This window comes from Candidatus Dormiibacterota bacterium (assembly GCA_035532835.1).
Taxonomy (GTDB): Bacteria; Vulcanimicrobiota; Vulcanimicrobiia; order Vulcanimicrobiales; family Vulcanimicrobiaceae; genus DAHUXY01.
In genome coordinates this window covers 1-115,343 of the sequence record DATKQG010000096.1, presented here as the reverse complement: position 1 = coordinate 115,343, position 115,343 = coordinate 1, and the positions used below count along the sequence as shown (strand labels likewise).

The window sequence follows — 115,343 nt, the reverse complement described above, 5'->3', positions numbered from 1 at the left end:
AGACTCGTATCGAGGAACGATCAACGGAACAACAAGAGACTCCGCGATCGCTTCGGCAAGAGTCGTCTTTCCATTACCAGGCGGCCCATTTAGTAGTATTCTATTGCGCGGTTCCAGGCCATGCGAACGAAGAAGCTCCGTCCGATGCTGTTCCTCAACCAGTTGTGATACGGTCGAGTAAACATCGGATGCGAGGATCAGATCCTGTATCCGTATCCGTGGCGAACGCTCATACCAGAGGTCTGTCATTAACGCTGCTGCTAATCGCTGCACATTTGGAGCCGACTTTTCGCGCTCAATCCGCGCAGAGAGTTGATCAGCTAGCACGTGATGGTTCTTGGCGCGCTCTTCGGCTGCCATGGCCTCAACGGCGTGCTTGATCATAAGCGTATCATTGCGATTCGCCGCGTCAACGAGATTCAGAAGCAAGTCCGCACGTGCCATCGTCACCCACTGTTCGCCAAGCCATCGAAGGTTCCGGCACAATCACAGGAAGACCCTCCTCCACTCAATGAGTCCGGGGAGACACCCAACTCACGGTCGAAACTGGCCAGCAAGTACGGCAACGTCGGCATCTTGCTAGGAATCCCCAGAAGGCGATGGCGGAAGCTACCTTACGGCGCGAGCGCGTCGCCACAGAAAGAAGAACACGACGCCCGCTCCCATCACCAAAGCGCCGTAGAGCGTATCCCGCGGATAGGTCAGCAATTCGGCCGCGAAAATTGCGAGGAGCGTGAGAATGAACAGGCCAGTCGTCCATGGATGCCCGGGGACGCGCGCGGTCGGGGGCGATTTATCTGCGTCGCGACGCCGGAGGGCGAACACCGCGCCTGCGGCCATTACCACGAAGGCCCATTCGGGAGCGACGACCCAGTTCACGATTTGTTCGAACGTCCCGCTTGCGGCGATGATCGCCGCAACCAATCCTTCCAATACGATCGCAACGGTTGGGACGTGCGTCCGCGGATTAATCCATCCGACGGCTTTGAAAAACAACCCGTCTCGCGCCATTTGATGATAGATGCGCGGAGCAACGAGCAAACGCGTGCTCATGAACCCGAGGGTCGAAAGCGTGATCGCGACCGCGATAACGCGCGCGCCTACCGGTCCGATTGCGGCCTGCATCACATCGCTGGCCGGCGTGTGCGTGGCGGCCAGGCCGGCGGCACCGAGCGCGTGCAGATATCCGATATTCGCGAGCAGATAGATGACGACGATCGTTCCGACTCCGATAACCAGCCCGCGAGGAATGGTGCGCTCGGGGTCGCGCGTCTCGCCGGTAATAAAACTCGCGCCTTGAAAGCCGTTGTAGGAAAAGAGCACGGGAAGCATCCCAACCCCGAGCGCGCCCAGCAGCGTGCCGCCGCTATGAAACGCGACCGGTGCGGCCGACGCGGCGTTAGGATGCGCGAAGATACCGGCCGCGATCAACCCGCCGATGGCACCGATCTTCAGCACCACCAATACATTCTGCCACGTCCCCCCTTGCCGCACGCCCAGAACGTTGATCGCCGTGACGAACGCGGCGGTAGCTTTTATCCGGCTGTTCTTGAGCCGACGGTCCAGCGACAAATCAATGGAGACCGAACGTCGTCAAGGCGAGGTATCAAGGCACTGACGCCGCTTATCGCGCCGTCAGTGCCTTGAGCCGGTCTTCACCCATCGTGGCGATCTTACGTAAGTCATCGAAGGTTGCGTACTCCGCCGCCGTCGGCTTCTGATACGCATTTTCGAGTGAATTGAGCAAGAAGCCGAGCTGGGCGCGGATTTTGTCGGCATACAGCACGTCGGCTTCGCTCGAATTCATGCGAAGCATGACCAGTTCCGCGATCTCCGCGTTGACTTGGGCCCGACGCGCTGCCGGCAGTCCCGCACGAGCGTTCATCGCCGCGTCGATCGCTCGATCGAGTTGGTCGATCGAATCGTGGATCTTGGTTTCCAGCGCAAAGCGCGCTTCCAGATCGCCGTCGGCCGGATGCAGACGCGGATCGAGCGTCACGGTGAACGGCTGCGTGTACGACTTGCCGCCGTAGTGCAGCGTCACCTGATATTTGCCGGGCAGAATCGTCGGTCCGTCGCCGACGTCGGGGAAGTCGTCGGTTTCGGCGTTACGGAATCCCGGAACGTCGTAGGCCGGCGGGTACTTCATATCCCACTGGAACGTATTCATTCCCGGCTTGACTGCGGTCGCTTCGGCGATGTCGTGCGCACGCAACGCCGTGCTGTCCATCAGCGCCCGCTGCGCTCTGGTCAGCTTCTTCTCGTGCTTGTTCGCTAGATGCAGCGTGAAATTGCGAATCGTCGCGCCCGACGCATCCTCGAACGTGAGCGTCGCCGGCGTGCGGCCGTTATAACCCTTGGGTATGTCGAAGAATACCGTCGTTCCGTACTTGGGATTCGCGCCCGCGGTCGGATCGTTGCTTCCGTATCCGCCGCCACCGTACGCGTGGGTTAGCCACGCGTTCTCCGGTGCGTAGAGATAGGCGGCATCCGCGCCGGGCTGATCGCCGCGCGCAATCTGTTCGAGCAGCGCCAGATTGTCGAGAATCCAGAACGAACGGCCATGCGTGGCCGCCACCAGTTCGCCCTCACGCGCATCGATCGCGAGATCGCGAACCTGCACGCCGGGAAGATTGAGCGTAAGCGGCGTCCAGCGGCCGCCGTCGTCGAAGCTCGCGTAGACCGTGCTGCGCGTACCCACGAAGAGCAGGCGCGGCTCGCGCGGATCCTGGCGCACGGCGAACACATATTGATCGTTCGGCAGATTCGCCGAGATCGTCGTCCAGTGCGCACCGTAGTCGGTCGTCTTATACACGTACGGGTGGAAATCGTCCCACATGTAACGCGATGCCGACAGATATGCCGTGCCCTCCGCGGTGTGCGACGGTTCGATCGAGCTGATCTGCGCCCATTGCGGAAGCGCAGGCGGCGTGACGAGTTTCCAACTGCCGCCGTGATCGGTCGTCACGTGCACCAGGCCGTCGGCCGATCCGGCCCAGATCACGTCCTTGTTGAGCGGCGAGACCGCGAGCGACGCGACGTCGGGGAAGGTTTCCGCGCCGGTTTGATCCAGGAAAATCGGACCGCCGGTCGGCCCCTCGGTGCTCTTGTCGTTGCGAGTGAGATCGGGGCTGATGACCTTCCACGTCTGTCCCTGATCCATACTCGAGAAGACGACTTGCGAGCCGACGAGCAACTCTTTGGGATCGGCGGGAGAGAAAAAGATCGGGTGCGTCCACCCGAAACGGTACTTGGTTTCTGCCGCGGGCGAGCCGGCCATGTAGCGCGGCCACGGGCTCACGTTCTTTTCTTCACCGGTGTGATTGTTCAGGCGCACGAGTGAGCTGTTGTAGCCCGCCCCGTACGTCACGTCGGGATGACCCGGTTCGGGCGCGACCCACGTGCTCTCGCCGAGCGCGACCGACTGCCATGCCGAAAGCGGAATCGCGCCGCCCGGCATCGCGCTCGGGGCCTCGAAGGCCCCTTCGTCCTGCTGCGCGCCGTAGACATGAAACGGGAACTGGTCGTCGAGCGCAACTTTATAGAATTGCCCGGTCTTCTGATTCCACACGGTGCTCCATGTCTTGCCGCCGTTCGTCGACACCGTCGCGCCGCCGTCGTTGCCCTCGAGCATGATCTTGGGATGGAGCGGATTGACCCAGATGATGTGGTGATCGCCATGCGGGATCGAGGGGATCACTTTCCACGTCTTACCGCCGTCGGTCGTCTTGTAGACGCTGTCGACTTGCGGCGCGTACGCGACGTTCGCATTGGTCGGGTCGGCGAAAATCGCCGTATAGTAGAAGGCGCGCTGGCGCAGCTTCATCTCGTTGTTGACCAGCTTCCAAGTCGCCCCGCCGTTCTGCGAGCGGAACACGCCGCCGTCCTTGGCCTGCACGATCGCGTACACGATGCGCGGGTTGCTCGCCGCGACCGACACGCCGATCTTTCCGAGCAGGTCTTTGGCGAATCCGGGATTGGTCGAGATCTTGGTCCAATGCGCACCGGCGTCGGTCGTTTTATACAAGCCGCTGCCGGGGCCGCCGCTGGTCAGCTTCCACGGCACGCGCTGTGCCTGCCACATCGCGGCGTACAACACGTTCGCGTTGTGCGGGTCCATCACCAGGTCCACGCCGCCGGTTTTCGCGTCGACGTACAGAATCTTGTGCCAACTCTTGCCGCCGTCGGTCGTCTTGAAAACGCCGCGGTCGGTGTTGGGCACGAACACGTGGCCCATCGACGCAGCGTACACGACGTTGGGATTGTGCGGGTCGACGACCAGTTTGGTCGTCATATGCGTGTTGCGTAACCCGGCGTAGTGCCAAGTCTTACCGGCGTCGGTCGTCTTGTAGATACCGTCGCCCGTGTCGAAATCGCTGCGGATGTCCGCCTCGCCGGTGCCCGCGTAGATGACCTTCGCATTTGAAGGCGCCACCGCGAGCGCGCCGATTGGATCAGCGATTCCCGGAATCTTGCCGTCGGTAATATTATCCCACGTCAGGCCGTAATCGGTGCTCTTCCAAACGCCGCCTTCGACGCCGCCCATGTAGAACAGGTTGGGCTCATTTGGAACGCCCGCGACCGCGACGACGCGTCCTCCGATCGCCGGACCGATGCTGCGCCACGACAGCTTGGAGATCAATTGCTCTTTGGTCGGAGCTGTTGCGGCGGCGCGAATGGCCAGCGGAGCAGCGACCACGATAACGGCAAGAACGCCGGTAAGAAAGCGCTTCATCCCGACCATTATGACCGCGCGATTCGGAGAATCCTGTCTCTAACCAGCGCGGCGTGCAATCGAAATCGTAACGGTCAATCGCGGTCCGCCCCCGGGCATCCGATTCGAACGCGATGTGCTGTGCCAATGTTTTGACCATGTACAGACCGGTCGCCCTCGCCGGCGGCGCCTTCCGGCATGGCCAGTTGTTCTGAGCCCGGCAAGCTACCTTACGGCGCGAGTGCGCCGCCACACAAAGAAGAACACAACGCCCGCGCCCATCACCAAAGCGCCGTAGAGCGTATCTCGCGGATAGGTCAGCAATTCGGCCGCGAAAATTGCGAGCAGCGTAATAATGAACAAACCGGTCGTCCATGGATGCCCGGGGACGCGCGTGGCCGGCGGCAGTTTATCTGCATCGCGACGCCGGAAGACGAACACCGCGCCTGCGGCCATTACAACGAAGGCCCATTCGGGAGCGACGACCCAGTTCACGATTTGTTCGAACGTCCCGCTGGCGGCGATGATCGCCGCAACCAATCCTTCGAGCACGATCGCGACGGTTGGAACGTGCGTCCGCGGATTAATCCATCCGACCGCTTTGAAAAACAACCCGTCTTGCGCCATTTGATGATAGATGCGCGGGGCAACAAGCAAACGCGTGCTCATGAACCCGAGCGTCGAAAGCGTGATCGCGACCGCGATAACGCGCGCGCCTACCGGTCCGATTGCGGCCTGCATCACATCGCTGGCGGGCGTGTGCGTGCGGGCCAGGCCGGCGGCACCGAGCGCGTGCAGATATCCGATATTCGCGAGCAGATAGATAACGACGATCGTTCCGACTCCGATAACCAGTCCGCGAGGAATGGTGCGCTCGGGGTCGCGCGTCGCGCCCGTAATGAAACTCGCACCTTGAAAGCCGTTGTAGGAAAAGAGCACGGGCAGCATCGCTACCCCGAGCGCACCCAGCAGCGTGCCGCCGCTATGGAACGCGACCGGTGCTGCCGACGCGGCGCTAGGATGCGCGAAGATACCGGCCGCGATCAATCCTCCGATCGCGCCAATCTTCAGCACGACCAAGACGTTCTGCCACGTCCCTCCTTGCCGCACGCCCAGAACGTTGATCGCCGTGACGAGCGCGAGCGTTACGACCGCGACGATCGTCGGCGCGACGTGCAAGCCGGTTAACGGCTCGAAGTATCCGGCAAATAAGACGGCGGCTGCGGCCGTGCCGCCGGTGTCGCCGATGAAGAGGAGCGTCCAGCCAAAAACAAACGCGACGCCGGGGTTATAGGCGTCGCGCAGGTACGCGTAGAGCCCGCCGCTGAGCGGGCGCCGGGCGGCGAGTTCCGCAAAGACGAAGGCGCCGATTACCGCTACAACTCCGCCCAACGCCCAGCAGGCGAGGATTAGGGCGGGAATGTGTGCCCGCTGCGCGACAACCGACGGCGTTCGGAAGATTCCCGAGCCGATCACGGCTCCGATCGTAATCAACGCCAGATCGAGTGTGCCGAGCCTGCGTAGTAGCGATGCCACAACCGCAGACTCGCGCGTTGTATTGCTCGACTCCTCCACGCGCGCTCGCGGCTAGGCGGTTTGCTTCGTCGCCTGCACGAGCATGGGGCCCTTGGGGCGGAGCGTAACCAGCGGGTCGATCCGGATATCCGGGCCCGGCGTCCGCGCGAAGGTGAAGCTGCGCGCGATATACGCGAGCAAGAGCGTCGCTTCCATCCAGGCGAAGGCTTCTCCGATGCAACGACGCGCGCCGCCGCCGAACGGAACGTACGCAAACGGGATGCCCTCGCCATCGTTCCATCGATCGGGGTCGAACTCCAACGCGCGCGGATAGAGCGAGGGCGTGCGCTGCAACACGAGCGGTGAAATGAGCACCGTCGCTCCGCCGGGGATGGGATAGCGCCCGAGCAACTCGACGTCGGCGAGAGCTTGGCGCCCAATAATCCAGGCCGGCGGATAGAGACGCATCGCCTCCTTTACCACGCGGGTGGTGTATTCCAAGGCTGCGAGTAACGCGAACGGATCCGCGCTAAAATCCATGCCCGCGCTCTCGGCGCGCAAGCGCTCGACAACCTCGGGATGCAATGCCAACAGATACCACGTCCACGTCAACGCATTCGCCGTGGTCTCGTGGCCGGCAAGGAATAGCGTCATCACCTCATCGCGAATCTGCTCGTCGCTCGGGCGATCCGCGCCTTCGGCCTCTCCGGCTGCAAGCAGCAGCGAGAGCGCGTCGCCGCGTTCGCTCGCCGACCGGCGCCGTTCCGCAATCAGGCCGTAGACGATCGCATCCAATGTCGCCCGGGCGCGCTCGAAGCGCCGCGTCGATGCTAGCGGCAATCGCCGGCGGAGCTTGCCGATCGGGCCGATCGCTCCGGGAAAGACGTCCATCGTTTCGTGCAACGCATCGCGCACGGCTTGCGCTTGATCCGCAGTATCCGCGCCGAACAGCGTACTCCCCGCAATCTTGAGGGTGAGTTCGCTCATCGCCGTGTGCATGTCGAACGTTTCGCCATCGTGAAGGCCGGCCACGAACTCGCGCGCGTGCTCGAGCATCGTTACGCCGTACGCACCGATACGCGCGTGATGAAACGCCGGCTGCACGATGCGACGCATCTTGCGATGCAACGGGTCCTCGCTGGTGAGCAAGCCTTCGCCGAGCAGAATGCGCAGCGTTCGCACGCCCTCCGATTTCACGAACGCGTGCTGTTGCGTTACGAAGACCGCTTTGATCGCCTCCGGATCGTTGACGAACACGAATCGTCTCCACGGCAGCGCGAACGTCGAAACCGGGCCGTATTGCGCAGCGGTGGCTGCGAGAAAGGTGGGCAGCGCACGATACGGCGTGGGCAACAATGCGCGCGTGGTCGCCCACATGCTTGGGCCGGGGAGCGCCTTAGCCACCCGCGAGCTTCGCCTTGCGGCCCTGGGCCGCAAACCACGCGGCAATCTTCTCGCGGTGATCGCCTTGTATCTCGATCGTACCGTTCTTCGTGGTTCCGCCCGTGCCGCAGTGGCGCTTGAGCGCCTTTGCCACGTCCGCGATCTCGCGTTCGTTCAAGCCGTGCACGAGACTCACCGTGCTCGCGCGCCGTCGCTCGCGTGCGATCCGGATCACGCCGTCTTGGGGCAGGCTCGGTTTGGCAGCTTGGCCGGGGGCCTTTTGCCGGCCGGGCTTCGGCTCGGCGAGAAAGCCGGATTCGCTGGAGTACACGAGCCGCCGATCGTCGCTAGGCATCCCCGCTGTTTGCTCCGGCAGGCGCGTATATTCCGCTTGCCTAAAGCGCTGCGCGGTATGCCCCGACTTTGCCTCTTCTGCGGCGCGCGCTCCGGCCACGACCGCGCCTTCGACCCGGTTGTCCGCGAGGTCGCGCAAGCGATCGTGCGCGCCGGATACGGCATCGTCTACGGAGGCGGACGCGTCGGGCTCATGGGCACGCTCGCGGACGCCGCGCTTGCCGAGGGCGGCGAAGTGATCGGCGTCATCCCCGAAGCGCTCGAACGCGCGGAGATCGCGCACACCGGCGTCACGCAACTGCACGTGGTCGGCAGCATGCACGAACGCAAGGCGCTCATGGCCGATCTGAGCGACGGCTTCATCGCCTTGCCGGGCGGCGTCGGCACGATGGACGAGTTCTGCGAGATCCTTACGTGGCGACAACTCGGCATCCACGACAAGCCGATCGGTTTACTCAACGTCGACGGCTTCTACGACGATCTCCTGGCCCTGTTCGATAGCATGTTGGAACGGGGCTTCCTTGCCGATCCCACGCGCAAACTGTTCGTCGCCAAGCCGACGATCGGCGAGCTTCTCGAGCAGTTCGCCTAGAATCCAACCGGAATCTCGACGTGGAGATTTTTGGCTAAGAACGCGTAGATATCGGCGTATTCGTCGATGCTCTTGGCGATCGGCGTTCCGCCGCCGTGCCCGGCCTTCGATTCGATTCGCAAGAGGATTGGAGCATCTCCAGCCTGATCGGCCTGCATCGTTGCCGCAAACTTGAAGCTATGCGCCGGGAAGACGCGGTCGTCGTGGTCGGCCGTCATGATCATCGTCGGCGGGTAGTGCGTGCCGGGGCGAACGTTTTGCAACGGCGAGTAACGCAAGAGCGTCTCGAATTGCGCCTTGCTGCACGTCGCGCAACCGTATTCCGGAATCCACGCGTTGCCGACCGTGAATTTGTCGTAGCGCAGCATATCGAGCACGCCGACGCCGGGGAGCGCGGCACCGGCGAGATCGGGCCGCTGCGTCTCGACGGCTCCGATCAGCAGGCCGCCGTTCGATTCGCCTTTGATCGCAAGCTTTGCGGTGGACGTATAGCCTTTGGCTTTGAGGTACTCTGCGGCGGCGATGAAATCGTCGAAGACGTTCTGTTTGTTCGCCAGCATCCCGGCGCGATGCCAGGCTTCGCCGTACTCCGATCCGCCGCGGATGTTGGCGACCGCGTAGATGCCGCCCATCTGCAGCCATGTGGCGATGAACGACGAGAAATAGGGAGTCATCGCAATATCGAAGCCGCCGTATCCGTAGAGAATCGTCGGGTGTGAGCCGTCCAGCGCAATGCCTTTGCGGTGCGCGATCATCATGGGAATGCGCGTTCCATCCTTGCTGCGATAGAACACCTCGTCGGTTTGGTACTCGTTCGCATCGAAGGCGATCTGGGGGCGGCGATAGAGCGTGCTCTTACCGCTCGCGATATCGTAACTGTAGATGGCGCCCGGTGTCGTCCAACTCGCATAGGAGTAGTACACGCGCCGGTCGTCCGGCCAGCCGTCGAAGCCGGAGGCCGAGCCGATGCCCGGCAGCGGAACGTCGCGAACGAAATGCCCGGCATAATTGTAGACGCGCACCGCGGAGTGCGCGTCTACCAGGTAGCTTGCAAAAAACCGATGGCCGGCGGTCGCCACCGAAGCGAGCGCCGCCGCGCGCTCCGGAATGACGGTGTGCAAGACGTTCGGCGAACGAAGATCGATCGATACGACGCGGCCCCGCGGTGCGTTCGCATCGGTTTGAAAGTAAAACCGCGTACCGGCGTTGTCGAGATAATTGTAGCTTGCATCGGCTTTTGCAAAGATCGGCCGAACGACGCGCTTCGCGCTTCGCAAATCGATGTAATACACGCGGTTGTTCGGCGAGGTGCCGGTATTGGTGCTCAGCAGCGCGTATCGGCCGTCCAGCGTAACGGTCGTGCCGATGAACCAATCCTTGTGATCCGGGCGCGCGTAAAAGAGCCGATCGCTGGATTGCGGGGTTCCCAGGCGATGCAGATAGATGCGCTGGTTGTACAGCGCGCTCGTGCGTTCTTTGCCCGGCTTCGGTGTGGCGTAGCGCGCGTACAGAAACGAACGGTTGCCGGGCATCCACGATGCGCCCGAAAATTTGCTCCAGTGCAGAACGTCGGGGAGATCCTTGCCGGTCGCAATATTGCGAACATGCCACGTCTCCCAATCCGATCCGGCGCTCTGCGTCGCGTACGCGATGTATCGTGCATCGGTACTCACGGAGGTATCGCCCAACGCGACCGTCCCGTCTTTCGAAAGCGCGTTCGGATCGATCAGCACGCGTGGCTTCCCGTTCGGTCCGTTCATCGTATACAGAACGTTTTGATTCTGCAGGCCGGAATTGTACGAATAGAAGTACTGGTTCTTCACATGCGAGGGCGCACCGATTTTTTCATAATCGACCACGTGCGTCAGATGCTTCGCGATCGCCGCCCGGGCCGGAATCGCATCCAGGTACCCGCGGGTCAGTTGCTCCTCGGCGCGCTCCCAGGCCAGCGTCGCGGGGGCATCGATGTTCTCGAGCGGCCGGTACGGGTCGGGCACCTTGACGCCGAAATAGGTGTCGACGGTAGCGTCCTTCGGCGCGGGCGGGTACTGCAGCACCATCTGCGGGTGCGCGACGCTCTCCAGCGCAGCCGAGCGAAGGGGCGCGAAAAGCAGGCAGAGGGCAAGGGCGGCGGCGACCGATCGATACATGCCTTCCAGTACCTTCGGGCTGCTTGCTTCTCCTTCGGCAGAACGGGTAGCTCGGGTTTTTAGAGGTTCGTGCGGGAGCGCTTCTCGACCACGCGTTTGACGATCGCCATCGCGACGAGCGCTTTCGGAAAGCCGATGTAGGGGATCAACGTCATCACCGCTTCGACGATCTCGTCTTGGCTCAACCCCACGTTGAAAGCCCCGTGCACGTGCGTCTCCAGCTGCGCGTCGCACCCGCCCATGGTCGCGAGCGACGCGATCGCCACCAGTTCGCGCTGCTTCAGGTCGCCCTCGCGCGCGTAGATCTCACCGAAAGCGAACTCCGTGAGGTAGCGCACGAAATCCGGCGCGATATCGGCGTAGGCGCCGGCGAGATTGTCGGCAACGCGATCGCCATCGACGCGCCGCAGTAACGCCTCGCCGATCTCGCGTTTGCGCGCCACGTTACTCGGTCAACGCCGCAGCGATGATACGTTCTTGTTCGACCGCGTGCGCGCCCGGGTAGCCTTCCGACGGGCTTGCGCGGTAGCCGCGCCCGACGTAATCGATATCGAGCGGCTTATCGAAACGTTCGAGAAGGCGACGCCGCACGTAGCCGCGGGCGCCCATGTTCTTCGGCTCCTCTTGCACCCATACGACGCGCTTGAGATTCGGATACGTCTCGAAGAGCGCGTTGATTTCCGTAGCCGGAATCGGCGAGAGCATCTCGATGCGCACGATCGCGGTTTTCTTCATGTTCGCGTACGCCGGTGCGCCGGCCAAATCGTAATAGATTTTGCCGGTGCATAGGATGATGCGCTCGATCTTCGAGCGATCCGTGACGTTGGGGTCGTCGATGACCGGCTTGAACGTACCGGTTGCCATGTCGTCGATATTGCCCGATGCGATCTCTTGGCGCAGCAACGATTTGGGCGTCATCACCACCAGCGGCACGGGATTCGGCGAACCCGCCTGCATGCGCAAGAGATGGAAATAGTTCCCCGCGTTCGACGGATACGCGACCCGCAGGTTGCCTTCCGCGGCGAGTTGGAGGAAGCGTTCGAGGCGAGCGCTGGAGTGCTCCGGCCCTTGCCCTTCGTAACCGTGCGGCAGCAGCAGCGTTAAACGCGACGTCTGCCCCCACTTCGCTTGCCCGGCTGCGAGGAATTGGTCGAGGATGATCTGCGCGCCGTTGACGAAGTCGCCGAACTGCGCCTCCCACAACACGAGCGCTTTCGGGATCGCAGCGGCGTAGCCGTATTCAAAGCCGACGCACGCATACTCCGAGAGCGGGCTGTTGTGAATCTCGAACGACGCGGCGGCATCGGCCAGGTGCTGGAGCGGCACGAATTGACGATTGGTCGCCGGATCGTGCAACACCGCGTGGCGATGGCTGAACGTTCCGCGCTCGGTATCCTGGCCCGTGATGCGAATCGGCACGCCCGACGCAAGCAGCGACGCGAAGGCCAAACCTTCGGCCATGCCCCAGTCGACGAGCCCCTTTTCCGCGATCAACGCCCGGCGCCGGTCGAACTGCGTTACGAGTTTTTTGTTGATGGTAAAACCGTTCGGTACGCCGACCAGCGCTTCGCTCCACGCTAGGAGCTTCTGCTTTTCGATCGGCACGAGCGTGGCGGTGGGGAGCGGCGCCGATTGCGCGATTTTCTCGATCAGCCCCGGGCCGCGCTCGCTCTTCACGGCCTTGTAGGCTTCCTGAAGTTGCGCGGTTGCATCGTCGACCATCTTCTTGGCCGCTTCCGCATCGATAATGCCTTGCGCGATCAACTTGCTCGCAAAGAGTTCGCGGGCCGTCGGATGTGCCTTGATCTTCTCGTACATCAAAGGCTGCGTGTAGGCCGGTTCGTCCTGCTCGTTGTGACCGGGGCGACGGTAGCCGATCAGATCGATCAGCACGTCGCGCCCGAACCGCTTGCGGAACTCGAGCACCAAATGAACCGCCGAGATGCACGCATCGATATCGTCCGCGTTGACGTGCACGATCGGCACGTCGAAGCCTTTCGCGAGATCCGACGCGTAACGGGTCGAGCGCGAATCGCGCGAATCGGTCGTAAAGCCGATCTGATTGTTGCCGATGATGTGCAGCGTACCGCCCGTCGCATACCCGTGGAGCGACTGCAAGTTGAAAACTTCCGAGATGATCCCTTGGCCGGTAAAGGCCGAATCGCCGTGAATGAGGATCGGTGCGGCTCGTTTGACGTCGTACGCCGGCCGATTGTGCGCGTGGTCCGTCTGCAATGCGCGAGCGCGGCCTTCGACCACCGGGTCGACCGCTTCGAGATGGCTCGGGTTGTGCGCGAGCGTTACCATGATTTGCTTGCCGCCCGAACTCGTGTACACGCCGGTCGCGCCGTGATGATACTTCACGTCGCCGGTGACGTCGTCGCCGCCGACTTCGCCGCGCTGGTGCGCGGCTTCAAACTCGCCGACGATTTCCTCGTACGGAGCGTTGACGACGTGCGCGATGACGTTGAGGCGCCCGCGGTGCGCCATGCCGATCACCGCGTTGGGTACGCCGTCGTCGGAGAGCATATCCAACGCCTCTTCGAGCATCGGCACCATCATGTCGAGGCCTTCGCCCGAGAAGGTTTTTTGCCCGAGGAACGTCTTGCGCAGGTAGCGTTCGAGCGTTTCCACCCGCGTGAGCCGCGCAAGGAATTCAACTTGACGTTCGCGGCTGAGCGCGAGGCGATATGCGCCCGATTCGATATTTTCGCGCAGCCAACGGCGCTGTTCGGTATTCGAGATGTGCTCGAACTCGTACGCAATCGTCGAGCTGTACGTCTCGCGCAGGCGCGGCAGAATATCCGCCAGTGTCGCGCCCGGGAGCTTCACGTTGAGCACCGATGCCGGGATCGCGCTCTGCAGCGCGGGGCTAAGGCTATAGGTGGCCGGATCGAGCTTGGGGTCGCCGACCGGTTGCGAGCCCAGCGGATCCAGGTGCGCAGCGAGATGCCCGTGCGTGCGATACGCCGAGACGAGCGCCATGCCCGCCGCAACCGCGCGCAACATTTCATCGGAGACATTCTGCGCGATCGGTTCTTCCCGTACGACGGGGGCCTGGGCTGCTCGCGCAGCCGGAACGGCTGCCGGCGCACCGAGCGCGAGCGATGCGAAGATCGCGTCGTAGAAGCCGTCGTTGCCTTGTAAGAACTGGTCGACGCGGCGCAAGTATTCGCCGGACTGCGCGCCCTGAATGACGCGATGATCGTACGTGCTGGTCATTTGCATGACCTTCGCTACGCCCAACTGCTGCAGCGCCGCTTCGTTCGCACCGGCGAATCCCGCCGGATAGCCGATCGCGCCGGTCGCAAGGATCGCGCCTTGCCCCGCCATCAGGCGCGGTACCGATGCGACGGTGCCGATGCCGCCCGGATTGGTCAACGTAAACGAGGCACCTTGCAGATCGTCGGCGCCGAGTTTGTTATCGCGAGCCTTCGCGACCAACGCTTGATAGGCGGCGTAGAAGCCCGCGAAATCGAGCGCATCGGCATGCTTGATGACCGGGACAACCAAGAATCGCGTCCCATCCTTACGCTCGCTATCGACGGCAAGGCCGAGGTGAATGCCGGGCTCGACGCGTTGCGGAACGCCCTTTTCGTCGCGACGGAAACTATAGGTGATGAACGGCATCTCGTGCGCCGCGCGCACCAGCGCGTAGGCAACCAGGTGCGTGAACGAAATCTTTTCGCTGCGACCGGCCGTCTTGAGCGCCGCGTTGAGCTGCTTGCGTCGCGCGTCCATCGCGTCGACCGCGAGCGTGCGGAAGCTCGTGGCCGTTGGAATTGCGAGCGACTGCTCCATGTAGCCGATCAGCGCGGCGGCGGGGCCCTTGAGCGTCGTGACGTTGGCACCCGTGGCCAGCGGCACCATTTGCTGCGCGGGAGAGGCGCTAGATGCTTTGCGTTTCGCGCTCTCGCGTTGCGCTTGCACGTCCGCGCGCAGAACCATACCGCTCGGGCCCGTTCCGCGTACGAGCGCGAGGTCCACGTCGAGCTTGCGCGCGACACGCTGCGCCTGCGGTGATGCTACAACGTTGGCGCTGCGCGCCGCCGGCGGTGCGGGCGCGGCGGCCGCAGGCTGCGCCGGAGCGGGGGCCGGGGCGACGCTCGGTTTTGCAGGGACGCCGCTTGGCGCCGCATTCGCGTCGATCTGCGCTAGCTTGGCGCCGACGGCGACGGTGTCGCCGGGCTGCGCGTAGAGTTGCGTGACGACGCCCGAACTCGGGGCGGGCACTTCCACGTCGACTTTATCGGTGGTGACTTCGACGATCGTATCGCCTTCGCTCACGAATTCACCGATTTTTTTGCGGAACTCGATGATCGAACCCTCGGCCACCGATTCGCCCATCTCCGGCAGCGTGATATCGATCAGCTTCGGCTCGCTCGCAGCCTGCTTGGGCGCGCTCTCAACTCGTTCGGGCATGCTCACCGTTGCGCCGTTCGCGTGCGTGGCGCCGTTCGAGCTTGCGACTTTGCTGGTGTCGATTTCAACCAGGGGTGCGCCGACGTCGACGCTATCGCCCTCGGCCGCCATCAATTTGGTAATCACGCCGGTCGCCGTAGCCGGTACTTCAACGTCCACTTTGTCGGTCGTAATATCGACCAGCGTATCGCCCTCGGTCACGAAGTCGCCGACTTTTTTGCGCCATTCCACGATCGCGCCTTGCGTGACCGACTCCCCCATCTCGGGGAGGGTAACGTGAACCATCGTGTCCGGCACTCTTGTACTCCGTCTGACCTGCTCGCACGAGCAAACGCGAAAAATCCGAACCAGGCATTTCGCTCTAGCTCAGTACCACCATCTTACTCCCACAAATCGTACCCTCCAATGACGGCAAGAAGAAAGATTTATGTCGTTGATGGAATGAATACTCGGATATGGAACTCCAGCAGCTGGCCTACTTCCGGGTGGTTGCCAGAACCGAGCATTTCACCCAAGCCGCCGAGGAGCTGGCGATCACCCAACCGGCGCTGAGCCGAGCGATCGGCCGCCTGGAGCGCGACCTCGGGGTGGCCCTGTTCGATCACCGCGGCCGCTCCGTCCGGCTCAATCGGTACGGACGGGCGTTCTTGGGGTATGCGGAGCGCGCGCTCGCGGCCCTGGAGGCCGGGCGCCGCGAGGTGACCGACCTAGCCGACCGCGACGCCGGGGTGATCGCGTTCGGCTTCGCTCACGCCCTCGGAACGCGCATCGTCCCGGATCTCATCGCGAGCTTTCGGGCGCAACACCCCCGCGCGCGCTTTCAACTCTTGCAGAATGCTTCGCACATCATCCTCGCGGAACTGGAAGCGGGCGATGTCGATCTCGCGCTGGTCTCGCCCGTTCCGCCCGCAAGCGAACGCATCGAGGCGGTACAACTCGCGTCGGAAGAATTGTTCCTGGTGGTGCCGCGCGGGCATCGCTTCGCCAAACGCCGCGTCGTGAATCTGGCCGAATTGCGCGACGATACATTCGTGTGTTTGCGCGAAGGCTACGGTTTGCGCACGCTCACCGACGCGTTCTGCGCGCAGGCGGGATTCGTACCGAAGATCGCGTTCGAAGGCGAGGAGATTGCGACGCTGCGCGGCTTGGTGGCCGTGGGTTTGGGCGTCGCGATCATCCCCGCCGCGCTTGCCCCGCTGGAAGGTGCGCCGCCGAACATTCGCATCGGCGAGCCGATCTGCCGGCGTAGCATCGGGCTCATGTGGGAGCCCTCACGCTACCAACCCGAACTCACCCAACAGTTTCGGCATCACGTCATGACGTCGTTTCGCTCGTGAAATGCGACTAACCGATGTGTCCGAAGTGCGCGATGAGCAGGCTCGAGCACGCGATGGCCACCCATAGAATCGCGCCGAGTGCGAGCGGGCGCAAACCGGCGGCGCGCATCTTCTGCACGTCGGACAACAGTCCGACGCCGGCGAGCGCGGCGACGATCGTGAAGAGCGCGAGCTGTTGGATAGGCTGCGCGAACGCGGCCGGAATCGCGCCGAACGAGTTCAGCGCCGCGGCGACGATGAACCACACGACGAACCACGGAAAAATCGCGCTCCAAGCGATGGGCGTATCGCCTTTCCGCGCGCTCGTCATGCGCTTCCATCCGTAAAACGCGACGATCGGCACGATCAGCAACGTACGCGTCAACTTGACGATCACCGACGTGTTGCCGGCGACGTGACCGTATGAGAATGCCGCGGCGACGACCGACGAAGTATCGTTGATCGCGGTCCCGGCCCATAAGCCGAACGCCGATTGCGAGAGATGCATCAGGTGTCCGAGCGCCGGAAACGTCAGCACCGCTACCACGTTGAAGAAGAAAATCGTTCCCATCGCGTACGCGACGTCCGATTGCTCGACTTCGATCACGCTCGCCATCGCCGCGATCGCGGAACCGCCGCAGATCGCCGTGCCTACGCCGAGCAGACGGCGCAGGTCTCTATCGAGTCCCAGCACGCGACCGATCACATACGCGAGCGTCAGGGTCACCACCAGCGTTCCAAGCATAACCGGAAGCGACGCCGCGCCGCCGCGCTCGATCTGCGCGAGCGAGAGATGCGCGCCGAGCAGCACGATCGACCATTGCAAGAGTTTCTTGCTCGAAAAGGCGATGCCCGGCACGAGCGGCGCGGCAGGTGCGCGCACCGCCGTGATCGCGACGCCGATCAGAATTCCGAAAACGGGCCCCCCGATGAGCGGAAACCACCAGCCGAGCAGGGTCGCGACGAGCGCGATCGCCACGCACAGGATGAGGCCGGGGAGTATTTTCACGAATCTGGCTCCTTGACGTCGTGCGAGGCGTGCAGAGCGCACGCATGGTTCACGACACGCTTATCGTAAATCTGCGCCGTTTATAAGTCAAAGTATTATTTCAATTGATTTGCTATAGTATTACTTATGGATATAACGTTGAGCCAGCTCGAGTCGCTCCGCCAAGTTGCCAAGCAGCGCAGCTTTACGAAGGCGGCGCGCGCGCTCCGCATCACCCAGCCGGCCGTTAGCCAGCAGCTTGCCGCACTCCAGCGATCCCTCGGGATCCGGCTGATGGAACCGCAACGCGGCCGGCCCCAGCTCACCCAGGCGGGCCTCTTTGTGGCGGCCCGCGCGGAGCTCATCGGGGAACAGATCGACGCTTTCGTTCGCGAAGTGCATGAGTACGCGCGGGGCGAACGCGGTGAGTTGCACGTCGCCGCAACGCTGACGATCGGATCGTACGTGCTGCCCGGCGCCTTGCGCGCTTTTTGCGCGAAACATCCGGGCGTCGCACCGAACGTCGAAATCGTCAACACCAGCGCGGTCGTCGCACGCGTGCTCGCGGGCGAAACCGGGATCGGATTAGTCGAAGGCACCGTCGACGAGACCGGCGTCGACGTGCGTCGCTTCGGCGGCGACCGTTTGGTATTAATCGTTCCCGCGAGCGGCCATCCGCTCAGCGATGCAACGCGCATCACCGCGCAAGCGCTCGCCGCGTACGCGTTCGTAAGCCGAGAAGCGGGCTCGGGAACGCGCGATCACGGTTACGAAGCGCTGCTGCGCCGTGGCGTTACGCCGCCGATCGCGATCGAATTTCCGAACGGTGAAGCGATCGTCTGCGCCGTTGAAGCGGGCTGGGGCGTTGCGATCCTCTCCGAGCTCGCGGTCGAACGCGCGCTCGCCCTGGGCAGCGTGCGCGCCCTAACCATCGACGACCTCGCTCTCGATCGCGACTTCCGCGTCGTCACCGCCCACGGCCGCGCGCTACCGCCGGTCGCGAACGCATTTCTTGCGACGCTGGAGCGCTAGAAGAACTTCGCCGGCAATGCCGGTGACGACATGGGCGCCGAGCCGTTGAACTTCGGGCGGGGATGCGAGAGTACGAACGCCGCGATGTCGTAGGCTTCTTTGACCGAAAGCGTTCCGGGTGCGTTCTGCGGCATGTTGTATTTGACGAAGCCCGTCATGTTGGCAAGGTTCGCCATGCCTGCGCCGCTGTTGAACGACGTTGCTCCCCACAGCGGGGGGAACGCGCCGCTAATGCCCGCGCCGTTGGCTTGATGGCACGTCACGCATTTCTGCGCGTACAGCTTACCGCCATCGGCAACGTCCGGTGCGGTGCTCGGCACCGTGACGGCGAAACTATCGGCCTTCGCTTTGGGCGTGCCGACGGGAACGTCGCGCGAGATGTACGCAAGGTAGGCCACCATCGCGATCATCTCTTTGCTCGTGTAGGCGGGGGCCCGGCCGTTCATACTGTAGAGGAAGCACTCCGCCAACCGGTCCTGTAGCGCGATCACGCGCTTCGAGCGCTTGTTGTATTGCGGAAACCGAGCGTAGACGCCGGCGAGCGACGCGCCGCGCGGCACGGTCCCGGCGGCGATATGGCACGACGAGCACGTCATGTTCGCGGTCACGTCGGCTTTGAGATACTTTGCCGGGTTATCGATGACGTCGTGGCCCAACCGAATTTCCTGGCCTAACGGCCCCGACGGCAATGCCGACGCATCGTACAGCGCGCCGGTCGCGGATGCGGACGTGGTCGCCGCGCCGGTCGTCGCCGGCGGAGGGCTCGAGCACGCGCTGGCCCCAAAGGCGAGCATGGTGAGCGCGACCGCAATGCGCAGAGGAGACTTCGCGTGCATGGGGACCTCTCATCAAGGAATCGGTTGAGGACTTGGTTCCCCGTTTCGGCTCGATCCAACCTCTAGCGCGGGTGAGCACGGCGACACAAAAGAAGATAGGCAGTATGAAAGATCCGGTCGACCCCACGCAGTCCACTTCGCCGGAATTTTCGCGCGGCGCATTCGTGGGCATCTCGGCCGCGGCCGGGGCGGCAGCCGCGACCGGAGCCGCCATGGCCGAGACGCTGGGCCGCCCGCATCCGCCGCTGGTGGCACCGGACGATCCGAGCATCGTCGCGCGATCCATCTCCCTTAAGCGCCCGGATACGACGATCGACGCCTATGCCGCATGGCCGGCCAACGCGCATGCCGCAACGCCGGCGCTCGTCGTCGTCATGCACATTTGGGGCGTCGACACCTCGATTCGCGACGTCGTCCGGCGCTATGCGAAAGCCGGCTTCGTTGCGATTGCGCCCGACCTTTACTCGCGCTTCAAAGCGCCCAGCGGCGACGGCGTCTCCGATATCGCCGTCTTTCGCCCCTACTACCAACAACTCGATCGCCAACAATACGACGGCGATATTCGCGCAGCGGCCGAATGGGCCAAAGAACGCTCGCCCAAAGCCAAGACCGGCGTGACGGGATTCTGCATGGGCGGCCACATCGTTTTGCAACAAGCGATCGACAACGGCAAATTCTTTACGACCGCTGCACCGTTCTACGGCGCCGTCGACGGCATCGAACCCGATTTTGTCGACGTACCGATCTGCGGCAGCTACGGCGAACGCGACACCAGCATCCCGGCCGCCGATGTCCGCGCTTTTCAAGCCGCGTTGCACGTACCGAACGACATCCGCATCTATCCCACCGCCGGACATGCCTTCTTCGACGATCAGCGCGCTTCATACGTGGCCGTGGCGGCGCACGACGCGTGGAAGCGAACGCTCGCGTTCCTCACCAAATACGTCGGAACGCCGACGCCGTGATCGAGAACCCCATCGCAATCGCCATCGTTGCCCTGTGTATCGGCTTCGCAATAGGCGCGCTCGTGCTTCGCACGATCTCGCAGAGCGCGCTCGTACGCGCGCAAGAACGTCTCACCGCCGCATTGGCGCGAGCCGACGAAACACAACAACGCGTGCAGCGCGAAGAACAGCTCCGCAGCGATGCCGAACGCGCCGCAAGCGCGGCCCAAGCGCTCGCCGCGGGCCTGCAAGCCACGCTCGCCGAGACCTCCGAAAAGCAACAACACGCCATCGAAGCCCTGCTCGAACGCACCAAGTCGGAACTGCGCGAAACAACCGCCTCGCGCGCCAGCGAACGCGTCGGCGAACTCGTCGCGCCGATCGCACAAAAGCTCACCGAATTCGACGCATTCGTACGCGAGATCGAAAGCAAACGTAACGCCGATACCGGCGGCCTCAAAGAACAAATCGCCTCGCTCCTCTCGCGCGCCGAAAAACTCGAGCTCACCACGGCCCAACTCTCGAGCCACACCTCAACGCTCGTGACCGCACTGCGCAACCCCGCAACGCGCGGTAAATGGGGCGAAATTCAATTACGCAACGTCGTCGAAAAAGCCGGAATGCTCTCGTACTGCGATTTCGAAGAGCAGCAGAACGTCGTATTAGAAACCGGCACGTCGCGCCCCGACATGACGATCAATCTGCCGGGCAACCGGCGCGTCTTCGTCGATGCCAAGACCCCGATCGACGCGCTTCAAGCCGCATTCGAAGCCTCCGACGAAGCCGCGCGCCGCGAACTCACGCGCCAGCAAGCCCGCGCGCTCTCCGACCACGTCGATGCCCTCTCCAAACGCAATTACCACACCGCCGAAGGCTCGGCCGATTTCGTCATCCTCTTCGTCCCCGGCGAAGCCTTCCTCAGCGCCGCACTCAACGAAAACCCCACGCTGATCGAATACGCGCTCGATAAAGGCGTGCTCATCGCCGGCCCGCTCTCGCTGATCAGCCTCCTACGCTCGTTCGCCATGGGCTGGCAAGCCGTCAAACAAGAAGAGAACGCCAAACGCATCGCCGCAATCGGACGCGAACTCTACGACCGCACCACGCGCTTCGCGGAGCGACTGGTCAACATCGGCAAACATCTCGAACGGTCGGTCGGCGCATTCAACGAAGGCGTCGCAACCTACGAAGGCCGCCTCCTACCGCAAGGCCGCAAGCTCAAAGAAGACGCGGCCTTCGCAGCCGAAGATCTGCCCGAGATCGCCACCATCGACGTCGCCCCGCGCAACATCACCGCCATCGACGCCCGCACCAAAGCCTCCGGCGAATAGCTATCAGCGGCCGGTGTGCGGTGCTGAGGGCGCCTACGCCGTTGGGACGGGGCCTGTGAGGGAGGAGCGGAGCCAGGATGGCGGGAGCGACGACGAACGGAGCAATTTTTTCGCACGATGCGAAAAAATGGGCGTCCCCGTCCCAATGGTGTAGGCGATCTCAGCACCGCGCACCGGCCGCGTTACTACTGCTGCTTGGCCTTCCAGGCTCGCAGCGCTGCGAGCGTGTTCGTGACGTGCTGGTCGGGATTGAGGTTGGTGTACGTGTAGAGAATCGTGCCGTTGGGTGCGATGACGTACGACGTGCGATCGGCGTAGGCCGGTGCGAGCTTCAGCACGGCGTCGTAGGCTTTTTCGACCGACTGCGTGCTGTCGGCGGCGACGGCGAACTTGCTGCGGCACACGCTCACCGAGAACTTCTGTAATTTCGCGATCGGGTCGTGCGAGACGCCGATCACCGTTGCGCCGAGCGCTTTGTATTTGCCGATTGCGTCGGCGAAATCGTGCGCTTCAATCGTGCACCCGGTCGTAAACGCCGCGGGGTAGAAATACAGCACGACCGGACCTTTCTTCAACGCTGCGGCGAGCGAAAACGGGAAGACGTTCCCGCCCTTGGATGCTTGCAGCGTGAAATCGGGGGCTTTGCTGCCGACGGGTAGCGCGGCGAGCGCGAGCACCGGCATCGCGAAGAGCGCGATGCCGAGCAGGGCCGAAAGACGACGTGCGAGTTTCATGAAAGGCAACCTCCACAGGAAGAACGTTTGCGTTATAGGCCCATCAAGCGGGCGATGACCACGCGCTGCACTTCGTTCGTGCCTTCGCCGATTTCGTTGATCTTCTGGTCGCGATACATGCGCGAGACCGGGTATTCGTCCATGAAGCCGTAGCCGCCGTGAATCTGGACGGCCTCGTTGACGACGCGGCGCGAAACTTCGGCGGAGTAGAGTTTGGCGAGGCTGGCGGTCTGGACGAAATCGCGACCGTTGTCCTTCTCCCACGCGGCTTTGAGGATCATCATCTTGGCGTGCTCGATCTCGCAGAGCATGTCCACCAGCTTGAACTGGATCGCTTGGAATTTGCTAATCGGTTTGCCGAACGCATGGCGGTCTTTAGCGTACTGCAATGCTTCGTCGTAGGCACCCATCGCGAGGCCGATCGAGAGCGCAGCAACCGAGATGCGGCCGCCGTCGAGAATCTTGAGGAACTGCTTGTAGCCTTCGCCGCGCGGGCCCAGCAGGTTCTCTTCGGGGATGGTGGCGTCGACGAACGAAAGCTCGCGCGTATCCGAGGCGCGCCAGCCCATCTTGCGATACTTTTTGCTGCGCGCGAATCCGGGCGCATCTTGCGGCACGACGAGGTTGGAGATTTCGGGCTTGCCGTCGGCGCGTTTTCCGGTGACCGCGGTGATCGTTGTGCCGCCGCTGATATCCGTCCCGGAATTGGTGATGAAGGCTTTGGTGCCGTTGATCGTCCATCGACCGTCCGCTAGGGTTGCTTTGGTTTGGCAGTTACCGGCGTCGCTGCCGGCGCTCGGCTCGGTGAGGCCGAATCCCCACAGCATCTTGCCCTGTGCGAGCGGCACCAGATAGCGTTCCTTTTGTTCCTTGGTGCCGAACAAATAGAAGGGCGTCGCGCCCAGCGAGACGTGAGCGGCCATGGTGATGCCGGTCGAAGCGTCGGCGCGGGCGATCTCCATGACGGCCAGGGCATAGCTCACCGTGTCGGCCCCGGCTCCGCCGTACTCTTCAGGGAACGGCAATCCCATAAAACCGAGCTCGGCCATCTTCTTTACCAAGTCGTACGGGAAGCGCTCTTCGCGGTCCATCTCCTCGGCCTTGGGCTTTACCTCGTCTTGCGCAAACTCGCGGGCGAGGGACTGGATGGCTTTCTGCTCGTCGGTTAAATCGAAATTCATAGCCCGAAGGTATAGCTCGCGGCCAAAGGTAAAACCCTCCCGCAGCGATGATCTCTTTGCGCGGCGTCTCTCTGACCTATCCCAACGGAGTGCGCGCCCTAGACCATGTGAGCCTGGAGATTGCCAAAGGCGACTTTGTCTTTCTCGTCGGCCACTCCGGAACGGGAAAATCCAGCCTGCTGCGCTTGCTCTACCACGAATCGACGCCGACCTCCGGTGATATCACCGTTGACGGCATCCGCGTGGAGAAGCTCAAGCGCTCGCGCGTTCCGGCGCTACGCCGGCATCTGGGCGTCGTCTTCCAAGACTTCAAATTGCTCTCCGACAAAACGGTGTGGGAGAACGTCGCGTTCGCGATGCAAGTGACCGGCGCGCATAGTCGCGACATCATGCGACAGGTTCCGCGCGCGCTCGATCTCGTCGGCCTCTCGCACAAGAGCCGCATGTATCCCGGCGAACTCTCGGGCGGCGAACAACAACGCGCGGCCATCGCCCGCGCACTCGTCAACAATCCGAAAATTTTACTCTGCGACGAACCGACCGGCAATCTCGATCCATCGAATACGACCGAGATCATGGAACTGCTTCTACGCATCAACCTCAAAGGGACGACCGTCGTCGTCGCCACCCACAACCAAGCCGTCGTCGATCGCATGCGCCGCCGCGTCGTGCGCCTCGAAGACGGCAAGATCGTCACCGACGAAGAACGAGGCTATTACTATCTTGGACTGGGGCAAGGTCAAGTTCTTTCTGGGTGAGGTGTTGCGCAATTTTACGCGCAACGCCGGCATGCAGGCTACCGCCATCGGCACCGTCGCGATGACGATCGTGCTCCTAGGGGCGTTTCTCTTCATTCGCGGCACCCTCACGGGCTTGGGCGACCAAGTACTCAACCAAATCGAAGTCTCGGCGTACCTCTCGTACGACATCACGCCGCAGCGAACGCACGCGCTGCGCAATGCGATCGCTAGCGACCCGCGGGTTCGTTCGGTGCAATTCATATCGAAAAAGCAGGGCTTGGCCGAACTGCGCGCCCGCACCAACGGCGTCATCGATACCTCGCTGCTGACGCAGAACCCGCTCCCGGATAAGCTGCGCGTGCGCGTGCGCGACCCGCAAGAGACCGTCGCCGTCGCCGCGGCGATTCGTAAGATGCACGGCGTCCAAGACGTCGTCTATCCGCAAACGGTGGTCGAGCGGCTGCTCCAACTCGGAGGCGTCCTGCGCCGCATCGGCATCGTCGTGATCGGGGTCTTTCTCCTGGTCGCGGGAATCATTATTTCAAACACGATCCGGCTGACGGTTTTTGCCCGGCGCCGCGAAATATCGATCATGCAACTCGTCGGCGCAACAAATATGTACATTCGCCTCCCGTTTATCTGCGAAGGTTTGCTTGCGGGAGTCTTTGGCGCGCTGATCGCGGTGGTGGTGCTGGCCATCTCGAAATACGAACTCTGGCCCAAGCTGCTGCTGGCGCTCCCGTGGGTGCAACTCAATGCCGGAAGCGTCGACCTTCCGGTGCTTGTTGCCCAACTCGTTCTGGTGGGCGGCGCCATCGGCGTCGTAGCTTCGTGGATTTCGGTCGGACGACACCTACGCACGTAGCATCGTCGCAACGCATCGACATACCGTTCGATGCATTGGTACGCCTATCCACCGATGGGCTGGCTCTGGTGTCGCACGACGGGCTCGTTCTCGCATGGAGCGACGTGGCATCGGCGATCACGACGATCGTATCCGAAGCGGCGATAGGTGCGTCGTTCTCCGCGCTCTTCAATAACACGCAGGCGCTGATCGGCCTGGACGGCACGTCGGCGCACGTGACGCTGGTGCCGGTTTCGCAGCCCGCACTGGAAATCCGCGCGCTTGCGGTCGCAACGGGCGAAGGCCATCTGGTCTCGTTCGGCCCGCAACGACGCTTCGAACAGATCGAGCAACTCAAGAGCGAGTTGCTCGCTACGCTTTCTCACGAACTCAAAACGCCGCTGGCGACGATTAAAGCGTTCGCAACGACGCTGCGCGAGAACCCATCGGATGAGAAGCTGGACCGCGACGATTACTTGCGAACGATCGATCAGCAGGCCGATCGCTTAGCGCGAGCGCTCGATGGACTGCTCCGCGCGGCCCGGGTGAGCGCCGATCAATTGCCGCGACGACGCGAGCGCATCGCGCTCGATCGCCTGCTCGAAGACGCGCTCGCGGAGCTGCCTTTGGAGGCCGCCGATCACCCGGTCGAACGCCGGACGCTCGGCGTCGACGTCTGCGGCGATCCCGCGCTGCTGCGCGAGATCCTCGTGCACGTGCTGCGCAACGCGATGATGTTTTCGCGCGAGGGCGCGCCGGTCGAGGTGAGCGGCTCGATGATCGGCACCTCGACGGCCATCTCGGTGCGAGATCGCGGCATCGGCATCGACGCCGAGCACCTGCCCTATATCTTCGAACGGTTTTATCGAGCCGAACCGAAGATGACCGCTTCCACCAGCGGTGCCGGCCTAGGACTCTTCATCGTGCGCGCTTTGGTCCGCGCTCACGGAGGATCGATCTCGGTCGAAAGCACGCTCGGTAGCGGCACCCTGGTTACCATCACGCTGCCGGTGCGCGAATGAACGCCGCGAACGATCTCGGCGCGCATAAAGTGCTGGTCGTCGACGACGACCGCAACCTGCGCAAAATTATCGCGACGAACTTAGAGCTAGCGGGGTTTCTCGTTACCAGCGCCATCGACGGGCGCGACGCGTTGGAGAAAATCGAAGACGACGTGCCGGATGTCGTGTTGCTCGATCTCATGATGCCGCTCATGGACGGCTACGAGGTTGCGCGGCGCATTCGAAAACATCACAATCTCGCCATCGCGAACGTCCCGATCATCATCCTCACCGCGAAGGGCGAAACCGAAGATAAGCTGCGCGGATTCGAAGCCGGCGCGGACGATTACATGACCAAACCGTTCGGACCGCAAGAACTCCTAGCGCGCGTTCGCGCGAAAATCCGACGCGTCGAAGTCGATTCGTCGCTCTCTCCGCTGACGCGGTTACCGGGTAATCTCGCGATCGAAGGCGAGCTTCGTCGGCGCATCGGGGATGCCGAGCCGTTCACCGTGTTGTATCTGGACTTGGATAATTTCAAGGCCTTCAACGACGTCTATGGATTCACGCATGGGGACGAGGCCATTCAAGTGGTCGCGCGGGTGACGCTGGACGTGGTGCATCGCCGCGGAACTCCCGACGATTTCGTCGGCCACATCGGCGGCGACGATTTTATCCTCGCGACCGCCCCCGATCGCGCGGAAGAGGTGGCCCGGGAGATCATCGCCGAGTTCGATCTCGCCATTCGCGCCCTCTACTCCGCCAAGGACCTGCGAGCGGGGTATATCGAAACGCGAGATCGTCGTGGTACCCTCAATCGATCTCCCATTATGTCGCTCTCGATCGCGATCGTGGCTAACGATCTCGGGCAAATCACCAACTACGCGCAAATCGGCGAGATGGCCGCGGAGCTCAAGCGCTACGCCAAGTCTCTCACCGGATCGGTTTTCGTAAAGGATAAGCGCCGCTAGTGCCGTTCAAATCACTGGTTTCGTTGCTGTTCGTATTCGCGCTGCTGCTCCCCGGCACGGTGAGCGCCGGAACGACGCTGCAACAGCGGATCGATGCTCAGAGCCGTCGCGCCCACAAGCTTGAAGCGAAGCTCCACCTCAAACGGGTGGAGTTGCACGCCGCGGCATTGACCGAAAGCCAACTTCAGGCACAGCTCAGCGAGACCAACGGTGCGATTTCGAACGTCAATCAGCATCTGGGCTCGCTCGCCGAGCAGCAGCGATCGACCGAACGCCGCCTAGCTTGGAATACGACCCAGCTCGACGCGGCGCAACGCTCGTTGCGCTTGCAAGACGGCCTTCTCAAGAAGCGCTTGGTCGACATCTACGAAAACGGTGACATGAGCTATGCCGCCGTTTTGTTGTCGGCGCGCAGCTTTACCGAATTCGTCGAGCGATGGGAAGATTTGCGGCTGCTGATCGCCGCCAACGAACGTACGGTGTCCGAGCGAGCGAAAACCGAAGCGAAAGTGGCGTCCGCTCAGGCGGATCTCGAGCGGAGCCAGGTTGCGCTGGCATCCGAGGAACAGGCGCAACGGCAGGCTCGCACGCAACTCGGAGCGCTGGCCGACGAGCGTCGCAACTTGGTCGCGCTTGCGGACCAGCAGCGCAACCGCAAGGCGACCGAGGTCGCGCAGCTTGAAGACCTCTCCGCCGCGCAAGAGGCGCAGCTCGAAGCTCTCATCCAGGAGCGGCAGCGAGAACTCGAGGCACAACGCGAAGCCCAAAGACGCGCCGCCGGGATCGCCGGTGCGATACCGCCGCCCAACGAAGGGGCACCGCGATCGTTCTCGTGGCCCGTTAACGGCACCATCACCTCGCCCTTCGGGTGGCGCTCCAACCCCTTCGGAGGCGCGCCCGACTTCCACACCGGCCTCGATATCGCGGCACCGACGGGTACCACGATCGTCGCGGCGGCGGCCGGCACCGTGATTCTCGCGCAGTGGTACGGCGGTTACGGCAATTTCGTGCTCATCGACCACGGCGGCCACGTTTCGACCGGCTACGGGCACATGTCGGCGATCTACGTTTCGGTGGGCCAGCACGTGCAGCGCGGGCAGGCGATCGGCGCGGTCGGCATGACCGGGCTAGCAACCGGCCCCCACGTTCATTTTGAGATTCGCATCAACGGCAAGCCGGTCGACCCCGCCCCCCGCCTCCACTAGCCGGCGTCCCATCCAAAAGCTTCCCACCGCTCGTTAAGAGTTTTGGAGTATGGTGGCGAAGAGCAACTCCCGGTAGCCCTATGCGGGTACATACGAGAGGATTATGACCGGAACGTTTCGCGCGCTCGTGGGAGCGCTTATCGTGGTTCTTATTGCCGCCGTCGGGGCGGTCTATTTACGCGACCGCGCGAGCGCCGTGGCGCTCTCCGAGAGTCACGTCAGCATGACGAACTTTCAAGAGCATCGCGATGCGCCCACCTTGGCCGCCTCCGACGGAACGTCGCTGGTCGAACTCGCCGCGCAGAAGCTCCAGAATCGTTTCTACAAACCGATCGCCGCGCAGACGCCGGTCAACGGCGAGTCGAAATGGATCGAAGCCTATTTGAAGAGCAAGCACGTCGCGAATCCGACGCTCCCGCACGAGGACGCATCGGGCAACCTTTCGCAAGATTCCGCGCAACTCGCCGCCGTGTTGCGTTACGCCGACGCGCATTACGCCGGCGCGCTCGGGCCGCAAGGCCGCGCCGATCTGCAGGAAGCCGCGCTGCGCGGCATCATGGGCTCGGTGAAAGATCCGTACACCGTCTATCTCTCGCCCAAGGAGATTCAGAGCTTAACCGAATCGCTCTCGGGCGGCAACTTCGGCGGCATCGGCGTGTATATCGAACAACTCAAGGATCTCCAGGTCGTCGTGATGCCGATCGAAGGCCTGCCGGCCGCGCGAGCGGGCATGAAACCCGGCGAGATCGTCGACAGCATCGATGGCCACAGCATTCGCGGGCTTTCGCTCGATAAGGTCGAGCAGATGATTCGCGGCCAACAGGGCACCGTCGTTCATCTCACCACGCACGCGTTCGTCGTTCCCAAGAGCAAAGCGACTCCGAGCCCGGAGCATAGCTACGCGATCGTCCGCGAAATCATTCGGGTTCCGACCGTGCACGCGAAGATGGAAGGCAACATCGACTACATTCGCCTCTCCGACTTCGGGCAAACTTCGGCCGACGAGATCCGCACCGCGCTGTTGAACGGCAAGGCCAAGGGCGCGAAGGGATACATTCTCGATCTGCGCGACAACGGCGGCGGATTGCTCGAGGCTGCGGTGCGGATATCGAGCTACTTCATCCCGCAGGGCACGATCGTCTCGACCATCAAGCGCGACGGCAGCAAGATCACGGAGGAGGCCGACGGCGATGCGATCGGCGGCCTCTCACCGCTGGTCATTCTCGTCAACGGTTACACCGCCAGCGCGTCGGAGATTACCGCGGGCGCCCTGCAAGATTATCACCTCGCCACCCTGATCGGCACCAAAACGTTCGGGAAGGGTGTCGTGCAGACGATTTACGATATGCCGAACAACGGCGCGCTCAAGATTACGACGGCGAGATACGTCACGCCGCTCGGCCGCGATATCCAGCATAAGGGGATCATGCCGGATATCGTCGTTCCTCAGAATCCCGACCCAATGCTGATCGATACGCCTCGCGACAAGCAACTTGCCGTCGCGAAGGCACGATTGCGCAAACTGATTCGTTAGCAGGCATCATGAAACGTCTCTTCTCTTTGGCTCTCGTCGGCATCTTGGGTGCCATGATGGTGCAGCTCTCGGCGATGTCGAGCGTGGCCGCATCCGGCACCCTTACCGCAACCGATACGAGTGAAATCGCCACCAGCTACGGCCACCTCACCACCGACTTCTATAAAAAGGTCGACCCGCAAAACGTTTTGGACGGCGTCCACACCGCGTTGCAGGCGCAACTGAAGAAGGCCGGCATCAAGAAAACCTTGCCGCCGCTGCTCGCGGGCCCGACCGGGAACGCCAACCTCCATGCAATCGATCATCAGATCGATGCGGCGGCGAAGCTCGGCGGTGCAAAGATCGGGGCGCATGCTCTAACGTATGGTGCGATCGACGGCATGATGAAGTCGGTTCACGACCGTTGGACCGTCTTTCTCACACCCAAAGAGTATGCGGCGCTGAACCAGGGGCTCGACGGCTCCGATTTCGGCGGCACGGGCATCGTGATTCAGACCGATTCGAAGACGAAGTATATCGCGGTCAGTAACGTCGTCCCCGACGCACCGGCCGACAAAGCAGGCGTGCAGCAAGACGATTTAATCACCGCGATCAACGGCGTTTCGACCAAAGGAATGTCGCTGAATACCGCAAGCGCGCACCTGCGCGGTAAGGCCGGCACGACCGTCTCGATCACCATCGAGCGCGATGGTAAAATGCTTGCGCCGATCACGCTGACGCGCGCGAAAATCCACCAACTCAGCGTCTATCCGAAGATGCTTCCCGGCAAGATCGGGTACGTCGCGGTCACGGTCTTCGGCAAAGATACCGGAGCCGAGTTGACGACGGCGCTCGACCGGCTGCAGCAGGAGGGCGCGCGAGCGATCATCATGGATCTGCGCGACAACGGCGGCGGCTACCTCGACGCGGCCGTAGCGGTGAGTTCGAAATTCATCCCGAGCGGGCCGATCGTTTCGGTCGAATCGCGAGCTTCGAGCATTACCACGCTCGAGGCCGATGCCACGGCGATTCCGCCGATGCCGTTGGCGGTGCTCGTCAATCAATACACCGCGTCGGCATCGGAGATTACCTCCGGCGCCATTCAAGATAGCGACGTCGGGACGATCATCGGTACGAAGACCTTCGGCAAAGGCGTCGTGCAAACGATCTTTCCGCTGCCGGACCGTTCGGCGGTGAAAATCACCACGGCGCGATACCTCACGCCGCATAATCGCAACATCAATCACCTGGGCATCACGCCCGACATCGTGCTGCCCGAGAACAAAGGTGCGCGTTTCGGCGACCCGGCGAAGGACGCGCAGCTACGTCGCGCGATGCAATTCGTGGACGGTCAGTTAGCCAAGCTCTCCGCGGCCAACGGGGAATGATTCTCCGGATCCGGGGGTCGCGAAGAGCGATCCCTGGATCTGCGAGAATCGTTCGAAGTGCGTGAACGCTACGCCGCGCTCTCGAAGGTACGCTTCCAGCGCGAGCCCTTTTTTGGCAAAGCGCCGGTCGGCGACGAGCGCCGCTTCGAAATCCGAGTGTCCGTCGCCGATGAACATCGTGGAGGCGCCTCGTTCCTTTGCCGCGCGTACCGCGGCAGCTTTATCGTGGCCGTTATCGGAGTCATCGCGGAATCGCAGCCGCCAACCCCGCGGATCGGCATCGACTTCGTTGGCGTAGACCGCAACGTGCGAGAGCTCGGCGCGCGCGAGCGCGCGGCGAATGAGCGGAGCAATGCCCGACGAGAGCACGGTGACGCTACAGCTCCTCGCTTCGCATGCGCGCACGAACGGCGCAAAGGTCGGGTCGAGCACGGTCCGTTCGGCCAACAACGCGTCGGCGTCATCCAGCGAGAGACGAACGTGCGCGAACTGCTCCGCGAGCACTTCGCGCAGCGACATGCTGCCGTCGCGTAGCGCCGCCTCGAGATCGTTCCAACGCTCCGGTCCCGCGCTTGCGCAGACCAGAACGTCGGAGGTGTCGAGGTTGGTGATCGTTCCGTCGTAGTCGACGAAGAGGGCCCAGCCGGCCATCGGCATGGCTCCGGCTAGGACTTCTTTTTCCTAGCCGGTGCCGCCGAAGAGGCCTTTTTACGGGTCGAGGTCTTCTTGACTGCGGGAGCCTTCGCTGCGGCCGGTTCCGCTTTTTTCGCGCGGGGTGCGGCGACGCGTTTTTTCGGCTCCGCTGCCGCCGCTGCGGGCTTGGCCGCCTCGGCTTTCTTGGCGCGCGGGGTTGCGGCCCGCTTGGCGGGTTCCTTTGCCGGCGTTGCCTTGGCGGCTTTGGCCGGAGCCTTCGCCGGAGTCTTCGCCTTGGGCTCGGCTACCGGCGCCGCGACCGCGGCCACCGGCTTGCGGGGACGTCGGGTCGAGGACGCAGGCTGCGCCGGGGGCAGCGCCGCGATCGGCGTGCTCTCAAGCTTGCCCGCGATACGGCCGCCGGCTCCGCCGCGGCCGCGCCGCGCGGGCTTGGTCAGCTGCGGTTGTTCGTCGGGCATGCGCAAGCTCGGGGGTGGCGGCTCGACCGCCGGAGGAGCGGAGCGCCGAACCGGTGCGATGGCGCGCGAAGGTTCGCGCGGAGCCGTCGTCCCGGTGGGTTGGGCCTTGCCGTCCTTACCGACGCGGAAGATGTGCCGGTCGGGAACCGACGAGCTCGAAGGCAGCGCTCCGGTGAGCGGCTCGAGGCCGGGCATCTGACGATCCGACGGCTGCTGGCCTTCGGCTCCGGGTCCACGGCCACGGCCGCGGCCGCGGCGGCGGCGCCGGCGCTTACGATTGGCTCCGTCGCCTTCTGCCGGCGCACCGGCGGGTTCGGCGGCAGCCACCTGCCGCGGCGCTTCTTCCTCTTCTTCTTCGTCGAGTTCGGACGCGGCGGCTTGCGGCGTTCCGTTCGTTGCGACCGTATCGACCGCGCCATTGCGTCCGCGCCCACCGCGGCGACGACGACGGCGACGGCGCTTGCCGTCCGTACGAGCGAGCTCTCCCTCGTCCTCACCGATGATGATGGCGTCGGGCTGGCGCTCGCCGCGCACTTCTGCGCCCAAAGCCTTGTCTTCGGCTTCCTCTTCCTCGGTAATCGTGGTAATGCCGATCGGCGGACGGGCCTGCTGCGCGGAAGCCGCCTCTTCGGCGAGTTCGCGGAGCTGCTGGGTCTCCTCGGCGGCGGTGAAGACGCCCTTGCGCTTTCCACCGCGGCGGCGTTTCTTCTTCGCCGCATCGCTTGCCGGAACGCCGGCGGTGATCATCTCGGCTAAGACGTAATCTTCGGAGTCGTCCACGTCGAGAATGCGAATGCGTGCCGTGTTTCCCGCATTGTTCGCGGCGTTTTCCACTTCGACCAAATGTCCGTTGACGACCGTCGCGGCAGACGTTGGGTTGGGCAGACGCCCCGCCAGCAATTCCACTTCGTGTTCGTCGCCCACGCGCACCAAACGCGCGCTCTCTTCTTTGAAGACCGGCATGCTTTCGACGCGTGATTTTTCGGGATGCAAGAGCGGGTCGACGCGCACGTGGATCTCGCTGCCGAGATCGTGAGCGAGCGCGACGCACTCGTCGTCGTACCAAAATTCCATCTGCGAAGCAACCGACGGCGCGGCATAGGCGACGACGGCCCCCTTCGCCGAGCGAGCCTCGTCGCGAATGCGACGGAACGTTTCGATCGCCATCGTCTGCGCGGACATGACCGTACCCAGACCCGTGCAGGTCGGGCACGTGCCGCGTAGTTGTGCGCCTAGGTCCTTACCGATGCGCTTGCGCGTAAATTCGAGCAAGCCGAGATTCGAAAAAGATTGAATCGTCGCGCGCGTGCGATCGCGGCGCAAACCGTCTTCGAGCGCGCGGATTACCTTACTGCGCGCGGCTTCGGACGACATATCGATAAAGTCGACGACGATGATGCCGCCGATATCGCGCAGACGTACTTGTCGCGCCACTTCGGTTGCGGCTTCGAGATTGGTTTTGACGATGGTATCGTCGAGATTACGGCCGCCGGTGAATTTACCCGAATTCACGTCGATCACCGTCAACGCTTCGGTGGTTTCGATCACGATCGATCCGCCCGAAGGGAGATTGATCTTCGGCTTCATGAGCTTTTGCAGCTCTTCGCTGATCTTGTAGTCGTCGAACAGATTGCGCCCCGAGTTGTAGTACTCGATGCGATCGAGGTACTGCGGGCCCAGGAGCTGCAGAAACTCGCGCACCTTACGGTACTCGGCTTCGTTATCGATCAGGACCTTATCGACGTCCGCCGTGATGAAATCGCGGGCGGCTTTGAAGACGAGATTCATATCGCGGTGCAAGAGCGATGGAGAACTCGCGCGCTTGAAGGTTTCGAGAATGCCGTGCCACATCCGGATCAGGACGCCTAGATCGGCGATCAGCTCGGCTTCGCTCACGTTCGCGGCGGCGGTTCGGACGACGGTCGCCATGCCTTCGGGACGAATCCGCTTCATCACGGCTTTGAGCCGGTTCCGCTCGTCGGCGGATTCGATTTTACGCGAAACGCCCGAGTACTTACCGGTCGGCATCAGGATGAGATAGCGTCCGGGAAGGGAGATGTTCGTGGAGATGCGCGCGCCCTTGAGGCCGCGCGGCTCCTTGACGATCTGCACCAAGACGTCGTCGCCCTTTTTCACCTTCTCGTTGATGGTGAAGCCGCTGTGGCCGTGGGTGATTTCGACATCGCCGATGTTTAGCGGCTGCTTGTTGATGTCGTCGACGTAGAGAAAGGCGTTTCGGCCAAGGCCGATATCCACGAACGCCGCGCCCATCCCGGGCAGAACGTTCTGTACCTTGCCTTTGTAGATCGAGCCGATGACTTTCTCTTCGCGCTCGATGTAGAGTTCGGCGATGTTGCCGTCCTCAAGTATGGCGACCCGGTTTTCCCAAGGGTCGCTCGAGATTAGGATCTCGCTCGACAAATTGTCCTCAAATTATCTAGGGGCCACGTGCGGCGGCCTTACCTCTCCATCCGCGACGACGACCCAGCGGGTTTGGAATCCCGGGATCGTCCTCGAGCGGGCGACGCACGCTGCGCCGCTACGTTGAACCCCTCTAGAAATATAAAACTTTCAGCCGGCTTTATTCCGGCTCAGTCGCAGTTCACGCCAATCGCTGCCCGCACCTGCCGCCATGTCCGAGGGCCTCCATTTTCGAAGGCTTTACCCTCGCAGGCCCTCAGGCACTCGACAAATCCAAGCGGGGTGCTGCATCGTTAGGAGGGGGTCGGCACACCCTGTTGGTGCCGGTGCCACAGGCACGGAGTCGCCACGATGTCACTCGATGAGCGCGCCTACCACCGTCAGCCCGTGCACGCCACCATCCACGTCCGGGTGGCGGGCGTTCGCGAAACGCTGCCGGCTACGCTGGTTAATATCTCCGGAGGCGGGTGCCGGATCGATGCCGCGGTCCAGATACAAACGCGCCTTCCGGTGCGTCTCAACCTCCCGCGCCCCGGCCTGACCGACCTCGTGCTGATGGGCACAATCAAGAAAACCCGGCACACGAAGCACGACCACACCTACCACTACGGCATCGCCTTCGAGATGGCCGGCGAGACCGAACGCGAGGAACTCTCGCGTTTCATTAGCGAGGAGCGGTTACGCGCGCTCAAAGGCGCGCACGTATCCGTGGGCCCGCCACCGCCTGCGAAGCGCTTGCTCGAACAGCGCTCCTGCGTGCGCACGGTCGCGAGTTTCCCCGTTCGCTACACGGTGCCCGAACAACCGGGCGTTACCTACGAAGCGCTGGCGCTGGATTTGAGCACGGGCGGTATGCGCATCATCACGGATCAGATTTTGCGCCGCGAATGGAACATCAACGTAAATATCTCGCTCCCCAACGATGAACTTCGCACGGCGGTACCGTTTATGCCGCTCTCCTTGCTGGCGTCGCCCTTGCCCGGCATCCGCAACTCGCGCGGACGCTACGTGCACAGCCTCTCGTTCCGAAATCCCAGCGCCGCGGCGATCGACGAAATCTTACGCTTCATTCGGGCTAACGAGTTGAGCCGTACGTCTCGCAACTCTCCTTAGCGATCCACGCGAAGGGCCACGCCGCCGCCCAAACGGCGCGCCGATATATTTCGACATTTTTTCGCCGCCCGCCGATATCGATCGTCGTTCGCCGCAGGGTGCGGCACGCCGCGAGCCAGCGCATATCGGCGACGTTGAACTGCCACAGGCCCCGCAGCTCCAATTGCTCGAGCTCGCTCATGCGCGCGAGCGGTACCAAGCTCGTAAGCCGCACGTCGTGCTCCAAGGACAACGCGCGAATGCGCGTCTCCGCGAAGACGTCCACGCTCGGCAAGCCACGCGTGCGCGAAAGCCGTAACGCCGCCAGTTGAGGCATGCGCGCGAGCGACTCCAATCCTTCGACTACGCCGCCACTGCAATCCAGCACACGCAGCTCGTCTAACGTTTCCAAAGGGCCCATATCGATTGCGGAATCTCCCGCCGCCACGCGCAGCGCGATCGCGCGCGGGAACGCTCGCACGAGCCGGGCCGCCGGGAGCATCTGCTCCAGTTCCAACCGTCGAACGTCGGAGAACACCGGGAGCGTCGCCGGCAGATCGCCTTCGCCCACGATCAGCGTTCTCACGTGCGGCATACGCGCGAACTCGGCAAGGCTCGCGAGCGCGTCGCCGTAGAGTCGAATGCTCGCATGCGGGCGGGTTGCAATCCACGCGGCAACCGCTTCGAGCGATTGCGACGATGGCGGGCTACGCCACTGCAATTGCGTATCGTCCGGAAGTCGTTCGAGCGCGGCCGCATCGACCGCCGCGTACAGATCGCGCACTACCCGCCGATGGCTCGGGAGCGCTCCGGTCGCGACCAACCGTTCCAGCACCAGAGGCGAGAGCACGCGCCGATACGCCGGTTCGAGCGGCCAGTCGCTCGAAGCGAACGCTGCATGCCCGCCGATAACCGGCCAACGATCTTCCACCATGGCGCGATCGCTGAACGACCCGCTCCAGAGCGCTCGGCTCGCGTCGAGCTCCGCTACCTGATGCTGCGATGGCACGCCCTCGAAGCATTCGCCGAAGACGTAGCCGGCGATGGCTTTGCGCGTTCCTCGAGCGACGATGCCCACCGCGTACCGGCCATCGCCGAGCGGGATCGCAAACCAATCGCCCGGACGGTACGGCCGTTTCATTCCCCGCGGTGTTCGCACTCGCGGTGACGAATACCGCGTCGGTGAGCAACGGTGAACGTTCGGCCGGTCGCCGGTTCGATCGCGAGCACGGCGTAACGACGCAAGCGATCCTTTTTCTCGACGATCTGGATCCGGAATTCGTCGGCGACGCGCACGCACACGCGACCCACTACGAGGCGATCCCGGTCGCGGACTTTCACGCGCTCGCGTCGGCCCTACCCGGCGAGGTGGTGCGCGCTTCCACCTTCATCGATGTCGGCGCGGGTATGGGACGCGCGCTCTTGCTGGCCAGCATTTCGCCGTTCAAGCAAATCGTCGGGATCGAAGTCTCTCCCGGATTGCATCAGATCGCAAAGGAGAATCTCTCGCGAGCGCACGGCATAACGCAGCGGTGCCGCGATCTGCGGGTGGTTCGCGCCGACGCGCGGCTCTGGAATTATCCGCCGGGCGATCTGGTCGTCTTTCTCTACAACCCGTTCGATGAGATCGCCCTCGCGCAATGCATCGGAGCGATCGTGCACTCGCGCGCCAAGGACGACCGCGTACATCTGATCTACCACACGCCCGTGCACGAAGAAGCGTTACGACCGTTTGGATGCGAAGAGCTCGCCCGCCATCCGTTCGGAGCCGTCTTTCGCCTTCGAGGCGCCGGCGAAAGTTAGGCGTTGCCGAGAACGCCGCGGTCTTTCTGCGAGTAGATGTTCAACAAAACGCCGACCGCGGCAAAATTGGTGAGAATGGCCGAACCGCCGTACGACATAAAGGGCAGCGGGATGCCGGTAATCGGCATGATGCCGATGGTCATGCCGATATTGACCACGATATGAAACGTCAGCATCGCAACCAAGCCGCTCGCCAGCAGAAATCCGAATCGATCGCGCGCAGCGAACATGGCGCGAACGCCCCCGAATAAAATCATGGCATAAAGAACCAGCAGTACCGCCGCACCGACGAAACCGAACTCCTCCGCCAAGACGGTGAAAATGAAATCCCGCGAATGTTCGGGTACGAAATTGAGTTGCGTTTGCGTCCCGTGATGCAAGCCGCGTCCCAACCACTCGCCGTTGCCGACGGCGATTTTCGATTGATTGAGATTGTAGCCGGCTCCTTGCGGGTCGGCTTTCGGATTGAGAAAAACGAAGAGGCGCGCCTTTTGGAACGGTTTGAGAACGACGTTGGTGCCGACCGCCGTCGCGGCCACGACGAAGACGCCCATCATGTAGATTGCGAAATCACCCAGCTTGGGTAAACCGAAGAAGAGTTGGGCGGTGAGCATGGCCAGGATGACGAGCGACGTTCCAAGATCCGGTTGCTTGACGATGAGCAATGCCGGGATTGCAACCACGACCAACGGCTTCCAGATGTCTTGCAAGCGCTCGTAACTCCCGCGACAGAGCACCGCCGCAATCGCGATCGCCAGCACCAGCTTGGCCGGCTCCGAAGGCTGGAACGTCCCGAGCGGGCCCAGCGATATCCACCGTTGGGCGCCGAGCGCGCTGTGGCCACCGCGCAGGATGAACAGCAGGAGGACGAGGTTGAGGCCGTAGAGCGCGGGTGCCCAACGCTGCCAGTTGCGGTAGTCGATGAGCGAAAAGCCGATCATCAACGGCGTGCCCAGAACGAGATAGAGTATCTGCTTGCGAAACTCGCCCGCGGCGTCGGGATTGTGCACGTCGGCCGACTGAATACACATGATGCCGATAACGGAAATCAGCACGCACGCGCTTGCGAGCGACCAGTTGAAATTCCTAAAGTAGCGTTTGGCTCCGCTACCGAGCGTCAGAACGGCCATCGGTCTTGGCCCGCTCTTCTGCGTTCGGCCGCGCGGCCACTTCCCGAAACGTCAGGTTGATGCGGGAATGCTCGATAGCTCGCACCTTGGCGATACGGTGCCGCCAACATCGCTGCGAATCTCCCGACATCACGAGCAGGCTCCCGTGTTCCAGCAGGCACTTGACCCGCCTCCCGTCCGCGACGTGCGACAATTCGAAGACGCGCTCGGCTCCCAAGCTCACCGAAGCGATCGTCGGCCGCGCTCCCAACTCCGGCTCGTCGTCGGCGTGCCACGAAACCGAATCGCTGCCGTCCCGATAGAGGTTCAGCAGCGCGCTATTGAATCGCGCGCCGGTCGCTCGCTCCAACCGATCGCGCAGATCGGCAAGTGCCGGCAGCCACGGCAACGGATCGTTCTTCAACCCCGAATACGTGTACTGCGCAACCGCATCGCCGTACCATGCCGTCAAGCGCGGCATAAGGCGCTCGACGCCGTACATACGAATGCGCTCCTGCCTCCACGGCACCTCGCGTTCGAGATGCGCGAACAGCTCGTCCGCTTGCGTCGCAGGCAAGAACGCGCGATAGTACGACGCTTCGCCGTCGTCGGGCAAGATCGGCACGGCACTCGACGGCGCTTCGCTAAATAAACCTCGTTGCATGTGTTGCTCGCGTTTCGCGGTCTGCTAGACCGGGTCAGCAGCCAGGCTAGTTGCGGGGATGCCAAAAAATTTCATCCGTGAAATTTTCTAGCTCGAGCATTTTTTCGACAAAACGAAGTTTTGAAATGGCCCTCCAGGCCAGGTCGAAAAAACTGCACGCCCCGCAACTAGCCTGGCTGCTGCCCCGCTCTAGCAGACCGCTAGTGTGCCGTCGCCGGTTTCTGCGATGCGGTGTTCTGCGATTTTTTGCGACGGCGCCGTTTTGGGGGCGCACCGGGAGCAGCGGTAGCCGGCGCTTCGTCCGCGATGCTCTGCGAGGCGGTCGACGGAGCGGCCGCAACTGCAGCCTCGGCCGGTTGCGGTGCGGGCGCCGCGTGCCCGTCGCCGCCCTTGGGGCGATTGACGGCAACGATCGGAATGTTGGCGAGCATCGCGAGCGCCCGATCCTCGCGTTCGAAGTTTACTTCGACCTTATCGCGATCGACTTCGACGTAGCGTGAGATCACGTCGATCAGATCGCGCTTCATCTGCTCGATGATCTCCGGCGCGAGCGCGAGATGGTCGGTCATGAGCACTAAGCGCAGCCGCTCTTTCGCGGTCGAGCTGGAGTCGGATTGCCCGAAGAGTTTTTTGAAGAAGTCGATCATCAGCGCTTTCCTCCGAAGATCGAGCCGAGCTTACCGAAGAAACTCTCTTTGGCTTCTTCGGGCGCCGGCGCGGGGACGTCTTCGCCGGCGATGCGCGCGGCAATGGCGTGGTAGGCGGAAGCGGTCGCACCATCCCGGCTGCGCGCTAACGGTTCGCCTTTGTTGGTCGTGATGATAATTTCCGGTTCGTCCGCGATGACGCCGAGCAGCGGTAAGCGCAAGATCGCATTCACGTCCTCAACCGAGAGCATCTTGCCCTTCTTGACCATGGCGGGGCGCAGCCTGTTGACGATGAGCTGTGGCCTGAAGGCGTTGCCGAGCAGCCCGACGACACGATCGACGTCGCGAACGGCCGAGACTTCGGGCGTGCAGACGACGATCGCTTCCTGCGCTCCGGCCACCGCGTTTTTGAAACCCAGCTCGATGCCCGCCGGACAATCGATCAACACGTAATCGAAGCGTTCGCGTAGCGCGTGAATCATGTCCCGCATTTTTTGCGTATCGACTTCGTCCTTCTCGCGCGATTGGGCCGCCGCAAGCAGAAATAGCGTCTCGTTATGCTTATCGCGAACGAGCGCTTCATCGAGCGTGACCTGTTCGTCGAGCACGTCGAGCACGTGGTACTTCACCCGGCTCTCGAGCCCGAGTACGATATCGAGGTTACGCAAACCGACGTCGGCATCGACCAACGCAACCCGCGCGCCGCGCGCCGCGAGCGCGGTACCGAGATTCGCGGTGGTGGTTGTTTTTCCGACGCCGCCCTTACCCGAGGTGATGACGATCGCCCGGCCGAGTTTTGCCGGAATGTCACCGGCCCGCGCGTCCGGATTCGGCTCGCTGCCGTCATCGTGAGGTTGCTTGAGCACGTGCATACCTTACCCCGCCTTTAGTGCGCCGAAGAGGCGTCCGAGAAAACCCTGTTGATCGAAACTCGTGAACGCGATGGTTTCGCCCTCGAGCCTGCGAGCGATCTTGTCGTAGATGGTCCGCAGCCGATTGGTTTCGTCAAGCACGATCGGCTCGCCGCGATTGGTCGTGTCGATGATTTCTTCGTCGTCGGGCACGATACCAAGCAAGTCGATCGAGAGAATTTCGCGGACGTCCTCGACCGAGAGCATATCGCCGGTGCGTACCATCTCCGGGCGTAGCCGATTCACGATCAGCCGCATCGGCATGCCGCGTTCGGTAAGCTTACCGACGACGCGGTCCGCATCCCGAATGGCGCTCACCTCGGGCGTGGTGACCACGATCGCTTCTTGCGCGCCTGCGACGGCGTTGCGAAAGCCGGCTTCGATCCCGGCCGGGCAATCGATCAGGACGAAGTCCGCGACTTGAGCGGCCTGATCGACGATATCCGCAAACTGCTGCTCCGAAACGGCATCTTTGTCGCGCGTTTGCGCGGCCGGCAAGATGGAGAGCGATTCGAAGCGCTTGTCTTTGATGAGCGCTTGCCGCAATTGGCAGCGTCCCTCGGCGACCTCAACCAAGTCGAACACGATGCGCTTCTCGAGGCCGAGCACGAGATCGAGGTTACGCAGACCGATATCCGCGTCGATCAAAATGACGCGATGGCCGCGCTTCGCCAACGTGGCCCCGAGGTTTGCCGTGGTCGTCGTTTTACCGACGCCGCCCTTTCCGGACGTGATGACGATCTTGCGTGCGCTCATGCCTACCTAACTCCCCAGGGTCGCGGTCAATTGCTCGAGTTTTTCGTACGGCGCCACGGCGATGCGGCCATCGCGAACGAATGCCGCCTCGGGTTGCGCGGCGCCCTCGCGTTGGCCTTCGTCGGCGGCGATAACCGTCGCGATCCGCAGTTGCGTCGCGCTTAGCTGCAGCGCGTACACGCGCGCCTGCGCGTCGCCCTGGGCCCCGGCGTGGGCGACCCCCGCGAGCCTTCCGAAAACCAAGATGCTGCCGGTTGCGACCAGCTCGGCGCCCGGATTCACGTCGCCCACCACGACGATATTGCCGACGTGGTGAAGGGCCTGCCCGCCGCGCAGCGTGCCCGTGTGAAAGAGCGTGCCGGGCGGTGCCTCGACCGGATGAAGGGCGGGCGGCTCCTTGGCTCGGTCCTTCGCCGAGGCCGCGCGCAGGTCGACGCGTGGAACGCTCTCCTCGCCGCGGCTACGGCGCTTGGCGATGTCGGCTCGGGCTCCGGCAAAATCGGCGACGAGCGACCGGGCGGCGTCCGAGAGCTTCGTCTCCCGTTTGGGGCGCAGGGCGCGGCGCCTTGCGAGCTCCTGGCCGGGTGCGGCCTCGAGGGCGAATGCCAGGCCGTGCGCGGTTGCGACCGGCTCGAGGGCCGGGGCGCCGCTCACGCCGCTCAGGGTAATCCCGCCGGCTTCAAGGATGCGCCGGAGTTCGGCTAGATGCGACGCCTCGGGCAAGCTGGCGCCGAAGGCGGCCGTTGCGGCGCTGCCGCGGTAGAAACCCGGCCGTTCGAGCAGGCGTGCCTCAAGTTCGGGAAGAGCTTCATCGAGCGAGCGCTCGCCCAAAGCGAGTTCGATCCCCATCCCACGTCCGCGAATCAACGTCATCGGGTCCCGATTTCAAAGGGCGCGCCGGGCATCCCCTCCGGCCTCCACATGCAACTCGCAAGTTCTTTTCATTATCCACATCCAATACACAGACTCCCCGCGTAACGTCTGGAGCCACCTGGGCGTTGTAGGGGGAACGGGGCCTGGTAACTTCGGCCGGAAGATGTAGTAATAAGGATAACGTTCGTATGATGATGCGCCGTGTCGTTCCGCTTTTCACCGTGCTCGCGCTGCTCGCGAGCAGTATGCCCTTGCCTGCCCTTGCGCTTTCGACCCAGGCCGAGATCATGATGGGGCGCGAGCAGGACGAGCAAATCGTCACCAGCAGCGTCATCGAAACCGATCCGCTGCTCAACGCATACGTTCAGAAAGTCTCGGACCGGCTCTGGAGACAAGTCGCGCGCAAAGACTTGCCTTACTCGATCAAGATTATCAAGAGCACCGACGTCAACGCGTTCTCCACCGAGGGCGGATACGTGTACGTCGATGAAGGTTTGCTCGATTTCGTGCAATCCGACGACGAGTTGGCGGGCGTGATCGGGCATGAAACCGGGCACATCGAGCGCCGCCATACGGTCACGTTACAAGCGAAGGCGCAAGCGCTGAACCTGCTGTTGGGGATCGCGTCGTTTATGTCGCCGCTGATCTATCAATTCGGAAATTTGATCGAGGCAGGCGGCATCGCCAAGATGCAGCGCGAGGACGAACTGCAGGCCGATCGTTACGGGCTGCAATTGATGTCGCGCGCGGGCTACGATCCGGACGCCATGATCACGATGATGCAGCACCTCAAGGTCCTCCAGGATCAGAAGGCCGACATCGTCACCAAATATCTGCAGGACCATCCCGATCCCGGCCCGCGTATCGCCCATCTCATGGGCTATCCGGAACTCGATCCTAAGGTCGTCACCGAAGAGCAACGCCTCGTTCAAGCGGCGAGCGATGAAGAGCGCGCGCGTTACGACTACTCGTCGATCAAACTCGCGCAAATCCTCAAAACCGATCCGAATAATAGCGAAGCGCTCTTGGACCTCGGCCAAGACGATTTGGCGCTGGGGCTTACCAGCAAGAGCGAACAGACGCTGGATCAGGCCTCGCAAAACGGTTCGGCCGCCGCGCGCGCGCAGGCGAGCCTGCGCATTGCGGCGCTTCGCCAGATGGAAGTGCAGCGCGTCTCGCTGACCCGCCCCAATCTGCAAGGCTTGCGAGCGTCCATGCAACAGGCGCAGGCCACGCAATCGTCGGCCGCCGTACAAATTCAAGCCCGGCGCGATCAAGGACGCGATCAGCTCTCCGCGGTCAAGACGCGTTTGAACGCGCTCCAGTACGAAGCGCCGAACCTGAGCGGACTCAACGTTCGGCCCGGTTCGCGCACCGAAGCGGTCTTGAAGAATCTCAACGCGATCGGCCGATCGCTCAATAGCGCTCTCAGCGACGCCGGGACGACCATCGGCGGCGTCGGCTCGCTAGAACGCAACAAACAAGGCGGGCTGCTCAAAGAGAACGCCGACATTCTGGCCGAGATGCAAGCGCCGCTCAACGCGAACCCGATTCCGACGGACTCGCTGGAGATATTCCCGTCGTATCCGGACATGATCGACGATCTCGATGCGGCCGACGGCGAGATGCTGCGAGCGGTCGATGCGTCGCGTGCGTCGCTCACGATGCTCGACCAAGCCGCGGGGGACGTCGACGCCTTCCTCAAGCAGTTCCAGGAGGCTCTGCATAATACCGATTTTACCGGCGACGTCACGCCGACGGATTATAACGGCTTGGTTCCGATCATGCAGAGAGCGCTGGCCGGGGTGAACGCCGCCGCCACCGCCGCTTCGCAGGCGGACCAGCTCTTTAACATGGCGCGCACCCGACAGCTCTCCACCCGGATCACCCTGCTAGGTTTAGGAACCTCGCCGCAGCGGTATTCAACACTTCAGTACGCGCTGCAACAACGCTTCGGGTTGAACGGTATAGACTATACGACCATGCTCCGGGACGGCGTGAGCCCGGGCGACGTAACGGTCGCAACCATTCTCGCCGCCGACATCAAGAGCACCCCGCAATCGCTCCTCAACGAAGCCAAGAGCACCCACTCCTCGATCGTCGACGTTGCGGACGCTCACGGCATGCATGCGTGGCCGCTAGAAATCTTTACCGGACTCATCTATCTGGATTACACCGACGATCCGCAGAAAGAGATGCATCCGGATTCATAAGCGTTAGGAAGGCCCCACATGGCATCGGCACTCGGCGCCCGCGACCTTTTCAAACTCGTACGCAACGGCATCGACGTAAAAACCGTCCACGCCAACGTCCGCAAACCATTTCGCTATCTTCTCTGCGGCGATCCCTCGCTGGTGGCGCAACTACGCGTGCTGCTATTGAGCGGGCACGATGACGATTCCGTGCCGCTCGATGCGGCCGCTTGCCTTGAAACGATCGCCGCGAGCGCGCCGCTGGTCACCGACCCGCGCGACGTGCGCGCGGTGGTTTTTCTCGGGCGGCCGGGCGACTTGAACGGCGCGATTTTCGACGGGCTCGCAACCCTGCGCGTACCCATCTTCGCACTCACGGTCGACGAACAGGCCGAACCGAGCGGGCCGGGCACCCACCCGGCACCCGGCATTCATGCCGAGTACGTCGTTCACGCGATTTCCAAAGAGGCTCTGCACGGGCGCTTCTTCGTGCATCTGGTCGACGCGTCGAAGGGCGTCGAGATCGCGGTCGGGCGCAGGCTGCCGGTCCTACGCGAAACCGTTGCGGCGAAGCTCACCCGCGATGCTGCGAACAACGCGCTCAAGGTCGCGCTGGCGAGCGCGCTGGTCGATCACATTCCCGTCGTAGGGCTCGTGCTCGGCGCGTTCGCATCGGCGGGCGACATGGTCGCCATCACCGGCATTCAGATGATGCTCTTGCTGCATATCGAAGCGGCCTACGGGCGCGACCCGGACGTTCAACGTATGTGGCAATTGTTGCCGGTCATCGGCGGCGGCTTCGGATGGCGCACGCTCGCGCGCGAGCTCGCCGGATTCGTTCCGGTAGCGGGCGTGGCGATCAAAGGCGCGATCGCCTATGCGGGCACCATCGTCGTCGGCGAAGGCGTTACGTTCTTCCTGGAGCACGGCAAGCACATGAGCAAAGCCGACGCGCTCAAGAGTTACGAGCGCACCAAGGGCGAGGCGATGCGTTTCGCGCGCGATCTCATCACCAAATTCCGCAAGCGCGAAAGCTAGGAGCCTAGAGGCGTTCGAGCAGCGCTTCGTCGTCGAGTCGCTGCAAATCGGCCGGCACGCGGTCGCGAACGCGGCCGGCTAAACGCGCGGCTAAATCCCGCCGGCGATCGCTCTGCAGCGTATCGCGGCGCTCGATGAAGCGATGGATCAACGCCCGCTCTTCGCCGCTGACGTAGCCGGTGGCGGCATACACCGCCTGATTCGTCGGTTCGAAGTGCGGGAGCGTGGCCTGCTTGCCCACGCGCACCACGATCGTCCCCGCGGCGATATCGCCGATGCGCTTATTCTGCGGGGAAACCAGCGCACAGATCGCCGAGAGAGCGTACGAGCCGAACAGCATCTCTCCGACCCGGACCAGGTTTCGTACGAGCGAGGCGCCCCAATCGAGCGGATAGCCGCCGTCGCGCACGACGCGAATGCCGAGCGCCTTCTTGCCGATCGTCTGCCCGTTCCACACCACCTCCAGCACGATGAAGTATCCGAAGAAGATGACAAAGACGACGAAGATGAGGAATCCTACCGCAATGTTGCGAGCGAAACGTTCGCCCTCCGGCGTGGTGTGGTGCACAGGCGCGACGTGGATATGTCCCGCGGCGAAGATCAGTCCCCAGAAAAGCAGCGACACCAAGGCGATCTGCACCAACAGGTCGAGCAAAACGGCCAGAGCGCGGCTGCCTAATCCAGCCAATTCGTAGGAAAACGTGACGCTCTCCGGCGTGCGAACGTCGAACATTCGATCCATCGACGCATGACGTTCGACATCCCGACACCAGTTCCGCGCTACCAACGCATCGGCGCAGATTCGCTAGGCCACCTCGACCCGCTTGATGAGATCGACTAATTCGGCGTATTCCATCGACGCCGCTTCGCCGCAAAGCGCGTTGAAGGTCGCCGGGCCCACCGCCTTTTTCGCCGTTTCAACGATCGCTCGCAAGAACTCGCTATACGAAGACGACATCACAAGATCGTCCAACTCGCTGAGACGTTCGGCCATGCTGAAGGCCAAAACACCTTCTCGGAAGCGGCCAAGCCCAGTCAACGCCTGGAATCCGGCCAACAGCGCGTCTCGAACGAATATCGCATAAGCCTCAGGTGAGAGCAGCGTAAGTGCCCGAACGCAAAACTGGAGCGCCTCGCCGTATTTCCCGCACTCGCATAATTGCGACGATAGAGTATTCAATGCATCGGCCAGCCACACGCGGTCGCCGAGCGATTCAAAAATGTCTACCGCCGCCCGGGCGGCCGCAACCGACTCGTCCAAACGTTTCAAGTTCGCATAACTAAGCGAAAGCGCTCGATTGGCATAGCCGATTCCGCGAGTGAACTTCATCCGCTTAAACATGGACAGGCCCTCGAGCTGCAGCGCGAGCGCTCGTTCCAACTGCTCTCCGTGCGTCAACGATGCGGCGATGTTGAAGATGGTGTGAGTCGCGCCGTAATCGTCGCCGTGCCGCCGCTGCAGGGACAAAAGTTCTTCGAACAGTTGCAAAGCAGTGGGGTCGCCATGATTAAACGCGACGATTGCGATGGCGTTGAGCGCCTCCAGCTCACCCGAACTATCGCCCGATGCTCGAAATCCATTCAGCGCCTTCCGCAAGTGGGGTTCAGCCTGCTCCCGATCGGTTTGCGCTTTGGCAATAAGGCCCGTAACCAAATGGAGGCCCGCGCTGGTGGAGAGCGGGAGACGATCCTCTTCTTCGCTCAATAAGCCGCGGGCCAACGCCTCCAACTCCGCAAAATTCCAACGGAATATGTAATACGGGCAAAGCGCTTGCGCGAGTTTCGCGGCTAAGCCGGGATCGCTAGTCCTTGCCCATCGAAGGGCGGCGTCGAAATTCTCCCGGTCTGCGTCGGCGCGTTGGAAAAACTCAACTTCACGCGGCGACCGGAATTCCGGGCGATACCGCGCCGCGAGCCCGGCATAATAGCGCGAGTGCATCTCTCGCAGAGGCTCGCGATCCGTTTGGCGCGATTCCGCGAACGCGCGAATCGTATCCAGCAAGCGATAACGGATGCCCTGCGCATCGGATGTCACGCTGAGCAGAGAGGCGTCCGCCAAATCACAAAGAGCGGATTCTATCGGAGCGCCGCAAACGAACTCGGCCGCCTCCGCCGTAAACGTCCTTCGGAAGATAGACAATCGCAGAAACATCTCGCGCCGATCGCTCCCGAGCAAATCGTAGCTCCACGCTATTGCAGCGTCGAGCCGTTCGGGAATGCGAGATGCACGCAATTGCCGCAGGATCGTCTCAGGGGGAAGCACGGCGGTTCGGGCAGCAACGATTTCGATCCCGAGCGGCAACCCGTCAACCCGGTGCAGCAACTCGAGTATGACTGCGGCGTTGACGGCGCTGATTTCGAAGAACGGTGCTGCCGCAGCCGCGCGCTCCAGAAAAAGGCGATATGCGGGATAGGCGATCAGCGAAGCCGCCGGCACATCGGCCGCCGGAACGTCAAAAGACAACAACGGGAGAACGGCTTCGCCTTCGGCATCGAGCTTTCGCCGCGTGGTGGTTAGGACGGCGATACCGGCAGTCGCCAATCGCCGCGCGAGCGGGCGCGCGGTATCGAGCGAACCCTCACAACGGTCGAGAATCACGAGCGCTTCGCGTGCCTTCAGGGCTCGTACGACCCTTTCTCGCAGGTCCGGTCCGGACTCGATTGCGGCAGCCGCTCTCACGCGTTCCCAGGCATCGCGCTCGTCACGAACATGCGTGAGGTCTGCCAGCCATACGCCGCCCGGAAAGCGAGCGAGTTGCGATTGCGCATGGCGTACCGCGAGGCTCGACTTCCCAGAACCGGCCGGCCCCACGATCGAGACGATGCGCCCGGGCGTTAGCTGCATCCCTAGCTGCGAGAGCTCGCGGTGCCGCCCCACGAACGACAGGCGCTGCTGAGGCAGATTGTTTGGAACGAGTGACGTTTGGCTCGTGGTGAGCAGCGATTCGAAGAGCCGGACGCTGGCCGGTTCCGGCGTCGTACCGATCTCGGCACGCAGCCGGTTGGTCAATGCGTTGTACTCACGAATCGCCGCGCTTCGATCGCCTAAAGCGACCAGGGCCTCCATCAAGCGGCGCGCGGCGCCCTCGTCGAAGGGGCCGAGCGCGACTAACCGCTCCAACCACGGCAGAAGCGTCCCAGGCGAGGCGCCGACCGAATCGAGCAGCTCGATCTGCGAACGCAAAAGGCTTTCATACGCCGTTCGATACCGCTCCCGGATTGGTTCCAAGGACTCGTCCGCGACGCCCTCGCAGAAATCTCCCCCATAGACAGCCAATGCTTCGGTGGGGTTAGCGCTAAGGCAGCCGTCGAAGTGAATCGAGTCCACGAAAACGCCGCACTGCAGGTTCCATTGGACGGTGGTCCGGGTGAGCCGGAGGACGTCGGCACCAAGTGCTTTGTGCAGTAAATGCATGTGCCGCCGCAGATTGGCCGCGCCGATCGGCGGTGCGTCGTCGGGCCATAAGGTTCGTGCAAGCCAGTCCCGCGAAACCGGCCGGCGATGGTGAGCGGCGAGCAAGCCGAGCAAGGCCAAAGCCTTCGGCCGTATGCCGACTCTCGCCGCCGTACCGTCGTGCTCGAGCGCCGGATGCCCCAGCAATCTGAGCGTCGTCTCCATCCAGCCGAAACGTTGCTTGGTCTCGGACGATAGTCCTCGCCTAGAGGAAAAGAAACTAGGATATTATTCTGCAGTCCCCTTACGGCTCGGCGTGCGGCGCGATGGCGGCCTACCCGTACTCGGTGCGCCGAATGTGACGACGTCGGATACGCCGCTCAATGGATCCTGCCGCACACGGCCGTATTCGTCGCGGTACCGTCGTGGAAGTCGATGAGGATCGTACCCTTGCTGCCGTCTTGGCGGAGCCAACTGCGCAGTCCGCGCAGCTTTCCGGTGACGTAGACGATCCGCTTCCCCGCAGGGACGTACCGATAGATACCGGTGAACGCTGCTCCGGCCGTCGTATAGCGCGATCCGGGTTTGAGTACGACTGTGACGCCGTTGTAAAATGCCTGCATGTTGAAACCGTAGTTGTAGCAGGCGTAGCTCCCGAGCGGCGGTCCGCCTGCGAGCGCACTCGCAGGAAAGAGCAGCGTGCTCAACGCCAAAAATGTGAGAGCTGAAATCAACTTGCGCATTCCTATCTCCGATCTCTAAACCGTAGGTGGGGTGCGACGCCCCGCAGCAGAGGTTGCGGGGCGTCGCGAGTGTTCGCCGCGGCGAACACAGGTTATGGGCTGCGTCGTGCCGATGGCGTTATGGCCCGAACCAGAGTTCCACCGGTTCTACCAAACCGCTGGTAATGGAGTACGCCGCCCTACTCGAGGCGCTCAGCGGCTGCGCGTACGCGTCAACCGAGCCCGTACCGCTGCCGCCGTGCTGGTCGCCCACGTATAGCGTACCCGTTGCGTCCACGGCGAGTGCATGCGGGTCGGTGTCGGCGATTGTGTACGCAGGAGTGCTGCTCGCATTCATCGGCAAGCTATAGACATCGACCGCGCCGTTCATTGCATCCGCATCGAACAGATAGGTCGCGTACGATGCGAGCCCATAGGTTCCCGGAGCGGTCACGCTGGTCGGCGCACTCGTATACGGTGACGCGAACACGTCGATCTGGTTCACGCCCAGGTTGCCTACGTAGAGATTGCCGAGGTAATCCGTCGCAAGCGAGAACGAACTGTTGTCGCCGTTGATCGTCTTCGCCGGCGTGCTTGCGTTGCTGAACGGCGGCGAGTACTCAAACACCATGCTGCCTTGCGTACCGGTGTAGAGGTTGCCGTTCGAATCGAAGAGCAGTTGGGCGCCACCAACACCGCCTTGGAACTGCTGGAACTGGGCGACCGGCGAAGACCCGGAAGTAAGCGGCGCGTTGAAGATATAGATGTACCCGGTGCTGTCCTCCACGGCGACGTACTTGCTGTCCGAGGCGACGCCCCAGACGTTGCCGCCGATCTTCACGTTGACGTTCGGCGCACTGGAAGAACTGAACGGTGCCGTGTACTCGAGCACGTTGCCGCCGCTGCCATTTGCCACATACAAATGCGTCGCCGGCATCGGCGTGGCAGTCGGTGCAATCGTCGGCGCGGCGGTCGGTGCAATCGTCGGCGTAGCCGTCGGCGCAGGCGTCGGGCTGGGAGCAGGTGTTGAGCTCGGGACCACGATGGTAACATCGTTGGGCATTGCCCCCGACGGCAGCTGCCACGTCGTAACGGTCCCTTTTCCCCCCAAAGCAAGGGCTACCACTGAAATGGAATCGCTTCCCGCATTGGGCACGTAGGCGCTTCCCGTCATTAGGCTGTACGCGGCAAACTCCGGAGCCTTACCAACCGTATACGTACTGAGCGACGAGGCCGTATTCGGCGCGCTCATCGTACTGTCGATGATCTGCAGCTTACCCGTGGTCTGGCCGGACACAAGCCAATAGCCCCACGCATTGTCCGACACCGGGCCTGAGGCATCAGGCAGATTGGCCGTGTCATAAGCAGTCCAAGGCGGCGCTCCGCTAGTTCCGGTGTGATAAGTATGAAGAATGCCGTCCGCAGTTAGGATCGCCGTCTGGCCGCTTCCTCCGCCCGCCAAAACGCCTTGAACTGCAGTCGCCATAGTCATTTTTCCGTTGAGCCCACGGTTGGAAGCGTCGAGGAATTCTACGGTTTTATTGGTTTCGGCGATGGCGATGTACGAGTTGGAGTCGGCAACTTGAAACGGCGTTCCGCCGGTTGCGACCGTCGTAATAACCGCGTTCGTCTGTGGGTAGATGACCGAGATGCTGTTGCTGCCTTCATTGGCAACGTATACATTACGCCCGTACTGCGCAACCAGGGAAACCGGTCTCGACCCGACGGTCACGGTTGAAACAACCGTATTCGTCGTCGTGTCAATTTTCGAAACGGTTCCTGAGCCGCTGTTTGCCGCCCAAAGGTACCTTACTCCATCGTAGCTCAATTTCTCTGGGCTTTTGCCCACGGGGATTGTGGCGATGGCCGCCCCGGTCTTCAAGTTGAGGGCCACGACCTGGTTGAGGCCCGCCTCGGCGACGTACAAGGTGTACACTACCGGTACCGGTGCGGGCGTGACCGATGCTCCGGGTGGAGGTCCGCAGGCGGCGAGTAGCGCCAGCGACGCAAGCGCAATCAGGGGCGCGACGCCCCGCATTATCGAAAACTTCCTTTTCATGATCACTGCTCCTCTGCAAAAAAAGTCGAACACTAGGTCTCCATTAGAGTGCCTCTGCAGAACCATGATGAAGTGTGAGCGTCCCGCTAGCGTCCCACGCGCCTCCAGCCGGCGCTTGCGGTCGGGGTGGGCGTTGCGTATGGGACGCTCCGCGGAAGCGGCCCCGTTGAACCGCCGTCCGAATGGAGGCCTCGCGCGAATCCGCGCCTGTGGGCAAGACCCCACGTCCGTAGCAGCTAATGCGGCCTCATGACGCAACAGCTGTTCGTGGAGCGGCGCGAGAGCGATTGGCGGCATCTCGACGAGATGCTCGCTCGCGTGGGTCGCCGCGGCATTCGCGGGCTCGCGCCCGGCGAGGTTGCCGAGCTCGGCGGGCGCTACCGGTCGCTCGCGGGCGATTTGGCGTACGCCCAGGGGCGCGGTTACGACCCGCGGCTGCTGGCGTATCTCAACCGTTTGGTTGCGCGAGCGCATGCGGTGATCTACGGGGCAAACACGCAGGCCGGCTCCGCGCGCATCGCGCGTTTTTACACCCATACGTTCCCGCGTGAGTTCCGGCGCTCGATCGTCCCGATCGTTCTCTGCGCTGCATTGACCGTCGTCTGCGCGGTCGTCGCCTACGCCGTAATCGGCTCGCACCCGGCGGATGCCTACGCGCTTCTACCCAAAGGCATGATCCCGCCGGAGATTCGCAAGAGCCTCCATAACTCGAATTTCAACTTCGACACCGGTAATTCTCCGCTCGCAGCTTCGGAGATCATCACCAATAACGTCAAAGTCGCCGTCCTCGCCTTTGCCGGAAGCGTCACGCTCGGCATCTTAACCGTCTACATTATCGCGACGAACGGCTTGATGGTGGGCGGTTTGGGCGCCATGTTCGCAAACGCGGGATTCGGCTACGATTTTTGGGCGACCGTCGCGCCGCACGGAGCGATCGAACTCACCGCCATTCAAATCGCCGGCGCCGCCGGCCTCTTGATCGCGGCGGGCATCATCGCGCCGGGCCGCTTGCGGCGGCGCGATGCGATCCGCGCGAACGCCGCACGAGCCGGCGTCCTGTTTGCCGGGGTCGCATCGATGCTCGTGGTCGCCGGTACCATCGAAGGATTTTTCTCGCCGCTTCGTTTGCCGGCGGACGCGCGCATCGTCTTCGGATGTGTCACCGCGATTCTGCTGGCGGCGTACTTCACGTTCGCCGGACGATCGAACGCCGCCGAGCTACAATAGCCCGCGTTGCTTGACGCGCAGATACGCGTCGATGGCGGCCACGCTTAATGCGGTCGCCGGCACGTCCACGACGCCGACGCCGATGCGTTCGAGCCGAGCCACCGCGACGCGGCGCTCTTGCTGTACGTCGAGCGCGGCTTGAGCGCGGTAGGCTTCGTCAACCGACTCGGGTATCGTGCCGAGCGCGCGTTGCACGGCCGCGTCGTTCATCAATACGCACACCACGACGTGCCGCCTCGCCAAGGTGGCAAGTTCCGAGGCGATAATGCTCTGTGCGATCGCGTCGACGACATCGGTGAACAGCACGATCAGACTCCGGCGGTGGAGGTGCGACCGCACGTACGTGAAGGCGTGCGCGTAATCGGACTCCTCGGCTCTAGGCTCGACGTCGCAGAGCGCGTCGACAAGCTCTCGGGTAGAAGCGACGGTCGAACGCGGAGCGCGAGCGACCAGGATCTCGCGCGCAAATGCCACCACCCCAACGCGATCGCTCGCAAGCGCCGCGATCGATGCGAGCGAGAGCGCGGCGGCCACCGCGTAATCCAGCTTGCGCTGGTCGTCGATGCGCGGCGTCATAAGCCGCCCGCAATCGAGCAAGACGAGCACGTTCTGGCTCCGCTCGACCTCGCGTTGGGCGACCATGAGTTTGCCGCGCCGCGCGGTAGCCTTCCAATCGACGCTGCGAAAGGCATCTCCGCTCGAGTACTCCCGCAAGCTCTCGAACGCCGTGCCTTCTCCGCGCACGCGCATGCGTCGCAAGCCCGCCTCGATCGATCGATTGCGTACGCGCAGCGAACCGTAGCGCTCGACGGCGGTGAGATCCGGGTAGACGCGAATCTGCTCCTGGCCCGGAAACGCGGTTCGCCGGCGCAACAATCCGATCGGCCCTTCGAACCACACGTAGAGCCGGCCTAACTCGTCGCGGCCGCGCGCGACCGGGAGCACCGTGCGCTCAACGCTCGCGCGCGAGCGAGCGGGAATGCACGCGACGACGGTCGCACCGTCGTCGCGTAGCGTTCGCACCGCCGCCTCGACGATACCGGCTCGCACTTCGTGCGGCGAACGATTCTCGATATCGTACGTCACCTGGACCGGCGTGCGAAGCGCGAGGTGCGCCGGCAAGCGACGCTCGATCGAAAGATCGCTCGCCCGCGGCCCCGACACGACATCGACGATCGCCGCTACGAGCAATGCGGCCGCACACACCACGGCCACGGGGATGAACGCGCGCGCTCCCGGAGCCACGGCCAGCATGACGGCGATCGCCGCCAAGCCCGCATAGCCGCGCGGCGCGAGCCACCACGGCAAACGAATCCTAGGCACGCGGTACGGAGACGTTCGCAAGGACGTCGCGTAAGGCATCGTCTGCGGATATGCCCTCGATCTCCGCCTCGGGTTGCACGATGAGGCGATGCGCGAGCACGATCGGGGCGACGTCTTTTACGTCGTCCGGCGTCGCGAAGGCGCGCCCGTCGATCGCCGCGGCAGCCTGCGACGCCAGGAGAAGCGCGACCGCCGCGCGGACCGAAGCTCCAAGCGCCAGACGCGGATGCGCCCGCGTCGCAGCCACAACCCGATAGACGTAGTCCTGAACTTCTTCGGAAACGTGCACGTCGCGCACGGCTCGTTGCGCTGCACGAACTTCCGATGCGTCCGTCACCGCCTGGACGTGTTCGACACCGAGCGCACGCGCATCGAACCCATCCGCGACACGGCGGAGCAACTCCAACTCCCATTCCCGGGACGGATATCCCGTGGCAATCTTGACCATAAACCGATCCAATTGCGCTTCCGGAAGCGGATAGGTGCCTTCGTATTCGATCGGATTCTGGGTCGCGCAGACGATGAACGGCACGGGAAGATCGATCGGGGTTCCGTCGATCGTGACGCGCGCCTCTTCCATCGCCTCAAGCAACGCGGCCTGCGTTTTAGGCGGCGTCCGATTGATTTCGTCCGCCAACACCACGTTCGCCACGATGGGCCCCGGGCGCAACGAGAACTCCGCGGTCTGCGGATTGAAGACCGTCGTGCCCACGATGTCGGCCGGCATGAGGTCCGGCGTAAATTGAATCCGGCGAAATTCCAGGCCGAGCGCCAATGCGAGAGCGCGCACGGCCAGCGTTTTGCCGGTTCCCGGCACACCTTCGATCAAAGCGTGGCCGCGCGTTAGCAATGCGATCGTCAGCGCAAAGGCCGTTCGCTCGCCGCCGACCAAAGCCCGCGCGAGCGCACCGTTGACGCGTTGTGCGAGATCCCGAACCGATACCACATCGTCGATCATGCTAGGTCCTTTCGCAGCCGGGCTGCAATACGCGCGGCACGCAGCAACGCGTCGTCGTGAGGGTGCGGCATCTCGCGAAGCCGGGCGAGTTCGTCGATAGCGCTTGCTACATCGGGAGCGTCGCGGCGGTGCTGCGAGCGCCGCATCGCATCATCGTAGAAGGCCGCGATGCCGAGCGGCGCTGCGCGGGCGCGGCGCAGCAGCGCTGCCATGGCGGCTAGATACGATGCGGAATGTCGTTCGTCGGGTACGTCGAGCGCCAGGGGCGGAGCGCTTCGAACGTTCGCGTCCACCAGCCAAAGAGCCAGCATGGCTACCACGAGCGCTACGGCGATACGCACCGGCGTTGGGAGAGCCGACCAGAAGCTCGCATCTATCGCGTACCCGTGCAGGCGTTCGTCGAATGCCACCGGCCCGTGGCCGGCCAGCACGTTGTAGGCGAAGCGCGCGTTGGACGCCCGCCCGAGTTCGCCGTTGCTAAACACGCTCGGCGCCGCAATTGCGACGATCTCGCCCTTACCATAGGGGCGCCAAAACGCCGCCACCCCGGCCCCGGTGCCCAGGAGCGGCGCCGCACCCGGCGCGCTATCGAAGGGTACAAGCTCGGCGCCGGCCGCCCGCACCGATGCGACGCCGCTCGTCATGGCGATCCGCGCCATGGGCACGAGTGTAAGGTGCGATGGCCGCGCGTGCACCTTTGCGGGAACGATGACGAGCTTGAACGCCCGGTACAAGGCTGCGTCGGCGGGCGAATAGAGCAGTACCAACCGCCCGCCTTCGCGCACGAATCGTTGCAGCCTCTGCACGTCGCCGCCGTCGATTTGCGCGTGCGAAACCTGCGCGACGACGTCGCTGCGATTGGACGAGATCACCAGCGTGCGTACGCGCGAATCGAGCAACCCCAAGGGACGTTCCAAGCGCGTGACGTCGACGCGCTCGGCGGAGAGCACGTTATACAGCGCGCGATACCCGTTCGGGCCGGTGTCGTAGGTTGAATAGAACGAGTACTCGGCTCGCGCGCTCCATTCGCGCGCTACCGCGAGCCCGACGATCGCCGCCAACCCCAGCACGATCGTCACGTATTGCAGCGTCATGCGATTCACGTCGTCGCTATTCGCTCCGCTAGAGCGTGATACGAGTCGCGGGCTATCCGCCAATCTTCGGCACCGGGAGGCACTTCCGCATACGCGACGCGCGAAAACTGCCGCGCGATCGCGACGAAGGGCCCCTCCGCGTTACGATGCTCGGGGCCGAGCGCGGCGCGCAATTCGTTAATCGTTGCGCTGGCACGATCGCGCAACACTCCTCGCAGATCGAGCAGCGTCACCGCCGCCACGAACAGCATGCGGATCGCCGTTGCGAAATCGCCCGCTCGCGCGGCCGCATCCGCGCGCTCGAAGAGCGCCTGCGCGTTACGCGCGTTCTCGATCGGCGCGTTCGTCGAGAGCCTGCGGTCGTATCGAAATTGCACGCTTCGAATGAGTTGGGCGGCCGCATAGCCCACGATGCCGAGGAAACCCACGATCAAGAGGTCGCCCACCGTCGTTCGTACCGGTCCGCCGAAACGAACGCTTCGCGCGAGCAACCCGATCAGTTGCTTCCATCGATCGATCGCCGCGCCCCACAAGATTTGCCACCACGACGTACGCGGCGCCGCCGCATGCGCGCGCAAGCGGTAGCGCCCGGGCGTGGCGAGTTCGCGCCGCGCGGCGGCCGCAAGAGTCGCGGCATCCGGGGCGCGGGGCGGACCGGATGCCGTATCCGCGGCGACTGCGCGCAGCAACGCGGCCAATTGCGCATTCGCCTCCTTACGCGTGCGAACGTCGCGCGCGCGCTCGATCGCGGCGCGCTGGGTGCGGAGCCAGGTTGTGTACGGTGACGGAGGAGGTGCGGCGTTCATGCGCCCAAGCGCTGGATATCGGCCTCCAAATCGAAGCCTTCACGACGGATGCGGACGTCGTAGTAATACACGGCCACAAAGACGGTCAGGAAAGCCGAGAGCAACGCACCGGCGATCGTCGAGAGGGCCACTTGCAGGAAGACGTTTTTCAGCAGCAGGACGACGGCGATGCCCACGCTCGCGCTAATCCCCACCACTCCGAAGTCGATCCCCAAATAGGCAAGGCCGACGAGGAGAGCTCGGCGAGCTTCATCGCGCGCAAAAATGCGAGCGAAGCCGGAGCGAATCGCCGCCCCGACCGGCTGGCCTTCGATGCAGACGGCAAAGAACGAAAAGCTCGCAGCCAAGACTGCCATTACCGCCACCGCCAGGAGCGCGAGCGTTAAGAGCACCGCCAACGCCGCGAAGATGATCGCGAGCGCCGGCGATGCGCGAACGACGCCGATCCCTATGCCGACAAGGATGGCCAGGGAGAATACCGATATCAAGTATGCGGCCAAACCGATCCCGACCCACACGATCAGCGTACCGAGCACGCTCGGCCATCGCCGCAAAACGGCGGCGTAGCAGGTACCGAAGGCGGGGACGTGGCCTGCGTAGAGAGCGGCCACGCCGACCGCCACGGCATTGGTGGACAACGGCACGACGACGAGCGCAACGACGATCACGATGAGGAGGCCGCCGATTTGCGCCGCGGTGAACTCGCCGAACGGCGACGGAGGCTTGGCCGGCCGGCCAGCGTCCGGGGGCGGTGTCGGGTGCTCCAGAATCGTGATGGCGGCCTGTAGGGACTGCGCCTGGCTCCCGGCAAACGCGTACTGCACGATCGCCATCGGCAGCGAGACGGTCAGGATGATCAGCGTAAATAGTGCGAAATTGCGCACGTACAGCGTGACGGCTCGATCGAGTATTTCACCGATCGAGAGCGGACGAAGGAGCAGCGGAGCGGCAGATTCCATCGCTGCGCGCCTTCTTGAGGATTCGGAGCGCCTCCTATGGTAGAGACCAGAATGGATGTTGGAACGACGACGGCGTTGTGGCGCTATCCGATAAAGAGCCTGCGCGGCGAAGCGCTCGAAACCACGCGCGTCGAAGCCGGCGGCATCCCCGGCGATCGGGCGTCCTCACTCGTCATCGCGCGCGGACATGCGCGAATCGGCAAACCCTATCGCGGCAAGGAAGACGAGCGGCTCCATCGCTTGCGTTCCGGCGATGAGGCCGTTTCCGCCGCAGACGAACGCGGCGTGGCGATCGACGTCGTCGCAGCGAACGGCGGCCACGAATACGATGCCGCGCCCATCTCGATCCTCGTCGACCGTTGGATGGAAGGCTTGAACGCCGCCGTCGGCTACGGCGTCGAGTATCAACGCTTTCGGCCGAATATTTTCGTCGCCGCGCACTCGCAAATGGATCTGGACGAGCCGGCGTTAGCCGGGCGCGAATTGCGTATCGGGACGGTGCAGCTTAAGGTGCGCTCGCCGATCGGACGATGCGTCACAACGACGTACGCTCAGGGCCCCGGCGCGTCCGATCCCGCAATCCTGCGATATATCGCGTCCGAACGCGGCAACGCGATGGGGATTTACTGCGACGTGCTGCGAGCCGGCGCGGTACGCATCGGCGACGTATTGGTTTTAGAGGAGCGCTGAACCTCGCGCACGATCGCTTCAAGCGCGTCGATATAGGCGAGAAAGCGTTCGCGCCCCGCGGCGGTGATGCGTACGATGGTCTGCGGCCGGCCTCGGCCCGTACGCCGCTCCGTCACCACGATGCCGTCTTCTGCAAGCGCGTGGAGATGGCGGTTCAAATTGCCGTCGGTGAGCTCGCACGCATCTTGGAGCTGCGTGAACGTCGCGCCCGGCGGTTGCGCGACGAGCGACGAGCAGATGGCCAAACGGCCTCGTTCGTGAAAGACGCGGTCCAGATGCGTCGCGCTCATGCCGGCGTCCGATCGCGCAGCACGAACACGCCGATCGCGATTTGTCCGATTCCGAAACCGGACGGAAGCACCCACCATGCCAGCGCGACGTGCGGCGGCACGAACAGCAAGCCGATGCCGGCCACGAGAAACAGCGCCGCGATCGGAACGACCGCGCGCGGCACGAGCGTGCGCGATGCGAAGAGCCCCACACCGTAGCAGGCGTACCAGATCCCGGGCAGATACGCGAGCTGCCCGCCCGCCAAGAGCGCAAACGAGAGCGCCGCGCCGAGTACCAGCGCGGGAAGAATCGAAAGCCCAACCGTGCGCGTCTGCCAACGATCGCGCGCGCTCGCGTCGTTCACGAACCAATGTGCGATCGCCCCGTAATTCACGGCGGCCGCCAGCGCGCAGCAGGCCAGCCACAACGCAAAGTACGAACGCCCCTGCTCGATGCCGGCCGGATACGGCACGAGAAGCGCCTGAACGACGCCTGCGGCCATGGCAAAAACGCCCGAAGCGATCGCGGCGATGCCCGAATAGCCCTGGAAGCGTTGCGTCATCGCCAAGCGTTCGCGCACCTCGGCGATATCGATCAGCGCGCGCTCCAACTCGTTCATACGTTCATACTTTGTATCACAAAGCGGACGTCGCGGCAAACGTCCTCTAGGGCCCGGCGAAGGGCACCGGGGCTTGCATGGAAAGGCGGCGAGGCGAGCGCGGTTTCTCGCTCATCGAGGTTCTGCTGGCCGGCGCGATCGCCGCAATTGCAACGGCGGTGCTCGTAACCCTCGCCCATCACATGGCACAAGCAACGCGAACGCTCGACCTCCGTCTCCAGGGAAGTTCCGCGGCGCGTACGCTGCTCGATCGCTTGGAAAGCGACTCCCAAACGGCTTGGGCCGTATGGGTCCCGGTGCTCGACGTCGCAGGTGACGACAATCGCGACGGACACGAAGTGGATTTCTTCGCGCAAGACGCTTCGCACCGCCGATATGCGTGGGCCTATCGCTTTGACGCCGCCGCGCGCGAAGTCACGCGCTACGCGTACGCGGCCGGTATCGCGCCGCTCTCCGGCGTGACGTATCGGCCGATCGATGCCTTCTCCGCGACAACGTCGCCCGCTAGCGCGATCGGCAACCCGGCCAGCGCGATTTACGACCCGCTGTTTGCATCGGCTCGGGTTGGGGCGTACGCGTACGACTACGGCACGGCGTTTGGGGCGATCGGTGGAAACGCCATCACCCGCGTCCGCGTCGTAACCGCCGGTATCGACCTTGCGACGCTGCTTGCAAGTGCAACCGCACCTTCGCATTTTACCGTCGTCGTAACGTATACGCCGCCGCCCTCTCCGCTTGGTACACCAACTCCGACGCCGCTGCCGCTCGCGACCTTCGGACCATAACGCCGGGAGCGCGGGAGTTCGCCCGCGTGCGTCGCATTGATGACGGAAGACCGACGTTACAGTCAGGAGCGATGCATGTTCGAAGGACGCGTTGCCATCGTTACCGGGGGAACGCGCGGCATCGGCGCCGCGATCACCGAAATGCTGGCGAAATCCGGCGCGCACGTCGCGGCCGGCTACAGCAAGGGCAAAGAACCCGCCGAAGCCTGCGTCGCGCGACTCAAAGCCGAAGGTGCGTCGGTGTCGTGCCATCAAGGACGCGTCGACGATTTCAACGATTGCCAACGCGTCGTCGATGAGGTCTTGGAGCGATTCGGCCGGGTGGACTACTTGGTCAACAACGCGGGCATCACCGTCGATAAAACGCTGCGCAAGATGAGCAACGACGACTGGCACAACGTGCTCAACGTTAATCTCAGCGGCGCTTTTCACATGACCAAAGCGGTGCTCGAGCATATGATCGAGCGCGGCTCCGGGCGCATCGTGAATATCAGCTCCGTGATCGGTGAGACGGGGAATATCGGCCAAGCAAACTACTCCGCGTCGAAGGCCGGGCTGTTCGGATTCACCAAGTCGGCGGCGCTGGAGCTCGCCAACAAGGGCATCACCGCGAACGTCGTGGCACCGGGGTTCATCGCCACCGAAATGGTCAAAGCCGTTCCGGAAGCAGCACTCGCTAAAGTGATCGAGAAAATTCCGCAACGGCGGCTCGGCGAACCCTCGGAGGTCGCCCGCGTCGTCAAATTTCTCCTCGAAGATGGTTCGAGCTACATCACCGGGGCCGTGTACACCGTCAACGGCGGCCTCGACATGTAGCTCCGCGAGTCCGCTTGACGGGCGAAGCGCACTCATAGGTATATATAGCGTTCGTACAAAAGTAGCAATTCATGGACGCTACCTCTACTTTTGGACATTCGGCGACCCTGCGAAGCCTCGCCGGCCGCGTGGCCATCGTCACCGGCGGCTCGCGCGGGATCGGCGGAGCGATCAGCCGCTCGTTAGCTGCCGACGGCGCGATCGTCGCGGTGGTCGGCGTGGCCCCCGATCGCGAGCGGACGGCCGAGCTACGCGCCTCGCTCAACGGCAGCGCGAAACTCGTGCATTTCTACGAAGCCGACGTCGCCGATTACCCGCAATGTGAAGCGGCGGTGCGGAACGTCATCGCCGATCACGGACGCGTCGACATCCTGGTTAATAACGCGGGAATCACGAAGGATCATACGATTCGCAAGATGACCGTCGACGAGTGGAAAGCGGTTCTGGACGTCAATCTCTCGGGACCGTTTTTTATGATGAAGGCCGTCCTGGAACATATGATCGAGCGCAAGTACGGACGGATCGTGAACATCAGCTCGGTGGTCGGACACACCGGAAACTTCGGCCAGTCGAACTACGCGGCTGCAAAAGCCGGATTGCTCGGGCTCACCAAGACCGTCGCGCTCGAAACCGCTCGCGCGGGCATCACCGTCAATGCGGTCGCGCCGGGCTTTACGGCAACCGAAATGGTGAAGCTCATGCCGCAGGCCGCGATCGATATCGCGAAGAGCCGCACGCCGCAGGATCGCTTGGGCGAACCCGACGAGATCGGTCGCGTCGTGCGCTTTTTAATCGATGAAGGCTCGAGTTTCATCACCGGCGCCACCTACGACGTCAACGGAGGAATGTTCATGTGATCGGGTCGCTGCCGCTCGAAGAGTTTAGCTACGGCATGGACATCGGCGGCGCCGATCCCGCGGCGCTGAACGACGCGCTGCGCGCCGTGACGATGGACGTAATGAGCGATCCGCTGCGCATGGGGACGCTGATGACGTCGCTGATGTTGGCCCAGCAATCGGTCGCGATGAACACGATGCGGCGCATGCAAGGGGAGAATCCGCCGCCGGTCGCGGCGGTGGCGCCCGGCGACCGGCGCTTCAGCGACCCGGCTTGGACGAGTAACCCGTTTCTGATGTCGATGCTCGAAGAGTATCTGGTGCGGCGCCAGTACGCGCAGCAGCTCATCGATCAATCGCGACTGCCCGAAGCGACGCGCCGAAAGGCGCGGTTCGCGCTCACGATGATGATGGATGCGCTCGCGCCGACCAATCTGCCGTGGCTCAATCCCGCGGTGATCAAAGAAGCACTCGATACGGGCGGCGGCAGCCTGATGAAGGGCATGGCGACGTTTCTCGACGACGTCAAGAACAACGGCGGCTATCCCAAGCAAGTCGATGCATCGTCGTTCGTCCTGGGCGAGAACATGGCCGCGACGCCCGGCGAAGTGGTGTTCCGCAACGAACTGATCGAAGTGCTCGCATACTATCCGCAGACGCCGGCGGTGCACGAGCGCCCCCTGCTGTGCAGTCCGCCGTGGATCAACAAGTACTACATCATGGATATCGCGCCCGGGCGATCGTTCGTCGAGTGGGCGGTGCGGCACGGGCACCAAACGTTCATGATCAGCTATCGCAATCCCGACGAAACGATGCGCGATTTCAAGATGGACGATTATTTGCGGCTCGGACCGCTCGCAGCGCTCGACGCCGTGCAGCGCCTCACCGGCGCGAAGCAAGTAAACTTCGCTTCGCTCTGCCTGGGTGGAACGATGACGGCTATTCTGCTCGCGTATCTTGCCAAGCACGGTCAGGCCGACCGCGTCGGCGCCGCGACGATGACGAATACGATTCTCGATTTTGCCGATCCGGGCGATCTAGGCGTCTTCACCGACGAAGCGTCGATCGCCAAGCTCGAAAAAACGATGCACGAGCGCGGCTTCCTCGAGAGCAAAGAGATGGAAGGCACGTTCAACTGGATGCGCGCCAACGATTTGATTTGGAGCTACGTCGTCTCCAACTGGTACATGGGCAAGAAGCCGCCGGCTTTCGACATCCTCGCGTGGAACGGCGACGCGACGCGCATGCCCGCCGCGATGCATTCTCAGTATCTCCGCGCGTGCTATCTGCACAACCTCATCGTGAAACCCGACGCGTTCGTTATCGAAGGTACGCCGATCGATCTTGGGCTCATCCAGACGCCGCTCTATATCTTGGGCGCGGAAGCCGACCACATCGCGCCCTGGCGCACCACGTACATGACCACGCAATACGTCGGCGGCGAGGCCAAGTACACGCGCACCAACGCCGGCCACGTCGCCGGAATCTGCAACCCTCCCGGTAATCCGAAAGCGTGCTACTGGACCAAACCGCAGGCCGAGCCCGGCGAGACGCCCGACGCGTGGCTCGAAAGCGCGGAGAAACGCAATGGGAGCTGGTGGGAGGATTGGGCCGTGTGGGCCGGCGAGCACGGCGGCCCGATGCGCGAGCCGTACGCGCTCCCCGCTTCCGGAGAGCCCGCACCGGGACGATACGTGCGCAACGAGACCGCTGCGCCGCTCGATATTACCGCGCCAAAAAAACGGGCGACGACCAAACCGGTTCACCGCAAACGTGGAGGACGCTCATGAGTACCCGCGATTACACCTCGATGAAAGGCCTGGGCGAGTTCATTCGCACGCAACGCGAACTCGCCAATCTTTCGCTGCGCCAGCTCGCCGATTTAGCGAAGGTCTCAAACCCATACTTGAGCCAAGTCGAACGCGGCCTGTACAAGCCCTCGGCGGAGGTCCTCAAACAGCTTGCAAACGCGTTGCACCTCTCCGCCGAGACGTTCTTCATGCAAGCCGGATTGCTCGACGACGACATCTACAAAGAAGCCAGCGACCAGGTAGAATCGGCGATCAAACTCGACCTGCGGCTTACGCCCGATCAAAAAGACACGCTGATTCGCGTCTATCGCGGCTTCGTCGGCGACCGTTAGCGTTACCGAACCGCGACGCCGGTCGATAGGAACTGCGTCGCGTTGACCGCGATCGACTGCACGGGTGCAACGTCTCCCGTGGCGCCCGGCGCAAACACCTGTAGCGGCCCCGAGGCCTGCGATCCGACATAGACGTACCCGGCAGCGTCGACCGCGATTCCGATCGGCTGGTCGAGCCCGGTCAGCGCTCCGCCGATCGTACGGATAGGCGTGGCATCCCCGCTCGCGTTTGCCGCATAGACGGTAACGGTATTATTGCCTAAGTTCGCGACGTAGATGTTCCCGCGCGCATCGAGCGCGACGCCTTCCGGCGTACTCAATCCGGTTGCGCCGCCGACGATAACCGTGGACGGAGCGACATCGCCGGACGCGCCGGCTGCGAACACGGCCACGTCGCCGGAATACGAATATCCCAAGCCCGAATCCGCGACGTAGATATTTCCCGGGCCGTCGACGGCGATGCCGGTCGGCGAATGAAAATCGGCGCTCGCCCCGGCGATAATGCGGGCCGGCGCAACGTTGCCGGTGGCGCCGGCGGCAAAAATCGCTATGTGCCCGCCGGGATATCCGGGGAGGTTCGAGAGATCGCCGACGATCGCGTTTCCGCTCGCATCTATGGCGATGCCGGTTTGGCAGCCCGAAAACGTGGTGTTGCTTCCCTCAAGGGAGATCGTCGGCGCGACGTCTCCGGTCGCTCCGGCCGCGAAAGCGCTGACCGGCCCCGGTACGTTGATGCTCAGACAATTGGTCGTCCAGGCCCGGCCCTGAGCGTCGACCGCCGTGAAGTAGTTGAAGCCTAGGCCCGTGGTCGCGCCTTCGATCAATGTCGTGGGCGCGACGGTTCCGTTTGCGCTCGCGGCCATGGTCGCGATCTTGCCGGCGCCGGTTCCGCTGCCCACGTACAGCGTCGTGGCTTGTCCGGGAGGCGCGAAGGTCGGGCCGATGGGCGGGGCTGAGACGGTTCCTCCTCCGCAAGCCGATAGGGTGCCTGCAAGGCCGATCAGGAGGGCAAGGCGAGCGTAGGTTTTCATCCGATTGGAGTTGCCTGAAAGCGCAAAGCGCTCCTATCCCATCGTGACTTTGGCGGCACGTTGACATCTCTAGCAAATGCTTGGTACACTTAGCACCTAGAGTGATCGAGTCAGGAGACAGCACCATGAGTACCTACACCGAATTTGCCCAGAAGGTCCAGAACGAGTTCCTCAACAGCCTCAAGGCTGCCCAGGAGCTGAACGTCAAGTCGTTTGCCGCCTTCAACGAACTGCTCGCGCAGGTCCCGACCGCCAAGGTCGATCCGGCCACGACCGAGCTGCCGACGCCGACCGATATGGTCGAGCAAACGTTCGCGTTCACGAATCAGTTGCTCGAAACGCGCAAGGCCTACGCCGTCAAACTCGCCGAGCTGGCGACCCAGACGCAGCAGCAGTTCGCGCAGACCGCCGCCCGCATTGCGGAGTCCGCGAAGAACTAATCGTCATCCGTTTCGGAGCTCGGTCGCCCGTGGGAAGCGCATCGTCACCGTAGTGCCCTGACCGAGGGCGCTCTCGATCGCAATCGTTCCGCCGATGCGGTCGAGCGCGCGTTTCGCAATCGCTAAGCCCAGGCCCGAGCCCTCTGCTTGCGTGCGCGCACTCCCGCGATAGAAGCGGTCGAATGCGTGCTCGATATCCACCGCATCCATCCCGGGGCCCTCGTCGGCGACCGTGGCTCGCGCGTAGGCGCCGTCGGTATCGACGGTAAATCGGACGGGCGAGTCCAGCGCGTATTTGAGCGCGTTTTCCAGCACGTTTTTGAGCGCTTCGTAGAGTTCGGTATCGTCGCCGGCGATGGCCGGCGAGCCGGCGTGGGTGTAGCGAATACGACCCGCGGCAATCGGTTGCAGCGCGTCGACCGCCCTTTGCCCCAAGCCGGCGAGATCGATCGGTTCGCTCCGCAATCCACCCTTACGCTCGAGCCGTGCGAGAAAGATCAGCTTCTCGATGACCGTACGCATGCGACGGCTCTCCGCCAGCATCGTTTCGTGCACGCGCGAAATTCCATCCGGATCGCGTACGACGCCCTGCTGCAATGCGTCGAGGTATCCCATCACCACCGTGAGCGGCGTGCGCAGTTCGTGCCCGGCGTCGGCGATAAATTGCCGCATCTCGGCTTCGTTGCGCAGGCGCTCAGCCGTCGCCGCGCTCAAGCGGTAGGCGACATCGTCGTACGCACCGGTAAGGTCGCGTAGCTCCGTGTTGCTGTGCAAGAGCGGCTCCGGTGTGAAATCGCCATCCGCGATCTTGCGTAGCGCGTGCGTGACGTCGACCAGCGGTTCGATCGCATTGCGCGTGATTCTTCGGCCGACGAACCACGCCGCGAGAATTGCCAGAATGCCGACCGGCAGCGTGATGCTCCAGTAGAACGCGAGAAAGTGCGTGAAGCCGTCGAGATCGGGCGCGACGATGATGATGCCGCCCGGCACGCGGGTGACGTGACCGTGGATACCGAGTACCGCACCGATCACTTCGGCCGTCCGGCTCACGGCTTCATCGTGCCCCGCGACGATCGCATGTTGTTCGTCGCGAACGAAGACGTGAATGCGGGGGCGCTGGGCGTCCTTCACGATCGCCGCCGCATATTGCGAGAGCGACTGATGCTGCGCTTGGGCCGACGCCGCCAACTGATCGACGCGATGCCCGGTGGTCGACACCGCATCGTTGAGGGAGGCGGCGTACTGCAGGAAGGCGATCGTGGTGGTGGTTCCGGCGACGCCGACGATCAAGAGAAATGCGAGTAGGACGTAACCGCGTGTCAGGCGCTGCGCGAATCCGGCAAAGAGCGTGTTGCTACGCATGCAGCGTGTAGCCGGCCCCGCGAACCGTATGTATCAGCTGCCGCGGCGCGCCTTCGTCCACCTTGACGCGCAGATACGATATGTAGCGTTCCACGGCGTTGGGCCCGACTTCGCTCGAATTCCCCCAGACTAAGTCCAACAGTTCCTCCCGCGTAAACACGCGCCGCGGCCGGCGCAATAACGTGACCAGCAGATCGTATTCGCGCGGCGAGAGATCGAGCTGCTTGCCGTTGCGCGTTACGACGTGTTGGTCCAGGTCGACGTTCAAATCGTCGAGGCTAAGCGCACTACGCTGCTCCAGGTGCGGGCGTCGCAACTTGGCCTCGATGTGCGCGAGCAGCTCGGATATTTCGAACGGCTTGCTCAAATAATCGTCGGCTCCGTGGACGAGCCCCTCGACGCGATCTTCGAGTTCGCCCTTGGCGCTGAGCATGATGACCGGCGCATCCGTTACCCGGCGCAGCATCGGCAACAGCGCGATGCCGTCGATCTTGGGCATCATCACGTCGAGCACGATGAGGTCCGGCTCGAACTCTTTCACGAGCGCGAGGCCGGCTTGTCCGTCGGCTGCCGAACGCACGACGAAGCCGTGGTGCGAGAGCGTCAGTTCCAGCAGTTCGCGAATGCGCGGCTCGTCGTCGACCACCGCGATGCGTATGGCGCTCATTCGAACCTCAAGGCTTCGATCGGATTCAAATTGGCCGCCTTTCGCGCGGGGTAGTAACCGAAGAAGATCCCTACCAGCGCCGAGAAGCCCACCGAGAGGGCGATCCAGATCGGCGGAATCGTCGTCGGCCATTTTGCGAGCAACGCCACGCCGCTGGTCCCGAGTACGCCCAGTACCACGCCGATCAACCCGCCGATGGTGGAGAGCACGATCGCTTCAGCCAAAAACTGCTGCAGAATCGTCCCGCTGCGCGCGCCGACCGCCATGCGCAATCCGATTTCGCGCGTGCGCTCGGTCACCGAAACCATCATGATGTTCATGATCCCGATGCCGCCGACGATCAGCGAAACGGCGGCTACGCCCGCGAGAAGAAACTCCATCACGGCGCCGGTCGACGAAGCCGCTGCAGCGATCGATTGCAAATTGCGGACTTGAAAATCATTACTCTCCGGTGGAACGATCCGATGTCGGGTTTGAAGCAATGTCGTGACTTCGGCCTGTACCGCATCGATCGCATCGGCGCTCGCCGCCGACACCATCAGTTGATTGACCGTCGTCAGCCCGGTCAGACGCTGCATCGCGGAACTATAGGGGATCAGGATCGTATCATCCTGGTCTTGCCCCGTGCCGCTCTGCCCTTTTGCGGCGAGCACGCCGATGACGGTAAACGGTACGCCCTTGACGATCGCCGTCTGCCCGATCGGCGGGTTGCCGTCAGGAAAGAGTTGCGAAACGACGGTCTGCCCGAGCACGGCGACCTTCGCCGAAGCCGTGACGTCGCTTTGGGTAAAGAACGATCCTTGGGCTATCGGCCAATCTCTGATGAACGTGTATGTCGGCGCGACGCCGTTCACGATCGTTTGCCAGTTATTACCGCCTGCGACGACCTGCGTGCGTAGGGTCACGAGCGGCGAAACCGCCGCAACGTCGGGGAGCTGTGCGATCGCCATGCCGTCAGCCGGCGTCAGCGATGAGGCACCGCCGAAACCCGTGCGCGCTCCGCCTTGCGTAACGCTCCCGGGCTGAACCACGATCAAATTCGCACCGAGGCCCGCGATGCTGCTTTGCACGGAGGACCGCGCTCCGGCACCGATGGCTACCGTAATGATGACCGCGGCTACGCCGATGACGATGCCGAGCATCGTGAGCAGCGAACGTGCCTTGTTGCGCACGAGCGCCTGCCATGCCAGGCGTAGCGTCGCCATCAGCGTCATGCTACGCCCGCGAGTGTTTCGTTCGGTTTGTCGGAAATAATGAGCCCGTCACGGAACGAGACGATGCGACGGGCATTCATGGCGACGTCGAATTCGTGGGTAACGACCATAATCGTCATACCGAGGTCTTTGTTGAGCTGCTTGAAGAGGCGCATCACGTCACTGGACGTTTTGGTATCGAGCGCGCCGGTGGGTTCGTCTGCGAGAATGAGGCCGGGGTTGTTGACTAACGAGCGCGCGATCGCCACGCGCTGCTGCTGACCGCCCGACATTTGATTCGGAGCGTGCTTAGCCAACTGCGCGATGCCGACGATCTCCATTTTTTCGAGCGCGATGCGGCGGCGTTCGTCTTCCGGTATACCCGCATAGACCATGGGGAGTTCGACGTTTTCGACGGCGCTGGTGCGGGACAACAAATTATACGATTGGAAAACGAAGCCCAGGCGACGGCTGCGGATATCGGCGCGCTCGTCGGATGTCAAATTGGAGACATCCTTACCTTCGAAGTAATAGGTTCCATCGGTCGGTTGGTCGAGCAAGCCGATGATTTGCATGAATGTGGATTTGCCCGATCCCGACGGACCCATGACCGAGAGAAAGTCTCCCGACTCGATCGTCAGATCCACGCCGCCGAGCGCGATCACTTGGTCGTCGCCCACCGTGTACACTTTACGTAGCCGTTCGACCCGAACGACCGGAACCGCAGATTCCGACATGCTCAGCGCCCTCAACCTACATGCCGTGGCCGGGAGCGCGGCCCCCACCCGTGAGCGGCGAGCGTACGACGGCCTTGGTGCTCGTCGTCCCGCTGCTGGAACCGATGACGACGGCATCGCCCGCGGCAAGCGCACCGGCCTTCAGCGGCGTGACCGCGGCTTGCGATGTGGTGGTTAAGCCAACCCGAACGGGTACGGGGTGGAGCGACGACTCGCGCTGCACGAACAGCACGCCGGTGGATCCTGCGCCGATCGATGCGCCGGCGCTCGTGCCGGTGACGGTACCCCACGGCGACTGCGCGCTCGCGGCCGTTGCGCCGGACGCGGCGGTGGAGGGCCTGGCCGGCGCGTTCGTAGCACGGGCGGACTTGGGCGCGACGGCCGGCTTCCACTGGAGTGCCGCGAGCGGCACCACGAGAGCATTCGGGGCGCTGGCAACCTCGATCGTGGCGTTTGCCGTCATGCCCGGGAGCAGTTTATTGCCTCGATTGGGGACGTCGATGACGACGTCGTAGGTCACGACGTTATTCAGCGTCTGCGGATTGATCCGCACTTGCGATACTTTTCCTACGAACGTTTCGCCTGGATATGCGAGAACGGAAAACTGGACCGGTTCGCCCGCCTTCACGTTGCCGATGTCCGGCTCTCCGACGTTGATATCGACTTGCATCTTGCCTAAATCTTGCGCGATCGAAAACAGCGTCGGCGTCTGCAAGGAAGCGGCGACGGTCTGGCCCACCGAGACGGCGCGCGCGATCACGGTGCCGTCGACCGGCGAGGTGATCACCGTATGATCGAGATTATATTGACTCTGTTGCAGCGTTGCTTGCGCCGCCTGCACGGCGGCGGCGGCGGCGGCCGAGCTGGACATCGATCCGGCGGCTTGCGAACTGGTCTGCGAAACCTGGGCCGTTTGTGCGACGGCCTGCGATTTCGACTGCGCGTACGCGGCTTGAGCGGCCGCGAGATCGCTTCGATCCTGCGCTACGGTCGCTCTGTCGCTATCGACTTGATTTTGAGCGACGTAACCCTGCGCGAGCAAGGCGGCATCGCGCCCTTCGGTGATTTGCGCGAGCTGCAGCGCGCTGCGCGCCTTGCCGACGTTCGCAGCTGCCGCGCCGATTGCGGCCGAGGCTGAAGCGCTATTGGCCGCTGCTACCGAAATGCCGGAGGCGGCACCGGTAGCGTTCGCGCTTGCGGCGTTGGCTTGCGCCTGCGCTTGGATGAGGTTTGCACGAGCTTGATCGACCTGCGCCTGTATGGTGCGGGGATCGATGCGCGCGAGCACTTGGCCCTTCTTCACCCTGCTGTTGAAATCAACGTAGATCTGCGAGATCGTTCCCGAGACTTGAGTGCCGACGTTAATCGTATTTTGCGGATTAACCGTCCCCGACGCGGTTACCGTATTGAGGAGCGTTTGCTGCACGACCGGCTGCGTGACGTACGACGTCGCGCTCTGCGAACGAATGGCGATCGTTGCGATAATCAACGCGACAACGAGCGCTAATGCCGCGCCGCCGACGATCCATTTATTGCGTCCCGCGAGCATTCGCCCGAGCCCGCCGAAGCCGGCGGGGAGTGGGAACGATTGAGCCGACATGTGATGTCCTCCATCCCTACCTTACCCACTCTTGCCTGACAGATGCTGGAGATCGGCTTTTGCAACAGGCTAGAGCGAGCGCCTACCTTCGATCGCTTTTGCCACGGTGATCTCGTCGGCGTAATCGAGATCGCCGCCGATCGGCAGGCCGTAGGCTAGGCGCGTCACGCTGACGCCCAGAGGCTGGATGAGGCGCGAAAGGTAGAGAGCGGTTGCCTCGCCTTCGGCGTTCGGATTGGTCGCGATGATGATCTCGGCCGGCGCGTCCGCTCCGATCCGCTCGATCAACTCCTTGACGTGCAGTTGCGCCGGGCCGATGCCGTCCATCGGCGAAATCAGGCCGCCAAGCACGTGATATTGCCCCTTGAAGGCAGCCGTTCGTTCGATTGCATAGATGTCTTTCGCCTCGGCAACGACGCAGAGCGTGGTGCGGTCGCGCCGTTCGTCCGTGCACAGCGTGCACGGGTCTTCTTCGGTGAGCGAAAAACAGACCGAACAGAAGCGGACTTTGTCCTTCACCGCAAGGATCGCTTCGGAGAGCGATTGCGCTTCGTGGCGCGGGCGATTGAGCAAATAGAAAACCAACCGCGCAGCCGTTTTCGGGCCGACGGTTGGAAGCTTCGAAAATTCGTTGATGAGCGCTTGAACGGGCCCCGCAATCGATCCGCTAGCGGGCATGCGGATTACATGAGGCCGGGAATGCGCATGCCGCCGGTCACGGAGCCCATACGCTTCTGCGATGCCTCATTGGCCTTGGCGATCGCATCGTTAACGGCGACCAGGACCAAATCTTCGAGCGTCTCGGGATCCTCGGGATCGATCGCATCCTTGCCGATCTTCACGCTCTTCACGCGTTGGTCGCACGTCATTTCGACGCTGACCGCGCCGCCGGCCGCGCTGCCCGTAACGATCATGGCCGCAAGTTCTTCTTGCGCCTTCGCCATCTCGGACTGCATCTTCTTGACCTGTGCCATCAATTGCGCCTGGTTCATCGTTCTTTGATCCGTTCGTTAGCGTATTTAAATAGGGCCTGCGCGTCTTCGTCGCCGGCATCCGCGTCCGGCGCACGAACGCTCTCTTCGACCTTCGCACGCGCGGTACCGCCGGGCTCTCCGACGCGCAGCGTCACCTTGAGGCTCGCCCCGAGAACGTCTTCGATCGCCGCCTCAAGCAAACGCAGGTGATCGCGCAAGATGTCGACGTTGAGCGAATCCGGAAGCCGTAAAACGACCGCCTTGCCTTCGATCGCATCGACCGCAGCGCGAGAAAGAGGTGCCCCGAGCGACTGCCTCTCGCTCTCGACTTTGCCCCGAATGTTCTGCCAAGCCGCGCGCACTTGCTGGAGGGTCGGCTGGCTGCCTTTCGGCTGCGCCGGCGACTTCGCCGCGGGAGGCGGCGGTTCGGATGCGACGGGTTCAGGCGCAACGGGCTCCACCCTGGGCAGCTCGGCTGCAACCGGCTCGCGCACCGGTTCGGGTATCGCAGGCCGGGTCGTCGCTCGCGCGGCCGCGGATGGGGGCGCCGCCGTCTCCGCGGCCGGCCTAGGCGTCCCTTCTTCCAGGGCGGCCAGACGGGCGGAGAGGGCATCGAGGCTCGGGTCCTCGCCGGCCAAGACGAAGCGGAGCAAGGCCGTTTCCAGCTCGAGCCTCGGCGTGCCGCCGGTGCGGGCCAGGGTCGCCGCATCGCTGAGAATGCGCAGCGCTCGAACGAGCGTCGCTTGAGCAACGCCCTGCGCGCGCGCGGTAGCCTGCTCGGCATCCTCGGGAGCCAGATCGCGCGCCAGTAATGCGGGATCGACTCGCGCCACCAACAGATTGCGAAAACTCGCGATCAGCGACCGCATTAATACGAGCATATCGGTACCGGAATCCGATGCGTCTTCGATGATCGAGAGCGTCCGCGCCGCATCGCGCGCAAGCGTCGCTTCAACCAATTGCGCGGCGAAATTACGGCCCGTGTTCCCGAAGGCTAAATCCAACGTCGCCGGGCTGATCGGCCCGTCCGCAAAGGCCGCCGCCTGCTCGAGCATCGTGAGCGCGTCCCGCAGGCCGCCGTCCGCGCGATAGGCTATAGCTGCCAGCGCCGCATCGTCGATGGCGATGCGCTCGGCGTCGGCGATCTCGCGCATGCGCTCGATCATCACCGGAATCGCGATGCGGCGAAACGCGTACCGTTGGCAGCGCGAAAGAATCGTCACCGGCAATTTCTCCGGCTCGGTAGTAGCCAAGATGAAGATCGCGTGCTCGGGCGGCTCCTCGAGCGTTTTCAAGAACGCGTTCGCGCCCTCTTTCGTGAGCATGTGCGCTTCGTCGATGATGTAGACTTTCATCCGCATGGACGACGGCGCGAACTTTACGGCATCGCGCAACGCCCGGATTTCATCGATGCCGCGGTTGCTGGCGGCGTCGATCTCCAGCACGTCCAGGGCGGTACCCGAGAGCATGGCCAGACAATTATCGCAGGTGTTGTCCGGGGTGGGGGTGGGGCCGTTGACGCAATCGATGCAACGAGCGAGAATCTTAGCAGCGGAGGTCTTGCCCGAACCGCGCGGCCCCGAAAAGAGGTAGGCGTGGGCCAGCTTTCCGCTCTCTAGGGCACTCGAGAGGGTGCGGACGACGGCATCTTGCCCGACCAGGTCGGTAAACGTCTTAGGGCGCCAGGTACGATAGAGGGACACGAACGGGGATTTGGCAGCAGCGTTTGGGGGCGCCTGCCCCGGGGTATCAGCTTAGTGGGAAGCCGATTCATAAGGAACCGTTAAGCATCGCCAGTCTACACTGTCGATGTGGGCGATATTTCATTAGGGCCCGTCCAAGGCATGTAGGATGATTGCAGAGATAAACCCCGGTGTGGAGTTATACGCCGCGTTACGCGAACAGTTTGGATTTGACGAGTTCTATCCGGGCCAGGAAGAAGTTGTGTCCCGCGTCCTCCTAGGGCACGATACGCTTGCGATCCTGGCGACGGGCGCCGGGAAGAGCCTCACCTACCAACTTCCCGCACTCATGCTTGAGGGGACGACGCTGGTCGTGAGTCCGCTCATCGCCCTGATGAAAGACCAGCTCGACATGCTGCGCGAGCGCGGCATCACCGATGTGGTCGCGCTCAATTCCACGCTCTCCGAAGATCAAGAGATCGCAACCCGCGAACGGGTGCGAGCCGGGGGCGTCAAGATCGTGTACACGACGCCGGAGAAACTCGAAGACGAAGCGTTTCTTTCGATTCTGCAGCAGATTCACGTGCCGCTGTTCGTCGTCGACGAGGCGCACTGCATCAGTCAGTGGGGACACGATTTTCGCCCGGCCTATTTGGCGCTCGGGCACGTCATCGAAAAGCTCCGGCACCCCACCGTCTTAGCGCTCACGGCGACGGCCACGCCCGCCGTCCGCGAAGACATTCTCAAGCAGCTCGGCATCGAGCACGTCAAACCGATCGTCAAGGGATTCGATCGTCCGAACCTGGTGTACGAAGCGCGCAAGGCCGATAAAGAGGCCGACAAGCTCAAGGCGCTCGGCAAGCTCTTCACCGGCGAAAGCACCCTAGCCGGAACCGGAATCATCTACACGGCAACCATCAAGAACGCGCTGGAAGTGCAGAAGTATCTCAGCGACACGCTCAACATTCCGGCCGCCGTCTATCATTCGAAACTCCATAAAGAAGACCGCACCACCGTGCACAATCTCTTCATGGACGAAACGATTCGCGCCGTGGTTGCGACCAACGCGTTCGGTTTGGGCATCGATAAGCCGAACATTCGGTTCGTGGTGCATTACGATTTGCCCGGATCGGTCGAAGCGTACACCCAAGAAGCAGGCCGCGCCGGACGCGACGGGCTTCCCTCGCGATGCATTCTGATCTATCGCACGAGCGATACGCGCGTGCAGAATTATTTTCTCACCGGCAAGTATCCCGGGATCGAAGAAGTCCAGCGCACGTTCGGTACGATCGAAGTGTTCGCGAGCCAGGCCGGCGGCGTCTCGATGACCGACCTGCGCAAGATCCTCCAGCTCCCGTTGACGAAACTCAAAGTGATCCTCGCCCTGCTCAAAAAGTCCGGCTTCATCGAAGCCTCGGGAAAATCGGCTTACAGCCTGACCGATGCGGCGCGTAAGAACCGCCATCTCGTGCTGAGCCTAGCCAACTACGAAACCAAGAAATCGTACGATCAAAGCAAGCTTGCCATGATGTTGCAGTATGCCGAGAGCCCCTCGTGCCGGCGCCGCTTCATCCTCAACTATTTCGGTGAGGACTTCGAGCGGCCGAACTGCGGACGATGCGATAACTGCGCCCGAGCGGCGCTACCGGGTGCGAAAATGCTCGCACACCAAGGTCCATCGAGCGTTGGCTTCAAAATCTCCGATATCGTCAACCATCCGAAGTTTGGGACCGGAACCGTGGAACGAGCCGAGAAAGACTTGGTCACCGTCCTGTTCCCCAGCGTCGGATATAAAACGCTTCTTGCGACGGCCGTAAGCCCCGCGCAAGCGCAACTCGCATAACCATCGGAGACACACGCTGCACGCACCCGCCTGGCCGGCGCGCACCCTCGCAACGCTCGCGTTCCTCGCGTGCGTGCTTGCGTCCGCCCCGCGAAGCAGCGGACAAGAACTCACCGCAACCCCGCCGCCGACGGTAGCGCCGCAGCCCTCTCCTACGGCCACCGCGACTCCCACAACCACGCAGCCCGGGCTGTCGCCGATACCCAGCCCCGTGCCCACGGCTTCCGCTTCCGCCGTCCCGACGGCATCGCCGACGCCTCCGCCGCTCCAGGTCCAGCCGCTGTCGGCACAAGTCGCGGTTGGCGCAACGCAACAAGTAACCGTCGGCGGAGCGATCGGAGACATCACCGCCGTGGCGCGCAACGCCGCGACTGTCGGCGTTACGATCGATCAGGAGTCGCGCACGCTAACGCTGGCCGGAGAAGCCCCCGGCGCGACGTTCGTGGACATCGCGGATTCGCGCGGCGTGAGCTACGCGCTGGGCGTGCGCGTCGCATATATTGCCGGAACGATCGCGCCGTACGTCTCGATCCAACTCACCGGCGACCCGGCCTCGGCGGATTACGTGCGCAAACGCGTGATGGCGGCCGTTATCCAAGCCGCGCAACTGCGGCCGAACGCGCAGGTCGTTCTCTCTCGCAGCGACGTCGCGATTCCCGGCGATCTGTCGCAAGACGATACCGTCGATCTCGACGTTCCCGTGCTCATTCAAGGCGATGCGTACTTTGACGCTAACGGCACCACTCACGTTCACGTCGCGAACATCGCCGCGCCGCGCATCTCGCCCAGATCGCTTATGGTCAGCGATTATCCCGAGCGTCTAACCGAGAACGGCGTTCTCTTTACCTCGGTGCTCCAGCACGACGCCCCGTCGCGTTTTCTCTACTTTCACTACAATCCGCCGGGACAGCCCGATCGCCGCATCGTCTTGCGCGCGAGCAATCACTCAGCCGAGCCGGCGATCGTTCAATTCATCGCGGGTCTCGGCGGCCCGAGCCCCAACGAAATGGAAGCCGGGCACGATGCGACCAAACGCTTTCTCGTCCACGTCGTCCAAAACGAGGGGCGCCTCATTACGGTGGGAGCGCACCAATCGTTCAACATTCTCGCCCAGAATTTACCCGCCGGGCAAATTCTCTCCGAGTTGCTGCAACTGCGCGTGCTTTCGGGCGGCAACATCCACCTCGCGCTTTTCGCGCAAAATGCGAGCGACGATCCGAACGCTCCGCTCGCGCAAACCGATCTGCTCACCAGCACGGTCCGACACGCGCGCGGCATCTACGACATCCCGGAATTCCACTATGCGACGCAGTGGGATCTGACCGGGCCGTACCTCACGCTGCCGATCGGCCAGATACCGCTTCCGAACACGCTCAAGGGTGAAGCGCTCGCCGGCGATTACGGCGTGCTCGAAGCCTTTGTCGTCAACGTGCAGAATCCACTACCCACCCCGCAGAGCATCGCCATCTACGAGAACCCGCGCGGCGGGCATGCCACCGGAACGTACATCATCGACGGCGTACTCGTGCAGTCGCATCAAGTCCCGCCGTTCTCGCGCTACAAAGTGCGCCAATACGTCGTTCCGTCGAAGGGGTTCGTACGCATCACGATCGTCACGATGCCCGAAGGCGGATCGAGTTATCCGCTCGATCTCATCTTCGCACCCGACGACGGCAGCGTGGCTCCGGGCGCGCCGGGTTCGCCCATCTACTAACCGACAGGCGCGATCCAACCTACCGCATTTGGGGAATCTGCGATTTTTGTGCAATCGACAGGATGTCGAACTTCCTTTGAACGTTGCACAAAAACGTAGAAGTAGGAAGCCCGCAGGATGCGGGCTGACGAACGGTTCCCCAAATGCGGTAGGTTGGATCGCGCCTGTTGGTTAGTAGCTCGAGATTAGCGCTGGCTTGCAGCAAGCGCGAGTTCGTATGTTTCGATCATCGCCTGCGCGCTGCGCTTCCAACTAAATCGTTCGATGGCGCCGGGCCGGGCCGCGCGGGCCCGCGGGTCGGCCTCTCCGCGTAACGCGGCGTCCAACGCCTCGACCCACGGCTGCACGTGATCGATCGGTAACGCCGGCGCGTCGTTCTGCGCGATCTCCGGCAGCGAGCTGCAATCGGAGGAGACGCACGGAACGCCGGCGCACAGCGCTTGCGCGACGCCGTAACCGAAGCCTTCGTAGCGCGAGGGCATCGCAACGACGGCGCAGGTCGCATAGAGTTCCAACAAGCGCTCTCGATCGACGTATCCGCAAAACTCGACGCGATCTCCGACGCCGAGCGCCCGAGCCATGGCTTCGCACTCATCGCGGTACGGCGTGTGCGGGCCCACCGAAATCAGCCGAGCGTTCTCCAGGAAGGGCAGGCAACGCACGATCAGTTCGAGATTTTTCCGGCGCTCGACGGTGCCGACGACCAGGATCGTGCGTCCGTCCCCGCCGCGGCGCTCGAGCGCGCTAAAATCGTGGGCTACACCTGGATAGACGACGCGGACGCGCTCGGCGCGCAGGCCGTCGACCATTTCCAAGAGTTCGCTGCGCGAAAATGCGGAGTCGACGGCGATTGCGGCAAGTCGCCGATAGCGGTCGGTTGCGAAGCGGCCGAAATAGTAGCGCGCGTAGGGGCGCGCGTGCTCTTGAACGCGCAGCCATGCGACGTCGTGAACCGTCGCGACGACCGGCATCGTGGCGGTGACCGGCACGGTACCCGAAGCGCAGTGCAAGAGATCGGCTCCGCACGCTCGCGCGCGTTGCGGCAACAGCACTTGGTCCCAATACACGCGCCGGTCGAAACGCCAGGGGTCGAGCTTCGGCTCGAACAGCGGAACGATGTCGAGGCCTTCGGCTCGCAACGCATCGACGAGGCCGTTCACGTATTCGCCGATGCCGGTCGCGGTTCCGACGGCGAGTTGGGCGTCGATCGCGATTTTCATCGCAGCATTCGTTCCAAGCCAAGCAATTCGGAGGCTTTAGGATTGATGGCGCGCGCGCGCGCCGCGTATGCGAGCGCCGAAGCGCGGCGGCCCTCGCGCAAAGCGACGATGCCGAGGCCGGCGAGCGAATCCGCACTCGCGGGGTCGATGGCGACGCCGTGCTCGAAGATGCGCGCGGCCGTGCGATATGCTCCCAACGAGAGCGCTTGGTTCGCGCTCGACAACACGTAGTTCATGTTGAGCGGCGCGAGCGTGAGGGCCGTTCGATAATCGCGCAACCCGCGTTCGAGGAAGGGGCGTTGCTCGCCGGCCGGGAGCCGGTATGCCTGCTGCGTTGCAAGCTCGCCCATGCGCCAGTATGCATCGGCCACGGCATCGGGATGCGTGGTGAGCGAAACGAGGCGATCTTTGAAACGCGCTTCGTACAGGTAGGCCAATTGCGGATCGCGCGTCGCGATCTCGGCGATCTCGCGCTGGACGGCGGCGATATCCGGCGCGGCAAAGAAGTATTCGAACGCCAATTGATGATGGCCGCGCGCGAGCGCGACGCGTGCGAGCAGATCGTTGCGTACCGGCGATGCCGGAAGACGAATGGCGTAACGCTCCGCACCGGCCACGTTGCCCGCATTCAACTCGTACCGTGCCAGCGTCGATTCCACGTAGCTCGCGGGCGCGACGTGGTCGAGCAGCTTATAGATGCGGACTCCGAGCGCCAACGGAATGTGCCGCGGCACGGCACCGGGCTGCGCGGAGCGAGCGTAGAGCGCATCCGAAGCGATCTGGATCGTTCCAAACACGAGCACCACGGCCGCGAGCGTCGCGACAAGAATACCGTTCGGTAACCGATAACGGCGAGTCAAGCCTGGATCCATCGATTCGCTAACGTAGGGCTCGGCTCGACGAGCCGGAGAGCCGCGCCACGAAGCTAGAACTTCACCGTGAAGTTGAGGTCGGCGCGCGTCTGCGTGAACGCGTTCGTGGGAATGAGATTGTCTTGGTAGCGATACTGCTTCGCTGAGAGGCTGATCGCGCTGGCGGAATGCGGAAGCGCAAAGGTGAGTTTCGCTCCGTACGTGTTGTTGTTCGCATCGAGGTTGGAGAGGCCCGGCACACCGTAACCGCCTTGGAGATGCTCCGTGTCATACTGCATGCCGAGGGTGAGGCTTCGCGTCACGGGCACCGCGATTCCCGTCGATAGCGTTCGTTTGCTGACGTCGGCATAGGCCGGAATGAGGACGGGCGGGCGATCGGCCGGAAGCTGCAGCGTCGAGGTTCCGTCGAAGTTCGACGACGCAAACGTTGCATCGGCGTTGCGCGTCATATGTTCGAAGCGGCTCGATAGATCGACGTTTACGTTGCGATTCCCGGCCCGTACGTCGAAATTCGCACCAATGCCGGAAGCGCGTTCGTCGAGCGAGAGCTGCGGCGACTGCACCTGCGCGCCTTCGAAGCGCGTCTGAACGTGAAGGTTGCCCAACCGCACGGGTACGGGCACGCTCACGGCGTCGGACTGCGCGCTGCCGTACTCCAACGCTTTCGGCGTTCCCGAGAACCCGGCGTCGAAGCCGTGGATCGGGCTGAAAATCGGGGTGAACGATACGATCGGTGATACCGTTTGCGCGTCGCGGCTTCCAAAAGAGAGATCGAACGTTCCCGGACCGGCCGAGGCAGCCGGCGGCGGCGCAACCGGTTGGTAGGCGGCGACGAGCGGAGCCGGCGTCTCTAGGGAGATGCCGAAGCGCTGCTCCGCGCCGAGCGCGATCGGCTCGTATGCGGGCGAAACTCCGGTTGAGAATGATTGCGAAATCTGCCGGCCGTATCGAGCCGCCAACTCGGCGGCGTCGGAGAGAAGATCGCTCGGTAGCGCGGCGGCGAGTGCCGGGTGCGGCACCAAGGACACGTGAAAAGCATAAGACCGCAGCAGCGATTCACCGTTCGGGTCGCCGTACCGCGCCTCCAGCGCGAAGCGCGCATCCGCGCTTTCGCCGAAAACTCGCTGTAGGAGCCCGGCGCCAAGATCCGATGAGTATGCGAGCGAGGGGACGCCTGCCGCCTGGGTTGCGCGCGAACAGAGTGCTGCTACCAGCACTGCAACCGCTATCACGCCCGGCGTGCGTCGCATGCTCCCCTTTCATCCGGCGCGCTCGTAGGTTACGAACGCCTCGGACTATATCTATCGGTCGAAAAACCTCGAAGTTTCAGATTACGACAGACGTTCGGGAGGGCCTTCGGCCAATAACCGGCGAGCGATCAAAACAGCGGCGTAGTCGTCGATCGGGCAGGGCGGCAACTGCATCCCGCGCGGGATCAACCGGCGCCAACCGCGGGGCGGGTGATCGTCGAAGTACAGGGTTCGAGCGTCGAGCGTGGTCGCGCGCTCGTCGATCAGGTGGATCGGGACCTCGATCGCCGCCAATTCAGCCCGAACCACGCGCGCGTTGGTGCCCTTGCCAAGGGCGATAGCCGTCACTCGATGCCCGCCCGTGACGACGAGCAGCCGCTCGCGCAAGCGCTCCGGCTCCTCGATCCCGCGTCCTAGCACCGCGCCCGAGAGATCGATCAACGCGTAACCAACCTTGCGCGTGCCGGGATCGATCCCTAGGATGACCGCGTTCATTTCGGTGCGGGGGTCGGTATCTGCGAAAGCGCGATGACCACGGGCACACCGCCGGTGTGAGGATAAATGTCCTCGGCCGCGTAGGCCGTCATAAAATACGTCCCCCGTTTTGCCAGCATCTGCTGCATCTGGGCGATATCGGGGAGGATCTGCAGAGCTTGCACGTGCCTCGCGAGATACGGCGGCATCTGCACCGCGCGAGCCGCGTTCGCCACGAGCGTCTGCACTTCTTGGAGTGCGATGTTGGCGCTAGCGCCGCTGCTGCCGGGAATCTTGATCGACGCGATCGGCTGGCCTTTGATGAAGCGGCGCGCGTCCGGCGTCGCGTTGATCACGAAGTGGATCGGATCGTTGACGAAAAGATTCTGCGCCGATCCCACGGTGAGCAACATGTTGTTTTGATTGAGCCCGGCGATCATCACCGGCGAATCGAGGACGTCTTTTTTTAATTTTTGATCGATGTCGGCGGGGATTGTGTAACGCTTGAGCCCGAGCGGCGGGTACGTCGCGTTCATGAACTCGACCGCTTTGAGGTAATACGCCTTGAGTTCCTTAAAGCGCGTCGCTTGGCTGTCACCCTGATGGATGATGAGATACGAGGGAACCATGAGCGCCTCGGTTGGGTAAACCAATCGCCCGGTATTCACCTTCTGCTCGAGTTCGCTTTGGCGCGCCTGCAGCGTCGCAATCTCCGTGTTGAGCGCGCTCAAGTGGAAAAACGCGGTTTTCACTTGTTGCGAAGCGAGAATCGCGCCGACCGTCACGACGAGCGAGATGAGCATTCCGGTGCCGATCGCGACGATCGTGGACGTATAGCGCGGGCGAATGCCGAAGAGCGTCAGGCGGCGGCGGCCGACTTGATGGCCTACGCGATCGCCCACGTATGCTACGCCGCCCGCCACCACCATGATGAAGAGTAGCGTGCCCATGCCGCGGACGAAATCGACGAACGTCATCGCCACGTCTACCTCGTCGCCGCTCGGCGCAATCGCGCGAGACCGATGCCGGTGAAGATCAGGTTCGGCATCCAGGCCGAGATAAAGGTCAGTCCCGCGTACGATTCACCGATGTACGAAAAGATCGTCATCACGACGTAGTAGATGAATGCTATGCCGACGGCTAAACCAAACCCCAGGCTCGTGCTCCCGCCGCCGCGCATCGAGCGTACGCCGAACGGCACCGCGATCAAAACGAAAACGAAGCACGCGAACGGACGCGCCAATTTCTCCCAATACGTGGCCACGTACTTGCGTTGCTCGGTCTGCGTTAATTGACCGCTGCGCACGATATCGGCAATCTGCGTTCGGCTCATAGCCTCCGGATTGTTCTGGCTCAAGCGCTTGACGATGTCGGTTGGCTTCTCACCCAGTTCGACCTGCTGCTGAGGAACGTTGGGCTCGGAGAGCGTCGTGCCATCGGGATTGAAGCGGTAGACGCTGGCGTTATCGAGCGTCCAGCGATCGCTCGTGAAATCGGCGCGATCGGCGAACACGATCTGCGTGGGATGGTTGTTGCGATCGTATTGGATCAGGGTAACGTGAAGCAACGCCTGCGAATGCGGCTCGTACGCCGTCGCGATGGTGATTTGCCGGCCACCGCCGGGCAGCGGCGCCGATACGGTGAGATCGCGGCTAAAAGCGCTGGTGTGGCTGATCACCGTATCTTCGATCTCGGTAACGCGGTCTTGAGCGAACGGCACCACGACCTCTTGCAAGACGTACGTCACGAACGACAACGCGAAGCCCGCGAAGAGCAGCGGCACGACGATACGCATGAAGGTGATGCCGCCGGCCTTCATCGCCGTGATCTCGCTCTCGCCCGAGAGGCGTTGAATCGCGAGCAACGTGCCGAGCAGCAGGGCCATGGGAATGACCAGCACGACTTCGCCCGGGAGATTCCATAAAAAGAGTTCGATGGCCGCCCATAGCGGCGCGTGGTCGGACGAGACGATCCGGCCGATCGCCAGAATCTGCGTCGCCGCAAAGATCAGCGTGAACGCGGAAAGGCCGAAGCCGAACGGCCCCGCCAGTTCTTCGAGGAGATAACGATCCAGGATCGAGGGGCGCAGCGTTCGCCGAATTCGCTTCCAAAGCACTACAGGCGGAATCCTTCGCCCAAGTAAAACTTGCGCGCAATCGGCGAATCGAGAACGTTCTGCGCCGTGCCGGAGACTTCGATGCGTCCGTTATTCATGATATACGCACGGTCGACGATGGCGAGGGTCTCGCGCACTTGGTGATCGGTAATGAGCACGCCGATACCGCGGTCGCGCAGTTGACGGATCATCGCTTGAATATCCGCGACGGCGATCGGATCGATACCCGTGAACGGCTCGTCCAGGAGTAAGAACTCGGGCTCGGTCGCGATCGCGCGCGCAATTTCGACGCGGCGGCGTTCGCCGCCGGAGAGCGAATCGCCGCGCGCATCGACGAACGCCCGCAGCCCAAACTCTTCCAGCAATGCCGGCAGGCGGCGCTCTTGTTCGTCCCGCGGGACGCCGTTTTGCTCCCAAATAAGGCGGATATTATCGCCTACCGAGAGCTTGCGAAAGATCGAATTCTCCTGGGCAAGGTACCCGATCCCGTTGCGAGCGCGCTCGTACATCGGGCGCCCCGAAAGATCGACCTCTTTGCCCCCTCGCTCCAACACCACGTTGCCGCCGTCCGGCTTTATCAGCCCTACGACCATATAGAACGTCGTCGTTTTGCCCGCGCCGTTGGGGCCGAGCAAGCCGACCACTTCGCCGGTATGCACTTCGGCACTGACGCCTTCGACGACGCTGCGCTCGCCGTATTTTTTGACCAGACCGCGTATTTTAATCGTGCTGTTTTCGTTCATTGCATCCGTGTACGGGTGAGCGAGATGTTGGAATCGATGCGATTGCCGCTTGCATCTAAGCCGTTGGGGCCGTGAGCTACAACGTGACCGACCCCGTGGATCATCTCGTCGCGCGCGGAGTAGGTGAGGGTATCGCATGCGAGGGTCATGCCCGCACTGCTGGTCGCGCGCACGCCGCCGATTAACGTCACCGTCTTGGCTGCCTGATCGACGAGCGCGTTCGGTGCCGAAGCCACCAACGTCGAACCGTCGGCATCGTAAAAGGTTACGTGTACTTGGTGCAGCGTGGCGCGAGCACTCCCTTGGGTGCCGGTGCTCTCGTAGGAGCGGGCCGTCAATTCGTACTGCTTGCGGTTGCTTTTTTGCTGGATCATCCGTACGGGTTGCGTGGCGGTCCCGCGACCGGTAAATTTGAGCGGAGGCAGCGACGGGCTGGGCGTGGGGGTGGGGTTTGCGACCGGCTGGTTCTTCGGGGCCAGAGGCGTACATGCGGCCAGCAGGCCGGCTAGAAGCGCGGCGGCCAACGCGCGCGAGCGCTCACGGCCCATCGGCGCGCTCCATCAATCCGTGGCGAGCAGCGACCAGCGCATACGCCAAGGTGGGGAGCCACAAGCCAAAGATCACAACACTCACAACGTCGATCAGCCCTTGCACGAGCGTTCCCATTAGTCCCGCTGCAATCGCAAGCGCGAGGAACGCCGCATCCGCGGATGCCTCACGAACGGCATCCCGCAACGCGATCGCAAAGCTCCACCACGTCCAGACGAACGCGCCGAAGCCGACGATTCCCAGCTCGGCCAAAAACGTCAAATACACGCTGTGGGCGTGAAAAGCGGTCGCATCGCCGTCGGGCAGCCTCACGACCGCATAGAGTTTGGAGAAGCCGAACGGCCCGACGCCCGTCAGCGGAAAGCGATCGATGATCTGGATCGCCGCCTGCCAGATCGAGAGGCGCGTATAATTTTCGCTCGGGTTGTGGTGCATGTTGAACGCCAGCAGCACCGCCGCCAGCACGGCACCGACGACCGCAACCGCCCATAGCGCCCCTTGGCGCGCGTGCCGCGCCCTAACCACGATCAGGAAGGCGGCCGCGGCGGCGAGGCCCACCCAGCCGGTCCGCGAGAAGCTCAGCACCATCGCCACCAGGCCCAGAGCGAGAGCCGCTAACGCAGCAATGCGTAAGGCGCGCTCGCGCGTAATGCGGGCGATCGCATAGGCGATCGGCAGAAGGACGATGAGGTATCCCGCGAGTTCGCCCGGCAACACGAAGGTGCCGATCGCTCGCCCGTTTCCAATCGTGTATTGGGCCGAAGGGAGCCGCGTGAGGACCATCCCAATCGCGGCTGCCGATGCGAGGGCGCCCGATAGCATGAAGGCCCAAGCAATCGCGCGCGCGGCTCCCGGATAGGTGTAATAGCGCACGATCGCGCTGTGCCATACCGCGCCCAGGGCAAAAATTCCGATGAACAGCACCCCGTCGTGCGGGTTGAAGCCCAACAGCGCTGCGAGCATCGAGGCCGCCACCCACGACCACATCGGGATGCCGATCGGCGAGCCTCGCCGAGGTGGGGCGAGCACCATCACCGTGGCATAGAGTGCGAGGATGCCCATCGCGGCCAGCAACCCCCACGCCACCCGCGGCGGAACGATCGAAATGCCCGGGAACGTCACCGTCGTCAGCGTGATGAACGCGGGGAAAAACGGCACGCATGCCTGTGCGAACGCAAGACCGGCCGGCATGCCGCGCGCCCATTTAGCCAACATCGAGCAACTCCGCGATGCACTCCGCAATCGCGCGCGCGCCGCCGGGGCCGCCCATCCGCTCCCGGCCGATCGCGCCCATGCGCTCGCGCATCGCCGGGTCGTCGAGAAGGGCGCGAAGGCCCGCGGCCGCCCGCGGCACATCGCCCGGAAGAATCTGCAACGCTTCGCCCAGCAGGCCGTGCTGACGCATCCGGTACCAGGCGGTCTTGCGATCGTCCCCGAGTTCGAAGGCCACAACCGGTATCCCGGCCGCAGCGGCGGCTTCGTTGGCGGTCCCCGCTTGCCCGATCACCGCCGTCACGTTGCCGAACAGCGCGCCGAGCGGGCCGCGAAACGCGCGCGCGACCACCCGGCCCTCGCGCATAACCGAGAACGGCACCGCGTCGTCGTCGCAAAGATCGATCTGCCAACCATCGGCTCGCAAACGCTCGATGAAACCCTGCGCCGTCAGCGTCGAAGCGATCGATAACGCGCCGCCCAAGGAGGGATATTCGGCAGCGCACGCGTCGACCACGCGTAACAGAAAAGCCGCGTCGTCGTACGCGCTCGTGCGGCTTCCCGGCACCAATGCGAGCGCGGGATCGAACCCGGCCAACGCGCGTAGCCCGGCCTGCGGGTCGGCATCGCCGTAAAGATCGACGATCACGTTGCCGGGCGCTCGCGCGGCGACGCCGTGCGCGCGCAAGCGCTCCGCGGTAGCCGCATCGCGCACGAAGATCACACGCGCGCGGCGCAGCACGCGTTCTTCCATTCTCCCGTACGGCGCGACCAACACGCTTTTGGCGGTGCCGACATAGGCCGTCGGCAGATGCGTCGCAAGCGTCATCAGCAACGCGAAAACGTCGCCGATGGCGACGCACGCGTCGTACTCCGATCGCGCCTGCCGCAGAAAACGATGCTGGGCGAGCGTGAGGCCGACGAGCCCGCCGCGAACGTCGCGCACGATATTTCTCACGTTGCCCATCGCGACGATGCCGCCGCTTGGGAGGCTGCGTTGCGGGCCCACCTCGCGCATCGAGCGCGATCGCCCTTCGCCCACGAGCGCCAAATGATCGCACGTCGTCTGCGGGCGCAATCGTTGCAGCTCGAACGCGAGGCGGTCGGCAATCGCCGCCTCGCCGTGCCCGTTACTTACGAAAAGAACGCGCGTCACGAAGCCGGCAGCAACGGCACGAGTTCGAATGCGTCGATCGTATGCCGCGCCCGGACGGGATCGTACTGCAGTTGCGTGCGCGAGACGTAGCGCCCGTACGGCCCGGCATGCACGATCGGGACGTCGCCGACGTATTCCGGCTGCGCGAGCGTATCGTGACTGTGGCCGCCTAAGATGAGGTCGATGCGCGGCACGCGCTCGGCGAGTTTGCGGTCGAGCGCAAGCCCGATGTGCGAGAGCACGATCAACAGATCGCCTTCCGGCAGCGCGCTCGCATACGGCTCGATGGCGTCCCACGGGTCTAGGAACCGCCAGCCGAAGATCCGTTCGAACGGGCTGCCCACCGGATACTGCATGATCAGCGTTCCAAGCAGATGAACGCGCGTTCCCGCTTCATCGAAGGTTAGAGCGCGCAAAAACGGGAGATCGCGACCTTTGGTGTCGAGCAAATTACTGCAGATGAGGGGATGCTGCATCTTCCGCGCGCGCGCGCGCAGCAGCGGAAAGAGGTAGTGGAACTCGCGGTTGCCGATCGCTTGCGCCATATACCCGGCGGCGTCGATCTCGCCGATAATCGGCTCGTTCGCATAGTACACCGTTTGGCTACCGCGCAGCGAATCGCCGCAATCGAAGAGCAGGCCGGGTTGCGCGGCGCGCAATTCGGCGAGCCGCGGCCCGAAACCACGATGGTCGTGCAGATCGGAGGTGTGATAAATGCGCACCGTTTACGCGGCGCCCGTCCGTGCCAGCGAGACGGCGAATTGCGCGCAGCGGTCGAGCGCGTCCGGCGGCCCAAGCGCCCGGCGCAGCCGATCGAAATGCCGCACCTGTGCGGAGGGGTCGTCCAGCAGACGGTCCATCGTTTCGGCAAGGCGTTCGGGCGTCGCGTCGTCTTGCAGGAGCTCGGGTACGATTTCTTCGCCCACCACCAAGTTGGGTAGCGTGATGAATCGGCCGGAGTACACGCGGCGCGCGTGCTTCACCAAGATCGGCGCGATCTTGTAGAGCGCGACCACCGGAACGCCCGTCAGCGTCGTTTCGAGTACGGCGGTGCCGGACGACACCCACGCGGCGTCCGCGCCGGCTATCGCCGCTTGCACGCCGCGCTCGACGGTGACGTCTTTCAATCCCTCGCGCTCGACGATCGCATGCAGCGTCTTCTCCGCGCGTGCGTCGGCCGCACCGAACGTGCCGTGCAGTTGCGGGCGACGCGCCTTGAGCAGTCGATATGCTCGGACCAACGCCGGCACGTGGTAGCGCAATTCGCCGCCGCGGCTCCCCGGGAGCAATGCCACGTGGCCGCCCCGCGCGGGCGGTGCCGGCAACGGCGCTCGCGCCGGATACTGCGCCGCCAGAGGGTGGCCGAAGTACACGATCGGGAGATCGTGGCGCTTATAGAACTCGTACTGATGCTCGAACGCGGTCATCGGCACCGCGTACGAACTGATCTCCTTCGCGCGTTTCTGGTTATCCAGCCACGTGGCGGGCGGAAAGAGATCGATGATCGGGCCGGCATAGTGCAAGCGCGTCCGCAGCTCTTTGGCCAAGCGTACGTTGAACGCGCCGAAATCGATCAGGACGACCACGTCGGGTTTCGTGCGCGCGATGTGCCGTGCGGTCTGCCACATCGCGTTTAGGAGTCCGGGTATGCGCGGGATCGCCGCTAGCGGCCCCATGCTGGCCCACCCGCGATGGTCGCGCCAGATCGTAAATCCGGCGTTGTGCATGCGCTGGTGCCCGATGCCTTCGAACTGCGCCTGCGGGTCGTGCGCGCGAATGGCTTGCGCCAAAAGCACGCCGGAGAGTTCCCCCGATGCCTCGCCGGTCGATACGAAGTACCTCACGTCACTTGAGAATGCCGCGTTGCGAGGGAGCTTCTAAAAACGCGATGATCTCCCGGCCGGGTTCGGTCGTGACTTCGGTCTTCATCGTTTCGATCGCTTGCGATACGTTGAGTTTCGGATCGTAGATGTGCTTGTAGAAGCGCTTGATTTCGTTGCGCTCTTCCACGCTGAATCCGGCCCGGCGCAAGCCTACGCTATTGAGCCCGTAGGGGGCCGCGGGGTTGCCTTCGATCAGGAAGAAGGGCGGGATGTCCTTGGTGAGTTTGCTCGCGCCGCCGATCATCGCGTAGCGCCCGACCCGCGTAAACTGGTGCATCCCGGCCATTCCGCCGATGGTCGCCGAATCGCCGATCTCGCAGTGCCCGGCAATTTGCGCGAGGTTGCTCATCGTGACGCCGTTCCCGACGATACAGTTATGCGCGATGTGCACGTAGGCCAGGAACAAGCAGTCGTCGCCCACGGACGTGACCTCATCCTCGCCGGTCGCCCGCTGAATGCTGACGTACTCGCGAATCGTCGTTCGGTTACCGATTTTGGTGTACGCCCGCTCGCCGTAGTACTTGCGATCTTGCGAAGCGGCGCCGATGGTTGCGAACGGAAAGATCTGGCATTCCTCGCCGATCTCCGTCCATCCGTTAACCACGACGTGCGCCTGCAATACCGTGCCGGCGCCGATGGTGACGTTCTCTCCGACGATCGAGTACGGGCCTATTTCCGCGCCGCGGGCGATGTTCGCATTCGGGTGAACGATGGCTGTAGGGTGAATCATTAAATGTGCAGCACCGTAGAATCGGCACCGAACATGCGCGGGTCCGATGCGATCGAGAACATCAGCTCGCACGAACACGCCAACTGGCCCTCAACTTTGGCCTCCGCGTGCACCCATCCGATATTTCGCTTGTGCCGAACCAGAATGACTTCCATCATCAACTTGTCTCCGGGAACGACCGGGCGCCGGAACTTCGCCTTGTCGATCCCCGCGAGATACGGCGTCTTGCGCGAAAATTCGCCGGGTTCCAAGACGACCGTGCCGCCGAGTTGCGCCATCGCTTCAATCATATACACGCCCGGAAAGAGCGGGTTCCCGGGGAAGTGCCCGGTGAACACCGGCTCATTGAACGTGATGTTCTTGTAACCCAACGCGCGCACGCCGGGTTCCATCTCCACGATGCGGTCGATCAGGAGTATCGGGTAACGGTGCGGCAAGATTTCCATAATCTGCCGAATGTCGATATCAGCCACTGTGCCTCTCTCGTAACGCTTGCGTCACCTGCGCGTGAAGTTCGTGCCCGCTCTTAATCGCAACGATTTCGAAACGGGGCCAAGCGCCCAACAGCGAAAAATCGCCGATGAGATCTAGGACTTTATGACGCACGACTTCGTTGGGCCAGCGCAACGGTTGCATCGGCCCCTGCGCGTCGAATACCAGCGCGTTCTCCAAGCTCCCGCCCAATGCCAAGCCGCGCGCGCGAAGCGCCTCAACTTCGTGCAGGTAGCCGAACGTTCGAGCGGATGCGATCTCGCTCGCGTAGGTCGCGGGATCGATCACGCCGTCGAAATACTGCACGCCGACCGGCGCCGCAAATTCGGCGACGAAACGGACCCGGAATTCGGGAGCGGGCAGAATGATGACCGCGCGGTCATCGCGACGCATATCGAACGGCGCGTCGACGACGAATTCTTTGCGGACGACGCCTTGATCGATCGTGCCGACGCTCTCGATGGCTTGCGCGTAGATTTTCGAGCTCCCGTCGAGTACCGGGATTTCCGGCCCGCGGACCTCGATATCCGCGTTGCTCACGCCCATACCGAAGAGCGCCGAGAGTACGTGCTCGATCGTCGAGACGCTGGCGCCGTCGCGACCGATCACGGTCGCGCGCGAAGTATCGATGACGTACTCCGCCGTTGCCGGGACTCGCACCGGCCGGCCTGCGCCGCCGGCGAGCACGAAGGTGAGCCCGCTATCGGCCGCGGTCGGCCGTATGTGCATCGATGCCGGCGCGCCCGAATGCAGGCCGACGCCTTCAAAAGCAAGGTCGTCGCGTAACGTGGTTTGCATCACGGGCGCATCGTCATGGCGCTTCGCGCTTGCGCTCGCGCTCCAAAGCATCGACACGAGCTACGAGCTTTGGCAGGCTGCGAATCATGACCTCTCTTTTGAGTTGGTCGCGATGGTCGCGAGCCGGATTTCCGGAGACGGTAGCGCCATCCGCCACGTCGCCCCAAACGCCCGTTTTGCCCGCAACCGTGGCGCCCGATCCGATGCGCATGTGTCCGCGCGTTCCGGACTGCCCTGCAACCTTGACGAAATCGCCGAGCGTCGTCGAACCGGCAAAGCCGCTCTGCGAAGCGACCGCGCAGTGCCGGCCGATCTGACAGTTGTGCCCAACCTGCACGAGGTTATCGATCTTGGTTCCAAGGCCGACGCGGGTGCTGCCCGTCTGCGCGCGGTCGATGCACGCGTTGGCGCCGATCTCCACCTCGTCGTCCAAGACGACGTTTCCGACTTGCGGGATCCGCTCGAGCCGCCCATCGACGAAAGCCCAACCGAAGCCCTCGCTGCCGATGACCGACCCGGCATGCAACACCACGCGGTTGCCGATAACGCACTCGTCTAAAACGGTCGCTCGCGGATGCAGCCACGTATCTTCGCCGATCGTCGTGCGCGCGCCGACGTGCGCGCCCACGCCGACCACGCTGCCGCGGCCGATCCGGGCACCGGGGCCGACGTACGCCATCGCGTCGAGGAAGACGTCGTCGGCCACATCGGCCGTCGCATCGACGATGGCGCTGGGATGACGAAACGGCCCGGCGGGTTTCGGCGGGCGCAATCCACGCAGCAAACGCGCGAGGGCTAAACGCGCGTTCTCGACCACGATCATCGGCTTGGCGGGGCCATCACCGATCGGCACGGCGGCATCGACGAGGACCGCTGCGGCACGGCTCGCCATGGCGCTCGCGAGGTAACGCTCGTCGGTCGCAAAGGTCAGCGCGTCGTCGGTCGATTCTTCGACGGCGGCGATCCGATAGATCGCGATCGCGCCGTCACCGACCACGCGTCCGCCGACGCGTTCCGCAAGCTCTTGCAACGTCCCGAGCACAGCAAGTGACCTATGGAGACGGCGACGGGGTCGCCTTCTCGGTGATATTAAGTGCCTTTTCGATCTCCGGCGTGATATCGACGCCGCCGTAGCCCACGCCTTCGCGGGTTACGACGAGTTTGAGGTTCTTCTGCTGCGCGATCTTACTCGCCGCGTCACGAACCTGCTGCGTCAATTGCTCGGTGATCTTCGCGTAGCGGGCCTGCAGAGCAATCGCGTCGCGACGCTTTTGCTGCAAGCTCTCCTTTTTCTGCGTGATCGCCTGCTCGTCGAGCACGAGCTGATTCTGATAATTCTGATAGGTGGGCCAATTGGCGACGATCCGTTGCACATCGACCAATCCGACCGGGCTTGAGGAGCCGCAGCCGGCCAGAAGCGCGGCGGCGAGCGTGGTGATGACGATAGTGTGTTTTTTCACTCGTGTAGACTCTCGATATCCTTGATAAGATCGTTCGTTAGGTCGTAACCGCCTGGGGCTGCTTTGACGCCGACGAGGGCGACGGAGAACCCTCGTTGCTTGGCGAGGCGCGCCGCCTCGGTCTTGATTTGGTCGGCCATCTGGCCGGTCAGCTGATCGTGACGTTTTTGCAGCGTGGCGAGCTCCGCGGCCGCAGCTCCGGTGGCCCCGACGTCGGCGCCGTGGAGTGCTTGAAATTGGTTCGTGAGATCGGCCTTGGTAGCGTTGAACGCATCGATGGTTTTCTGCGCGTCCGCGGCAAATTGCTGCCCGTACTGTTGATGGATCGCAGCGATCTGCGCCCGCACGGCAGGCGGGACGTTGGCCGGGAGGCTCGGGGGGCCCACGCTTCGGAGCTGCGCTCCGACCTGGTCGCGACGCGCCGCGATTTGGGCCTGCGTTTGAGCCTGGATTTTGCCGATCTGCGCGTGGATCTGTGCGTCGGTCTGCGCGCGCACCTGCTGCTGGTAGGCCGCCAGAGCTTGCGCGTCGCGTTGGCGGAGCGCGTTGATTTGATCGGCTTCGGACTTGTCCATCGCCGCGAGTTGGTCGCGTAGGCGCTTGGTGGTGGCGACGTCCAAAGCCAGGTTGTTCAAACGGGTTTTGATCGAAAGCCTCGCCGCCGAATCTTGCTGCGTCAGGCGTAGCGAGAGATCGGTTTCGTCCTGCTGATACTGCATCGCCCGCCCGCGTATTTTTTGTTCGGCCTGGCGCTGCAATTGCTGGACGATCGCGTTGCTTGCGGCGTTACTCTGCGCGACGACGCTGCGTTCGTATGCGAGAAAATCGCTGCTTGCAGCTTGCATCGCCGCCCGAGACTGAGCTGCGGATTGCGCGTTTACCTGCGCCCCCACTTGAGGGCCGCCGCTGATGCCCGCCGCGGCCAATGCGGCTGCCACGGCTTGCTGCTCGCGCGCGCCGTACTGCGCCTGCGCCGCCGCGATGGTCTTGTTCGCTCGCTCCTGCGCAGCTACGAGTTCGGCGTTGAGGACCTTGGTCTGCGAGGCGATTTCGGCCGCGCTGCGCGGAACGTGCGGGCCCGCCGCCTCGAGATCGATCGCAGCGATCGCATCGTTGATCTGCGAGAGCTGGCCGTAGAGGGGGTGATGCTTGACGACGTCGTTGATGCGTACGTACGCGATGCCACGAATCTGCGGGGAATTGACATCGACGCGGCCGCATCCGTGCAAAAGCACTGCGGCCGCGAGACATGTCAAAAGCCCAGCGCTATTTACCGAGCGCATTTTGGACATCTTTTGTGATGTCCGTTCCCCCGAAGACGATGTCGGCACGATCGACCACCAGGAGGAGCTTCTTCTGCTGCGCGACGCTAGCCGTTACCGATTTCACTTGGTCGGCCAGCGGTTTGAGTAATTGATCCCGCTTGTCGCCGAGCGTCTTATTGAAATCCGCGGCGACTTGCTGCTTCTGCGCATCCGTCTTGGCTTGCGTCATTTTCGCGGCGAAGATCTTGCGTTGATCCTGTGCGAAAGCCGCGAGCGCGTCGTTGGCCTGTTTGATCTTGGGCGACGCGTCGAGCGCGGTGTTGTCGACGAACCCGATCTCCGACGGCGGCGGGGTGGCCGTCGGCGGCGCGATCGCCTGACCGCTCTTGATGAGGCCCTGCACGTCGCCGGTGATATCGACGCCACCGTAGACGACGATGCGCTTGTCGACGACGACCGAGAGATTTTTCTTCGCCATCACCTGGGCGATCGCCAACTGCGCCCGCGTGAAGAACGGCCCGACCAGCTCTTTTTGCTTGTCGGAGAAGCGTTGCTGAAACTGCATCTCGATGTTCTGGCGGTCGGCATCGGACTTCGCCGATTTCATCGCGGCCGTGAACTGCCCATCCAGCTGGGCGCGATATGCGGCTAGGCGCTGATTCGCCGCGACGAACTGCGGCATGCTGCCGATTTGCGCCTGATCGAGGTATCCGATGTCGGTGAGATCCGATGCGATCGCGCTCGGTACGATGGCAAACGCAAGTGCGACGATCGCGATGAGAGCTGTTAAAGACCGATTCTTCATGACTTCCTTATATTAGAAACTCTGGCCGATGCCGAAACTGGTATGCGTGCCGTTCGCACCCTTTGCGAAATCGACGCGAACGGTGCGTAGGCCGAGTTGCGGTACGTCGAAACGGAAACCGAACCCGTAGTCGCCGCGAAGCGACCAATTCCCCGGATATCCTACGATGCGATTGGTGTACGGGTCCAGGAGCGGCTGCGCGCCACGGATCCGATAGTCGAGTTCGTCCACGAAAAACGCCAGCGTGAGCTTACGATCGGCGGTCAACGGTTGCCGTAACTCGGCCTGCCCGAGGTAGGCGTCGGTACCGTAGAACACCTGTTGATACCCGCGCATCTGTTGGTCGGAGAACGTGAACAACTGGCTGGGAGGGATGACGCCGGTCGATAGCTGCGCGACGCCGTGAATGCCGAACGTCGCATTCTTAAGCACGGGGAAGAACTTCGAAACGTCGAGCGTCGTCTGCGTGAAGTTGAAGCTCGAACCGATCCCCGGTGTCGAGATCGCTTCGTTGAGCGTGGCGCTCACGCCGGTGCGCGGATTGTACGGGTCGTCGAGCGTGCCGACGCGGAAGCCGAACGACGCCTGGTTGAGCTGATACGGCTGCCCGGTGTTGACGTTCGCAATCGAACTCGCCGCGATGCCGAACGAGCCGTTGATATTCGACGTGTTCGAGTTGAGCGGCCCGGGAGTCGGGCCGATCAGCACGTTGGGCTGCGAGCCTTGGAAGAAATACGGCGTCGGCACGGTCGTGTTGTACTTGACCTGCTGCCCCGAGAATCCGACGAACGCCGTGGTTGGAATGCTCAAGCGGCGACCGACCTGGACCTGCGCCCCGAGCGACGACGACGAACTCGTCGCGACGATGCCGCTAATTTGCGATGCGTTCGTACTCGGGTAGAGCGTTACCGGAATCGGGGCGGGCGTCCCGCCGACCACCGGTACGGCCGCGATACCCGACGTGGTGCCGATCGAATAAACCGGATAGTAGTACGTCGAGCCGTTCTGGAAGACGCTCGCCGAAAGCGAGTACTTCTGCGTCTTGGGGTTGTTGCCCAAGTACGGAATGCCGACCGAGAGCTGGCTTTGGTTGGTGCGCGAGCCGCGCTGGAACTGCAGCGAGGCCGAATCGCCGGTGCCGTGCAGATTGGAATCCTGGTATCCGAGCGTTCCGTACAGCCCTTGGCCGGTGATGCCGCCGGAGTATCCGAACCCGATCGAAGCCGATGCGGTGCGCTGCTCGGTGACGTGCCAGATCAACGTGCCGTCTTGCGGCTTCTTGGGGTCGGGCTCGCCGGGCTTGAAAGCCGGCTCGACCTTCGAGAAGAACCCGAGCGCGTTGAGGCGTTCGTAATCCCGCTTGATCGCATCGGTGTTCACGACCATGCCGGGGCGCACGAGCAGCTCGCGGCGGATCACTTGATCTTTCGTGCGCGTGTTGCCGGTAATCTGTACCGCCACGACGCGGGCGACGTAGACGTCGTACTTGACGTCCGCGGTGCCGTTCTTGAGATCGATCGACGACGGATCGATACCGCCCTCGAAATTTCCGAGCTCGACGTGCAGTTTGTCGTCGTAGAACTTCTGCAACGTTTTCGTATCTTCGCTGCGGAGCGTATCGGAGAAGACGACGCCCGGTTTTGCTGCGAGCATGGGCAGCAACACCTGCGGCGGCAGCAACGGGTCGCCGCCGATGATCACCTTGCGAATCGTCAGGCCTTCTTGAATGGTCAACGTCAGCGCGCCGGTCTTCGAATCGAGATTGATGTCTTTGACGTGCGTGGGTACCTGGCCGCCGAAGCCGATCCGCTCGTAGTAATTGTTGATCTTGAGGACGTCCTGGCGGAAGGTGTTCGTATTGAAGACTTGGCCGACCGAGAGATCCATCAATGCCAACAGCGTATCGCTCTTGACCGTGCTGTTGCCCGTAAAGTTGATTGCGGTAAGCACGGGGTTCTCGATCACGCGATAGGTGATCGCAACCCCACCCGGGCGCTCCCGCACGAGCGGCGGGGCGATGTCGGCGAAGTAGCCTAGCGCGTTGATGCGCGCGAGGTCGCCTTGCACGACTTTAGGATCGTAGGTGGTGCCGGGTTGTGCTTGGACGACCGCCATGATCGTTGACGTCGGCACGTGCAAGTTGCCGGTTACGTCCACCGAGACGATCTTTGGCCCGGTCGCCGAAATGGCGGCCGATGGCGCGACGAAGGTCACGAGGACGATGAGGGCAAGCAGAGCGACTGCGCACCGGACCAATGCGCTAGGCGCACGCCGAAGGTCAAAGGTCATGCGTAAAAGTTGTCCCTTAATGATTTTGAAGGATGCTGACGCGGTCAGCAAAGGTAACGCGCCATGCACGCGTCCTGTTTCGATTCCGGGACCCCGTGTTCGCCCTGGGGTACTCCGCTCCTTGCCGGTCAATTCTCAGGCTCCCCTTACCAATACAGACGCTGGAACGTAAAACTAAAGCCGCTCTGCCCCTGCAGGGGCTCGCCGATCGTTACCCTGGTATTCGAACTCAGGCTCGAATTCGGCGTCTGGAACAGCTTGGTCTGGCCATTCTGGAAGAAGAAGCTGAGCTGCACGCTGGTATTGGGATTCGGAGCGATCGCTAGGCCGAACGACTGGCGAGTGGGGATCCCGAAGGTGGTGGCATAGACGAAGCTCACCGTCCGGCCGAGCAGCCGCCGGGCGCTGAAGCCCACATTTCCATAATAGTCGACCGTCAGGTTCACATCCGAGAAACCCAGGCCCGCGGAGAGCGCGTTCTCGATCGGCGAGAGGATGCCGGCGGCGAACTGGGCGTTGAGGATGTTGAAGGCCTCCTGGCCGACCGTCAGCGTGCCGCTCGCGCCTTGAAAGACGCCGGTCCCCGGCAACGGCGCCACCCCGAGCGGGCCCGTGCCGGCGGTCGGCGGAGCGCCGACCTGGCTGAACTGGATGCCGTTGATGAAGCCGCCGAAGGGGGCGATCAGGGCGATGATCTGGTCGCGCGTATAGCCGGGCGGGTTGGAATCGAAGGCGACCTTGAGGTTATCGAGCTGGCCGCTGACGTCGATCGTGATGTCCGCCGACCCGTAGGGGTTGCGGGCGACATCCGGGTCGGGATTGACCACGTGGGCTTCGCCGACGGCGTGGAGCGTCGGGATGATGCCGTTGTCGGGCGTAAAGCGAACGTCTCCCTGGCGCACCTGGAACGCCCGGTCGAAATAGGTGAGCGTCCCGCCGGTAGAGCTGAAGGCGCCGGCCAGGGTCGGCTGCGCGAGCGTCCCCGCCAGATCCACGGCCCCGGTCGCGCCGATGTCCAGGCCGGCCCCGTAGCCGCCGCCGCGAACCCGCACGTTTTTGCCGGCGGCCATGTGGAGGTGGAAGGCGAGGTTGATCGGGAGGCGCCCGGTGTTGCTATTACCCATGGCTGAAAGAAAGGCCGAGAACGGGATGGTCGCGTTCGAGAGGCTGGCGGTACCCCCCAGCAACGCTTGGCCGCCCGCGGGACGCTGGAGGGAAACCTTCGCGTCCAGCGTCCCGCTCCCGTAGCTCGGAAGATCCAGCTGCGCCGAGTTCGCCACGGCGTCGACGTTGTAGGCCGCTCCGGCAAACCCGTTGGCGAACGAGATCCGCCCGTTGCCGTGGAGCGCACCGGACCCGAGCTGCGCTCGAAAATTGTCGATGCTCGCTTGGGTCCGATCGAACGTCAGGGTCGCGACGGCGTTGGTTACCGGGACCCGCTCGTAGTCGCTGGCATACGAGCCGCCCACGACGCCGAAACGCCCCGAGATCCGCGGCGCGGAAACCGAGCCGCCAACCCCCAGCACCCCATCGACGGTGCCCCCCAGTTTGCTGCCGTGGCCCAGAAGCGTATCGAAAACCGCCGGGTCGAGATCGCTGACGTTGAGCGCCAGGCTGACCGGAGCGCCGGCGGGCCCGATCGCAAACGGGGCGATCTCCAGCGGCAGCGAGCCTGCGATGGTGGCCTCGCCGCGTGCGAACGTAAACCCCGCGTTGCTCAGTTCGAGCGACCTGCCGTGCAACCGCACCGAACCGAACAGCGAAGCGACCGAAACGCCGTAGAGGTTGACGTTCTGCGCATCGAAGCCGCCCGCGAACGTCGGCGCCCGATACGAACCGCCGACATGCACGGTCGCTTCGAAATCGCCGCTCACGTTCACCGGTTGACGCGTGAACGACGTGATCAGCAGCGGGAGATTTTTCGAAGTAGCGTGCACGTTGAGATCGAGCGGATCGTTCGGTCGCAGGCCTACGCTACCGCTCGCGCTCGCGGCGATGCCGGGCGCGGTGAGCGATGCGCTCTCTAACGCGATGCGCGAGTTCTGCGATCGTACGCTCAGCTGCGCGCTTTCGATCGGGAGCGGGCCAATCGTTCCGTTCTGCAAACGCATGTCGCCGGAGACCGCGAGATTCGGGTAGCGGCCGCGTATCTGCGCGGTGCCGAAGGCGCGCCCGGTAACGGGGATGCCCGGAAAGCCTAGTGCCGCAACCCACAACGAGAGATTCAGATTGTCGAGCGAGCCGCTCAGATCGTAGCTCGAATCACGCAGCACGTTCGTAAAGTTCGGCGAGGGGACCAAGCCCATCGATCCGGTTCCGTGCAGCGTACCCTGCGAACCGCCGACGTCGAGCGAGCCGCGCAGCGTATCGCGCACGCTCGTCCAGTTTGCGCGGGTATCGCCGATGGGCAGATTCCGATACCGTAAGCTCGCGATGTCGACGTTGCCGTTGGTGCGAATGCGGTGGAGCGCGGAGATGGCGCCGATGCGCAGCGCTCCCTTACCGTCGAGCGTATCGCCCGTGTTGAAGAAATTATTGAAATCCGAGAGATCGGCTTGCGGCGCGTTTACAAATGCGGCGCTCAAATCCGGCCGCATCGCGGCGGCGAAACGCGCGGACGTTCTGCCGACGACCACCGCACCGTGGCGTGCGATGATGCCGAGGCGATCGGCCGCGACGTTCGCGTACGCATCGTCGAACGGTAAGCCGTTGAGGAATCCCGCCGGTACGCCGATGCGCCCGCTCACCGACGGGTTGAGGCCGCGGCCGCCGATCGCAACGCTGGCGTTGTACGTTCCTTCAGTCGGCAATCCGCCGATATGCAAGGTGCTCAACGTCTGCGCTAAATTCGCGGCCGGAACGTCCGCATGCAAGGTGTACGTCGGCGCTCCGGATGACAGCGCGCCGACGTTTCCTTGCACGATCGCATATGCGCCGTTGAAATCGCCGACGACGTGCGAGAGCCGAGCGCCGTCGCCACGAAGCGCGACCAAGCCCGACCCGTCAACGCCGATGTTCTGCACGCGCCCCTTCGCTACGGCGACGCCGCCGACGAATTGCGGAATCTTGGCTCCCGGCGTGATGCGTCCGTCGACCGCAACCGTCCCCGCATCGAGCGGAAGCCCGATCCCGCGCAAGCGCGCTCCGTCGAGCTGCGTACCGATCAGGGCAAGCTGTTGGCCGACGGGCGCGGCCGCCGAATAGGCCCCGGTCGCGACGACGTGTCCGCCGGCAACGTCGGCGCGCGCGCCGTAAACGTGCACGACGCCGCCCTCGATCGCGACCATTCCCGATGCCGCGGTAACCGGCACGCCGCGAACGTTTGCGTTGCGCAAGCGCACGTTCTGTGCTTGCACGATGATGCGATTGGGCGCGATCGAGAGCGCCACGGTACCCCGGGCGTCACCGCCGGCCTCAATGTTTCCAAGGAACGGCCGCAGCCCCGCGAGCGTCCCGCTGTATGCCCCCCGCGCCACCAATGCGTTCGTCGACACCTCGCCGCTGCCGTGCAACGAACCCCACGGCCCGGTTGCCGCTAAACCGTCGACGTTCGCTCCGGCCAGCGATCCGGCGAACGATCCGGAGAGCGTATCGATCGGCACTCCTGCAACGTGCAGGCCGTGCGCCGAAAGGCTCCCCGCCACGGTCGCGCTCGTGCCGCTTCGGCCACCGCCCGCAAACGCAAGCCGATCGATCGTTCCTCCGACCGCCGGCAACGTCGCCAGGACGTTGCCGGTAAACGGAGCGTGAGCGGGAACGCTCAACTGCAGATGGCGCGCGAGTGCCCAAAACGAGCTGCGGTCGGTCTTGCGATTGAGATGATAGCTCGCATCGAGCTCGCCGCGTTCGGTATGCACCCAGAATGGCGCGACGTCGACTTGCCCGTCGGGCTCCAGCGCCACGAGCGCGGCGGCCCGCGCGACGCCGCGCGTTGAAGCGATCGCCGCGCGCGCTTGAAACTTCGTGTCGACGCCCAGGCCCAACGCATCCACAACGATCGGCTCGCTGCCCAACAACATTCCCGCATACGGCAAACGATCGGCCGGCGCTACGGCGTGCACGACCAGCTTCGAAACGATGTGGTCGCCGAGCGCGAGCGTGCCTCCGACGGTAAACTGCGCGCCGTCCGCGCTCGCGCGCAACGGCGCGATCGCGACGATGCCGTTGTTCAACGCCACGTGCGCATCCATATTCGTGAAGGCGATGCCGTCGTACGTCACGCGCGGTGCTTGCGCGCTCATCATCAAGAGCGGCCCGTTGGTCGCGCCTTCGACCAAAAGGCCCAGATGCGCTTGTCCGGCAATCGGCTGCCCTTGCGAAAATGCAAGCGCGTTACGCAATTGCGCCAGATCGCCGTAACCCGAGACGCCGAAGCGATATTGGAGATTCCCAAAATCGAAGAGCGCGCCGGCGCCATGAACGGGAATATTCGCAAGCGTCGCGGTGAGGCTCCGTGCAAACAGCGTGCCGTCGACCAATTCGAGCCGAGCCGCGATGTGATCGAGCGGCTCGCGCAAGCCGACGATCGCCATCCTGGCATCGGTCACGTCCATCGCACCGCCGAGATGGTAGGCAATGGGTTGGAACGGCACGATGTTGAGCGCATACGCGCGCACGTCGAGATTTGTAGCATCGCCGCCCAAGATTCTGGCCGCAGCGGAGTTCACGACGAAATTCCCAATCGCTTGCATCGGAAATCTCGCCGCCTGCAAACGATGCATCGCGTATCCGCGCGTTTCGTCGACCGTCCCGGTCGCGGTAAACGGTTCGAGCTTGGCTTCTTCGAAATCCCCATGCAGCGTATAGTGGGTGCGCGTCGCCGTATCGATCGACGCATCGAGGTTCACGTTGGCGATGCGGATCGTGCGGGCGGTGGGATCGAGCGCGGATGGATCGCGCAGCGCTCCTCCGAGCCCGCGAATGCGTACCGTCATGCGAAAAGGGACGCCGTTGGGTGGAAGCGGCGGCCCCGGAACGGCCGCTTTGGCTTCCGGGATCCGAATGTTGTAGCTTCCGTCTTTATATCGTTCGATCGTGAAGTTCGGGCGATCCACGGCGATGGCCGTGAGCCCGTAGCGGTGCGTGCTGCCGGGCAACAGGTCGCGCAACGAGTACCAGATGTCGATGCGCGCCGCTTCGAGCACCGGGCCGCCCTTACGGGTCACGCGTACGTGCAGCAACGCTCCATGGTCGAAGCCCAAGCGCTGATCGCCGATCTGCACCTGGTAGCCCGTGGCGAGCCCGAGCGACTCGGCAATGACAAAACGAATCACCTCGTGGCGCCGGGCCACGAGGATGCCGACGAGGATTAAAGCTGCCACTACGGCAGCAGCGATCCGCTTGCCCAAGCTCCCTCCGAGAGTCGTTATACCCTGAACGCGCAAAAGGACCCCGCCGATGCGTGGCCCTTTTTTTCGCTACCTCGCCGCGAGCCTAACGGCCGGCGCGGGAGTTTGCGGGACGTGGGGGACCTGTGATTTTTGTGCAATCGACATGGATGTCGACCTCCTTTGGCCGTTGCACAAAAACATAGGAGTAGGAAGCGCGCAGGAGGCGCGCTGACGAACGGTCCCCCACGTCTCGCAAGCTCCCGCGCCGGTCGTTAGGCTCGCGCTACAGATCCAGGTTCTTCACGCTCTTGGCGTAGTCGAAGATGTACTGTTTGCGTGGTTCGACTTTGTCGCCCATCAGATCGGTGAAGATCTGCTCGGCTTCGACGGCGTCTTCGACCGTGATCTGCTTGAGGCGCCGATGGCCGACTTCCATGGTCGTCTCGGCCAATTGCTCGGCATCCATTTCGCCCAAGCCCTTGTACTGCTGAATTTGGAAGTCTTTGGGATCGGCACCGTCGAGCACGGTCTTGAGATCGGCCTCGCTAAACGCCCACCACTGCTTCTTGCCCTTCTTGATACCGTAGAGCGGCGGCTGCGCGATGTAGACGTAGCCGTCCACCACCAGCGGACGCATCTGACGATAGAAGAACGTGAGCAGGAGCGTGCGGATGTGCGAGCCGTCGACGTCGGCGTCGGTCATGATGATGATTTTGTGGTAGCGCAGTTTTGCGACGTCGAACTCGTCGCCGAAGCCGGTGCCGAACGCGGTGATCATCGTCCGAATTTCTTCGTTCGAGAGCACCTTGTCGAGGCGGGCTTTTTCTACGTTGATGATCTTGCCTCGCAGCGGGAGAATCGCTTGCGAATTGGGGTCGCGTCCGCCCTTTGCCGTTCCGCCGGCCGAATCGCCTTCGACTAAGAAGATCTCGCTCTCTGCGGGGTTGTTGTTCTTGCAGTCGACGAGCTTACCGGGAAGGCCCGAGCCTTCGAGAGCGTTTTTGCGGCGCGAGAGATCGCGCGCTTTCTTCGCCGCTTCGCGCGCGCGCTGCGCCTGCATGCACTTGTCGATGATGATGCGGGCTTGTTTGGGATTCTCTTCGAAGAAGAATTCGAGCCGTTCGTTGAGGAGCCCGTAGACGATGCTGCGCACCTTCGCGTTGCCGAGCTTGGTCTTGGTTTGGCCTTCGAACTGCGGGTCTTGCAGCTTCACCGAAACGACCGCGGTGAGGCCTTCCATGATATCGTCCGTGGAGAGCGAGCCGTCGGATTCCTTGAGCATCCCGCGCTTGCGCGCATAGCCGTTCACGGCGGTGGTGACCGCCTGGCGGAAGCCTTGCAGATGCATGCCGCCTTCGATCGTGTTGATGTTGTTCGCGAAGGCGTAGATTTGGTCGCTGTACGTATCGGTGTACTGCATCGCCACTTCGACGTCGACGTTATCGCGTTCGGCGTGCGTCGAGATGATCGGGTGGAGCGGGTCCTTCTTCTCGTTGAGCCATTCGACGAACGATACGATGCCGCCGTCGAACTTGTAATTGCGTTCGCGCAGCTCCTCACCGCGCTCGTCGCGCAGCGTGATCGAAAGACCGCGATTTAAGAAGGCGAGTTCGCGCAGACGCTTCTGCAGGACGTCCCAATGGAACTCGAGCGTTTCGAAGATTTCCGGATCCGGCTTGAACCACTGGTAGGTGCCGTTGGAATCGGATTTACCGATCTTCTTGAGCTTCTGCGCCGTGATGCCGCGCTCGAACCGCATCTCGTAGAGATTGCCGTCGCGTTTGACGCGCGTGATCATCCACTCGGAGAGCGCGTTGACTACCGAGATGCCGACGCCATGGAGGCCGCCCGACACCTTGTAGCCGCCCTTGCCGAACTTGCCTCCCGCGTGGAGAATCGTCATCACGACCTCGACGGCCGGGAGCTTCTCTTCGGCGTGCAAATCGACCGGGATGCCGCGTCCGTCGTCTTCGCACGAGCACGAACCGTCCTTGTACAGCGTGACGGTGATGTTCTTCGCGTAGCCGGCGAGTGCTTCGTCGACGGAGTTGTCGACGGCTTCGTACACCAGTTGGTGCAGGCCGCGCTCCGAGGTGTTGCCGACGTACATACCCGGGCGCTTGCGCACCGCTTCAAGGCCTTTGAGTACTTCAATTTGTTCGCCCGTGTAGTTACTGGACATGCGTTCGTTATCGTTCCGTTCCATAGATCAGGTCGTAGACGGTGTCGCCGAGTTCGTTACGAATCGTCGCCGGGGCGATGCGCTCCGGCGGGATTCCGGTTTTGAGCAAAACGTAAGAGCTCGCGATCGCTCGCTCGCGCCCTCCTCGCGACAGACGCCCGTCGCGTGCGACGCGATCGAGTTCGCTGCGCCAGCGGCTCAGGAGCCGCCGCTTTTGCATCTCGAACGCGGCCCGCGTTAGCCCTTCGAGTTGTGCCGCCGCGTCCGCAAAATCGATCCCAGGGGTTTCGTAGAGCATCTGGGCCAGAGCCGTTGCTCGCGACTCTCGTCGCTCGCTCGCGCACGGCACGCAGACGCTCGTCCGCCCCGGGTGGATCTGCACCCCACATCCATGACACTCTTTCCACCCGGCGCTCCGTTTCGCCCGCTGTTCGGCATCGACGTCGGAGCGGAAACGCTCGACGGCTTCCTGCGCGCTCTGCGCCGGCGCGCGCTCCGGCCGCGCCTTCGCGGAGCGCTCGCTCGCTTTGCCGCTTCCGGCCGAGGGCGGCGCCTTGGCGGCGATGCGCCCCATCCGAAACCGCAGCCGCTCGATCCCCGAGCGCGGGAGCCGTTCGGCGATCTTCGCTAAGATCTGGGGCGCGAGGAAACCCAGCTGCTGGCTCCACGCGCCCGAACTGGTCGTCACCACGAGCGCATCGCCGGTGATTTGGGCCGGCTGCGAGTGGCCGGCCATATTTGGCCCCACCAGCTCTTCCCACGCTCCGCCGAGCAGCACTAGGGGGTCGGTGGCGGGCGGCGCCACGCCTTCGCGGGGAGTCCAGGTCTGCAGGCTCTGGCGAATCGGCTTCAGCATGCGACCTCCGGCCGAACGCCGGCTTGGACGACGGTATAGATGTGGGCGTCGCCGGGCAAGCCGGCCGGCAGATGGGTAGCCGTCACGAAGGCCTGCTCGTAGCCGCCGACCGCCGCCAGGAAGGCCGCCGCGCGTGCTTCGTCCAGCTCGGAGAGCACGTCGTCGAGCAAGAGGAGCGGGGCTTCGCCCGAGCGATCGTTCATAACGCTATATTCGGCGACCTTGAGGGCAAGAACCGCCGTACGCTGCTGCCCCTGCGAACCGTAGGCCGCCAGCGACCCGCCGTCGAGCAGCAGCGCCACGTCGTCGCGGTGCGGGCCCGCAAGCGTCGTTTTGCGGACGCGTTCCATGGGCGCGACCTCGCGGAGTCGCTGCGCGAGCGCGCCGCCGATGCTATCCGCGGTCGGAGCCTCGAACGGCACGTTCGGGGCGTATCGCACGGCGAGCGTTTCGCGGCCGCCGGTCCAGCGCGCGTGCGTTTCGTGCGCGTGCCGGGCGATCGCGGCGACGAGGTGGTTGCGCATCAGCATTACCTGAGTGCCCGACTCCACGAGCGTATGGTCGTAAATGGCCAGCAGCTCTTCATCGGGTGCGATGCTGCCGCGCAGCAGCGCGGATTTCTGTTGCAGCGCTTTCTGATAGCGCACGAACGCGTGGTAATACGCGCGCTCTTCTTGCGCGAGGGCCATGTTGAGGAAACCGCGGCGCAAGCTCGGCGCACCGACGACCAACTGCAGATCGGCGGGAACGAACGTGACGACTTTAATGCTGCCGAGGAACTTTGCGTAGCGAACGCCCTGCCCGTTGATCGTATATTGTTTGCGCATCCCCCGAGCGCTCTTCGTCAACGTACAACCGAGGTGCACGACGCCCGCGCGAACGCGCGCGTCGCCGCCGATCACCGCGAGATCGATGCCTTCGCGAATGAGATCGCTCTCTCTCCCGGTCCGGAATGATTTGCCGGTGCCGAGCATCGCGATCGCTTCGAGCAAATTGCTCTTGCCTTGCGCGTTCGCGCCGACGATGACGTTGAGCCCCGGCGACGGTTCGAGATCGAGCTGCGCGTAGTTGCGAAAATTGGAGAGCGCGATACGTGTTAATTGCACGAGATCGCGCGGGCCGTCATTGGCGCAGCGGCATGAGCACGTAGAGTTGCTGGCCGCCTTCGGGTTGTTCGACCGGACGAATCGCCGCCGGAGAGAGCGGCCCGAGAAACTCGATCACGGTTTGGGCGCTCTTAATGTGATTGAGCACCTCGACCAAATAGCGCGCGTTGAACGCGATCGTAAGGTCTTCGCCGGTTTGCTCCACTTCGAGTTCTTCGTACGCGTTTCCGGAGATGTCCGAACTTGCCGTGATGATGAGCGTTTGATTGGAGACGGCAAGTTTTACCATGCTGGCGCGGTCGCCGGCAACGAGTTCGGCGCGGCGAAGGCTGCTGATAAACGCGGCGGTGTTCACCGTGAGCGAGCGGTCGAACTTCGGCGGAATGACTTGCTGGTAATTCGGGTATTGTCCGTCGACCAGACGCACCGTGATCGCGGTGTCCCCCGAATGTAATTGCAACTGATTGCTCTGGGCTCCAAGCGCGCTTACCGAGATCACTTCGCCCGAACCGAGGTTCCGTGCCGCTTCCGCGAGCGCGCGCGAAGGCACGATGTATTTCTCCGCTCCCGTGATGCCGTCGTCGAGCGTGGTCTGGAATTTCGCCAGACGATACCCGTCGGTCGCGACCATCGTCAGCGAATTCCCTTCGAGTTCCAGGAGCGTTCCCATGAGCACCGCCCCGCGGGCTTCCTCGTTGGAGGCGGCAAAGATCGTCGCTTCGATCCCTTCGCGCAGACGTTTACCGCCGATCGTGAAGTGCGAGCCTTTGGTGGCTTGCGGAAGCGGCGGGTATTCGTCGGGCGGCAATGCATGGAAATCGTAATTGCTGCGTTCGCACTTTACGCTCGCTCGGGTCGGCGTGCCGTTGAGTTCGAGCCTGCCGCCCTGGAGATTGCCGAGATAACTTGAGAACAATTTGGCCGGAATGGTGACCGATCCGGGCTCGGTGATATCGGCTGCGAATGCGTGCTCGAGCGTGAGTTCTAAATCCGTCGCGCGGACGGCGATTTTACCGTCTTCGGCTTGCAACAGGACGTTGGAGAGGATCGGTACGGTCGTGTGAGCGTTGACCACTTTGCTAGCCGCTCCGACGGCCGCTGCAATCTCTTTGGTGTTACACGTAAACTTCATACTCCACCGATCGTAGCGAGGCTCGTTTCGTAGTAAATATACTTAGAATGAGCCGTAACAGTAGTAGTGCGGTGTATTGCGCGGATAAGTCTGTTTTCGATAGTTCTCACGGCACTTTTCGCCAAGTATAACGTGTGTATCGTTCGCCCGCCTGAATCCACATAATCACCGCCGATGATTTCCGGTGCAGTTATCCACGCAGAAGGAGTGACCCTGTGCTGGAAGCTGTGCACTACGGGTTCTGACACATCGCGATGAGCTGTCGTACCTTGTTGCGGAAGGCTTCGTCGCGCTGCATCTGGTCCTTGATCTTGTCGCGAGCGTACATGACCGTGGTGTGGTCTTTTTTGCCGAAGTCGCGGGCGATCTGCGGCAGGGAGTAGTCGGTGAGCTCGGTCGCGATGTACATGGCGATCTGGCGCGGGCCGGCCAGGCGCTGGTCGCGCCGGCCGTTGTCCATCTCTTTGACGGTGAGCCCGTGGGCGTTGGCCACGGTATCCTTGATCTTGGCGATGGTAATGCGGTGCAGGGGTTGCTGCCCGACCGCGCTCTTGAGGACTTCGGCCGCCAGGTCGAGCGTGATGGGCGACTTCGTGAGCGAGGCGTAGGCGACCACGCGGATCAGCGCGCCCTCGAGCTCGCGGATGTTCGACGGAATCACTTTAGCGATGAACGAGGTGACCTCGTCGGGGACGGGGATCTTCTCGCTCTCGGCTTTCTTGCGCAGGATCGCTTCACGGGTCTCGATGTCGGGGGCCTGGATATCGGTGAGCAGCCCCCACTCGAAGCGGGAGCGCAGCCGCGATTCCAGCGTCTGGATCTCTTTCGGAGGGCGGTCCGAGGAGATGATGAGCTGTCGCCCGGACTCGTGCAACGCGTTGAAGGTATGGAAGAACTCTTCTTGGGTGGTCTCTTTGCCGGCCAGGAACTGAATGTCGTCGATCAAGAGCACGTCGACCTGACGGTAGCGATTGCGAAACTCCGGCGTCCGGTTGTTTTGCAGCGCGATGATGAACTCGTTCGTGAACTTCTCGCACGTGACGTAGACGACGTTGGCTTGCGGATTGTCGAGCATCACGCGGTGCCCGATCGCGTGCATCAAATGCGTCTTCCCGAGCCCGACCCCACCATAAAGGAAGAGCGGGTTGTACGCTCGCGCCGGTGCGCAAGCAACCGCCTGTGCTGCGGCGTGGGCGAAACGGTTGGAGTTGCCCACCACGAACTCTTGAAAGGTATAGCGGCCGTTGAGATTCGCCGTACGCAGATCGTCTAGCGAGCGCAAAGCCGCGCCGGCAGGGGCGATTCCCGGCGCGGGCGGAGCCGCTTCGACGGGCTCGGCGACCACGATGGTGAGGTCGAGTTCGGTATCGAACACTTCACCCAATGCGACCGCGATCTGGGGCTTGAGCCGGTTCTCGACCCAGTCGCGAGCAAACTTGCTCTGCACCGAGAGTTCCATCTGATTTCCGGTAAACGAAACCAAGCGAATCGGTTTGATCCACATCTCGAAGATCGGCTTGGAAAAACGGCGCTCGAGCGCATCGAGTGCTGAAAGCCAGAGTTCGTGCGAGATTTCGGAAGTGCCGACCGCAAGCGCCATCGTAATACGACCCCATAACCAAACTGCGAAGTATCGGGCCGCTCGGTACCGTTGCCGGTGACGCGCGGTCGACGTGAGGACGCAATCGGTTGGCTTAATCAGGCGCCTCTCCTGCGGAAAATGGGCTCAATCTTATCCACTTATCCACAGCGAAAAAACAACGTGTTTTCAACGTTTTTTCGCGACTGAGAAGGCGCTGAGAATCGCCCCTTGACAAGCACGAATCACCTTCTAAAACAGGCGTTTGCGGTCCATCGCAGGGGTCTTTCGGGTGGTGCTTTTCCACAGGCTTGTCCACACGTGTGGAGAAGCGCTCCCGCGCGAGAGGGAGCTCGCCTCCTAACTCCCTCGTAACCGACTCTCCGCCAGGCAAAGATTAAGGGCTCGGAAACGATCCACCAAGCGCTTAGCTATGTGGTTGCGAAGCTTCACGTCGCACCTCGGCCCGGTGGCCCGCACGATATTTGAAGCATGGCCGGGATCGGCTCAACGTTCTCGTTGAATTCCCCCGCACATGTCGTCGGCAAGCACCGGGGTGCGGATGGCTGAGTGTGGTGTCATTGTGGTATCATGATGACACCATGAAGAGGATGCCCCGGAAAGCTAGTACCTTTCGCCTTGAGCCGGAGGTTGCCGATCTCCTGAAGCGCCGTGAGGGTGATTATGCCTCAATGAGCGAGAACGCGGTCGTAAATGTCGCTGTTCGTCGACTATTGAAGGCTCCGCCTTTGGATAGCGAAGTCGAACAGATCGCTCGCCGCTTAGCCAAAAAAGATGAACGCATTTTGGAGGCGCTGAAGAATCTCTGATTCGCGCTTCCTCTCGGTGGAGCAGGTCCGCAAAATTGCGGAAATTGCCACAAAAGGCCCAGTGATGATTCGTTCAATGGACCTTTTCGAGTCAGCGGTTTTCGCGCCGCAGGCATCTTTCGGTGGTGAATACTTGCACAAGGATTTCTTTCAGCAGGCAGCCGCGCTTATGCGGTCTCTTGCCGAGAATCAGCCCCTTGTAGACGGCAACAAGAGAACCGCCTGGCTTTCCGTCGTGACATTCGCTGAACTTAATGGGTGGACAATTGAAGCCACGGAAGATCACGAAACGCAGATCCCGATCACATCGCTCGGTGGCTTCGCGATCGAGCATCTGCGATTTAGAGCCGTTTCGACCGCGCCGCCTGTGCTTGAGCGGTTAAGCATTGCCGCGCTTTGCCGCCCTTGAGGCCGCCCAGATGGCCTAGCTGCCTGCGCTGCGGGGTTCTTCTCTGGCCCGTCGATCCCGCGTGCCTTTGCGGTAGCGTCCTCAAGCCTCCCATGGACCCAAAATAGACGAAGCTGCTTGGTCCACTTAAATTGACCCGCTACCCCAGCGGCTTTTGGTCTTGACGGGGCCGTGGGGGCCTGTCTATACTAAGGGGCTGTATGCCGCCGGTCTTTGGCGGCTATTTTTACCTAGGAGTTCGAACGACCATGAAGCGGACGTACCAGCCGCACAACCGCCGTCGCAAGCGCGTGCACGGCTTCCTCGAGCGGATGAGCACCAAGAATGGGCGCCGGGTTCTTTCCCGCCGCCGTAAGAAGGGGCGTCATCGCCTGACCGTTTAGGCCGATGCGTCCGTTTGCTAGCCTGCGCCGTAGGGCGGATTTTAGCCGTTTACGGCAGCGCGGCCGGCGTGTCGGGACGAGGCACCTCACGGTGTATCGTGCCGATGCCTTCCCCGCCGATCCAGCCTCGCTGGTCGGCATCGCGATCGGGGTCTCGATCGGAAAAGCCGTGGTTCGAAATACGTTGCGTCGCCGCCTGAAGGCGATACTTCACGAGCAGCTCGCGGGCCGTCGCCTGCGGCTGCTTCTTGTTGCCCGGCCGGGCGCGGCTGCCGCCGACTTCGCGAGCCTCCGGGCCGACCTCGCACGGGCGCTCGCCTGATGCGATCCGTTCTCGTCTTCATTCTTCGGGTCTACAAGCAGCTGGTCTCGCCGCTGCTCCCGCCCGCCTGCCGTTTTTACCCGAGTTGCTCGCAGTATGCGCTCGAGGCGATCCAGAAGCACGGGTCCGTACGCGGTTCCCTGCTCGCCCTCGGGCGGCTCGCGCGCTGCCATCCGCTGCACCCTGGGGGCGTCGATCTCGTTCCCGAACGCTCGCGCCCTATCGAAAGGTAACCGTTGCACCTCTTACTCGCCGGGTTCCTGAGCCCGATCTTCGACCCGATCGTCGCGGGCATCTCGTGGGTTCTCGCTCACCTCGCCACCGAGTTCCAAGCGATCGGCCTCAACTTGGGCGTCAGCCTGGGCTTGAGCCTGATCGTCCTCGCCGCATTAATTCGTATCGTTTTCTGGAAGCTCAACGTCGCGCAGTTCAAAGCGATGATCGCCATGCAGAAGGTCGCCCCGAAGCTCAAGAAGCTTCAGGAACGCTACAAGAGCGAGCCGCAGAAGCTGCAGCAAGAGCAGATGGCGCTCTACAAAGAGCAGGGCGTCAACCCGCTGGCCGGCTGCTGGCCGACGCTGGTGCAGCTGCCGATTCTGTTTAGCGTTTTCTACGCGGTCACGTCGCATCGCGATCTGTACGCGCACGCATCGTTCCTCTGGATCGGCAGCCCGCTCGCGGCGCAGTTCCCGAAGATTCTCGCGCAGAATTTGGCCGGCGCCGATATTCTGCTGGTGGTCGTGTACATGGTGACGCAGTACGTCAGCATGCGCTTCACGACGATGCCGGCGACGGATCCCGCGCAGGCGCAACAGCTCAAAGTGATGCAAATTCTCTCGCCGCTGATGATCGGTTTCTTCGGTTATCGCGCGAACTGGCCGTCGGCGATGGTGCTGTACTGGCTTTCGTACAACGTGTTCACGATGGCGCAGCAATTCTACATGTTGCGTAAGTATCACGAGCCGCTCTCGTTCATCGATAGCGAGCACGTGATCACCGAGGATCTCCCCGCCAACGGATCCGCTGCGACGGCCGCTCTTTCGAGCGGTAGCCCGGCGAAGAAGTCGAAGAAAAAATCCACGAAAGGCGCCTAACGACCGATGCTTTACGAAGACGATTTCGAGTTCGAAGAACAGCCTGCGAATATTCGCGACCGCAATATTCCGGGCAAGGGCGGCGGCCCGCGCGAAGGCGGCGGTAACCGGCGCCCCGGCGGATACGGCGGCGGCGGCGGCGGCGGCCGGCGGGGGCCGGGCGGCTACGGCGGCGGACGCAGTTACGGCGGTGGTGGCGGAAACTTTCACCGCGGCCCGAGCGCACCCGGGCAGGCCTTGCCCGATAACGCCAAGCCGGCGCACGCTCTCCTCGATGCGTTGCTCAACCTGATGGGCGTACAGCACGCCGACATCGCCTACATTCCGCGTCCCGAAGGCGAGTATCTCGAAGTCACGGGCCCGGATCTTGCGATGCTGATCGGCCGCCACGGGAACACGCTCGAAGCGATCAACCTCATTTTTAACAACATGATCAACGTGGGCGTGCGCAACAATCGCCGTTACTACACGATCGATGCCGAAGGCTACCGCGCCCGCCGGGCCGAGCAGCTCAAGAATCTCGCGTTTGAAACCGTCGAGCGCGTGCTGCTCGAAAAGAAGCCGCAGAAGATGGAACCGATGCTGCCGTCGGAGCGCAAGATCGTGCATCTTTCGATCCAAGACAACGAGCTGGTGCGCACCGAATCCGAAGGCGAAGAGCCCGAGCGCTGCGTCGTCATCTTCCCGACGTAGCCGCCGCTTAACCCGGTGAGCGCCGAGCGAACGATCGCGGCTATTGCGACGCCGCCGGGGCGCGGTGCGATCTCGATCGTGCGCGCCAGCGGCCCGGGCGTGCGAGCGCTCGCGCGGCGCGTCGTCCCCGAAGCGCGTCTGCGCCCGCACGTCGCGCAATACGTCGCGGTACTCGATGCCGATGGCCGCGCGATCGATCGCGGGATCGCACTTTTCGCGCAAGCACCCCAGAGTTACACCGGTGAAGATACGCTGGAGCTCCACGTTCACGGTTCGCCGGTCGTTGCGAGCGAAGTGTTGCGCGCGTTGCTCGCGGCCGGCGCGCAACTGGCGCAGCCCGGTGAGTTTACGCAGCGCGCGTTCATGAACGGCAAGTTGGATCTGCACGCGGCCGCCGCCGTGGCGGATTTGATCGATGCGGAGACGCGCTCCGCGGCGCGCGCGGCCTTTGCGAATCTCGCCGGAGGCCTGGCATCCGAAGTGCGGGCGCTGCGCGCGCAACTCGGCACGATGTTGGAAGAGCTCGCCGGAGCGATCGATTTCCCCGACGAAGTTCCCGAGCCTTCGCGCGAGCGTCTGCAAACCTCGCTGGAGGCGCTCGACCTCGCGTTACGCGGCATGCTGCGCGCCGGCGAGGTGGGGCGGCTCGTACGCGAAGGCATTGCGGTGGCCATCGTGGGGCCGCCGAACGCGGGCAAATCCTCGCTGCTCAACGCGCTCCTAGGCGAGGAACGCGCGCTGGTTTCGGATATCGCGGGAACTACGCGCGATACGATCGAGGAAGCCATCGTTATCGACAGCGTGCGCGTGCGCATCGTCGATACCGCGGGCATTCGCGAACATGCGGACCGCTTGGAAGCGGCCGGTATCGAACGCACGCACCACGCGCTTGAAGCCGCGCGCGTCGCGCTGATCGTCGTCGACGCATCGCAACCGTTGACGGCCGGCGCGCGGGCGCTCCTGGAGCGAACGCGCGATCGCGCGCGGGTGGTGTTTGCAAATAAAGCCGATCTCGGCGAGGCGGCGGTGGCGATGCTCGGCAACGCGGCCGACGTGGTGGGAAGCGTGCGCGAGCGAAAGACGCTGGACGCATTGCGCGCCGCGATCGCGCGCGCCGGGTGGGCGAGCGAACGCCCGGATCTGGAGCGCCCGCACATCGCGTCCGCGCGCGAATTTGCCGCGGTCTACGAAGCGCTGGAAGCGCTGGAAAATGCTCGCGCAACGCTGGCGCGCGGCGATGCCGCCGATTTTATCGCCGGCGATCTGCAAGCGGCCTTTGCGGTGCTGGGCCACATCAGCGGGGGCGCGGCGAACGAGGAGATCGTCACGGGGGTCTTCGCGCGCTTCTGCATCGGCAAATAGCACGAAAGGAGAGGGCCGAGCGCAACCGAAGGTCGCTGCGACCACAGTTTTAACGAGGTATCACATGCTCCACTCACTCGCGCGTAACTGGTGGGCGCTTCTATTGCGCGGCTTTGCCGCCGTCTTATTCGGCGGCCTGGCATTCTTAGTTCCCGGGACGACGATCTACGCGCTGGTGATCCTGTTCGGCGCATATGCGTTCGTCGACGGCGTCTTTGCGATCGCTTCGGCAGTTCGAGCGGCCGAAGCGCACGAGCGGTGGTGGCCGTTTGTGATCGAGGGCGTCATCGGCTTGGCGATCGCGGCGATCACGTTCTTCCAGCCGCATATCACCGCGTTTGCGCTCTACATCACGATCGCCGTTTGGGCGTTTCTCACCGGCATCTTCGAAATCGTCGCCGCGGTACAGTTGCGCAAAGCGATTGCCGGAGAGCTGCTGCTCATCGTGAGCGGCGTGCTTTCGATCCTCTTTGCGGCGTTGCTGGTCGCGTTTCCGCAAGTCGGCGCGCTGACGATCGTCTACATCATCGGCGCCTACGCGATGGTATTCGGCGTGCTGATGATCGGGCTGGCGTTCCGCCTACGCGGCCACGCCGGCCATACCCCGTAGCCCAACCGCTACATCCCGGGGCCGGATCCCGCGCACGAATAGTCGAGGGTCGTGCTGCAGGCCGAGATATTGACGACGGTGGTCTTACCGCGGACGACCACGCGCTGATGGTGCGTGGGAACGTCGCTCGAAACGATGGTCAGCACGTAGTTGCCGGGCGTGACGTTCGCGAAGCGGTAGGCGCCCGCGGCGCCGCTCTTGGTAGCGCGCGCTTTCGCGCCCGAAAGGGTGACGGTGATGCCGGGCATCGGCTGGCCGGTGGTCGCATCGGTGATGTGCCCCACGAGGACGGCCAGCGCGAATACTGCCAGGGTGGTAAGCGTACGGGTCTGCATATCTGCTAGACTAACAGATCGTGAACGATTTCAAAGCGACTGACGACGCGGGCGCGATCGTCGTAGGCGGGGGCCATGCGGGCGTAGAGG

104 protein-coding genes and 1 pseudogene (1 of these 105 running past the window's edge) are annotated in these 115,343 nt (G+C 63.1%); 35 read left to right on the top strand and 70 right to left on the bottom strand.

The window, feature by feature from the left end:
- The 6 genes from VMW12_12430 to VMW12_12405 form a co-directional block, all read right to left on the bottom strand.
- Positions 1–444 carry the 5' portion of an ATP-binding protein gene (locus tag VMW12_12430; protein ID HUZ50523.1) on the bottom strand. It extends 576 nt beyond the left edge of the window, so the window shows 444 of its 1,020 coding nt (coding positions 1–444); the start codon lies at positions 442–444; the stop codon falls past the left edge of the window.
- Positions 445–609: 165 nt separating this feature from the next.
- Entirely contained in the window at positions 610–1,572 is a 963-nt protein-coding gene (locus tag VMW12_12425; protein HUZ50522.1) for an APC family permease, read from the bottom strand.
- Between the two features lie 52 nt (positions 1,573–1,624).
- Complete coding sequence (locus tag VMW12_12420) at positions 1,625–4,735, bottom strand: glycosyl hydrolase (protein HUZ50521.1); 3,111 nt, start codon at positions 4,733–4,735, stop codon at positions 1,625–1,627.
- A gap of 204 nt (positions 4,736–4,939) precedes the next feature.
- Positions 4,940–6,250, bottom strand: coding sequence for an amino acid permease (locus VMW12_12415; GenBank protein ID HUZ50520.1), 1,311 nt, complete (start codon positions 6,248–6,250; stop codon positions 4,940–4,942).
- 51 nt (positions 6,251–6,301) lie between these two features.
- A complete protein-coding gene (locus VMW12_12410) occupies positions 6,302–7,633 on the bottom strand; it encodes a cytochrome P450 (protein ID HUZ50519.1) in 1,332 nt (443 codons plus the stop codon).
- Positions 7,626–7,967, bottom strand: coding sequence for a stress response translation initiation inhibitor YciH (locus tag VMW12_12405; GenBank protein HUZ50518.1), 342 nt, complete (start codon positions 7,965–7,967; stop codon positions 7,626–7,628). Before VMW12_12405 ends, VMW12_12410 begins: the two co-directional genes overlap by 8 nt.
- 57 nt (positions 7,968–8,024) lie before the next feature.
- Between VMW12_12405 and VMW12_12400 the strand changes: the two genes are divergently transcribed.
- Complete coding sequence (locus tag VMW12_12400; protein ID HUZ50517.1) at positions 8,025–8,558, top strand: TIGR00730 family Rossman fold protein; 534 nt, start codon at positions 8,025–8,027, stop codon at positions 8,556–8,558.
- Here VMW12_12400 and VMW12_12395 read toward each other — a convergent pair.
- Genes VMW12_12395 through VMW12_12385 form a run of 3 tightly spaced genes read right to left on the bottom strand, consistent with a single transcriptional unit; the run spans position 8,555 to position 15,415 of the window.
- The gene (locus VMW12_12395) at positions 8,555–10,708 is read right to left on the bottom strand and encodes a prolyl oligopeptidase family serine peptidase (protein ID HUZ50516.1); all 2,154 of its coding nucleotides are present in this window, start codon (positions 10,706–10,708) and stop codon (positions 8,555–8,557) included. The genes VMW12_12400 and VMW12_12395 overlap by 4 nt on opposite strands.
- Before the next feature lie 59 nt (positions 10,709–10,767).
- On the bottom strand, positions 10,768–11,151 hold the full coding sequence (locus VMW12_12390; GenBank protein HUZ50515.1) for a carboxymuconolactone decarboxylase family protein: 384 nt from the start codon (positions 11,149–11,151) through the stop codon (positions 10,768–10,770).
- 1 nt (position 11,152) lies between these two features.
- On the bottom strand, positions 11,153–15,415 hold the full coding sequence (locus VMW12_12385) for a multifunctional oxoglutarate decarboxylase/oxoglutarate dehydrogenase thiamine pyrophosphate-binding subunit/dihydrolipoyllysine-residue succinyltransferase subunit (GenBank protein ID HUZ50514.1): 4,263 nt from the start codon (positions 15,413–15,415) through the stop codon (positions 11,153–11,155).
- Between the two features lie 170 nt (positions 15,416–15,585).
- On the opposite strand from VMW12_12385, the gene VMW12_12380 reads away from it, so the two are divergent.
- Entirely contained in the window at positions 15,586–16,467 is an 882-nt protein-coding gene (locus tag VMW12_12380) for a LysR family transcriptional regulator (protein HUZ50513.1), read from the top strand.
- Positions 16,468–16,474: 7 nt separating this feature from the next.
- Here VMW12_12380 and VMW12_12375 read toward each other — a convergent pair whose 3' ends face one another.
- Positions 16,475–17,455 (bottom strand): YeiH family protein, encoded by a 981-nt coding sequence (locus tag VMW12_12375; protein ID HUZ50512.1) that lies wholly within the window; start codon positions 17,453–17,455, stop codon positions 16,475–16,477.
- A gap of 138 nt (positions 17,456–17,593) precedes the next feature.
- Here VMW12_12375 and VMW12_12370 point away from each other — a divergent pair, with 138 nt between their 5' ends.
- Entirely contained in the window at positions 17,594–18,466 is an 873-nt protein-coding gene (locus VMW12_12370) for a LysR family transcriptional regulator (GenBank protein ID HUZ50511.1), read from the top strand.
- Here the strand turns inward: VMW12_12370 and VMW12_12365 are convergent.
- A complete protein-coding gene (locus VMW12_12365; GenBank protein HUZ50510.1) occupies positions 18,463–18,786 on the bottom strand; it encodes a c-type cytochrome in 324 nt (107 codons plus the stop codon). The genes VMW12_12370 and VMW12_12365 overlap by 4 nt on opposite strands.
- A 51-nt stretch (positions 18,787–18,837) precedes the next feature.
- A pseudogene (locus VMW12_12360) lies at positions 18,838–19,260 on the bottom strand (hypothetical protein).
- Between the two features lie 146 nt (positions 19,261–19,406).
- Here VMW12_12360 and VMW12_12355 point away from each other — a divergent pair.
- Together VMW12_12355 and VMW12_12350 are read left to right on the top strand one after the other, a co-directional pair.
- Positions 19,407–20,267, top strand: a complete 861-nt coding sequence (locus tag VMW12_12355) for a dienelactone hydrolase family protein (protein ID HUZ50509.1) — start codon at positions 19,407–19,409, stop codon at positions 20,265–20,267.
- Entirely contained in the window at positions 20,264–21,577 is a 1,314-nt protein-coding gene (locus VMW12_12350; GenBank protein ID HUZ50508.1) for a DNA recombination protein RmuC, read from the top strand. Before VMW12_12355 ends, VMW12_12350 begins: the two co-directional genes overlap by 4 nt.
- Before the next feature lie 185 nt (positions 21,578–21,762).
- Here the strand turns inward: VMW12_12350 and VMW12_12345 are convergent, their stop codons facing one another.
- Both VMW12_12345 and VMW12_12340 read right to left on the bottom strand, forming a co-directional pair.
- Positions 21,763–22,311 carry a peroxiredoxin gene (locus VMW12_12345; GenBank protein ID HUZ50507.1) on the bottom strand — a complete coding sequence of 183 codons (549 nt, stop codon included), beginning with the start codon at positions 22,309–22,311 and terminating at the stop codon, positions 21,763–21,765.
- A gap of 32 nt (positions 22,312–22,343) precedes the next feature.
- A complete protein-coding gene (locus tag VMW12_12340; GenBank protein ID HUZ50506.1) occupies positions 22,344–23,492 on the bottom strand; it encodes an acyl-CoA dehydrogenase family protein in 1,149 nt (382 codons plus the stop codon).
- 47 nt (positions 23,493–23,539) lie between these two features.
- Here VMW12_12340 and ftsE point away from each other — a divergent pair, with 47 nt between their 5' ends.
- The 7 genes from ftsE to VMW12_12305 all read left to right on the top strand — a co-directional run bounded on the left by ftsE (position 23,540) and on the right by VMW12_12305 (position 31,154).
- Complete coding sequence (gene ftsE, locus VMW12_12335) at positions 23,540–24,250, top strand: cell division ATP-binding protein FtsE (protein HUZ50505.1); 711 nt, start codon at positions 23,540–23,542, stop codon at positions 24,248–24,250.
- A complete protein-coding gene (gene ftsX, locus VMW12_12330) occupies positions 24,216–25,097 on the top strand; it encodes a permease-like cell division protein FtsX (protein ID HUZ50504.1) in 882 nt (293 codons plus the stop codon). The genes ftsE and ftsX overlap by 35 nt, the downstream gene beginning before the upstream one ends.
- Complete coding sequence (locus VMW12_12325) at positions 25,064–26,098, top strand: HAMP domain-containing sensor histidine kinase (GenBank protein HUZ50503.1); 1,035 nt, start codon at positions 25,064–25,066, stop codon at positions 26,096–26,098. Before ftsX ends, VMW12_12325 begins: the two co-directional genes overlap by 34 nt.
- Positions 26,095–27,048, top strand: a complete 954-nt coding sequence (locus VMW12_12320; GenBank protein HUZ50502.1) for a response regulator — start codon at positions 26,095–26,097, stop codon at positions 27,046–27,048. Before VMW12_12325 ends, VMW12_12320 begins: the two co-directional genes overlap by 4 nt.
- The gene (locus VMW12_12315; protein ID HUZ50501.1) at positions 27,048–28,253 is read left to right on the top strand and encodes a peptidoglycan DD-metalloendopeptidase family protein; all 1,206 of its coding nucleotides are present in this window, start codon (positions 27,048–27,050) and stop codon (positions 28,251–28,253) included. The genes VMW12_12320 and VMW12_12315 overlap by 1 nt, the downstream gene beginning before the upstream one ends.
- A gap of 103 nt (positions 28,254–28,356) precedes the next feature.
- Positions 28,357–29,787 (top strand): S41 family peptidase, encoded by a 1,431-nt coding sequence (locus tag VMW12_12310; protein ID HUZ50500.1) that lies wholly within the window; start codon positions 28,357–28,359, stop codon positions 29,785–29,787.
- An 8-nt stretch (positions 29,788–29,795) separates the two neighbouring features.
- Positions 29,796–31,154, top strand: a complete 1,359-nt coding sequence (locus VMW12_12305) for a S41 family peptidase (protein ID HUZ50499.1) — start codon at positions 29,796–29,798, stop codon at positions 31,152–31,154.
- Here the strand turns inward: VMW12_12305 and VMW12_12300 are convergent.
- Together VMW12_12300 and VMW12_12295 are read right to left on the bottom strand one after the other, a co-directional pair.
- On the bottom strand, positions 31,122–31,805 hold the full coding sequence (locus VMW12_12300; GenBank protein ID HUZ50498.1) for an HAD-IB family phosphatase: 684 nt from the start codon (positions 31,803–31,805) through the stop codon (positions 31,122–31,124). The genes VMW12_12305 and VMW12_12300 overlap by 33 nt on opposite strands.
- Positions 31,806–31,819: 14 nt before the next feature.
- Entirely contained in the window at positions 31,820–34,687 is a 2,868-nt protein-coding gene (locus tag VMW12_12295; protein ID HUZ50497.1) for an Rne/Rng family ribonuclease, read from the bottom strand.
- A gap of 351 nt (positions 34,688–35,038) precedes the next feature.
- On the opposite strand from VMW12_12295, the gene VMW12_12290 reads away from it, so the two are divergent.
- On the top strand, positions 35,039–35,800 hold the full coding sequence (locus VMW12_12290) for a PilZ domain-containing protein (GenBank protein ID HUZ50496.1): 762 nt from the start codon (positions 35,039–35,041) through the stop codon (positions 35,798–35,800).
- Here VMW12_12290 and VMW12_12285 read toward each other — a convergent pair.
- Positions 35,763–36,920, bottom strand: coding sequence for an Imm26 family immunity protein (locus VMW12_12285; GenBank protein HUZ50495.1), 1,158 nt, complete (start codon positions 36,918–36,920; stop codon positions 35,763–35,765). The genes VMW12_12290 and VMW12_12285 overlap by 38 nt on opposite strands.
- 41 nt (positions 36,921–36,961) lie before the next feature.
- Between VMW12_12285 and VMW12_12280 the strand changes: the two genes are divergently transcribed.
- A complete protein-coding gene (locus VMW12_12280) occupies positions 36,962–37,582 on the top strand; it encodes a class I SAM-dependent methyltransferase (GenBank protein HUZ50494.1) in 621 nt (206 codons plus the stop codon).
- Here the strand turns inward: VMW12_12280 and rodA are convergent.
- From rodA to VMW12_12250, 6 genes are all read right to left on the bottom strand, one after another.
- A complete protein-coding gene (rodA, locus tag VMW12_12275; protein ID HUZ50493.1) occupies positions 37,579–38,712 on the bottom strand; it encodes a rod shape-determining protein RodA in 1,134 nt (377 codons plus the stop codon). The two genes, VMW12_12280 and rodA, sit on opposite strands and share 4 nt — an antisense overlap.
- Positions 38,690–39,355, bottom strand: coding sequence for an alpha-ketoglutarate-dependent dioxygenase AlkB (locus VMW12_12270; GenBank protein HUZ50492.1), 666 nt, complete (start codon positions 39,353–39,355; stop codon positions 38,690–38,692). Before VMW12_12270 ends, rodA begins: the two co-directional genes overlap by 23 nt.
- A gap of 200 nt (positions 39,356–39,555) precedes the next feature.
- Positions 39,556–40,002, bottom strand: coding sequence for a cell division topological specificity factor MinE (gene minE / locus VMW12_12265; protein HUZ50491.1), 447 nt, complete (start codon positions 40,000–40,002; stop codon positions 39,556–39,558).
- Positions 40,002–40,808 carry a septum site-determining protein MinD gene (gene minD / locus VMW12_12260; GenBank protein ID HUZ50490.1) on the bottom strand — a complete coding sequence of 269 codons (807 nt, stop codon included), beginning with the start codon at positions 40,806–40,808 and terminating at the stop codon, positions 40,002–40,004. Before minD (VMW12_12260) ends, minE begins: the two co-directional genes overlap by 1 nt.
- A 69-nt stretch (positions 40,809–40,877) precedes the next feature.
- Complete coding sequence (gene minD, locus VMW12_12255) at positions 40,878–41,669, bottom strand: septum site-determining protein MinD (GenBank protein ID HUZ50489.1); 792 nt, start codon at positions 41,667–41,669, stop codon at positions 40,878–40,880.
- 6 nt (positions 41,670–41,675) lie between these two features.
- Positions 41,676–42,542, bottom strand: a complete 867-nt coding sequence (locus VMW12_12250; GenBank protein HUZ50488.1) for a septum site-determining protein MinC — start codon at positions 42,540–42,542, stop codon at positions 41,676–41,678.
- Between the two features lie 188 nt (positions 42,543–42,730).
- Between VMW12_12250 and VMW12_12245 the strand changes: the two genes are divergently transcribed.
- The gene (locus tag VMW12_12245) at positions 42,731–44,755 is read left to right on the top strand and encodes a M48 family metalloprotease (GenBank protein ID HUZ50487.1); all 2,025 of its coding nucleotides are present in this window, start codon (positions 42,731–42,733) and stop codon (positions 44,753–44,755) included.
- Between the two features lie 18 nt (positions 44,756–44,773).
- Positions 44,774–45,772 (top strand): hypothetical protein, encoded by a 999-nt coding sequence (locus tag VMW12_12240; GenBank protein ID HUZ50486.1) that lies wholly within the window; start codon positions 44,774–44,776, stop codon positions 45,770–45,772.
- Positions 45,773–45,776: 4 nt separating this feature from the next.
- Here VMW12_12240 and VMW12_12235 read toward each other — a convergent pair whose 3' ends face one another.
- The 4 genes from VMW12_12235 to VMW12_12220 all read right to left on the bottom strand — a co-directional run bounded on the left by VMW12_12235 (position 45,777) and on the right by VMW12_12220 (position 51,926).
- A complete protein-coding gene (locus VMW12_12235) occupies positions 45,777–46,514 on the bottom strand; it encodes an RDD family protein (protein HUZ50485.1) in 738 nt (245 codons plus the stop codon).
- Between the two features lie 63 nt (positions 46,515–46,577).
- A complete protein-coding gene (locus VMW12_12230; GenBank protein HUZ50484.1) occupies positions 46,578–49,391 on the bottom strand; it encodes a BTAD domain-containing putative transcriptional regulator in 2,814 nt (937 codons plus the stop codon).
- Positions 49,392–49,546: 155 nt separating this feature from the next.
- Positions 49,547–49,909, bottom strand: coding sequence for a hypothetical protein (locus VMW12_12225; GenBank protein ID HUZ50483.1), 363 nt, complete (start codon positions 49,907–49,909; stop codon positions 49,547–49,549).
- Between the two features lie 118 nt (positions 49,910–50,027).
- Positions 50,028–51,926 carry a hypothetical protein gene (locus tag VMW12_12220; GenBank protein HUZ50482.1) on the bottom strand — a complete coding sequence of 633 codons (1,899 nt, stop codon included), beginning with the start codon at positions 51,924–51,926 and terminating at the stop codon, positions 50,028–50,030.
- 270 nt (positions 51,927–52,196) lie between these two features.
- Between VMW12_12220 and VMW12_12215 the strand changes: the two genes are divergently transcribed.
- The gene (locus VMW12_12215) at positions 52,197–53,174 is read left to right on the top strand and encodes a stage II sporulation protein M (protein ID HUZ50481.1); all 978 of its coding nucleotides are present in this window, start codon (positions 52,197–52,199) and stop codon (positions 53,172–53,174) included.
- On the opposite strand, the gene VMW12_12210 is transcribed toward VMW12_12215, so the two are convergent.
- From VMW12_12210 to VMW12_12190, 5 genes are read right to left on the bottom strand one after another with little or no spacing between them, the layout of a single operon-like run.
- Positions 53,166–54,497: a DUF58 domain-containing protein gene (locus VMW12_12210; protein HUZ50480.1), complete on the bottom strand. Its 1,332-nt coding sequence runs from the start codon at positions 54,495–54,497 to the stop codon at positions 53,166–53,168. The genes VMW12_12215 and VMW12_12210 overlap by 9 nt on opposite strands.
- Positions 54,490–55,455, bottom strand: coding sequence for a MoxR family ATPase (locus VMW12_12205; GenBank protein HUZ50479.1), 966 nt, complete (start codon positions 55,453–55,455; stop codon positions 54,490–54,492). Before VMW12_12205 ends, VMW12_12210 begins: the two co-directional genes overlap by 8 nt.
- Positions 55,452–56,549, bottom strand: a complete 1,098-nt coding sequence (locus VMW12_12200; GenBank protein HUZ50478.1) for a DUF4350 domain-containing protein — start codon at positions 56,547–56,549, stop codon at positions 55,452–55,454. The genes VMW12_12205 and VMW12_12200 overlap by 4 nt, the downstream gene beginning before the upstream one ends.
- 5 nt (positions 56,550–56,554) lie before the next feature.
- On the bottom strand, positions 56,555–57,355 hold the full coding sequence (locus VMW12_12195; GenBank protein ID HUZ50477.1) for a hypothetical protein: 801 nt from the start codon (positions 57,353–57,355) through the stop codon (positions 56,555–56,557).
- Positions 57,352–58,314, bottom strand: coding sequence for a hypothetical protein (locus VMW12_12190; protein ID HUZ50476.1), 963 nt, complete (start codon positions 58,312–58,314; stop codon positions 57,352–57,354). The genes VMW12_12195 and VMW12_12190 overlap by 4 nt, the downstream gene beginning before the upstream one ends.
- A gap of 36 nt (positions 58,315–58,350) precedes the next feature.
- Between VMW12_12190 and VMW12_12185 the strand changes: the two genes are divergently transcribed.
- On the top strand, positions 58,351–59,004 hold the full coding sequence (locus VMW12_12185) for an MOSC domain-containing protein (protein HUZ50475.1): 654 nt from the start codon (positions 58,351–58,353) through the stop codon (positions 59,002–59,004).
- Here VMW12_12185 and VMW12_12180 read toward each other — a convergent pair.
- Positions 58,938–59,294: a transcriptional regulator gene (locus VMW12_12180; GenBank protein ID HUZ50474.1), complete on the bottom strand. Its 357-nt coding sequence runs from the start codon at positions 59,292–59,294 to the stop codon at positions 58,938–58,940. The two genes, VMW12_12185 and VMW12_12180, sit on opposite strands and share 67 nt — an antisense overlap.
- The gene (locus tag VMW12_12175) at positions 59,291–59,893 is read right to left on the bottom strand and encodes a hypothetical protein (GenBank protein HUZ50473.1); all 603 of its coding nucleotides are present in this window, start codon (positions 59,891–59,893) and stop codon (positions 59,291–59,293) included. The genes VMW12_12180 and VMW12_12175 overlap by 4 nt, the downstream gene beginning before the upstream one ends.
- 77 nt (positions 59,894–59,970) lie before the next feature.
- On the opposite strand from VMW12_12175, the gene VMW12_12170 reads away from it, so the two are divergent.
- From VMW12_12170 to VMW12_12150, 5 genes are all read left to right on the top strand, one after another.
- Complete coding sequence (locus VMW12_12170) at positions 59,971–60,678, top strand: prepilin-type N-terminal cleavage/methylation domain-containing protein (protein HUZ50472.1); 708 nt, start codon at positions 59,971–59,973, stop codon at positions 60,676–60,678.
- A gap of 75 nt (positions 60,679–60,753) precedes the next feature.
- Positions 60,754–61,494 carry a beta-ketoacyl-ACP reductase gene (locus VMW12_12165; protein ID HUZ50471.1) on the top strand — a complete coding sequence of 247 codons (741 nt, stop codon included), beginning with the start codon at positions 60,754–60,756 and terminating at the stop codon, positions 61,492–61,494.
- 71 nt (positions 61,495–61,565) lie between these two features.
- Positions 61,566–62,351, top strand: coding sequence for a 3-oxoacyl-ACP reductase (locus VMW12_12160; GenBank protein ID HUZ50470.1), 786 nt, complete (start codon positions 61,566–61,568; stop codon positions 62,349–62,351).
- A complete protein-coding gene (locus VMW12_12155; GenBank protein HUZ50469.1) occupies positions 62,348–64,120 on the top strand; it encodes an alpha/beta fold hydrolase in 1,773 nt (590 codons plus the stop codon). The genes VMW12_12160 and VMW12_12155 overlap by 4 nt, the downstream gene beginning before the upstream one ends.
- Positions 64,117–64,473, top strand: a complete 357-nt coding sequence (locus tag VMW12_12150) for a helix-turn-helix transcriptional regulator (GenBank protein HUZ50468.1) — start codon at positions 64,117–64,119, stop codon at positions 64,471–64,473. The genes VMW12_12155 and VMW12_12150 overlap by 4 nt, the downstream gene beginning before the upstream one ends.
- 2 nt (positions 64,474–64,475) lie before the next feature.
- On the opposite strand, the gene VMW12_12145 is transcribed toward VMW12_12150, so the two are convergent.
- Positions 64,476–65,504 (bottom strand): hypothetical protein, encoded by a 1,029-nt coding sequence (locus tag VMW12_12145; GenBank protein ID HUZ50467.1) that lies wholly within the window; start codon positions 65,502–65,504, stop codon positions 64,476–64,478.
- A 125-nt stretch (positions 65,505–65,629) separates the two neighbouring features.
- On the opposite strand from VMW12_12145, the gene VMW12_12140 reads away from it, so the two are divergent.
- On the top strand, positions 65,630–65,944 hold the full coding sequence (locus VMW12_12140) for a hypothetical protein (GenBank protein HUZ50466.1): 315 nt from the start codon (positions 65,630–65,632) through the stop codon (positions 65,942–65,944).
- 3 nt (positions 65,945–65,947) lie between these two features.
- On the opposite strand, the gene VMW12_12135 is transcribed toward VMW12_12140, so the two are convergent.
- The 8 genes from VMW12_12135 to dnaX all read right to left on the bottom strand — a co-directional run bounded on the left by VMW12_12135 (position 65,948) and on the right by dnaX (position 74,180).
- Positions 65,948–67,306, bottom strand: coding sequence for a HAMP domain-containing sensor histidine kinase (locus VMW12_12135; GenBank protein HUZ50465.1), 1,359 nt, complete (start codon positions 67,304–67,306; stop codon positions 65,948–65,950).
- Positions 67,299–67,973 carry a response regulator transcription factor gene (locus VMW12_12130; protein HUZ50464.1) on the bottom strand — a complete coding sequence of 225 codons (675 nt, stop codon included), beginning with the start codon at positions 67,971–67,973 and terminating at the stop codon, positions 67,299–67,301. Before VMW12_12130 ends, VMW12_12135 begins: the two co-directional genes overlap by 8 nt.
- A complete protein-coding gene (locus VMW12_12125; protein HUZ50463.1) occupies positions 67,970–69,178 on the bottom strand; it encodes an ABC transporter permease in 1,209 nt (402 codons plus the stop codon). The genes VMW12_12130 and VMW12_12125 overlap by 4 nt, the downstream gene beginning before the upstream one ends.
- A gap of 5 nt (positions 69,179–69,183) precedes the next feature.
- Complete coding sequence (locus VMW12_12120; protein ID HUZ50462.1) at positions 69,184–69,903, bottom strand: ABC transporter ATP-binding protein; 720 nt, start codon at positions 69,901–69,903, stop codon at positions 69,184–69,186.
- Between the two features lie 16 nt (positions 69,904–69,919).
- Complete coding sequence (locus VMW12_12115; GenBank protein ID HUZ50461.1) at positions 69,920–71,503, bottom strand: efflux RND transporter periplasmic adaptor subunit; 1,584 nt, start codon at positions 71,501–71,503, stop codon at positions 69,920–69,922.
- 69 nt (positions 71,504–71,572) lie between these two features.
- The gene (gene recR, locus VMW12_12110; GenBank protein HUZ50460.1) at positions 71,573–72,181 is read right to left on the bottom strand and encodes a recombination mediator RecR; all 609 of its coding nucleotides are present in this window, start codon (positions 72,179–72,181) and stop codon (positions 71,573–71,575) included.
- A gap of 5 nt (positions 72,182–72,186) precedes the next feature.
- On the bottom strand, positions 72,187–72,495 hold the full coding sequence (locus VMW12_12105) for a YbaB/EbfC family nucleoid-associated protein (GenBank protein ID HUZ50459.1): 309 nt from the start codon (positions 72,493–72,495) through the stop codon (positions 72,187–72,189).
- Positions 72,492–74,180, bottom strand: a complete 1,689-nt coding sequence (dnaX, locus tag VMW12_12100) for a DNA polymerase III subunit gamma/tau (protein HUZ50458.1) — start codon at positions 74,178–74,180, stop codon at positions 72,492–72,494. The genes VMW12_12105 and dnaX overlap by 4 nt, the downstream gene beginning before the upstream one ends.
- 148 nt (positions 74,181–74,328) lie before the next feature.
- Here dnaX and VMW12_12095 point away from each other — a divergent pair, with 148 nt between their 5' ends.
- Both VMW12_12095 and VMW12_12090 read left to right on the top strand, forming a co-directional pair.
- The gene (locus VMW12_12095; GenBank protein HUZ50457.1) at positions 74,329–76,002 is read left to right on the top strand and encodes an ATP-dependent DNA helicase RecQ; all 1,674 of its coding nucleotides are present in this window, start codon (positions 74,329–74,331) and stop codon (positions 76,000–76,002) included.
- Between the two features lie 211 nt (positions 76,003–76,213).
- Positions 76,214–77,716, top strand: coding sequence for a hypothetical protein (locus tag VMW12_12090; protein ID HUZ50456.1), 1,503 nt, complete (start codon positions 76,214–76,216; stop codon positions 77,714–77,716).
- Between the two features lie 185 nt (positions 77,717–77,901).
- Here the strand turns inward: VMW12_12090 and VMW12_12085 are convergent, their stop codons facing one another.
- The 26 genes from VMW12_12085 to dnaA all read right to left on the bottom strand — a co-directional run bounded on the left by VMW12_12085 (position 77,902) and on the right by dnaA (position 109,236).
- Positions 77,902–78,936, bottom strand: a complete 1,035-nt coding sequence (locus tag VMW12_12085; protein ID HUZ50455.1) for a glycosyltransferase family 1 protein — start codon at positions 78,934–78,936, stop codon at positions 77,902–77,904.
- A complete protein-coding gene (locus VMW12_12080) occupies positions 78,933–79,796 on the bottom strand; it encodes a hypothetical protein (protein ID HUZ50454.1) in 864 nt (287 codons plus the stop codon). Before VMW12_12080 ends, VMW12_12085 begins: the two co-directional genes overlap by 4 nt.
- Before the next feature lie 65 nt (positions 79,797–79,861).
- On the bottom strand, positions 79,862–81,058 hold the full coding sequence (locus VMW12_12075) for a hypothetical protein (GenBank protein ID HUZ50453.1): 1,197 nt from the start codon (positions 81,056–81,058) through the stop codon (positions 79,862–79,864).
- A gap of 81 nt (positions 81,059–81,139) precedes the next feature.
- A complete protein-coding gene (locus tag VMW12_12070) occupies positions 81,140–81,553 on the bottom strand; it encodes a pre-16S rRNA-processing nuclease YqgF (protein HUZ50452.1) in 414 nt (137 codons plus the stop codon).
- A complete protein-coding gene (locus VMW12_12065; GenBank protein HUZ50451.1) occupies positions 81,550–82,509 on the bottom strand; it encodes a DUF3084 domain-containing protein in 960 nt (319 codons plus the stop codon). Before VMW12_12065 ends, VMW12_12070 begins: the two co-directional genes overlap by 4 nt.
- An 8-nt stretch (positions 82,510–82,517) precedes the next feature.
- Positions 82,518–83,648: an LptF/LptG family permease gene (locus tag VMW12_12060; GenBank protein ID HUZ50450.1), complete on the bottom strand. Its 1,131-nt coding sequence runs from the start codon at positions 83,646–83,648 to the stop codon at positions 82,518–82,520.
- The gene (lptB, locus tag VMW12_12055; GenBank protein ID HUZ50449.1) at positions 83,648–84,391 is read right to left on the bottom strand and encodes an LPS export ABC transporter ATP-binding protein; all 744 of its coding nucleotides are present in this window, start codon (positions 84,389–84,391) and stop codon (positions 83,648–83,650) included. Before lptB ends, VMW12_12060 begins: the two co-directional genes overlap by 1 nt.
- Complete coding sequence (gene lptC, locus VMW12_12050; protein HUZ50448.1) at positions 84,388–84,939, bottom strand: LPS export ABC transporter periplasmic protein LptC; 552 nt, start codon at positions 84,937–84,939, stop codon at positions 84,388–84,390. The genes lptB and lptC overlap by 4 nt, the downstream gene beginning before the upstream one ends.
- Positions 84,929–86,155 carry an O-antigen ligase family protein gene (locus VMW12_12045; protein HUZ50447.1) on the bottom strand — a complete coding sequence of 409 codons (1,227 nt, stop codon included), beginning with the start codon at positions 86,153–86,155 and terminating at the stop codon, positions 84,929–84,931. Before VMW12_12045 ends, lptC begins: the two co-directional genes overlap by 11 nt.
- Positions 86,145–87,308, bottom strand: coding sequence for a hypothetical protein (locus VMW12_12040; GenBank protein ID HUZ50446.1), 1,164 nt, complete (start codon positions 87,306–87,308; stop codon positions 86,145–86,147). The genes VMW12_12045 and VMW12_12040 overlap by 11 nt, the downstream gene beginning before the upstream one ends.
- Positions 87,305–88,030: a metallophosphoesterase gene (locus VMW12_12035; protein ID HUZ50445.1), complete on the bottom strand. Its 726-nt coding sequence runs from the start codon at positions 88,028–88,030 to the stop codon at positions 87,305–87,307. The genes VMW12_12040 and VMW12_12035 overlap by 4 nt, the downstream gene beginning before the upstream one ends.
- Before the next feature lie 3 nt (positions 88,031–88,033).
- The gene (locus VMW12_12030; GenBank protein ID HUZ50444.1) at positions 88,034–89,152 is read right to left on the bottom strand and encodes a hypothetical protein; all 1,119 of its coding nucleotides are present in this window, start codon (positions 89,150–89,152) and stop codon (positions 88,034–88,036) included.
- 1 nt (position 89,153) lies between these two features.
- Positions 89,154–89,921 carry an acyl-ACP--UDP-N-acetylglucosamine O-acyltransferase gene (gene lpxA, locus VMW12_12025; protein HUZ50443.1) on the bottom strand — a complete coding sequence of 256 codons (768 nt, stop codon included), beginning with the start codon at positions 89,919–89,921 and terminating at the stop codon, positions 89,154–89,156.
- Positions 89,921–90,385, bottom strand: coding sequence for a 3-hydroxyacyl-ACP dehydratase FabZ (gene fabZ, locus VMW12_12020; GenBank protein HUZ50442.1), 465 nt, complete (start codon positions 90,383–90,385; stop codon positions 89,921–89,923). Before fabZ ends, lpxA begins: the two co-directional genes overlap by 1 nt.
- 1 nt (position 90,386) lies before the next feature.
- Positions 90,387–91,211: a UDP-3-O-acyl-N-acetylglucosamine deacetylase gene (gene lpxC / locus VMW12_12015; GenBank protein ID HUZ50441.1), complete on the bottom strand. Its 825-nt coding sequence runs from the start codon at positions 91,209–91,211 to the stop codon at positions 90,387–90,389.
- Between the two features lie 13 nt (positions 91,212–91,224).
- The gene (lpxD, locus tag VMW12_12010; protein HUZ50440.1) at positions 91,225–92,253 is read right to left on the bottom strand and encodes a UDP-3-O-(3-hydroxymyristoyl)glucosamine N-acyltransferase; all 1,029 of its coding nucleotides are present in this window, start codon (positions 92,251–92,253) and stop codon (positions 91,225–91,227) included.
- Between the two features lie 10 nt (positions 92,254–92,263).
- Positions 92,264–92,671 carry an OmpH family outer membrane protein gene (locus VMW12_12005; GenBank protein ID HUZ50439.1) on the bottom strand — a complete coding sequence of 136 codons (408 nt, stop codon included), beginning with the start codon at positions 92,669–92,671 and terminating at the stop codon, positions 92,264–92,266.
- Complete coding sequence (locus VMW12_12000; protein HUZ50438.1) at positions 92,668–93,906, bottom strand: hypothetical protein; 1,239 nt, start codon at positions 93,904–93,906, stop codon at positions 92,668–92,670. The genes VMW12_12005 and VMW12_12000 overlap by 4 nt, the downstream gene beginning before the upstream one ends.
- A gap of 31 nt (positions 93,907–93,937) precedes the next feature.
- Positions 93,938–94,741 carry a hypothetical protein gene (locus VMW12_11995; protein HUZ50437.1) on the bottom strand — a complete coding sequence of 268 codons (804 nt, stop codon included), beginning with the start codon at positions 94,739–94,741 and terminating at the stop codon, positions 93,938–93,940.
- Positions 94,742–94,753: 12 nt separating this feature from the next.
- The gene (locus VMW12_11990) at positions 94,754–97,030 is read right to left on the bottom strand and encodes a POTRA domain-containing protein (protein ID HUZ50436.1); all 2,277 of its coding nucleotides are present in this window, start codon (positions 97,028–97,030) and stop codon (positions 94,754–94,756) included.
- A gap of 146 nt (positions 97,031–97,176) precedes the next feature.
- Positions 97,177–102,351: a translocation/assembly module TamB domain-containing protein gene (locus VMW12_11985; GenBank protein ID HUZ50435.1), complete on the bottom strand. Its 5,175-nt coding sequence runs from the start codon at positions 102,349–102,351 to the stop codon at positions 97,177–97,179.
- 292 nt (positions 102,352–102,643) lie between these two features.
- A complete protein-coding gene (gyrB, locus tag VMW12_11980; GenBank protein HUZ50434.1) occupies positions 102,644–104,542 on the bottom strand; it encodes a DNA topoisomerase (ATP-hydrolyzing) subunit B in 1,899 nt (632 codons plus the stop codon).
- Between the two features lie 7 nt (positions 104,543–104,549).
- Positions 104,550–105,398, bottom strand: a complete 849-nt coding sequence (locus VMW12_11975; protein ID HUZ50433.1) for a DUF721 domain-containing protein — start codon at positions 105,396–105,398, stop codon at positions 104,550–104,552.
- Positions 105,392–106,504, bottom strand: coding sequence for a DNA replication/repair protein RecF (recF, locus tag VMW12_11970; GenBank protein ID HUZ50432.1), 1,113 nt, complete (start codon positions 106,502–106,504; stop codon positions 105,392–105,394). Before recF ends, VMW12_11975 begins: the two co-directional genes overlap by 7 nt.
- A gap of 16 nt (positions 106,505–106,520) precedes the next feature.
- On the bottom strand, positions 106,521–107,636 hold the full coding sequence (gene dnaN, locus VMW12_11965) for a DNA polymerase III subunit beta (protein ID HUZ50431.1): 1,116 nt from the start codon (positions 107,634–107,636) through the stop codon (positions 106,521–106,523).
- Between the two features lie 232 nt (positions 107,637–107,868).
- Entirely contained in the window at positions 107,869–109,236 is a 1,368-nt protein-coding gene (dnaA, locus tag VMW12_11960) for a chromosomal replication initiator protein DnaA (protein HUZ50430.1), read from the bottom strand.
- 581 nt (positions 109,237–109,817) lie between these two features.
- On the opposite strand from dnaA, the gene VMW12_11955 reads away from it, so the two are divergent.
- The 9 genes from VMW12_11955 to VMW12_11915 all read left to right on the top strand — a co-directional run bounded on the left by VMW12_11955 (position 109,818) and on the right by VMW12_11915 (position 114,918).
- A complete protein-coding gene (locus VMW12_11955) occupies positions 109,818–110,045 on the top strand; it encodes a hypothetical protein (GenBank protein ID HUZ50429.1) in 228 nt (75 codons plus the stop codon).
- Between the two features lie 16 nt (positions 110,046–110,061).
- Positions 110,062–110,454 carry a type II toxin-antitoxin system death-on-curing family toxin gene (locus tag VMW12_11950; GenBank protein ID HUZ50428.1) on the top strand — a complete coding sequence of 131 codons (393 nt, stop codon included), beginning with the start codon at positions 110,062–110,064 and terminating at the stop codon, positions 110,452–110,454.
- 248 nt (positions 110,455–110,702) lie between these two features.
- Positions 110,703–110,837 carry a 50S ribosomal protein L34 gene (rpmH, locus tag VMW12_11945; GenBank protein ID HUZ50427.1) on the top strand — a complete coding sequence of 45 codons (135 nt, stop codon included), beginning with the start codon at positions 110,703–110,705 and terminating at the stop codon, positions 110,835–110,837.
- A gap of 4 nt (positions 110,838–110,841) precedes the next feature.
- Complete coding sequence (rnpA, locus tag VMW12_11940; protein HUZ50426.1) at positions 110,842–111,159, top strand: ribonuclease P protein component; 318 nt, start codon at positions 110,842–110,844, stop codon at positions 111,157–111,159.
- Positions 111,156–111,392, top strand: a complete 237-nt coding sequence (yidD, locus tag VMW12_11935) for a membrane protein insertion efficiency factor YidD (protein ID HUZ50425.1) — start codon at positions 111,156–111,158, stop codon at positions 111,390–111,392. The genes rnpA and yidD overlap by 4 nt, the downstream gene beginning before the upstream one ends.
- A gap of 3 nt (positions 111,393–111,395) precedes the next feature.
- Entirely contained in the window at positions 111,396–112,253 is an 858-nt protein-coding gene (locus tag VMW12_11930; GenBank protein ID HUZ50424.1) for a YidC/Oxa1 family membrane protein insertase, read from the top strand.
- A gap of 6 nt (positions 112,254–112,259) precedes the next feature.
- Positions 112,260–112,946: a R3H domain-containing nucleic acid-binding protein gene (locus VMW12_11925; GenBank protein HUZ50423.1), complete on the top strand. Its 687-nt coding sequence runs from the start codon at positions 112,260–112,262 to the stop codon at positions 112,944–112,946.
- A gap of 15 nt (positions 112,947–112,961) precedes the next feature.
- On the top strand, positions 112,962–114,308 hold the full coding sequence (gene mnmE / locus VMW12_11920) for a tRNA uridine-5-carboxymethylaminomethyl(34) synthesis GTPase MnmE (GenBank protein ID HUZ50422.1): 1,347 nt from the start codon (positions 112,962–112,964) through the stop codon (positions 114,306–114,308).
- A 64-nt stretch (positions 114,309–114,372) separates the two neighbouring features.
- Positions 114,373–114,918 carry an HdeD family acid-resistance protein gene (locus VMW12_11915; protein HUZ50421.1) on the top strand — a complete coding sequence of 182 codons (546 nt, stop codon included), beginning with the start codon at positions 114,373–114,375 and terminating at the stop codon, positions 114,916–114,918.
- Between the two features lie 8 nt (positions 114,919–114,926).
- Here VMW12_11915 and VMW12_11910 read toward each other — a convergent pair whose 3' ends face one another.
- Positions 114,927–115,253: a carboxypeptidase regulatory-like domain-containing protein gene (locus tag VMW12_11910; protein ID HUZ50420.1), complete on the bottom strand. Its 327-nt coding sequence runs from the start codon at positions 115,251–115,253 to the stop codon at positions 114,927–114,929.
- Between the last annotated feature and the right edge of the window lie 90 nt (positions 115,254–115,343).

Coding starts and splice junctions, on each gene's coding strand:
- VMW12_12420 (HUZ50521.1), bottom strand. CDS start 4,735: ATGAAGCGCTTTCTTACCGGCGTTCTTGCCGTTATCGTGGTCGCTGCT.
- VMW12_12405 (HUZ50518.1), bottom strand. CDS start 7,967: ATGCCTAGCGACGATCGGCGGCTCGTGTACTCCAGCGAATCCGGCTTT.
- VMW12_12400 (HUZ50517.1), top strand. CDS start 8,025: ATGCCCCGACTTTGCCTCTTCTGCGGCGCGCGCTCCGGCCACGACCGC.
- VMW12_12395 (HUZ50516.1), bottom strand. CDS start 10,708: ATGTATCGATCGGTCGCCGCCGCCCTTGCCCTCTGCCTGCTTTTCGCG.
- VMW12_12385 (HUZ50514.1), bottom strand. CDS start 15,415: ATGGTTCACGTTACCCTCCCCGAGATGGGGGAGTCGGTCACGCAAGGC.
- VMW12_12380 (HUZ50513.1), top strand. CDS start 15,586: ATGGAACTCCAGCAGCTGGCCTACTTCCGGGTGGTTGCCAGAACCGAG.
- VMW12_12355 (HUZ50509.1), top strand. CDS start 19,407: ATGAAAGATCCGGTCGACCCCACGCAGTCCACTTCGCCGGAATTTTCG.
- VMW12_12345 (HUZ50507.1), bottom strand. CDS start 22,311: ATGAAACTCGCACGTCGTCTTTCGGCCCTGCTCGGCATCGCGCTCTTC.
- VMW12_12340 (HUZ50506.1), bottom strand. CDS start 23,492: ATGAATTTCGATTTAACCGACGAGCAGAAAGCCATCCAGTCCCTCGCC.
- ftsE (HUZ50505.1), top strand. CDS start 23,540: ATGATCTCTTTGCGCGGCGTCTCTCTGACCTATCCCAACGGAGTGCGC.
- VMW12_12320 (HUZ50502.1), top strand. CDS start 26,095: ATGAACGCCGCGAACGATCTCGGCGCGCATAAAGTGCTGGTCGTCGAC.
- VMW12_12310 (HUZ50500.1), top strand. CDS start 28,357: ATGACCGGAACGTTTCGCGCGCTCGTGGGAGCGCTTATCGTGGTTCTT.
- VMW12_12305 (HUZ50499.1), top strand. CDS start 29,796: ATGAAACGTCTCTTCTCTTTGGCTCTCGTCGGCATCTTGGGTGCCATG.
- VMW12_12300 (HUZ50498.1), bottom strand. CDS start 31,805: ATGGCCGGCTGGGCCCTCTTCGTCGACTACGACGGAACGATCACCAAC.
- VMW12_12290 (HUZ50496.1), top strand. CDS start 35,039: ATGTCACTCGATGAGCGCGCCTACCACCGTCAGCCCGTGCACGCCACC.
- VMW12_12285 (HUZ50495.1), bottom strand. CDS start 36,920: ATGAAACGGCCGTACCGTCCGGGCGATTGGTTTGCGATCCCGCTCGGC.
- rodA (HUZ50493.1), bottom strand. CDS start 38,712: ATGGCCGTTCTGACGCTCGGTAGCGGAGCCAAACGCTACTTTAGGAAT.
- VMW12_12270 (HUZ50492.1), bottom strand. CDS start 39,355: ATGCAACGAGGTTTATTTAGCGAAGCGCCGTCGAGTGCCGTGCCGATC.
- minE (HUZ50491.1), bottom strand. CDS start 40,002: ATGATCGACTTCTTCAAAAAACTCTTCGGGCAATCCGACTCCAGCTCG.
- minD (HUZ50489.1), bottom strand. CDS start 41,669: ATGAGCGCACGCAAGATCGTCATCACGTCCGGAAAGGGCGGCGTCGGT.
- VMW12_12250 (HUZ50488.1), bottom strand. CDS start 42,542: ATGACGTTGATTCGCGGACGTGGGATGGGGATCGAACTCGCTTTGGGC.
- VMW12_12245 (HUZ50487.1), top strand. CDS start 42,731: ATGATGATGCGCCGTGTCGTTCCGCTTTTCACCGTGCTCGCGCTGCTC.
- VMW12_12240 (HUZ50486.1), top strand. CDS start 44,774: ATGGCATCGGCACTCGGCGCCCGCGACCTTTTCAAACTCGTACGCAAC.
- VMW12_12235 (HUZ50485.1), bottom strand. CDS start 46,514: ATGGATCGAATGTTCGACGTTCGCACGCCGGAGAGCGTCACGTTTTCC.
- VMW12_12230 (HUZ50484.1), bottom strand. CDS start 49,391: ATGGAGACGACGCTCAGATTGCTGGGGCATCCGGCGCTCGAGCACGAC.
- VMW12_12225 (HUZ50483.1), bottom strand. CDS start 49,909: ATGCGCAAGTTGATTTCAGCTCTCACATTTTTGGCGTTGAGCACGCTG.
- VMW12_12220 (HUZ50482.1), bottom strand. CDS start 51,926: ATGCGGGGCGTCGCGCCCCTGATTGCGCTTGCGTCGCTGGCGCTACTC.
- VMW12_12215 (HUZ50481.1), top strand. CDS start 52,197: ATGACGCAACAGCTGTTCGTGGAGCGGCGCGAGAGCGATTGGCGGCAT.
- VMW12_12205 (HUZ50479.1), bottom strand. CDS start 55,455: ATGATCGACGATGTGGTATCGGTTCGGGATCTCGCACAACGCGTCAAC.
- VMW12_12200 (HUZ50478.1), bottom strand. CDS start 56,549: ATGACGCTGCAATACGTGACGATCGTGCTGGGGTTGGCGGCGATCGTC.
- VMW12_12195 (HUZ50477.1), bottom strand. CDS start 57,355: ATGAACGCCGCACCTCCTCCGTCACCGTACACAACCTGGCTCCGCACC.
- VMW12_12190 (HUZ50476.1), bottom strand. CDS start 58,314: ATGGAATCTGCCGCTCCGCTGCTCCTTCGTCCGCTCTCGATCGGTGAA.
- VMW12_12185 (HUZ50475.1), top strand. CDS start 58,351: ATGGTAGAGACCAGAATGGATGTTGGAACGACGACGGCGTTGTGGCGC.
- VMW12_12180 (HUZ50474.1), bottom strand. CDS start 59,294: ATGAGCGCGACGCATCTGGACCGCGTCTTTCACGAACGAGGCCGTTTG.
- VMW12_12175 (HUZ50473.1), bottom strand. CDS start 59,893: ATGAACGAGTTGGAGCGCGCGCTGATCGATATCGCCGAGGTGCGCGAA.
- VMW12_12170 (HUZ50472.1), top strand. CDS start 59,971: ATGGAAAGGCGGCGAGGCGAGCGCGGTTTCTCGCTCATCGAGGTTCTG.
- VMW12_12165 (HUZ50471.1), top strand. CDS start 60,754: ATGTTCGAAGGACGCGTTGCCATCGTTACCGGGGGAACGCGCGGCATC.
- VMW12_12160 (HUZ50470.1), top strand. CDS start 61,566: ATGGACGCTACCTCTACTTTTGGACATTCGGCGACCCTGCGAAGCCTC.
- VMW12_12150 (HUZ50468.1), top strand. CDS start 64,117: ATGAGTACCCGCGATTACACCTCGATGAAAGGCCTGGGCGAGTTCATT.
- VMW12_12145 (HUZ50467.1), bottom strand. CDS start 65,504: ATGAAAACCTACGCTCGCCTTGCCCTCCTGATCGGCCTTGCAGGCACC.
- VMW12_12140 (HUZ50466.1), top strand. CDS start 65,630: ATGAGTACCTACACCGAATTTGCCCAGAAGGTCCAGAACGAGTTCCTC.
- VMW12_12135 (HUZ50465.1), bottom strand. CDS start 67,306: ATGCGTAGCAACACGCTCTTTGCCGGATTCGCGCAGCGCCTGACACGC.
- VMW12_12130 (HUZ50464.1), bottom strand. CDS start 67,973: ATGAGCGCCATACGCATCGCGGTGGTCGACGACGAGCCGCGCATTCGC.
- VMW12_12125 (HUZ50463.1), bottom strand. CDS start 69,178: ATGGCGACGCTACGCCTGGCATGGCAGGCGCTCGTGCGCAACAAGGCA.
- VMW12_12120 (HUZ50462.1), bottom strand. CDS start 69,903: ATGTCGGAATCTGCGGTTCCGGTCGTTCGGGTCGAACGGCTACGTAAA.
- VMW12_12115 (HUZ50461.1), bottom strand. CDS start 71,503: ATGTCGGCTCAATCGTTCCCACTCCCCGCCGGCTTCGGCGGGCTCGGG.
- recR (HUZ50460.1), bottom strand. CDS start 72,181: ATGCCCGCTAGCGGATCGATTGCGGGGCCCGTTCAAGCGCTCATCAAC.
- VMW12_12105 (HUZ50459.1), bottom strand. CDS start 72,495: ATGAACCAGGCGCAATTGATGGCACAGGTCAAGAAGATGCAGTCCGAG.
- VMW12_12095 (HUZ50457.1), top strand. CDS start 74,329: ATGATTGCAGAGATAAACCCCGGTGTGGAGTTATACGCCGCGTTACGC.
- VMW12_12085 (HUZ50455.1), bottom strand. CDS start 78,936: ATGAAAATCGCGATCGACGCCCAACTCGCCGTCGGAACCGCGACCGGC.
- VMW12_12075 (HUZ50453.1), bottom strand. CDS start 81,058: ATGCGACGCACGCCGGGCGTGATAGCGGTTGCAGTGCTGGTAGCAGCA.
- VMW12_12070 (HUZ50452.1), bottom strand. CDS start 81,553: ATGAACGCGGTCATCCTAGGGATCGATCCCGGCACGCGCAAGGTTGGT.
- VMW12_12065 (HUZ50451.1), bottom strand. CDS start 82,509: ATGACGTTCGTCGATTTCGTCCGCGGCATGGGCACGCTACTCTTCATC.
- lptB (HUZ50449.1), bottom strand. CDS start 84,391: ATGAACGAAAACAGCACGATTAAAATACGCGGTCTGGTCAAAAAATAC.
- lptC (HUZ50448.1), bottom strand. CDS start 84,939: ATGGGCCGTGAGCGCTCGCGCGCGTTGGCCGCCGCGCTTCTAGCCGGC.
- VMW12_12045 (HUZ50447.1), bottom strand. CDS start 86,155: ATGTTGGCTAAATGGGCGCGCGGCATGCCGGCCGGTCTTGCGTTCGCA.
- lpxA (HUZ50443.1), bottom strand. CDS start 89,921: ATGATTCACCCTACAGCCATCGTTCACCCGAATGCGAACATCGCCCGC.
- lpxC (HUZ50441.1), bottom strand. CDS start 91,211: ATGCAAACCACGTTACGCGACGACCTTGCTTTTGAAGGCGTCGGCCTG.
- VMW12_11995 (HUZ50437.1), bottom strand. CDS start 94,741: ATGAAGAATCGGTCTTTAACAGCTCTCATCGCGATCGTCGCACTTGCG.
- VMW12_11990 (HUZ50436.1), bottom strand. CDS start 97,030: ATGACCTTTGACCTTCGGCGTGCGCCTAGCGCATTGGTCCGGTGCGCA.
- gyrB (HUZ50434.1), bottom strand. CDS start 104,542: ATGTCCAGTAACTACACGGGCGAACAAATTGAAGTACTCAAAGGCCTT.
- VMW12_11975 (HUZ50433.1), bottom strand. CDS start 105,398: ATGCTGAAGCCGATTCGCCAGAGCCTGCAGACCTGGACTCCCCGCGAA.
- dnaN (HUZ50431.1), bottom strand. CDS start 107,636: ATGAAGTTTACGTGTAACACCAAAGAGATTGCAGCGGCCGTCGGAGCG.
- dnaA (HUZ50430.1), bottom strand. CDS start 109,236: ATGGCGCTTGCGGTCGGCACTTCCGAAATCTCGCACGAACTCTGGCTT.
- VMW12_11955 (HUZ50429.1), top strand. CDS start 109,818: ATGAAGAGGATGCCCCGGAAAGCTAGTACCTTTCGCCTTGAGCCGGAG.
- rpmH (HUZ50427.1), top strand. CDS start 110,703: ATGAAGCGGACGTACCAGCCGCACAACCGCCGTCGCAAGCGCGTGCAC.
- rnpA (HUZ50426.1), top strand. CDS start 110,842: ATGCGTCCGTTTGCTAGCCTGCGCCGTAGGGCGGATTTTAGCCGTTTA.
- VMW12_11925 (HUZ50423.1), top strand. CDS start 112,260: ATGCTTTACGAAGACGATTTCGAGTTCGAAGAACAGCCTGCGAATATT.
- VMW12_11915 (HUZ50421.1), top strand. CDS start 114,373: ATGCTCCACTCACTCGCGCGTAACTGGTGGGCGCTTCTATTGCGCGGC.
- VMW12_11910 (HUZ50420.1), bottom strand. CDS start 115,253: ATGCAGACCCGTACGCTTACCACCCTGGCAGTATTCGCGCTGGCCGTC.